We start from the raw sequence: 113,985 nt of genomic DNA, 5'->3' as shown, positions 1-113,985 counted from the left end.
CCAGCGCGCCGAGGCCCTGGTCGGCGCCGAGCGGCATCAGGTCCCACTCGTAGTCGCGGCCGACGAGCGAGTAGTACACCTGGTTCGCCACGTAACGCGACCAGCCATGCCGGTCGGCCGCCGCGAGCGACTTCATGATCTGCCAGCCGGCGAAGTTCGACACGCCGATGTAGCGCAGCTTGCCCGCGCGCACGAGATCGTCGAGCGTCGACATCACTTCCTCGACCGGCGTGCCCGCGTCGAACGCGTGCAGTTGCAGCAGGTCGATGTAGTCGGTGTCGAGGCGGCGCAGCGCGTCGTCGACGGCGCGCACCAGCCGGGCGCGCGACGTGCCCGCGTCGTTCGGGCCGTCGCCGGTCGGCAGGCCCGTCTTGGTCGAGATCAGTACCTGATCGCGACGCCCCTTGAGCGCGGCGCCGAGCACGCGCTCGGACGCACCGTCGGAATACACGTCGGCCGTGTCGAACAGGTTGACGCCGGCTTCGAGACAGATGTCGATCAGGCGGCGCGCTTCGTCGACGCCGGTATTGCCCCATGCACTGAACAGCGGGCCGGTGCCGCCGAAGGTGCCGGCGCCGAAGCTCAGGGCGGGGACCTTGAGGCCGGAGCGGCCGAGCGTACGGTATTCCATGTGCAGTTCCTCTCGTCGTGTGAGCGCGGCGCGGCCGCGCGTCGATCGTCAGGCGACCAATGTACCGTTTGCGCCTTTCCCGGATAATCCAGAAGATGGCGAAAATATCCTTCGGAAGGAGCGAATAATGCTGCTCGACAACCTCGCGCTGTTCCTGCGCATCGTGGAGAAGGGCGGGCTGGCCGCGGCGGGCCGCGAGGTCGGCCTGTCGCCGGCCACGGTGTCCGAGCGGCTGACGGCGCTCGAGCGCCACTACGGCGCGGCGCTGCTCACGCGCACGACGCGCGCGATCAGCCTGACCGACGAGGGGCGCACGCTGGTGGACGGCGCGCGACGCCTGCTGGCCGAGGCCGACGAACTCGAAAACCGGGTGCGGCTGGGCGTGCAGACGCTGTCGGGGCCGGTGCGGCTGAGCGCACCGGCCGATCTCGGGCGCGAGCGCGTGGTACCCGTCGTCGACGCGTTCCTGGCCGAACATCCGGGCGTGACGGTCGACCTGCATCTCGGCGACGGGTATGTCGACCTCGTCGGGCAGGGGCTCGATTTCGCGATCCGCCGCGGCATGCTCGCAGACAGTTCGTTGCGCAGCCGGTCGCTCGGCCGGGCGCGGCGCGTGGTGTGCGCATCGCCTGCGTATCTCGCCGCGCATGGCACGCCCGCACATCCGGACGAACTCGCTTCGCACGACTGCATCGTGATGCGCTTCGGCCAGGAGCTGTATGCCGAATGGCCGTTCAGCATCAATGGCGTCTTGAAGCGGGTGGTGGTGCGCGGTCGGCGTGTCGCCAACGACGGGGCGCTCGTGCGCGCGTGGTGCATCGCGGGGCACGGCGTCGCGCTGAAGTCACTGGTCGACGTCGAGCGGGATCTGGCGTCGGGCTTACTCGTCGAGATCCTTCGCGACTTCTCGCCGGGTGAAGTCGATCTGCAGATCGTCTATCCGGGCAGCGTCGCGCAGCCGCGGCGCGTGCGGGCGTTGATCGAAAGGCTCGCGGAAGCGCTGGCGTAGCAGTACGTTGTCCGCGCACGGCCTGCGAGACGTTGCGATGTCGATTCAGCCGCGATCGCAGCGAATACCGAAGGTGCATACCGACGAACGACATCACACACGAAAATCGTCCTTCAAACCATTTGCCCACATTTCGTCATTTAGCTAATATTCAAAACGTCAAACGAATCCGAATCCCGATGGACGACGTCACTCGCATCAGCGCCCTGGCCAACGAAAGCCGTCTCGCCGTGATGCGCTGGCTCAGGCAGCCGCGCAAGCATTTCCCGCCACAGCCGCATGGCGACTTCGACGAGCTCGGCGTGTGCTGCACGTACATCACCGAGAAGCTCGGCATCGCGCCGGCCACGACCACGCGCCACATGCGCATCCTCGCGGACGCCGGCCTCGTGCAGGCGACCCGCGTCGGCAAGTTCACGTACTACAAGCGGATCGACGGCGCGCTGCAACAGCTCGGCCGCGATCTCTCGCAACTCTGACCCTGACCGAGGCACCCGACATGGACGAACTGGCACTGCTGGCCGACGCCGACCGGCGCGCGCACGCGTATCTGGCCGCAACGAACGAACGGCGCGCGTTTCCCGATGCGGCAGCACTCGCCGGCCTCGCGGCGTTCGACGAGCCGCTGCCCGATACGGGCCGCCCGGCCGACGACGTGCTGCGCCTGCTCGACGAGCACGGTACGCCCGCGACGGTCGCATCGAACGGCCCGAACTACTTCGGCTTCGTGATCGGCGCGACGCTGCCGGCCGCGGCGGCGGCCGAGCGGCTGATGCTCGCGTGGGACCAGTGCGCGTCGTCGTATGCGAATTCGCCGGTGGCCGCGACGCTCGAGCGCCAGGCCGCGCGCTGGGTCGTCGATGTGCTCGGGCTGCCCGAAGGCAGCGCGGTCGGCTTCGGCACGAGCGCGACGGCCTGCACGCTCGTCGCGCTGGTGGCCGCGCGGCGGGCGCTGCTCGCGCGCAAGGGCTGGGATATCGATGAAGATGGCCTGATCGGCGCGCCCGAAGTGAAAGTCGTGATCTCCGCGCTCGCGCACATCACGGTGAAGAAGGCACTGCGCGTGCTTGGCTTCGGGATGAAGCGCATCGTCGTCGCGCCGGTCGATACGCACGGCCGGATCGACCCGGCGCAGTTGCCGCCGCTCGACGACATGACGATCTTCTGCGTGCAGGCGGGCGAAGTGAACACCGGCGAATTCGATCCGTTCGCGGCATTGATCCCGCCCGCGAAGGCGGCCGGCGCATGGGTGCACGTGGACGGCGCGTTCGGCCTGTGGGCGCGGGCCTCGTCGAAGCGTGCATTGACGGACGGCATCGACGGCGCGGACAGCTGGACGACCGACGGTCACAAATGGCTCAACACGCCGTACGACGGCGCGATGGTGATCTGCCGCGACGCGGCCGCGCTCGCCACCGCGATGAACAGCGACGCGGTCTACCTGAGCGGCGCGCAGGATGCGCAGAAGAACCTGAACCTCGAATTCTCGCGACGCGCGCGCGGCATTCCCGTGTGGGCCGCGCTGCGCTCGCTCGGCCGTGCCGGCGTGGCGACGATGGTCGAGCGGCATTGCGCGCAGGCGGCGCGCGTCGCGGACGGCCTGCGTGCCGCCGGCTACGACGTGTTGAACCGCGTCGTGCTGAACCAGGTGCTCGTGCGCGCCGGCACCGACGAGGAAACGGCGGCGATCCTCGAAGCCGCGCAGGCGTCGGGCGACGTGTGGTTCGGCGCGACGGTGTGGCAGGGGCGGCCCGCGTTCCGGATCAGCGTATCGTCGTGGCGCACCGAGGACGCGCACGTCGATCGGCTCGTCGCGTTGCTGACGAAGCTGCGCGGCGTGCACGTCGGTTGAGCGTCACGCGTCGTCCGTGGTCGTAACGGTTGCGTACGCAACCTTATGGCATTCGATGAAGTGCGACGCGGCCTGCGGGATCGCGACACATCCGCAAGCGTGAAAATATCGGACAATAGCTGCTGCGCGGGCCGCGCCGGCATCGCGTCCAACAGAAAACAGCAGCATTCACGCTTGCGAGATCCCCATGTCGACTCCCTTTCCCCGGGAACTGCTGAAGGCCGCCGATATCGCGAAGATGGAACCATCGCGCGAGGTGCATTCGCTCAATCCCAATGCCGTGCGTCTGAAGCGGCAGCTCAGCGACCTGACCGGCCTGACGCAAATCGGCGTTCATCTGCTCACGCTGATGCCAGGCCACGAATCGGCCGAATATCACCGTCACCTGTACGAAGAGGAATTCGTGTACGTGCTGTCCGGCACCGGCACGGTGACGATTGGCGAGCACGCCAGTGAAATCGGGCCCGGCGATTTTCTGGGCTTTCCGCGCGGCGGCGAAGCGCATACGGTGCAGAACACCGGCGATGCGCCGCTGCAGTTGCTCGTCGGCGGGCAGCGGCTCGAACATGACGTGTGCGAATACCCGCGCGTCGGCAAGCGGCTTTATATCGCGGGCGAACTCGAGGATTATGTCGAGCTGCCCAAGCAGCCGTGACGGCGGAGAATAGCTGTAGATAGCGGCTGCCTACATCGATGCGTCAGATCCCTTTTCTTGCGTTTGCGCTCTCGGCCCTCGTGCCCGGCCTGGTGTGGTCGTATTTGACCGACGATCCCGGTTCGCTCGGATATTCCGTTCCAATCGCCTACTTCGGCACGGCAGCGTTTGCGATTCCGCTCTATCTGCTGGTCACGAAATACGGGCGCGTTTCCGTCGTTTCATCGTGCCTGTGCGGCAGCATCACGGGGTTGCTGACGTGGATTGCCACCTATTTCATTTACACCGCCATCCGGGATGACGATGTTTTCAAGGAGGGCTTGTCGGCCGCTTTGGGATGCTTGGCGTTCGTGGGCCTGGGGGCAGGGGCGGGCTTCGTGTTCTGGCTCATGCATCGTTGGCAGCGAGCCGGAGAATGAATCAGCTTGGTGCGAGCGGGGCGGCGACCCGATGAACGACTCGCGGCAGGTTGAAGTTCGACGACGCGCGATGCCGCCCGATTCACGGGGCAGCGCCGCCGGCAGGCACGAAGGGGCCGGATCGATTGCGCTTCGATCCTGTGCCCCGTCGCGCTTATGATGCGGGAACGCCACTGACAGGGTTCCACGCCATGGACGCGCCGCTGCCGCCGATGTCTGCCCCGATTGCCGAAACGGCACCTGAAACCGAAACCGCCGGCGAGCCGCGCGCGGCGCGCGCGGCGCGCGTGCACCGGCCGGTCGCGCTCATCACCGGCTCGACGTCGGGGATCGGCGCGGCCGTCGCACGGCGTCTCGCGGCCGACGGCTACGCGGTGATCCTGCATTCGCGCCGCTCGGCCGACACCGGCCGTGCGATGGCGCGTGAACTGGGCGGCGCATATGTGCAGGCCGATCTCGCCGACGATGCCGAGCGCGTGCGGCTGATCCGCGATGCGCTCGCCATGCACGGGCGGCTCGACGTGCTCGTCAACAACGCGGGCGTCAGCCGCGTGATTCCGCATGACGACCTCGCGGCGGCCACACCCGACGTGTGGCGCGAGATGCATGAAATCAACGTGATCGCGCCGTTCCGGCTGGTGGCCGAAGCGGAGGCGGCGCTGCGCGAAGCGGCGTCGCACGGGCGGGCCGGGTGCGTCGTGAACGTCAGCTCGCATGCCGGCGTGCGGCCGAAGGGCGCATCGATCCCGTATGCGGCCGCGAAGGCCGCGCTCAATCACACGACACGGCTGCTCGCCCGCACGCTCGCGCCGGCGATTCGCGTCAATGCGGTCGCGCCGGGGCTCGTCGATACGCCGCTGACCGCCGACTGGACGGACGCGCAGCAGCTCTGGCGCGAACGCGCGCCGATGCGTCGCGCGGCGACGCCGGACGATATCGCGCAGACGGTCGCGATGCTCGTCGCGTCCGATTACGTGACGGGTGAGATCGTGATGCTCGACGGCGGGTTGAATCTGACCTGAGGCGGCTGAGGCGGTAATGCAGTGATGCGGCGGCGCGCAGGCATCGCGTGTTGCGCAACCGCCGAGGTCGTTCGAACGCGCGATCGATCAGCCGAGGTTCGATCGCAGCCGCGCGAGCGCCTGCTCGTGCGTGCGCTCGAACTTCAGCGGCGTGACCGCGATATACCCTTCGCCCAGTGCGACCGTTTCCGAATCCGCATCGTCGTCGCGCGGTGCACGCGCGAGCTTCAGCCAGTGATAGTCGATCTCGCGCGGATCGCGTCCCGACACGATCTCGACGCCCTGCAGCGTGCCGGCGCCCTGGTTCGTCACCTTCAGGCCGCGCACGTCGTCGGCCGGCCGCGGCGGGAAGTTCACGTTGAGGCACGCGTCGCTGTCCCAGCCGGCCGCGACGAGCCGGCGGATGACGTCCGGCGCATGCGCGAGCGCGGTGCCCCACGGCACCGCGTTGCGATCGGTGAAGGCCTGGCTCAGCGCGATGGCCGGCACGCCGACCAGCATGCTCGTCATCGCCGCGCCGACCGTGCCGGAAAACACCGTTTCGGTGCCGAGGTTCGCGCCGCGATTCACGCCGGACAGCACGACGTCGGGCCGCGCGCCCTGCATCAAGTGGCTGACCGCGATCGCGACGCAATCGCCGGGCGTGCCACGCACCGCGAAGCGGCGCTCGCCCTTGCGATGCACGCGCAGCGGTTCGTGCAGGCTCAGCGAATGCGACGTGCCGCTCTGGTCTTCGGCAGGCGCCACGATCCATACTTCGCGGGCGAGTTGCGTGGCGACCTGTTCGAGTATGTCGAGGCCGGGGGCGTCGAATCCGTCGTCGTTGGTGAGCAGGACACGGTCGAACAGCGGGCGGGTTGCTTGCATCGGGACGATCCTCGTGAAGGGCAATGAGCGGGGAAGTGCGGCATGGCGCAAGCCACAAGGCTAGCACTCCGGCGTGAGGATCGTCGTGTCGCGCCCGTGGCGCCGGTCGGCGCGGACGTGAAAACGGGCGCATCGTGCGCCCGTTCGTCGTGTCGTGGAATGTGCGTGCCGGTGTGGCGGGCCGGAACCGTTCAGCCGAGCACGTAGCGCAGCAGGCCGGCCGACACGACGCCGACGATGACGGTCGGCAGGATCGACAGGCGCGTCGCCGCAAGCAGCGTGACCGCGAGCGCCAGCAAGTCGGCCGGGCGCGTCGACACGAAGGCCGGCGCGATCACCGAGATCAGCACGCAGCCCGGTACGTTCTCCATCACCGACGCCATCCGCGGGCTCAGCGTGCGGTTGCGCAGCAGCACGTAGCCGAGGATGCGCGACAGGTAGGTGGTCGACGCCATCAGCACGATCGTCGCGACGGTGCCGAAATCCGGAAGCTCAGGCATCGCGCGGCTCCCACAGCAGCGCGGCGATCAGCCCCGCGCAAGCGCCGGCCGCGACGTACCACGCACCGGGCAGCGCGAGATGGGTAGCCGCCGCGACGACGAGGCTCACGAACCACGGACGGCTCGCGCGCACGCCTTTCCACATCCCGCGCAGCAGCACCAGAAACACGGCCGTGAACGCCATGTCGAAGCCGTACTGTTCGACGTCGCCGATCGTCGGGCCGACCGCCGCGCCGAGCGTCGTCATCGAGATCCACGTCAGGTAGAGCCCGACGCAGATGCCCGCGTAATAGGGCACGCTGATGTGCGTGGCCGAGCGCTCGCGCGCGTCGGCGAGCGACATCGCCCAGCTCTCGTCGCACATGAAGAACAGGGCGACGAACGCGCGGCGGCGCGGCAGGCGGCGGATATACGGCTCGAACGCGGCGCCCATCAGGATGTGGCGCGAATTCACGAGAAACGACATCGCGACGATCAGCGCGATGTGCGGCGGCGACGTCCACAGATGGATCGCCGCGAATTCGGAGCCGCCGCCGAAGTTCAGGCCCGTCATCATCGGCACCTCGAACAGGCTCAGCCCTTTCTGCGCGGCCTGCGCGCCCAGCACCAGCGCGAACGGCACGAAACCCAGCATGACGGGCAGCGCCGCGCGCAAACCGCGGCCCATCTCGGCGACATAGGCGGGCTTGTCGCGAAGCCCGGACGACGTTGAAACGCTACTGCTCATCACTCCTCCTTCGGGGGAGGGATTGTCTGCTTTTTTGACTCGAATCGGGTTGCGTTGTCGCCAGATTTTTCTCAGAATTTGGCATCGAACGCGTGATACGCGAATTTTTTGGAATCGGATGCCACATGAAACTTGACGCTATCGACCGCCGGATTCTGAGCGCGCTGCAGCGCGACGGCCGCATGCAGAACGTGGAACTCGCCCACGAGGTCGGGCTGTCGCCGTCGCCGTGCCTGCGGCGCGTGCGGCTCCTCGAGGAAGCCGGCGTGATCGAGAAATACGTGGCCGTGCTGAATCCGGCGAAGGTCGGCAAGGGGCTGACGATCTTCACGCGCGTATGGCTGAAGGGGCAGGACGCGGAATCGGTGAACCGTTTCGCCGAGGCCGTCCAGCAGATGCCGGAAGTCGTCGAATGCCACCTGATGGCCGGCGACTGCGATTTCCTGCTGCGCGTCGTCGCGGCCGACATCGACGATTACCGGCGCTTCCAGATGGAATACCTGACGCGCATCCCCGGCGTGCTCAGCGTGAAGACCGACATTCCGATGCAGAAGGTCAAGCTCACGTCGGCGCTACCTACCTGAAGCGGGGCGACGCGCGGGGCGCGTGACGATGCGTCGACGACGAGCGGTCATTGCACGGTGACAATCGCCCGATACACTGACGGAGTGAGTCGCATCGCCTGCATTGCCGGCACGGTCATGCGGTGTTCGATGTGCAAGCAACTAACGGTCAATGCCGACGCGCTCGGCCGAGCGGCGCTGCGTAGCGCGCCGGGGTTACGCGTCGGCGCGAGTGCGTCTTTTCCTGTCGAGCCCTACATGCAGCCATTCAATCCGCCGTGGAATTCGCTGGAAATCGTCAAGCTCGTGCTCGGCGTGCTGACGCCGTTGTCGGTCGCGTGTCTCGGCTGGCTCGTCGCGCGCCGGCTGAAGCGGCTCGAACTCGTGCAGTGGACCAACCAGCGGCTGATCGAGAAGCGGCTCGCGCTGTACGACGCGGTCGCGCCGCAGCTCAATGCGCTGCTCTGCTTCTACACGTGGATCGGCTACTGGAAGGACATCTCGCCGGACGACGTGATTCGCGCGAAGCGCGACCTCGACCGCACGTTCCACATCTACCGCTACCTGTTCGACGACGACGTGTACGACGCATATCACACGTTCATCCACGCGCTGTTCGAGATGCATACGGGGCCGGGCCGCGACGCGCGGATCCGCTCGCTGATCCAGGCGCCCGACGGCGACCGCAGCGTGCACGGTTCGTATGAATGGAAGCCGGTGTGGTCCGAGCGTTTCTCGACCGCGAATGTCGTGTCGAAGGACGACGTGCTGCGGCATTACACGCGGTTGATGGAGCGGCTGCGCGTGGCGCTGGGGGCGACGCGCTGAAGGGTTCTGCGCTTGGGCGCCTCGCGCGTCATGCCGGTATCGAATCCGTCATGGACGGCCGACCGCTTTGAGCGCGCGTGATTCAGGCGAACGAGATCACGAGCGTCTTGCCGCAAGCCGCCGCATACTTGCGCAGCGTATCGACGGACGGGGAATGCTGCCCCGTTGCGAGCGCGCGCTCGAGTCGGGTAATGGCGGGCGCTTTCGTGCCCATGCGTGCCGCCACGTCGGCTTGCGACAAGCCCGCTTCTCGCCGCGCAGCCAGCATCGCATCGAGCAGCGCGAATTCCTCGCGATTCAATCGTTCGTATTCCGTGCGCACCGCGGGATCGGCCAGTGCCCGCTCACGCAGTTCCTTATACGTTGCCATCTCGAACCTCCTTCAATCGACGACGCGCGATTTCCAGTTCCTTCAGCGGCGTCCTTGGCGTCTTCTTCACGAAACAGTGGAGCATGACGATTCGGCGTTCGACGATCGCGCAGTAAAACACCCGGGCAATACCTTCCGCGCCTTTCAGTCGCATCTCATACAGGCCGTTTCCCATCGATTGGGAGTGCGGTTCCCCCAGATGCGGGCCGTACCGTTCCATGCGGTCCGCGAGTGCAAAGTACCGGGCAAGCAGCGTCGTCGGCAACGACGCTACGCCTTCCGCTACACGCTCATTGAAGAACTGGATCTCGTAACCATGAGTCGGCATAGTAACAAATATGTTATATCGATACAAGAACGGTGACCGACCGCGGAAGCGGACACAGCGGTGGGTCAGAAGTGAGGGGAGTTCGCGACCGTACTTCTTCGGTCGGAGAGATCGGTGGGGAGGTGCGGACCCGAATGCGCTCGGGAAATTCGGGTCCGGAAAGCAGTGTGGCCGAGTATCAGGGTGGACTGGGCGCCAGGAAATCGCGACGGGGTTAGTTCCGCCCCGCCACCGCGAGCCGCGCCGCCAGCCCCACGAACACCGACCCGAGCAGATACTGCGGCACCTTCGACGGCCGGCGGCGCGCGCCGATCCGCTGGCTCAGCCGGCTCGCGGAGAGAATCACCGCGCCGTTCACGGCGAGTCCGATCAGGTTGAGCACCGTCGCCAGCACGAGAATCTGCACGGCGATCGAGCCTTGTTCGGGCCGCACGAACTGCGGGAACAGCGCGAGCACGAACAGCGCCATCTTCGGGTTCAGCAGGTTGGTCGTCAGCCCTTGGCGGAAGATCGTCGCGGTCGAGCGGCGACGTTGCGACGCGACGGGCGACAGCGCGGTCGCGTCCGAACGGAACGTCTTCCAGGCGAGATACAGCAGATACGCGGCGCCGGCGAAGCGCACGACGTCATACGCGAGCGGCACCGCGACGAAGAGCTGCGACAGACCGAGCGCGGCCGCGAGCGCGTGGCAGTAGGTGCCGGCCTGAATGCCCGCGAGCGTCGCGAAGCCGGCGCGCCGGCCCTGGCTCACGCTGCGGGACGCGATCAGCAACATGTCGGGGCCGGGCGTGATGGTCAGCGCGAGACACGCGCCGGAGAACAGCGCGAGCGTGGAGAGGTCGATCATGGCAGTCCCTTTTGCTGGTGCGGCGTAAAAGGGAACTCAGTGTAGAAGGGCGCGCGAGGCCGGTCAATCGAGCGAACGGACGATGGCCGGACGGCACGAATCGCGTACGCGCATCGCCCATGCGCGGCCTGGGCACCGCTTACTATTTGCGACAGCCGACCTGATAGTCGATCACTGTGTTTGCCGACGGCTCATCCGGCTCGCCGCCCACCGTCGTCACGCCGAGCACGCCGGCCGCATTCCGGTAGCGCAGCGCGCAATACCCGACGCCGGTGCCCGAACATGCTTCGGCTTCGACGATGCCGTGCTTCGCGAGCGTCGCCGCGCCGTCCATCGCATCCGGCTTCTCGCGCGGTCGCAGCGGTTGCCAGCCATGCGCGATCAGGATTCGCCGTGCCACATCGAGCGGCTTGGCATACACGTTCGGCACGACCGCGCGGCCGTCGCAGAACGCGCGCTCGGCGGCGACGCGGGTCAGCCGCAGGCCGCCGCTTGCTTCGTGCAGTTCGCCGACGGGTGCGCCGGGGCCGTTGCCGCCCCACACGAGCAGCGCGCCGTTTTCCATACGATCGACCGAGCCGAGCTGCCAGCCCGCCTTGCGTGCCGTATAGCCGAGCGCGACGAGCGTCGTGCCGTCGAATACGCCGATATTGCCGTTGCGCACGAAGCAGATCGCGCTCGTGCCGGCGTTGAATCCGCTCGCGAAGGTCACGACCGTGTAGCGCCCGAGCGGCGCCTCGGACGTCACGATCCAGTTGCGCTGCGCGACTTCGCGGCCGGCCGCCGTGGTCGTTTTCGCGCGATATTGCGTGCAGAACGGATCGAGCGAACCGCTTTCGGGCGAGTGCGGCAGCGTGCCGAGCGGCACGAGCGACGCCCCGGCGATATCGGAGCCCGTGCGCAGCGGCTCGGCCGACGCCGTGCCGCCGAACGTGGTACCGGCAAATATCGCGATCGAAACGATCGAGGCAAGATGGCGGGCGAGCGGTGAGGCAACGGAAAGAAACACGCGGGCTTGCTCCGGGGAAAGTGGGACGGGCGTGACAATCGTTTTTTTGCCCGTCAGTCAAAGTCGCGCGCATCGCCCGGCGGCACGCGCGCGCATTTCACCGCCGACTCAGCCCTTCGCGACCACGTCGATGCGCAGCGCTTCGCCGCCCGCGACGATCGCCAGCAGACGATCGACGTTCGGGTGCGCGCCCGGGCGATTGCGCGCGTCGGCCGTATGTTCGGCGAACACCGCGAGGCCGTGCTCGGCCGCTTTCGCGTCGAGCGTACCGAATGCCTGCTTCAGATAGTGGTACACCGCGAGCGAGCCCTGCTTGCCCGGCTGGTTCTCGATGGTCGCGATCACGTCGCCGTTCGCGCCGACGAGATCGATGCGCGCGATGCCGTCGATGGCCGGCAGTTGCGCGAGGTTGTCCTTGAATACTTCGGTCGGTTGAATCACTGAAAACACTCCGTCGGTTCGGTCATGGGCCAAGGTGCGTGGCCGGCCGTATCTTATCCGATCGGCTTCGGCGCGCCGGCCCGTGTGCCGGTGCCGGCCGTGCGCCACGCGAGCGCCGCGCCCGCGAGCGGCAGCATCGCAACGCCGAATACCGCGCCGATCATCCGCGTCACGTTCATCAGCGCCGCCGCGTGCGGCGTCATGACCGTCCGGTCCCTGTCAGCATGCCCGCCTCGCGCGAGCGCTCGATGTCGGGGCTGCGATACGCGTGTTCGGGAATCTCGGCGAGCCGCGACGCATGCACTTGCCGCGGCGCCAGCCCGTAGAACTTCTGGAAGCTCATGATCAGCGGCGACCACTTGTCCGGATCGATGCGATCCGGATGACCGTCCATCAGCAGGTCGGGATGCGCGTGCACGCGCTGGATGCGCACCTCGAACACGCGGATGCGGCCGCGCAGGTCGGGCAGGTCGTCGCCGATGCCGTGCGTGGCCGCGACGACCGCCTCCATATGCACCGGGCATTCGAGCGCGCGCGGCGGCGCGACCGTGTGCGACGCGGCCTCGGTGAACCCGGCCGTGCCGAACTTGTCGGGTTCGAATACGTAGCCTTTCGCGCGCTTGCCGTCGGGCACCGGGTATGTGCCGGTCGTGCGCGCGATCCGGTCGACCGCGTCCGCCTGCGCCGACGACGGCAGGTTCAGCACGCATTCGCCGGTGCGCAGCAGGTTGCGGGTGGTCTGCGAGCTGGCGGCGATGCCGATCACGCCGCGCCAGCCGAGCCAGAACGCCGACGAAATCGGCGCGAGATTGGCCGTGCCGTTTTCGTTCAGCGTGCTGACCAGCACGACGGGCGTGCCGAAGTACAGGATGTTCGGTTCGGTGACGCAATGCGGCGCATTCATGGTCGAGTCCTTCGTTGACGGGATCGGTTCCCATGCTGATCCCGTCGCGGCGGCGCGGCGCTCCGAATCTTGTCGTGTCATTCCGGAAGGCGCACAAAAGGGGGCCGGCGCGGCGCCGGACCGAGCCGGCAGCGCCCGGCCTTTTCCGCTACAGTAAGAAATCGAAGGCCGCACCCCCGCATCACGCCGGCGCGTGCAGTCACGTTCCGCCAACGCACACGAGGGCCTGATGGACACCGAGCAACGCTATACCGCCAACGCGCCGACCCGCGCGGAAGTCGACGCACTGGGCGGCGCAACCGTCATCGAATTCGGCGCGAACTGGTGCGGGATCTGCGCAGGCGCGCAGCCTGCGATCACGGCGTCGTTCTCCGCGCATCCTGCCGTGCGGCACCTGAAGATCGAGGACGGCCCCGGCCGTCCGCTCGGTCGCTCGTTCGGCGTGAAGCTGTGGCCGACGCTGGTCTTCCTGCGCGATGGGGTCGAAGTCGCGCGCGTCGTGCGCCCCGCCGATGCGAAACAGATCGAAGCCGACGGCTTCGCCGCGCTGGCCTGAGGTCATGGCGATGCAACAGGCGATTACGCATGTCGGTGTCGATACGCGCGGCAGCGGCCTCGTCGAAGTCACGCCGCAGGTGCGCGCGTTCGTCGACCAGCAGGCGATCCGCACCGGCCTGCTCACCGTGTTCTGCCGCCATACGTCGGCGTCGCTGCTGATCCAGGAGAATGCCGATCCGTCGGTGCAGCGCGATATCGAACGCTATTTCGCGACACTCGCGCCCGAGGACGACACGCGCTACGAGCACGACACCGAAGGCGCCGACGACATGCCCGCGCATCTGCGCACGGCGCTCACGCAGGTGCAGTTGTCGATTCCGGTCGAGCACGGACGCATGGTGCTCGGCACGTGGCAGGGGATTTATGTGTTCGAGCATCGCCGCGCGGCGCACCGGCGTGACATCGTGCTGCATCTGATCGGCGAATAAGCGAGCAGACGAGCGGACGGAAACGCGTGACGCCGCGCTCAGGCGAGCAGCTTCTCGACGAGTGCGCCGAGTTCGCGCAGGTGAACCGGCTTCGGCAGGAATGCGTCGAATACCCGCTGGTTCTCGCGCAGCGCGGCTGATTCATACGCGCTGACGCCGAGGATCGCCGGATGCCGGCCGTCGTCGTCGGGTTGCGCCATCGCGCGAATGCGCCGCGCCACGTCGAATCCGCTCAGGTCCGGCAGTTCGAGATCGAGCACGACGAGATCGTAGCGGCCCGTACCGAAGCGCGCGGCGCCTTCCTGCCCGGTGCCGCACAGATCCACTTCGAGGCCGAGCGCCGACAGCATCGCGCCGAGCGTTTCGCGCGCGTTGTCGTTGTCGTCGACCACCAGCGCGCGCCGGCCGCGGTGCGCCGGTACGGGCGGCAGCGCGGGCGCGTCGCCAGCCGCGGTGCCGGCCGTGTCGACGCCGGGCACTTCGACCGGCAGCGTCACGACGAACTCGCTGCCTTCGCCGACCACGCTGCGCACGTCCACATGCCCGCGCAGCGTCGTCACGATTTCGCGCACGACCGCGAGCCCCATGCCGATCCCGTCCACGTGCAGCCCGACCGCGTCGTTCGCGCGATAGAACGGCTCGAAGATCTTCGACAGATGTTGCTTCGCGATGCCCGCGCCGGTGTCGCGCACGGCGATCCTCACCTGCTGGCCGGCCGGCGCGTCGGCGAGCGTGATCGCCACCGTGATCGAGCCGCCGGTCGTGTACTTGACCGAGTTCTCGATCAGGTTCGACAGCACCTGTCGCAGCAGCTTGCGATCTGAGCAGATCGCGAGGCCGGCCGGCTCGACGTGCTGCGTGACCGTGATCCGTTTCGTCGCGATCCTCTCGCGCAGCGGCTCGAGCACTTCGGCAAGCAGCGGCGCGATGCCGACGGTATCGAGTTCGGCGACGCGCTTCGTCGAGCGCAGCTTGATGTAGTCGGTGAGGTCCTTGACGAGCGCCTCCAGCGACAGCGCGGAATTCTGCAGCCGCCGGATCGTCTTCAGGTTCGCGTCGGACTGCGGGCGCGCGAGCAGGATCTCGATCGATCCGCAGATCGCCTGCAGCGGCGTACGCAGTTCGTGGCTGACCATCCCGAGGAACGCGTTTTTCGCCTCGATCATCTCGAACGCGCGGTCGGACGCCTTGCGTTCCGCGTCGAGCGCCGCGTTTTGCCGCTCCAGCAGGTCGTCGCGCGTGCGCATCGTATAGAACAGCAGCAGGAACAGCGCGCACAGGATCACGCCGAGCACGATACCGAGGATCAGGATCGCGCGCTGCTTGTCCTTCAATTGATGGAACGTGAAATCGCGCTGCGCCATTTCGATCGCGCGGAAGTAGTTCGCGAGGCCGTTGACCTTCGGCCAGTACGCATTGACTTCGTCGATCACCTGCCGCGCCTGCTTCGGCGAGTCGCGCAGTAGCGGCACCTCGCGCTTCAGGCGCGTCATGAATTCGCCGAGCGCGTCGATCTCGTTGCGCGCGCGCGGGATGCGCAGCCAGTATTGGGACACCTCCGACGGCCGCTGCAGGAACCCGAACGACACCGACAGGCTGTCGAGCTGCATCTGCACGTGATCGAAATCGTCGTCCTCGTGCGTCGCGTAGAGAATCAGCTGCCGGTCGAAGCGCGTATAGACGTTGCGGTATTGCGCGGCGGTCCAGAACACGCCTTCGCGCGGCCCCTCGAGTACGCCCTCGTTGACCGAGGTGGCGAGGAGATCCCACAGCAGGAACGCCCACGCGGCGAACCCCATGATCCACAGCGAGCCGAGGACCAGGATGATTTTTCTATTTTTCCATCGCCGCCGCGTCATGTCATTTCACGGTCAGACCGATGATCTGCCACGCGAACTTCGCTTCGCCGAGCGGCGTCTTCAGCTCGTCGGGATACTGATCGCGCGGATACATGATCCACAGCGGGCCGTAGTTGTCGTTGCCGAGCACCTTGCCGTTCATCGTCCGCGCGAGGATCACGCCGTACCTGGCGGCATCGGATACGGGGATCGTGAACGTGTATTCGTCGATGCAGCGGAATTCGATCTGCGTGCCGTGCGCGCCGACCGTCTTCAGCACGTCGGACAGGCGCGGCCCGGTGAAGGTCGCTTTCGGCGTCCAGCTCGTCGACGTGACGATCGTATGCTGCGGCAGCGCCATCAGCGCCTGCTCGGAAAAGACGTAGGTCATCTTCCCCTGCTGGTTGCTCTTGCTGATCTTGCCGTCGACGGTGAACGTGAACGACGACGCGGCCCACGCCGCGACGGTCATCCCGAGCAGGCAGGCCGTCAGCAGGCTTTTGATCCAGATGGTTGAAACGCGCATGTCTTTCCCTCGGTCTGGTGGTGCGGTAGCAGGTTGTCGTTCCGGCCGCGGTTTCCGGTTCTCAGTTCGCGGCCGACGCCGCCGGCAGCGTGAGTTTCAGTTCGCGGGCGACTTCCGCGAACAGGATCGGCAGGCGCACCGGCTTTTCTTCGCAGCGCGCGTTGTAGTGCGACACGATGTGCGCGATTTCGTCCTCGCTCGCTTCGCCGGTCGAGATCTTGCCGGTCAGCAGGAAGATCGGTGCGCCGCTGTTCTCGCTCGAGCGGATGCCGCGCACGAGTTCGGCGGCCGTCTGGTCGCCGAGCATCCAGTCGAGGATGTAGCCGTCGAAATCCTCGACTTCCAGCGCCTTGCGGAAGCTCGCGCCGTCGAAGTATGGAATCGCGTTCACGCCTTTCTCGATGAAATATTCACAGACCGTTTCGGCGACGTCGTGCGAATCGTCGACCACGGCGATCCGCGCCGCATACACGTTCGGCTGCGCCGAGCGCAGCTCGATCACGTCGACCGGATAGGTGCGGCCCTCGCGCGCGTGCTCGCGCTCGGTGACGATCCATTCGCCCTGCCACTGCAGCGCGACGAAATCCGTTTCGATCTGGCTGGTGGCCTTCGTCGAGATCGCGGCGCGGCAGCGCAAGCGCTTCGACTCGATCACGAACGTCGCGTCGATCATCTCGGCCGCGGCCGGCTGCGTGCCCTTGTCGTCGAGCAGGATCGCGGGCGGCACGCCGAAGTGCGTCGCGATGTCCTGCAACTGCGACAGGTTCCACGGAATCAGGCCCTTCATCTTGCGCGTGACGACCGAGAAGCTCAGGCCGAGCACGTTCGCGATCGTCGTGTTGTGACTTCGCGGCGGAATGCCGTTCCGGTTCAGGAGATCGCGCACCTTGTTGGCGGTGATGAGATCGACGTTGGCCTGCTCGGTGGTGGACATCTCGATGGGGTCTCCAGGGGTTTTTGGCGAGGGAGAGCATATCAAAACTGACGTGTCACGCAAACTTCAAACACGCCAAGGGCCTTGACATGCCGTTTTTCTCCATTATTATTGCTCACCACGTCACTATTGTTTGTTGCGTCATGTTTGGAGATCGTTGCCGACCCCGGTCGGGCAGCGAAAATCGGCAGCAATGAAATAGTGACGGAACGATTCGAAGAGAGCCTGAGAGAGCCTAGGACTGCGTGTCGGCGTTGGCGGATGGAATTGTATCCGCTGCGCCGCGCGCAACCGGGTCTGCGCTCACGGGGTGGGATAGCTCGAAGAATTGCGGCGCCAATAAAACTTGAGGAAAGTACCCATGTATCGCCGTTTACTCGCACCGGGGCTGCTGTTGCTGTTGGCCGCGTGCGCGCAAGACCCGTCGGTCACCGCCAGCACGGTACGGATCTGCGACGACACAGGGTGTTCCGATCGCCCTAAAGATCAGGTCTCCTATCAAAAAAGGGACGATGCGGAAGACCGGGACGATCCGCGCATCGCCGCGCTCAAGCAAACCGCGAAAACCCAGCCGAAGGCCGCCTACGACCTCGGCCTGCGCTATTTCCGCGGCGACGGCGTGCGCCAGGACAGCTACCAGGCGCTCAAGTGGATGCGCGAAGCGGCCGAACGCGGCGACCTGAACGCGCAGAAGGCGCTCGGCAGTTTCTACCTGTTCGGCCTCGAGGAAATGGGCTCGGACGCGCGCGAAGCGGAGAAGTGGCTGTCGATCGCGGCCGCTCGCGGCGACAAGGAATCGAAAAAGCTGCTCGATCTCGCGCGCAAGGCGAAGAAAGAGGACGAAGAAGACTGGAAATGGCGCACGCAATGGCGTGACACCTATTACGGCTACTGGTACTCGGGCTATCCGTACTACGGCGTCTGGCAGCAGACGTACTGGTACTACTGACCGGGCATCGAGCAACGGGGGCAGCCGCGGGGAGACCACCATCGCGCGCCACGCCGGGGGGCTTATCGAAGTTCGCACGGACACATAAGCCGAACAACGACTCTAATCGATCGACAACGACATGAAGACCAACCTTTCCCAACGTCTCACTCAAGGTGCGCTGGTGGCAGCGCTTGGCGCGTCCGTCGCGGGCTGCGGCGGCGTGGTGACGCCTGGCGGCCAGAACGCCGGCGTGACGGGCGCGGCGGCAGGCGGCGCGAGCGCCGGCGCCGATTCGCAACTGCAGCGCTGCACGTCGCCGCTCGGCACGATCGCGGTCGACGACGGCCGCAACGCCGACTGGTGGGGCCAGTTCGGCAGCGCCACCAAGGTGACGAGCATCGATCCGCTGCTGCGGCTGGCGGTGCAGCAGTCGAACTGCTTCGTGATCACGTCGATCGGCAATCAGAAGAGCGACGCGCGCCTGTCGCGCATCACGCAGCTGCAACGCAACTCGGGCGAATACCGCGCGGGTTCGAAGCAGCAGAAGGGCCAGCGTGTCGCGGCCGACTACTACATGGAGCCGCAGATCGTGATCAACGATTCGCCGATCGGCGGGATCGGCAGCATGATCGGCGGGCTGATCGGCAATAGCGCGGTGGCAGCGGTGGCGGGCCATCTGCAGACGAAGGCGTCGGTGGTGACGTTGACGCTGTTCGACGTGCGCTCGGCGGTGCAGATCGCGGCGTCGGAAGGCAGCTCGACGGCGACGAACTACGGCGCGGCGCTGGGCGGCTTTGGCGGCGGGGTGGGCGGCGCGCTGGCGGGCTTCTCGTCGACGCCGGAAGGCAAGGCGACGGTCGTGGCGTTCATCGACGCGTACAACAAGATGGTCGTCGCGCTGCGCAGCTACAAGGCGCAGGACGTGAAGGGCGGGCTGGGCCGCGGTGGCCAGTTGCAGGTGAACTGACGTTGCCGGGCCGGCGGGATGCCGCCGGCCGATTCCTGATCTCTGATTCGTGATTCTTGATTCGTGATGGCCGGTGCGTGCGGCGTGATTCGCGCGTACGGGCTGCGTTCGTCCTGTTCGTTCAGAAGGTGACCCCGATGAAAGCCGTTGCACTGATCGCATTGACCTGCCTCGCGCTGACCGCTTGCGGCGGCGGTGACGACAATTCCTCGCCTGCCTCATCAGGCGGATCGGGCACGAGCAACAACGGCGGCGGGACGGGCGGCACCGGTTCTGGCGGCACGGGTTCCGGCGGTAACGGCTCGGGCGGCTCGGGTGGTTCGGGCGGCAGCACGTTGACGTGGCGCTACGAGGCGCAGCCCGTCGCGGCGGATCGCGCGAGTTTCCTGACGCTGGTCAACAACGAAGGCGCGAAGGGCTATCGCTATCTGGGCGACTACTTCTACACTGCGGGCAATGGCGGAACGCAGTCGATCTTCGTCAACGACGGCACCGCACAGACCTACACGTACCAGTTGCAGACGGCGCCGGCCGACATGACGTCCTTCGTCAATACGGCCAATGCGCAAGGGGCGAGCGGCTACCGCTACGAAGGACCGCTCACGTACGGCGATCTCTATCGCAAGGATGGTGGCTCGTCCGCCACCTACACGTACACGACGACGGGCCTGCCGGCCGACGCGAACGCGTTCCTCACGCAGGCGAACGGCCAGGGTCAGTCGGGCTACTGGTTCTTCGGCCCGATGGTGGTGGGCGGCGCGCAGGCGAACGTGTACATGAAGAACAACGCGTCGAACGCGACCTATACGTACGACGCGCTGGCGCCGGCGTCGACCGTCAGCGACTTCATCGCACAGGCCAACAGCGAAGGGGCGAAGGGCTATCGCGCGAAGGGCGGGATGGCATTCGGCACGGCGATCTCGTGGGTCTACGTGAAGGACCAGACGCAGTCGCCGACCTTCGCGTACCAGTCGGCCGCGATCCAGTCGACCGGCGCGAGCTTCGTGCAGCAAGCCAATACGTTCGGCGCGCAGGGCACCGCGTATCTCAGCGATATCGCGCTCGGCACCCCCGTGCCGGTGACGGCGTCGTTCTATTTCACGCCGAAGAACTGCACGGGCTTCCTGTGCACGACGCTGAATCCGCTCACGCAGAACTGAGCCGGCGTCCCGTACGGCGGCAACGCGCGGGTCGTGTGTTCGTAAACGATCCGCGCGCGTCGAATCGAGTGCCTCAGGTGCGCCACGTGGTCCGTGGTTGCATCTTTTGCCGCCGGCTTGCCGGCGGTATTTCGTTCGCAGATACGCCGCCTGGTGGCGGTCGGTCGTGACGGGTCGGATACGACCGCCCGGAAATTTCACGACAAAGAATCGGTCAAGTTCAAAACAATAAATCAAACAGGTCGGATTTGTACTAAAAAGACCATACACGACTGATTTCCCCCGTGTCGTTTGGCATGATCGGGACACTCCATCCCGTTTGTTTCCATCGTGACGTCCGTTCGGGCCGGGCATTCGCTCGACTTTCGAACCCGACGTGCCGTCGCGACACGCCATGCCGTACAGCACGCTTCAGTCCATCCGGCGCTATCAGAGCATTTCGATGTTCGGTGGCGCCATCGTCGTCACGATCCTGATCCTGATCGCCTGCGGGCTCGGGATCGCATCGATCGTTTACGGCCATCTGGACAGCGAGCGGCGCAATTTCCTGAACGGTGTCGAGGAAGCGGTCGACGAAATCCAGGTGAGCGAGACGTCGTTTCGCAACGGCGTCACGAACACGCAACTGATCTGGCGTGAACTCGACGCGGCGCCTGCCGACGTCGTGAACGATTTTTTCGACCACGGCCAGCAGATCGCGATCACGCCCTATCCGTCGCTCGTGGTCGGCGTGCCGGGGCAGACGACGCAGCGTGACGAGGTCGCGCACTATCTCGCGCTGTCCTTCCTGCTGTCGCGCATCTGCGCGGCGAGTTCGATCAATCGCGGGCGCACGCTGGAGGGGTACCACTACAGCACGCACACGGGGCTGTTCGGCATCGTGCCGCACCTGTCGCGCGACAACCCGGTGCTCGCGACCCCCGACGCACGTGCGCGCGTGCTGGATGCGTTGCACATCGATTTCGCCGACGGGCCACCGCTCGGGGAGGATGGCCGGCCACACGTGCACTGGCTGCCGCCGTACATCAATCCGGTCACGGGCCAGAGCCGTATCCGGATCGCCGCCGAAGCGCGCGACGACGGCCGGCCGTTCGCGGTGCTGGTGACGGAATACGCGCCCGAATACCTGCTGTCGTGGCTGCCCGGCCGCAACGTCGCCGGCGTGTTCTTCATCACGACGGCCGACAACCGGCTCATCGCGGTCGATCCCGATGTCGCGCGCACGCCGGCGCTCGACGCGCACCTGCTCGGGCTGGACGTGGCGCACGGCGAGGCGGCGACCGGCGAAGCGATGTTCCGCGACGGCATGATCGTGTTCCGCAGCCGGCTCGGCTCGACCGGCTGGACCATCGCCTATGCGCTGTCGTGGGCGGACGTCGCCGCCGCGATCGGCGTGCGGGCCGGCGCGCTCGTCGCGGCGTCGCTGCTCGCGATTGCCGTGATGTGGCTGTTGCTCGTGCTGTTTTACCGGCGCGTGCTCGTTCCCGTTTACGCGCGTTCGGCGCGTGTGTTCGACAGCGAGGACCTGTGCCGCAGCGTGATCGGCATGGTGCCGGTCGGCATCGGTCTCGTGTCGCTGTCCGACCGCCGCGTGATGCTGGCGAGCGACGCGCTGGCCCAGATGATTCCGTCGCATGACGGCGGTCACCGCGCGCTGTCCGGACAGGTGCTGGCGAAGTACGACGCGTTCGTCGCGAACGCCGGCGCGGGCGGCACGATGCAGACCGAGCTCGTGCTCGACGAAGGCGTCGCCGCCCCCGTGCATCTCGAAGTGATCGCGCGCGGCGCGCGCTACCAGGGCGAAAACGTGCTGGTCGCCGCGATCTCCGACGTCAGCACGAAGCACCGGCTCGTGCATTCGCTCGAAGAGGCGGTGCGCGCGGCCGATTCGGCGAATGCGGCGAAATCGTCGTTTCTTGCCGCGACGAGCCACGAAATCCGCACGCCGCTGAACGTGATCCTCGGCAATCTCGAACTGCTCGAACGCACGGCGCTCGACGCGTCGCAGCAGAGCCGCGTGCAGACCGTGCGCGCGTCGGCCGAAGGGCTGCTCGCGATCGTCAGCGACATCCTCGATTTCTCGAAGATCGAAGCCGGCGCGATGTCGGTCGAGTCGATCGAGTTCGACGTGATCGCGGTGATCGGGCGCGAGCTCGCCGCGTTCGCGCCGGTCGCGAAGGCCAAGGGGCTGTCGCTGTTCGCCGATATCGATGCGAACGGCGCGCAGCGGATGCGCGGCGATCCGACCCGGCTCGCGCAGGTGCTGGCCAATCTGCTCAGCAACGCGATCAAGTTCACGAGCGCCGGGCACGTCGTCGCGCGCGTGTCCACCGGCTGCAATGCGAGCGGTGCGGCCGAGATCGCGATCAGCATCGAGGATACCGGCATCGGGATCGACGCCGCGCAGCAGGAGCGGCTGTTCAAGCCGTTCTCGCAGGTCGATGCATCGATCACGCGGCGCTATGGCGGCACGGGGCTCGGTCTTGCACTGTGCGATCGGCTCGTGGGGGCGATGGGCGGCACGACCGCGGTCGACAGCACGCCGGGCGTCGGCAGCCGCTTCACCGTGCGCCTGCCGCTCGGCATGAGCATCACGCCGGAAACGCCGTCCGATGCATTCGTCGGACGCACGCTGATCGTCGTGTCGCCGGACGATGCGTGGCGAGCGTTCGCGTTTCCGCATCTGCGCGCCTGGGGGTTCGAGGTCGCGATGCATGCGAGCCCGATCGGCATCGCGGCAGGATGTGTCGCGCAGGCGCATGCGATCGTGCTCTTCGGCGATTCCGACCGCTGGCGGCGCGACGAACTCGACAGTCTCGGCGGCTGCACGTCGATCGTGCTGGCCACGCCGGACGGTCCGTTGCACCCTGACGTCGCGGGCCGCACGATTCGCGTGTCGAGTTATTCGCTCAGCGGGCTGCGCGTGGCGATGACGGCGGCAGGTGTCGCCCGTCGCGAGCGACTCGGCCCGCCGAGCACCGCCCTCGATGCCGGTCGCGTGTTGGCGCTCGCCCACGGCCCGCGCGTGTTGCGCGTGCTGGTGGCCGACGATGCGGCCGTCAACGGCTCGATCTTTCGCGAGCAGCTGGACGTGCTGGGCTGCCCGTCCGGCAGTGCGGGGCTCGCCAGCGACGCGCTCGACATGCTGGCGCTGGGTGCATGGAACGTGCTGCTGCTGGGCGCCGACCTGCCCGACATGCGCGCGGCCGCGCTGGCGGAGGCCGTGTTCGAGCGCGAGCTGCCGTGCGACGTGATCGTCGTCGCGTCGCACCTGGCGCCCGAGGAAGCGCGCCGATATGCGGCAGCGCATGTCGAATGCGTACTGACCAAGCCGGTGATGCTGGCCGATCTGCGTCGTGCGCTCGCGCGCATCGCCCGGCGGCGGGGCATCGATTTGCAGGCGGCAGGGACGCAATGAAAACCATACCTACGCAACAAAGAAAGGCAGACGCGACGCATCGCTCCGATGCATCGCGATAACGACTGAAGAAGAAAAGGAGAGAGCCGTGCGCCACATGGATAAGGTGTTCGGACTGTTGCTGGGGTTCGCGACGCTACCGGAGAAGTCCCGACGGGATTTTCTGACGATGCTGAACGAGTTCATGATGATGTCGCCGTCGCAGAAGCGGCGCGCGGTCATCGAGTGGCAACGGGCGGCGGACGAACACGACGGGTCGATCGCCAAGCGATAGCGCGTCGGGCCGGCACGCAGGGCAAGCCATCCCGGCCGGTTGCGTCGGGCTTGACGCGGATGGCGCGCGCTGTCCATCCCGACGAACCGGACGCGATCCGGTCCACCATGAAAACGCCAACGCGCACGGTAAGTTGCGGTGTCGAATGGCCGCTCTGACGCCGGCTCCGACAGTTACCTTAAAATGTGACAAATACGATCCGGCTTGCCGCGCACGGTTTGCTGTCCGTGTCGGGAACGGCAGCCGAGTATCGTCCTGTCAAGGCATGAAGGGCCGCGCCGCGCGTATCGGGGAGAAATGAAGTCATGGATGAATTTTTTGTGCGTGTGATCGTGGCGGATGATCATCCGTCGTCCGCACTCGGGATGTCGCAGGCACTGTCGGGAAGCAGCACGATCAAGCTGCTCGGAACCGTCGCGAATTCGACCGATCTGGTGGCCATGCTCGACGAGCAGCAGAGCGACGTGCTCGTCGTCGATTACGTGATGCCGGGCGGCAAGTTCGGCGATGGCCTTGCGCTGCTGTCTTTTCTCCAGCGCCGTTTTCCGGCGCTTCACCTCGTGACGATCACGATGCTCGACAACCCGAGCGTGCTGCGCGCCATCCAGAAGCAGGGCGTGAGCTGCATCCTGAGCAAGTCGGATGCCATTTCGCACCTGGTCGGCGCCGTGCACGCCGCGTTCGTCGGCGCGAACTACCTGTCGCCGTTCATCAAGCAGTTGCTCGAAAACAGCGAGGTCGCTCCGAGCACGCGGCCGCTGACGAACCGCGAAATCGAGGTCGTGCGGCTGTATTGCGCGGGCTACACGGTCGGCGAGATCGCGACGCAACTGCACCGCAGCAAGCAGACGATCAGTTCGCAGAAGTCGAGCGCGATGAAGAAGCTGGGCATCATCCGCGACGTGGACCTGATCCGCTATGCGAGCGAAGGACACCTGCCCGAGGAATCGGGAGGGACTGAATAGCAGACGGGCACAGCGCCGCGCATCGACGAATCGCCGGCATGAGCCGACCCCGGGGACCCCATGCCATCCACACTGAAAACACTCGTTGCGCAGGCCGCTGAAGCCGCGCGCAGGCCGTTCGATCCGAGTCGCGTCCGGCGCCAGCAGCTGTGGCTGCTATATGGCGGCGGCGCGGCGATCACGCTGTTCATCCTCGTGTGCGCGGCGCTCGTCGTGCGGCTGGATGTCCACGATTACCTTGCGCAGGCGCGCTCGACCTTTCTGCAGCGCGAGGCGCAGTTCTACGCCAGCACGAACACGGCGGATGCGATGCTGACGGCCTACGGTGCGCCGATCGAGCGCGTCTGGAGCCACGGTGTCACGGCAACCCCTGACGTGGTCAGGCAATTGGACGAGGGCCATGGCACGCTGATTTGGCACAATGCGAGCGGCGCAGACCGGGTGCTCGCGCTGGCCGACGTGACCGCGGACCGCCCCGCTGCATCGTACGCGCGGTATCTGGCGGCGGTGATCGAGCGAATGGACCCCGTCGGCCCCCCGCCGACGCAAGTCGGCGGCGTCGAGCCGGTCGGCGCGTACGTGATCGACCTGGATGGCCGCTTTCTCGCCATGTTCGGCCGGCCGCTCGTCGCGCATGCGCGCGGGCGTGATCTTCAGGCAGACAAGGACTTGCCGTCGCTGGCTGCCGCGTTGATGCCGACGGGCGCACAGAAACAGAAATGGGGTATTCCGAGCGGGATCTTCATGCTCGACCGTCGCTTCGATCCGGTGATCGGGCACGAGGTCGTGCGGTTCGCGCGACGCCTGGACGGCTGGGATGGCCAGCCGTTCGCGTGGCTGGTCATGAATGGCCCGTTCGAGCTTGCCGATATTCTCGCCCCGCAGTCGAGCGACGAGGACACGGCGATCATCGACGGGCGCGGCAATATCGCGATCGGCAAGCTGCGCGATCCTGCCGTGATCGAGCAGCGGCTGAACAACGTGCGCGCGCCGTTCGGCGAACATGTGGTCGTGAACCGGGTCGGGATGCGCTTCGTCATCAGCGACCGCCTGCCCGGTTCCAGCCTGGTCATGGTGACCACTTTCTCCTGGCGCAGTGTCGTGAAGGCCACGATCCTCCGCGTGAGCGCCACGCTCGGGTTGGCGCTGATCGCCATCGCGCTGCTTTGGCTGGCCATCGTGACGTTCGACCGGCGTGCGCTGCGCCCGGCGAATCGACGGACTATCCGGTTGATCGAGAGCGAGGCGCTCAACCGGACGTTGATTCGTGCGGCCCCGGCCGGGCTGATGCTGCTGTCGGTCGCGGATGGCGAGACGATGGTGCGCAACGACACGATGCGCGCGTACGACGAAGCCACCGCCGGGCCGCCGCTCGGCAAGCGGATCTGGCAGGCGTTCGGCGCGCGTGCGCACGGCGCTGCCGTCGTGACGCAGGAGCTGGCAGTCGAGCTGGCCGGGCAAGGGACGACGTACCTTGCGGTGAACGTGCTGCGTACGCGCTATCGCGGCGCCGACGTGCTGTTGTGCACGCTGAACGACGTCACCGCCCGCAAGCAGGTCGAGGACAAGCTGCGCGAGGCCCGCGAGGCGGCCGACGACGCGAACCGGGCGAAATCGACGTTTCTCGCGACGATGAGTCACGAGATTCGGACGCCGCTCAACGCCATCATCGGCAATCTCGAGCTGATGGAGCGCGCGACGCTGCCTCCTCAGGAAGCACGGCGACTCAAGACGATCATGTCGTCGTCGGACGTGCTGCTGCGCATGATCAACGACGTGCTGGATCTGTCGAAGGTCGAATCGAACCAGATGGTGCTCGAGCATGTGCCGTTCGATGTGCGGGACGTACTGCGCGACGTCGTCGCGATCTTCCGGCCGCTCGCGGATGCGAAGCATTTGACGCTCGAATGCCGAATGGCGCCGGATCTCGCGGACGGCTATGTCGGCGATCCGACCCGGCTGCGCCAGATCGTGTCCAATCTGGTCAGCAACGCGATCAAGTTCACCGAGCAGGGCAGCGTCGTGATCGACGCGCGGGTGACCCTCGATCAGGAGAACACACGACGCATCGAGATCGCGGTGCGCGATACGGGCGTCGGGATTCCGCCTGAGGCATTGCCGACGCTGTTCGACGTCTACATCCAGGCCGATCCGTCGATCTTCCGCCGCTTTGGCGGGACCGGGCTCGGGCTGCCGCTGTGCCGCCGCATCACGGAGGCGATGCAGGGCGAGTTGACGGTCGATACCCGGCCCGGCGAGGGGGCGACATTCGTGGCCGCGTTGCCGTTGCCTGAAGCGGCGGCCGGTTGGCGGGCCATCCATGCCGATGACGATTCGGCGCCCGATGCCGCTCAAGCGGGCGACGATATCTCCGCATTGCGCGTGCTGGTGGCGGAAGACCATCCGGCCAGCCGCGCGCTGCTGCGCGACCAGTTCGCGGCACTCGGCCACGACGCGACGATCGTGACGAACGGCATCGAGGCGATGCGCGCGTATTTCGGTGAACCGTTCGACCTGGTGCTGACCGATCTCGGTATGCCCGAACTTGACGGTTTCGCGCTCGCGAACTTCCTGCGTGAGCAAGGTGCGACCGTACCGGTGGTTGCGATGACCGCGCACGCGACGGATGAGGACTACCGGCGTTGCGCGCAGGCGGGGGCCGTCGAGGTGGTGCTCAAGCCGCTGTCGATCGACGCGCTCGACGCGGTGTTGCGGCGGCACGGAAGGCATGGCGGAGGGGAGCGGCTGCATCTGACTGAAGCTGACGACCGACAATCGCGAGTTGTGACGGACGAGATGCGCGTGCAATTGCGAATGGCAACGCAGCGCTCATTGGCAGCGATCGACGAGGCATTGTCGATTGGCGATGGCGATCCGGTGAGGATCGAGCTGCATTCGATGCGAGGCGGTTTCGCGCTCGCTGGTGACATGAAGGCGACGGATGCGTGTGCGGAGATGGAGCGGGCGTTGCATGCCGGCGGAGTGACGGCGGTGAAGGGGCGCTGGCCGGGTTTTCAGCGTGCCGTCGAGCAGGCGCTCGACCGGCTGCACGAGTGAATATGTCGAGAGACGGTCACGCAGGGTGAGTGCACGAAGATACGTTGGGCGTGCACTCGGAAAGCGTTCATCGGCATGGTTCGCGGTTTTGCGGATAGCGTGCGCCGTGATGATCGGCATCGTATCCGGCCATGCCGTCCCGAGGGGCAATCTGCTGCGATCGATACTCACGGACGACCACTCCGTGGCGTATTCGTCCGCCGGACCAGTTTCTACTGGTAGATGATCGAGAACGTTGATTGTGATTTGACTGAGCCGGGTGTCGGAGTGGGTTGAGTAACGACGTACTCCGCATAAAGGTCGAGCGTTGCCGTCGTGCCCAGGAGCGGCACGGTACGGGTGTTACCGGTGCCAGTGGGCGGAATGACGGTGTTGTCACCCGCGCTGCCAAGGTAGAGCGCGATGCCGGTCGCGGTACCCGTATTGGCCAGCGCCTTGGCGTTGGTCGAGTCCGGTTTGCCGGTGAAGGTGAACGACGCACCCTTCACGCCTTCGTCGCAATTACCGACTTGAAGCGAAAACGGGGCTCTTGCGGCCGTGCCACCGACGGATGGCAGATTTTTGATCAGTACCGGTTGCAAGTCCACGGTCTTGGTGACATCGCCGACCCGCAGCGAACAGGTGCCGCGTGTGAATTTGACACTGCCGTTCACCAAGTGTCGAAAATTATTGCCGGACGCGTTATTGACACCACCTGCCCCATCAAGCTGGAACACGCCATAGTTATTGATGATCGTCTGACCACTATTGGGAGCCGCTCCTTTACGGAGCAAAACGAGCGAATAAGTGATGGTGAAAGTCTTGGTATATTCATTTGTATAATGATCCGTGCGGTATCCGGTGTCGATCGCGCCGCTTGTTTTCGTGTAGGTTATTCCGTTGAAGACGATCCCGACTTCGACGCCCGATGCGATCGTAGTTCTGGCAGGATTGACCCATAACGAAATACCTTCGTTGTAGTACGAAAAGCATGAAAAGGTTCGGGTATAGGTCGGGGATTGCCAGATTACGGTTTTTTCGGGCGTCGACGCCAGAACGTACAGATCGGACGGCAACTGGGCGGTGTCCGTTACCGGACCATTTTTCGATTCGCCTAGGTAGCACGAGAGCGCGAAACTCTTGAGCGGAACGAGCAGCAAAAGAATGAGACAGGCTCGAAAAATCTTGATCATGTCGTTGTTCCAGGTTGTGTGAACTTGAAATGCGTCGTTCCATAGTTCAGTAGGGACGTCTTGGAAAATTCGCATCTCAAGTCGACACATCGAGCGCTTCTTCAACGTTCCTTAATATGTTGATCCAGCGGTTGAAGGCCTTTGTGTCGGCCGACCGAGCGCTCGATGACGTCAGTTCAGTCGCGCGGTCGGCGCGTCGGTTTTGCACACGCCGGTAATCTGCTGGTAGGACGTCGACCGACGCGTGCTCGCCTTGACCGGCAAGTCGTACGCGATCCGGCAAACCGACCGGCCGTTGTCGCCCCACTTGACGACGAGTTCGCCGTGGTCTTTCAGGCCACGCACGAACACCTTGCTGCCCTGCCCGACGAGGCCGAGTTCCTTGCCGGCTTCGTCCGTGACAGCCGCACCGAACGGCAGCGGGGTGCCGTCCGACTTGCGTGCCTGGATCACGGCGGAGCGGCCGGTATCGGTGTCGAACTTGAGGAGCGGCACGGCGCCTGCCCGCGGGGCAACCTGTTGGCTCGTTTCCTTCAGCTCGACGTCCGTCGAGATGCCCTTCGGATCCAGTTCGACTGTATTCAGGTTGTACGGCGTCAGGAACGGCACGATCGCGTAGCCACGGCTGTCGACGCGCACGCCCGACGCGTTCGTGACGCGGGCGCCCTCGGCCCCCTTCGCCTCGACGATGCCGAACGTTTCCGACAGCGGCTGCGACAGGGTGACACCACCCGGGTGGGCAACCGCCGCACCGCGAATATTGACCGAGCCCTGCTGGTAGTTCGAGCTGCCGCCCGCGCTGAGGCTGAGTTCCGCGAAGCGTGCACGATAGGTGAGGTTGCCGTTGCCGTCGGTGCTCGAACCGCCATTGCCGTTGGTATGGTTCGCCGAGACGCTGTAGGCCAGATCGTTGTCGACGCCGAGCGAGCCCGACAGCATCGACTGAACCTGCGTGCGGCCACCCGTGTCGTGCGTGACGTTGCTCGTGAGCGTGGCCGGCCGCGTGCGGCCGAACGGGATCGTCACGCTCGCGTAGTACAGCGTGCTCATCTCGCCGCCGAAGTTTCGCTGGCGGGTGGCGGACAGGCTGTACGAGATATTGCGGAACGAGTTGTTGTAGCCGACCGAGTAGTCGACGTCCGAACCCGGACGATTCCAGTAGTTGGCGGCGGCCGCGGTCAGGCTGAGCTGGCCGGCCTTTTCTCCGAGCCGCTGGGTGAGCATCAGCGACGCGCGGTTGCGCTGCCGCCAGACCGTATCGACCGGATAGCCGATACGTACGGCGTCGCGCGCGCTCATCGCGTCGTTGAGGTTGAAATAGCCGCTCGTCGAATAACGGTAGGCCGCGATCGACAGGTCGGTGCCGGTTGGGGCGATCGACTTCGAGTAGCTGATCCGCAAGCTCGACCCGTTGAAGCGCTTGATGCCCGGAATCGACGTGGTGGCCTGCGTGAAGTCGAGGCCGAGCGCGCCGAACTGCGTGTTGAAGGCCGCACCGAGCATGGCGGACGCATAGCCGGCGGCGACGGTCACGCCGCCGTAGCCCGTCAGCAGGTTGGTCAGGCCGCGCTGATAGGTCGCCTGCGCAAACAGCGGATTGCTGGAATTCTGCTGGTTGCGTAACGTGCCCGCGACGAAGCTGTAACGCTGGATGCCAGGCCGCAGCGACAGCGGAACGGCGGCGTAAGGCACGGCGAACGAATGCACGGAGCCGTCGGCTTCGGTGACGGCCACCTGCAGATCGCCGCCGTAACCGGTCGGGTACAGGTCGCGGATTTCGAACGCGCCGGGCGAGACGGTGGTCTCGTAGATCGTCATGCCGTTCTGGCGGATCGTGACTTTCGCGTTGGAATTCGCGACGCCGCGCACGATCGGCGCATAACCGCGCAGCGAATCCGGCAGCATCCGGTCGTCGGTCGACAGTCGCACGCCGCGGAACTGCGTCGAATCGAACAGTTCGCCGGACGTGAACGTCTCGCCAATCACCAACTGCGACGACAGCGACGGCAAATCCCGCTGCACGTAGGTCGAGATGTCCTGATACTTGCTGCCACCGCGTTGCGACCACGTGGCCGAGCCCTGGTGGCGGAAATGCCAGTTGCCGATGTTGAAACCGCCGTTCAGGCCCAGATAGGCCTGCGTATCGGTGCTGGAGTCCCGAACCTTCGAGCTGTAGACGTTCAGGTTGTAGTCGAGCATGCCGACGGGGACGCCTTCGTCCCACTGATCGGGACTCACGTAGCCGCGTGCATGATTCACGAGCGACACTTGCGGGATGCTGAGCGTCAGCCGTTGCTCGCTGAAGTCGAACGACACGCTCGCTTCGGGAATGATCTGACCGATCCGCCGGCATTCGCCCTTGACCGCGATTGCGGCGACGGTTTCGGCCGGCAGCTTCTGGAAATCGACGCCGATGCGCCGCAGCAGCTTCTCGTCGAAGCAGGGCTGCGCGTCGGGTGTACCGGGCGCGCCGTTGAACGTGATGTCGTAGCGGCCGACCCAGTCGTTGCCGACCACGAGGTCGACACTGTAGGTGCCGGGCTGCACGACGTTGCCGCGCGAGAAGCGCGAGAGGTCGACGGCTTGCCCGCTGCCGTTGTTCAGGAAGCCGGGGTCGAACGTCGCCTGTGCGAAATCGGTCTGTGCGAGTTGAATCCGCTCGACGGCGGGCTGGGCAGGCTCCAGCGCATCCGCGTGGCCTTCGGTCGACCATGCGGCGAGACTCGACAGCACCAGCGCGTAGACGGGTTTGAGCCGTGGCGGGCTGGACACATCGACGCACGAACGTTGAATCGGCGAAATCATATTCCCCGGCACTCCAGTTGAGATTGCGCATGTGTATCGGCTGGGCACACACACGCGATGCATGCGTTGATGCCTGCCTGGTAGGCGGCATCAAAATGAAGAAAAAAGCGGATTGGCTGGCGATCGGATTGATCGCCCCTGTCGCGCGGAGCCTGAAGGCTCGCTTCGCCGGTGATCAGGGGCTCTGCGTTCGCGCTGTGTTACGGCTGAACCGACAGCGGCTGCTCGTTGTTGGCCGACGAGCCCCAGTCGTTGATGCTGTTGAACTGCACTTTTGCACCGGCTGCCGGCACAGCGTGCAGGTTGGCGACCGGAAATTCCTGCGTGGTGCGCGGCAACACGTAGCCCGCGCCAGCGTCGTACTTCTGCCCGTTCGCGTGCAGCAGGATGCTGCCGATATTGACGACGTAAGGCGTCGGATTCGTGGCCTTCAGCACATAGCTGCCCTGCTTGCCGGGCGCGACCTGCCAACGCAGCTGGCCAGGTGCCGTATGTGCTTCACCGGCCAAGCCTTGCGGGCGGAACATGATCTTGATGCGAGTGCGCAATGCAATTTGCAACTCGTTGCGATCGGCGCCGTCGTTGGCTTTCGGCGGAATCTCGAGCACGTTGAGCCAGAACAACGATTCCTTGTCGGTAGGCAACGGCTCGTTCGTGTAAATCATTCGCAGCGTTTGCCCCTTGTTCGGCTCCATCCGGAACATCGACGGGGTGAGCGTGAACGGGACATTGATCGTTTCAGGCGATGCATTCTGATCGCCCGCATCGATCCATGTCTGGACGAGCGCCGGCGTCTTGCCGTCGTTCGTCAGCTTGATGGTTACTTCGCGCTCGTTGCTCGGAAAGACGACGCGCGTGCCAGAGATCACCACGCTCGCATGGGCTTGCGAGGCGACCAGAGTAGAGATCAGCGCAATGGACTGGAGCGCTCTGATGATTTTCATGGCGGCTTCTAATAGTTTTAGGGAGAGTGGCGATGCGGAAAACGAGGCCCGCCGCGAAGCGGGCCTCGTGACGCATTACTGATAGATCAGCGAGTACTGGACCTTCGAGTTCGCCGAACCGCCCGTTGCCGCGCCGGTTGCCAGGTATTCCGCGAAGAAGTTCATTTGTGCCGAACCGTCTGCGCCGATCGTCACGACTTGCGAGTTCTGATCGGCAACGTTCGCGCCGACCTTGACCGGTTGCTGCTGGTCGTTCAGCACTTGCAGCACGACGTTGCCTGCTGCCGGTGCTTCTGCCGTGCCCTTGTCGAGCGACAGCTTGCCGTCGGCCGTGACGTTCGTTGCGTTTTCGAATGCAACCTGAACCTTCGTCGGGTTACCCTTGCTGGTTTCGCTATCCACTGCACAACCGGTCAGCTTGAAACCGAATGCGGTGCGGCCGGCGACTGCGCCCGCTGCATTCAGTGCGCCCGAGCTGACCGTCGGCATCGGCACCGACTTGTTCGACGTTGCGCCGGCGGCGAGGCCGTCGATCTTGCAGGTTGCGGCGGTGACGTTGCCGGTGAACGTGATCGTGCCGTCCGCTGCGTTGGCAGCCGATGCCAGACCGAGGCCTGCCACGGCCAGGAGCGTCGAAAGGACTTGAGTGCGCGTTGCGAGTTTCATTTTCTTGATCTCAAACGAGTGGTTGACAAGGTGAAAGGCAGAAGCATTACTCGCCGGATTCGTTGGAGAGCAGTGCCTTACATTTCGGTATCAATTATCGAAACTCGGGGCATTCGAGAAAACTGGACGAGATCGAATGAGGCCTAATAATTAGTCGTACTTGTACTAATTCACAAAATTCTTGCGTGTTTTGGCCGGAGTGTTAGACGTATTTGACGATTCGCGCATGTTGATCGAATGCGCAGCATTGCTAATGCGAAACAAGTCGACGATGAAGGCGGGCGCTATCTGACAATTTTTAAAATTCGATATAGATAACGAAGCTAATAAAATGAGATACGGGCCGGAGCGATCGCAATCTCGACCCATCATCTATGTATCGGCATGCCAAATGACGAGTCGGACGACTGGAGGAAGCGGGGGAAGCCCGGTATGCGGGATCTTGAAGGCGTGATCGACGCGCTGCCATGCGATGTACGACAGGCCGTACCGGCAGCGGCGGTGGTATTTCAGTCGATTGTCAGCCGCATTCGGCCGGTCGGTGTTCGCTTCGAAGGGGGGATTATCGAGCGGACCCGCAGCCGCGGGGGAGTCAGGCGACCGTCGCCGGTCTGTCATGCGCGATGCAGTGGATTTCGCGTGGCGCCGGGGTCACTGTCCAGCGCGTATAGCCGAACGACGATCAAGGCACGGAAAGGGTCGGCCGACGAACGCGGCCGGCTGTGTGTATCGGGCGCAGCTTACTGATAACTCATGGTGAACGAAGCGCGGGCGGTCACCGTGCCGCCGAGCACCATGCCGGTACGCACATAGCGGGCGCTCAGTGGAATCTCGAGCACGCCGTTCTGGGTCGTCCCTGTATAGAACTGGTTGGGGTTGCCGGTCACGCTGCTGTCGGGGCCGTACGAGACGAGATTCGTGCCATTCAATATCTGCACGCCGAGCCCTTTCGCGGTCGACTCGGGCGACAGCGACAACGTGGTGCTGCGGTTCGCGTTATTGCTCACGTCGGTCAACGTCATGTAGGTTTTCGTGACGGAGCCTTCCTCGCCGCCGCCGCAGTCGAGCACGATCTTGAACGGCTTCGCCTCCGACGTGGCGCCCACGGTGGGCAAGACCTGGTTGGCTGAAATATCGCCGAGCGGCACGTTGAGCATCTTTTCCCGGACCTTGCAGGTCGGCACGCGCGGCGTGATGGTGATGCCGCTGCCGGCAACCTGGAACGACATGAATTTGAATGACATGTCCTGTGCCCAACCAGCACCGATTTCGCCCGAGAGCGACCCGCCTGCGCTGATCGGCCCGGTCTTCACGAACTCGACGAGCAGTTTGCGTTCGCCGCTATACCGCGAGCTGGTGGTTGGCGTCACCATCGACCACGGCCACCAGATGCCGAGGCCGCCGCCGCTGCCGGTGAACTGCATTCTCACGCCGACCCCGGCGACGTTGGTTGGCCACGTATTGTATGGACCTTGAGCGCCGCTCTTGGTGTATGTGGTGAGCCCGATGATACCTGTGCAATACAAGTAAAAGGGCGCGCCCGATGACGGAAGTTCCTCCCGGATCAACACGGTGCCGACGGGAACGGACGGGCTGAAACTGGGCGGCGAGAACGCGGGGATTTGGGCCACCTGCGCTGTGTATTGCTTGTTGTTGTTTTGGTCTCTGATATAACAATCGGCGACTGCCGTCATCGGCAGGATCGCGCCGATCGCGAGACAAGCGCCATACGCGGCGGACATTCTGATCGTCATCGCTTTACCTTTCACTGTCCTGAATGGTCTTCACTGGGACGAACGGCTCAGGGTCATCGATTCGCCGCTACGTCTTAAGTGGAAGAATGAATATTGAATCCTGAATTCTTGTCGTTTCCACGTCGCGCGGGAATGGAACAAGAACGAGTTGGTATTGCGAAACTCTCGTACAAGTCCGAATCTTGTGGAAAGCTAGTCGGGGAGCGATGTCTCGGGGTATATGTTCGGTCGAGCATCCGGGCCGACTTGGATCGGCAAATCGCGGCGTCACGCAGCCTGCAAACAGGACGTCGCCGCGTCGTCGTTCCAGTGCGTTGAGGGCTTGCCTGTGGCAATTCGCCTTGCCGAATTTTGAGCGCGTGACAGGCGTACAAGACTGACTCTCGTAAGGTCGCCGGCCGTGAGGGTCAGGGAGCCCAACGGTACCTTGCTGCCGCGACCGGATGCGAGCCTTCCCAGGAGCGGCGAGTCGGGACGCCGGGTGACCGGCACGAGTTCGTGCTTGGCCCGTCAGAGGGGCGAAGCGAGCGACGGTTTTATCGGGGGATTCGGTTCACAGTCCGAAGGATTGGTACGCGTACTAATTTGATTTAAATATATTTGGTACAAGTACTATTTTTATGTCTATCTGTCCAGAATATAATTTTACTTATCCCGGCGCAAGTGAGCAGTGGGGCTGAACTGGTCTCAGTCTGAGAGTCGATCGATGCCGCAGCTAGCGTCTATTTTCTCTTGGCGATACGAAGTTATTTGTCGGCATCGGTATTCCGATGAGGTGCATGCCGATAAAAAATTATCTTATTTTTCGATTCTCGCCTTGAGTGTCGAGAGTGGTTTTTCGTATTGCTATGTACATGGCTGTTTCAATACAGTCGTCATCTTATGCAGGAAATATCGATGAAGTTACTTTTGTTCGTGGCCGCTGTCTTGGCAGGCGTGTCGACTTCGGCATCGGCGGTTACTTGTGAGTCGGATACCACCGACGGATTGAACTACTACGTCGCGAAGCTGTCCGGATTTAATCCGCCCTCGTTCGATCCGGGCGCGATTCCGGTTGGTGGGGTCATATACGCGCATACGGGGTCCCCGATTTTTACCAATAAAAGAACAGACAAGGCAACTTATAAGTGTAATGGAATCGTTTATTCGTATGTGACTGGAATCGGCATGCATAACAATAACATTTACCCAACTTCCATTCCAAATATCGGTATCCGGATGGCATACGTGAATCGATACGTCCCGTATAGAGGGGGCCTGGGTTATCGGGAGGGCGCATGGAACGAGCAATTCAGCCTCACGGTTCAATTGATCAAGACAGGAGAAATCACGGCAGGCGGGGTCCTTAGCGGCGCATATGCCCAATATCGGGCCGAGGATGAGGCGGGGCAGCTGCTGGTCGAATATCGATTCGCGTCACCCATTGTCATCCAGCCGCGCGTGCCGACCTGTAAGGTGGCGACACCGCAGATATCGGTTCCGATGGGCAGCATGAGCCTGGCAATGTTCAAGGGAGTGGGTGCGACGACGTTTGCCAGCGCGTTCGATATCTCGCTGACTTGTTCGGGCGGGTCCAATGGAACGTCAACCAAGGCATTCGTCACGCTGTCCGATGTAACGGCACCAGGCAATACCTCGACGACGTTGTCATTGACGAAGGACTCGACCGCGACCGGAGTCGGTATCCAGGTGCTGAAGGACAACGTGCTGTTGGGCTTCGGACCGGACTCGGCCGCTGTCGGCAATATGAATCAATGGTACGCGGGCACGGTCGCGCAGGGGCAGGCACAACTGAGGATTCCGCTAAGCGCCCGATATGTGCAGATCGCTGAAAAGGTTACGCCGGGTAGCGCCAATGCGCGGGCGACATTCACGATGAGTTACCAATAACTGTCGTCGATGCCGCCATCGGCACACGGCGAATCGGACGGCGCGATACCGCTATCGGGATTCCCGTAGCAGTTTGGTCGGATCCTCAATTCGGCTTGACTATGGTGAGGTCGAGGTTGTCGTGTTCGTCAGATAGGGTGGACAAGCGGTCAACGGGATCGGGTATGCGGGGAGTTGACACGATGCGTTGAACCGCACGCTGATCGAATCGTCGATCGGCCGTTGACACGGAATCGGCCGCCAATCGGCCGCCAGCCGGGGGTGTTCAGGCGCCTGCGATGCGAACCCGGCTAACCGTCACGACGATCGTGCCGGCGATCGCATCGAAACGCACGCACAGGCGCCCGCACCCGTATCCGATCCGGGTAAGCCATGTGATCCGTCCCCGTCGAACACCATCATCGGCTACCTCCAATTCACGGGGCGTGCGCGATTGTCAGGCGAATCACAATAGATTGCGTGCGATCAGAAGATGGGCCAGAGCCAGCGAACCGCGCCATTATTCCGTGTTCCTGGCGACGCCCCTGCATCGGACCCGGCGACGGTGAAGCCGGTCATTTCCCGGACCGATCCGCGCCGAGACAAGGCCCGTCGGCAAACGCCCAATCTTTGTGCCGGTGAGGCCAGCCATGATGCCGATATGAGCCGGCATCCCGACGTGCTGATCGTTTCGCGCGTTCGTTCGATGTACTTCACGGCCACGACCCGATGCCGCATCGTCCCCTGCCAAATTGTCGGCGTACCTAATTGATCGCGGTCAGACCGCTGTTCGACTGGAGGTCAATACATGGCCATGGGTGATGAAATGTCAGATTTTTTTAAATAAAGACGCGTCCTATAACGAGTGGCGCGTGTACTAACGCGTCTTATGATTATTTAGTACATGTCCTATATTTTGGTCGGTATGGTCCGAATAGAATTTCGCCTGCTTTTGCCTGTGGCGGCTACATCGATTAGATGGTGAGGCAGCAACCGGCTCTGCTTGGAAATGGAATGACGCTGCGGCGAGCGTTCGTTTTCCCCAAGCGATGCAAAACCCTCCTCGATAGCTGTGGAGCGGCTGGTCCCATGTTTCCGGATTCTCGTCTTCGCGGTTGGTTACAGCAACGCGTTGCGCAACGTGTTGTACACCACGTCGGCGACGCGCCGGCGCGACGCGTGGCTCAAGGAAGGCGTGCGGGTCTATGCGGGCTGTCGATTCCGCTTGGCCGCACGCGTCGAACAACTCAGCACCAGTGCTCGGCTGGCGCGCGTGGGGCCGCCGCCACGCACAGCAGCGACATCGCTCTGTGACATCCGTTGTCGGAAACGTTCGCAATTGTCGAAGCGAAGCACGCCGAGGACGTGGGTGACGAACACGTCGGATGTGCGGGTGAACGGAAACGGCTACACGATCATGCCGTATCTGCCGCCGCTCTCATTGGCCTTTCGATCCGAAAGGCGGTCGCAGACGTCGAACTGAAGGAAACGAGCCAGCCGCCGGCAGGCGCCGTCCCGATGCTGGCGTTCAAGACCGAGTACGGCCGTTTGGCGGTGTTCGTGCGCGTCAGTGGCCGTTCGCCGGCTCCGTTCGGCGCGATCGTCACCAACACGGCCGGCAAGGATTGCGGCGTGATTGGCCGGGCGGCAAGGCTGCTCGCGCACGGTCGCGATGAGGGGCGGGCTGAAGGTGCAGTGGCAGAAGGGCTGCGGCAAGGCGGCGTACAGCCGTCGTATTCACGGCCGATGCGCGAGCGGGCGGAAGGTTATCAGCCGTTGCCGAGTCTCGAGTTGCCATGCGTGGTGAATAGAGCCGCGATGATGGGCCGGTTGCTTTGAAGGGCCGCGCGGAAAGACGGCGGTATGCCCGTAATGACGGGCGGGAAGGCAAAGCGGGCTTCCCGCGCTATGCGAGCGGAGTACTACGACGCCGTGTCATCCTATAGAAGGAAACTTTGATGAAGTCATTGATTTTTACGCTCAGCTGTATTCTCGCTGGCGTCTCTACTTCGGCATCGGCGATTACTTGTGAGGCGGATACCACCGACGGATTGAACTACTACGTCGCGAAGACGTCCGGATTTAATCCACCCTCGTTTGATCCGGCTGCGATTCCGGTTGGTGGGGTCATATACTCGGAGACTGGGTCCCCGATTTTTGTCAATAAAAGAACAGCCCAAGCAACCTGGAAGTGTAGCAGTTCATTTTATGCGGTTATCGTCGGAGTCGGCGCGCATATCAATAGAATTTACCCAACTTCCGTCCCAAATATCGGAATTCGGATGAAGTGGGCAGGTGGTTACATCCCGTATCGACCTGCCTATTCTTCTCCTTCGACGGGAATATGGAACGAGCAATTCAAGCTCACGATCGAATTGATCAAGACAGGGGAAATCACGGCGGGCGGGGTCCTTAGCGGCGCATATGCCCAATATCGGGCCGATGATGAGGCGGGGCCAGTGCAGGTCGAGTATCGATTCGCGTCACCCATTGTCATCCAGCCGCGCGTACCGACCTGTAAGGTGGCGACACCGCAGGTGTCGGTTCCGATGGGCAGCGTGAGCCTGGCGATGTTCAAGGGAGTGGGCGCGACGACGTTTACCCGCCCGTTCGATATCTCGCTGACTTGTTCGGGCGGGTCCAACGGAACGTCGACCAAGGCATTCGTCACGCTGTCCGATGTAACGGCGCCAGGCAATACCTCGACGACGTTGTCATTGACGAAGGACTCGACCGCGACCGGAGTCGGTATCCAGGTGCTGAAGGACAACGTGCTGCTGGGCTTCGGACCGGACTCGGCCGCTGTCGGCAATATGAATCAATGGTACGCGGGCACGGTCGCGCAGGGGCAGGCGCAACTGAGGATTCCGCTAAGCGCCCGATATGTGCAGATCGCTGAAAAGGTTACGCCGGGTAGTGCGAACGCGCGGGCGACATTCACGATGAGTTACCAATAACCGTCGTCGATGCCGCTATCAGCACACGGCGAAATGGGACAGCGTGATACCGCGATCGGGATTCCCGCAGCAGATTGGTCGGATTCTCAACTCGACCTGACTATGGTGAGAGCGAGGTTGTCGTGTTCGTCAGATAGGGTCGACAAGCGGTCAATGTGATCGGGTATGCGGCGGGTTGGCGCGATACGTTGAATCGCACGCTGATCGAGGAAGATGTCGGCCTGCCGGTGGCGATGGCTTCGTCGGTGGCAATGCGAAAGAGGGCAGAGCAGTGAGGCAGCGGCAGCGAGGCGCTTGTCGCGGGCAAACTTGCCGTACCCTGCGCGCGGTTCCCCGCCATGGGGCCAACAGTCTTGAGCCAGGCTCCGCACGAGCATGCAGATCTATGGATCGGTAAGTGATGCCTGATGAAGGCTGAAAGGACCGGCCGATCGAATCGTCGATCGGCCGGTGACACGGAACCGGCGGCCAGTCGGCCGCCGGCCGGGCGTGATCAGGCGCCCGCGATGCGCACCCGGCTAACCGTCACGACGGTCGTACCGGCGTTCGCATCGAAACGCGCTCACGGGCGCACGGAGCCGTAGTCGAGGCCGACGAGCGGACCGGACGACTGTTCATAGCCGGCCACGGTTTCGACGCGGCTGGTGGTCGACGAACCGGAGATCCAGCCGAAGTTTCCGCCGGCGAGTCCACCCAAAAGAGCATATCGGCCGCCGGAAACCGTGCCGCTCGAGGATGATGTCGCGACGGTGCCGCCGTTGGAGCCGATGAGGCCACCGACGAAGCTGCCGTTGCCACCCTTGACCGACCCGGTAGCGCGTGACTGCTTGACCGAACCGACCAGTTCGCCGACGAGCCCACCGACCCGGCTGCCCGCGCCTGCCTCGACATTGCCCGACGCGATCGCCCCGTCGATATTGCCGACCTTGTTTTCACCGACCAGGCCGCCCGCGGACGAATAGTTACCGGCCTTCACGGTGCCGCTGGCCTCGCCATTGACAATTTTCCCGGAATGGCGGCCGACCAGACCACCGGCCGCACTATTCAGACCGGCCAGCACGTTGCCGATGGCGGTTGCATTCCGCAGCGCGCCGCTGCTGGTGCCGGCAAAACCACCCGCGGTGCTGTCGGAGCCGACGGTGACGTTGCCCGATGCGTTGGACGAGTCGATATCGCCGGTGTTCACGCCGGCGAAGCCGCCGGCCGAACTGGCGTTGCCGGCGATCACGTCGCCGAACGCATCCGATGCGTCGATACGCTTGGTGTTCTCACCAGCGAAACCGCCCGCGACACTGTCGCCGGCGGCTGTCACCTTGCCGTGCGCCGTCGACGTTTCGATGAAGCCGTCGTTGACGCCCGCGAAGCCGCCGAGCGTCGACTTGCCGGCCGCCGTCACGTTGCCGCGTGCGCTCGACCCATGAATGGCGCTGTCCTTGTGGTTGCGGCCGACGAACCCGCCTGCCCAACCGTTCGCGCCAACAACCACGTTGCCCGTTGCATGCGATCCGCTGACGTCGCCGGCGTGGAAGCCGACCAAGCCGCCGGCGGTTCCGGTGTTGCCGGTCGTTACGTTGCCGTGTGCGTACGATGCACGGATGCGGCCGTAGCTCGACCCGGCGAGCCCGCCGACCGTGCCGTTCAACGCAGCCACGACGTCGCCGTTGGCCGTCGATGCGATGATGTCGCCTTCGTTCCCGCCGACCAACCCGCCGGCAAAGCTGGCCTCACCGACGACGACCTTGCCGCTTGCGCGCGCGGCCGAGAGGGTGCCGACGTTGTATCCGGCCAGGCCGCCGGCCACCGCGAGCACGCGGGCGGTCACGGTCGCCGTCGACGAGGAATCGTCGATGACGCCATGGTTGATCCCCACGAGGCCGCCGACCAGTGCTCTGTCGGTCGTCGCGACGACGCTGCCGGCGCTCGACGACGTTTCGATACGGCCGCGGTTGTCGCCGACGAGGCCGCCCGTCTGCCCGGAGGAGGCAGTCGTCACCTGGACGTTGGCGTGGCTGTCGCGAATCGTTCCGCTGATCTGGATGGGCTCATCGTTCGCCCAGCCCTGTGTGGACTGGTTCGCGCCGACGAGGCCGCCGACGGCGAGCGCGCCCGCTTCACCCGAGATGCGACCGGATACCGATGCGTGTCCGATCGTGCCGCCATGGTTACTGCCGACGAGGCCGCCGACGATCGTGCCGGCCTTGCCGGTGACAGCGACATCCTTGGCCGTCACGTTTCCGATCGTGCCGAAGTTGTCGCCGGCCAGCGCCCCGACCGAAACCGGTGAGCCGTTCGGTTGGGTTGCCGCCGCGGTCGCCGTGATGTTCGACAGGCCCAGGTTCGAGATGGAGCCTCGGTTGACCGCGAACAGGCCGACAGCGTGGTAGCCGGCGTTGGTCACGTTCAGGCGGCTGATCGTGTTGCCGAGACCGTCGAACAGGCCGGCGAACGACTTGTCGCCGCCGATGCTCTGGAAGCTCGCGCCACGGCCATCGATCGCGTTACCGACGACGTAGCGGCCTGTCAGGTCGTTGTCGACGCGATGCAGATCGTCGACGGTGTGCAGGACCGTGTAGTCGTTACCGTTCGAGCGGAACGTCGCGTTGTTGCCGGACAGCGTGACGACGGCCTTGTCGTTCGTCAGCGCGTGACCGTTCTTTGCATTGAGCTCGAGGTGCGCGTTTCGGCCGGTCAGCTTGACCGCGTCGTTGATGCGGATCTTGTCGGCGGCGTTGATCGCCAGCTTCGCGTAGGCACCGGTGGCGGACACGGCGCGTTGCAGGTCGACGTTGCCCTGCTGCGCGGACAGCGTCAGCGCGTTGTCGCTGCTCCAGGCGACCGGGCCGTCGACGCTCAGGTCGCCGCGCGTGCTGGTCAGCGCGACGTTGGTCGTGCCGAGATTGCGCGACAGCGTGTCGGACGTGATCGAGCGATCGCCGCCGGCAGTGCCGTTCACGCCTGCATTGGCTGCTTCGATGGTCCACGTGCCGGCCGCGTTGCCCGCACGCGTGTCGACGTTCGTCGCGGCGGCGACGTTCACGCGCTGGCCGCGCGTGACGACCGAGCCGGCTTGCGCACCGGCTACCGCCGCGCTGGCATCGAGCTTGCCGCCGACGTTGACGGTGTCGCCATCGAGCGTGATCCGGCCGCCGCGGCTGGCGAGCCCCTTCGCTTCGATCGTGCCGGTGTTGTTGACCACGGCGTTCAGCAGATCACCTGCCGCGCGCGCGGTCATCAGCACTTCGCCGCCATCGGCCTTCAGCAGCCCGCCGTTGTGCGCCTGCGCGTCGACCGCGCCGCCTTCGACCTGCAGACTGAGCAGATCGCTGCCGTCGAAGTTGACCTTGAACGCATTGCCTGCGCCGAGCGCGACGCGGCCCATCTTCGCCTGGATCACGCCGTTGTTCGAGACACGCGCACCGAGCAGCGCGACGCTGCCGCCGTCGGCCGCGGTGATCTTGCCGGCGTTGACGATCGATGCGGCGGACGTACCGGCGAAGCGGTAGTTGCCGGCGAGGAAGTCGGCGTCGGAAATCGCTTGAGTCGAGGCAACCAGGCCGCCGACGTTGACCTGCGCGCCGGAGCCGAACAGCACGCCATTCGGGTTGACGAGGAAGACCTTGCCGTTGGCGTCGATGCTGCCGTGGATCTGGCTGCCGTTATTGCCGATGACGCGGTTCAGCGCGATGGACTGGCTGCCGGGTTGATGAAATGCGACGCGTTCGCCGCCGGCGACGTCGAAGGACTGCCAGTTGGTGACGAGCTTGTCGGAGTGCTGATTGATGGACATCGACTTGCCGTCGACGTCACGGAGGATGTCGGCCTTGCCGGCGGTGATGGCTTCGCCGGTGGGCAGCGCGAAGGCGGGCAGGGCGGCGAGGCCGAGCAGCGAGACGACGGCCGCGGCGAGGCGCTTGCCGCCGGCGGACCTGCCGTGCCGGCGTGCGGTTTCCCCGACGGCGCACCAGCAGCCCTGGGCCGGGTTCCACACGAGAGCGTAGGTCTTGTTCATGAGATTGTTATTCCTCTGGATAAGGACAGGACAATCGCTTCATATCGGTACGTGAACCTAATGAAACGAAGGAAGCGGAAGCGCGATACGTCGACGCTTCCCGTGACACGGACGGCGAGGCCGCCCGCGATACATGCGGACCGGCTCGACGGGCCGGACCGCGCGTCGTGCACCGCTCAGAAATACTGGGCGGCTTGCAGCCAGACGCTCGGCGAGCGCGTGGCGGATGCGACGGGGTCGGCGCGGCCGAGCGGGAGCGCGGCGGTCACGGTGACCTGGCGGCCCGACCCGAACCAGCTCGCGCCGACGCCGAATGCAGACAACTGCACGGTGTTGCGCTCGCGCGTCCACGGCTGCTTGCTCAACTGGATACGGCCGGTGTCGACGAACGTGCTGACCTGCCAGCCCGGCGCGGCGAGATAGCGCAGCTCCGCGCTCGCCTGCCAGCCTTGATCGCCGTTACCGGCGCCGAGTGCATACGCACGCACGCCGTACGGACCGCCGAGATTGAATTTTTCCGTGGCGTTGAGATTGCGCGACGCCAGTTGCGCGTTGAATTGCGTATAGAGCTGCAGCCGGGCGCCGAGCGCCTGCAGCCGCAATGCGCTCACGTTCAGTTTGGTGAAGCGGCCTTGCGCATGCGTCAGATCGTTCGTGTCGAGCGCATCGTTGCCGCGCAGACGGCCGGTGCCGAGCGCGATCGAGAAACCGTTGCGGCCGCCGCCGCCGAGGGTGTCGTCGCTGTTGCCGCTCACGCCGACGGTCAACAGGTCGACCGCCTTGTCGTTGGCGATGTCGAAGATGCCGTAAATGTCGCGCAGGTGCTTGTTCTCGTACGTGAGCTGCGCATTGAGCGTGGCGCGGCTGCTGCGCAGCAGCGGCTGGGTGACGAACAGCGAGCGGACGTCGGCGCTGCCGTGATAGCCGAGTTCCTTCAGGCTGCCGCCGATTCGGTAGTTCATGTCGGAGTACGCAACCCCGACGCGGGTCGATGCGGGGCCGACAGGCACCTGATAGGCGGCGCGGTAGTAGCGTTGATGCGTATCGCTGGTGAGGCCGCGCAACGAAAAGCGATCGCCGACACGCAGCGGTGCATTGACGTCGACGTTGCCGGTCGCACGGTAGCGGCCGGTCAATGCATCGCCGTAGTTGTCGAGTTCGACGGAACCGGTGGCGAACGGGCCGCGGTCGGCGTCGATCACGAGGTCGGTCGTGCCGGGCTCGGTGCCCGGGCGCAGCGTGCCCTTCGCGACGACGCCGGGCATTTCGTCAAGCAGCTTCAGCGTGCGTTCGAGCGACGCGCCGTGTGCAACCGCGCCCGGCTGCAGGGCGCCGAGCGGCTGACGCAGTGCGCCGTCGAGCACGCGCGAATGGTTCTGCACGTCGATCTTTCCGTATCGGCCTTCGACGATGGCGATGCGGATGGTGCCGTCGTCGATGTCCTGGCGTGGCAAATAGGCGCGGGCGAGCACGTAACCCTGCTCGCGATAGTAGTGGGTGATTCGGCTCGCGGCCTGCTGAAGTTCTGCGAAGCTCAGGTCGCGATGCGTGAACTCGACGAGCAATGCCTGCAATCGTTCAGTGGGGATTGCCGTGTTGCCTCCGATGGCAAACCCGCGTACCGCCACGCGGGGGCCCGCGTCGTGGGCCGGGGCGGGCGGCGGCTCAACGGAAGGCATGTCGATGTCGGGTCGGGTGGCGGCCGGCAGCGACGGAGGAGTAGCCTCGATATCGCGGATCGATTGTCCGGCGCTCGGTACGGGAACCTGTGCGTGCGCGAAACCGGCTACCAGCAGCGTGGCGGCGGCGCACCCGGCGCGTCGAGCAACTGCATTCATCGTTCGGTGCGCGTGCGCTGCATCATACGAACCTGGCAACGGTCTCGCGGAGAGCGCGCTCGAGATATCGATGACCTGATGCGCCCGAATGCGACGGTTGATTCGAATAGCCCACCCCGGAAAAAAAATATGGACTCTTTTAGGCTTGCTTGCCGGTCCGTTCAGAAGTCAGGGATATTACGAAAGGGTTTCACGGGTGGATATTGAACGAGTACTAGGGCGCGGCTTCACTCGACAGGTTTCGTCTGATTTTTATGCTCGCGTGCGCCAGCGCAGATTTTTTCCCGTGCTGGCATGCTGTGGCGATCGCCTGACTTCGCGTGTAGGGAAGGCCGCGCGCGATAGCGCTTTCACGTCGACGCGGCGCTGGCGCGCCCGGACGATTGCAGGATCGACGATGAGTCAAATTCCGACCGGGTCGGCTCGATACCGTACGCGTCGCGAACTCGTCAGGTGCCACGGATCATGCGGAGAGGTCGGCAGCCACGGGCTGCTGTCTGCTTCATTGCATGGAGCCTGCGTCGTCAAGGCAAGCGAACTTTAAAGAGATATATAAAAGCATCGCTAACCATTGTCACGGCGCGCATTAGGCGGAATGGTTCGATAAGTTGATTGACCTGCGTCGATCATTGGTCGCCAAATGTCATTCATCTTTAAATAGGACGGATCGTATTCCTATACCAATTTGTTTAGGACGCGTCCGATTCAAATGGCAGGTTTGGGGTGGCACTATCCACATCTGCATCGTTTCGATTCCAGATGAATCCGCGATGAGCGGGGCGCGACAGTCTTTGGAAGGTCATCGGATCGCGTCATTGAAACCCGATATTTAACAGTTCATGACGCTGATCGAGGATCACGTTCAATCGGTCATGTTCTGTATTGCTAAATAATAGGATAAGGCCAGAGTCGATTCGCACCGGCGTGAGTGGGTGGCGTGAACGCACGCCGCCGGTTCGCCGCGATTCGCTTGCGACGCACGGCCGATCACGTGTCATGCGATCTTTCGACCATGCAAGTTACGCGCCCGTCGGTCGCGGGAAGGTTTCCTGGTTTCGGCTGGTGGATGCCGGCGTGCTCGTCGCTACCGCGTGGGCGGCCAGGAGCGGGTTCGGCGATTCGTCATCGAACCGGTCCGATTCCGTACTGATCGCCATTTCGATCGCGTGTGCGCTGGTACTGCTTCCGTTGATCGGCCTGTATGGCGATCCCGAGCGCGGCCTGCCGTGGCGCCGCCTCTGGCTCGCGCCGGCAGGCGTGGCTGTTGCCCTGTGCGTGGGCGCGACTTCCGTCATGGCGCTCGACTGGCAATCCGGTACGGAGCTCGGCTGGGTGTTCGGTTGGTTCGTGTTGTCGGCCATTGCGCTGAATGCATCGCAGGTCGTGCGGCACTGGCTCGGCGTGCGCGCCGCGGCGCGGAACACGCGGCGCAAGCCGGTCGCGCTCGTCGGGCATCGCGAGCATTGTCTGGCGCTTGCAGGCCGCGGCGCCTGCGATGCGGCGGCACCGTTTCCGGTGGCGGCGATCTTCGATCTGTCCGACACACCGGCAGCGGGCGTGAATGACGTCGCGGTTCATCGCGATCTCGGCGCGTTCGTCGACTGCGTGCGTCGCGCGCACGTCGGCGAAATCTGGATCGTGCTGCCGCTGGCGGAAGCCGACCGCATCGGCGCGATCGTTCGTGCGTTCGACGCGGATCTCGTGGATATCCGGTTCATGCCGGACCTCGCGGATCTCACGCCGCTTCATCCGCGCCGCGCGATTCGCGGCCGCGCGCTCGATCTCGTGGCAGCGCCGCTGTCGACGCGGGCGCTCGCGGGCAAGGCCGTGTTCGACCGCGTGTTCGCGGGGTTGGCGCTGATCGCGATCGCGCCGCTGATGGCGGTGATCGCGATCGCGGTGAAGTGCTCGTCGCCGGGGCCGGTGCTGTTCCGGCAGCAGCGCAGGGGCGCGTACGGGTGCATTTTCACGATCTACAAGTTCAGGACGATGCGCGAGCACGACGCCGCCGTACCGGGCGAAGTGCGTCAGGCGACGCGCGGCGATCCGCGCATCACGCCCGTCGGCGCGCTGCTGCGGCGGACGAGCCTCGACGAGTTGCCGCAGTTCCTGAACGTGCTGAAGGGCGACATGTCGGTGGTCGGCCCGCGCCCGCACGCGGTGGAGCACGACCGCTTCTACCAGCATCGGATCGACGGCTATATCCAGCGCTACCGGATCAAGCCGGGCATTACCGGCTGGGCGCAGGTCAACGGACATCGCGGCGAAACGGATCGCGTCGAGAAGATGCAGCAGCGGGTCGAACACGATCTCTATTACCTGAACAACTGGTCGTTTGCGCTGGATATGCGGATCGTCGCCGCGACCGTGATGTGCGGATTCACGCATCGCAACGCTTATTGAACGACGCGTCGACGCACGCGGCTTGGAAAACACGAATGGAAACTGGAAAACGGTCCCGCTCCTGGGCGCAACGCTCGCGAACGGCGCTGACGGTCTTGCCCGTCGTGCTGTTGTCCGCTTGCGCGGTCGAGCCGGGCATGCACATGGACTTCGCGAACGAGGCGCCGCACGGCGGCGGCATCGCGACGCAGACGCGCGACGACGGCCTGACGGTATCGATGCGCAACATCGACGCGGCCTCGCTCGATCAAGCGCGGCAAGCATCCGCTTCGCGTGGCGCGGCGGCGGTGCCGATCGGTTCGATCGACGGTGCAATGATCGCGGCGCAGCGGCGCGAGGCCCGCGCACAGGAAGAACGCACGCGCGCCGCGCTGTTTGCCGCGCCGGCGCCATACGCGGTCGACGCGGGCGACGTGCTGCAGATCACCGTGTGGGATCACCCCGAACTCGCCGCCGCACAAGGCAACCCGGGCAATCAGACGGTCCGTCCCGCCGATCCGCCGACGGGCTTCGTCGTCGATCAGGCCGGCAACCTGGCGTTTCCGTATGCGGGCGAACTGCATGTCGCGGGCATGACCACGAGCGAGATTCAGGCCGCGCTGCGCGCACGGCTGTCGAAATGGTTCGTCGCGCCGCAACTGACGGTACGCGTCGCGTCGTATCGTGCCAATCGCGTCTATATCGACGGCGAAGTCCATGCGCCTGGCGCGCAACCGCTCAACGACACGCCGATGACGCTGCTCGAAGCCGTCACGCGTGCGGGCGGCTTCACGGCCGCCGCCGATCAGAGCCGCATGACGCTCGTGCGCGCCGGTGTCGCCTATCCGGTCGATCTGCCGGGGCTGATTCGCGAGCGTCTCGATCCGTCGCGCATCGTGTTGCGCAACGGCGATCTGTTGCAGGTCGGTGCGCGCGACCAGTTCGGCGTGTACGTGATGGGCGAGGTCAACCGGCCGACGACCGCGCTGCCGTTGCGCAACGGTCGGCTCACGCTGGCCGATGCGCTGTCGCAGGCCGGCAGCGTCAACCAGGGTACGTCCGATCCGAAGCAAACCTACGTGATTCGCGCCGGCGAGGGACGGCAGGCTCAGGTGTTTCACCTGGACGGCCGGTCGCCGGTGTCGATGGTGCTGGCCAACGAATTCGAGCTGCAGCCGCGCGACGTGGTGTACGTCGACAGCACGAAGCTCGCGCGCTTCGGCCGCGTGCTCGCGCAATTGCTGCCGGCCATCAACGCAGGCCTGACCGCCGCGATCGTCACGAAATGATGAAGCGAATCCTGGTGGTGTGTACCGGCAACGTCTGCCGTAGCCCGGCCGCGCAGGCACTGCTGTCGCGCGCGTTGCCCGGCTGCACGATCGAGTCGGCCGGCCTCGCGGCGATCGGCGGAACGCCGATCGATCCGGTGATGAACGAATTGCTGGTCGCGCGCGGCTTCGGGCAGTCGCCGCACCGGGCCCGGCGCATCGATGACCGCGTCTGCCGGTGGGCCGACCTGATTCTCGTGATGGAGACCGCGCAGCGTCATCTGATCGAGCGGACCTACCCGACGACGCGTGGCCGCGTGTATCGCCTCGCCGAGCGCTACCAGACCGACGTTCCCGATCCGTACCGCCGAAGCCGCCATGTGTACGACTACGCGATGAAGCTGATCGAGCACGGTGTCGTCGACTGGGCCGAGCGGATCGCCCGCCTCGAATCGAACCGGCCGCGACGTGCGGATGCCGGCGCGGACGCGCCGGAACACTTGAAGTGAGCCTTAGATGAACGCAACCAACCCAGGTCGATCCCTTGCACGCGAGGCCGACGAGCTCGACGTGCGAGGCATCCTCGACGTGCTGATCGCGCACGCCGGCCGCATCGTCGCGGTCACGGCGGCATGTACCGCGCTCGGCGCCACGTATGCGCTCGTCGCGAAGCCGGTCTACAAGGCCGACATCGCCGTGCAGGTGGAAAGCGGCGGCTCCGACCTGCGCAGCATGGCGGAAGGCGGGCTCGTCGGTGGGCTCGGCGCGCTGTTCGACGTGAAGTCGACCGACGACGGCGAAATGGAAATCCTGCGCTCGCGGCTCGTGACCGAACCGGTCGTCGACGTCCAGCGCCTGTATATCGACGCGCGGCCGCGCCGCGTGCCGCTGATCGGGGCCGCGATCGCGCGCTTCAATCGCGGGCTGTCGACGCCCGGCCTGTTCGGGATCGGCGGCTTCGTCTGGGGCAGGGAGCACATCGACGTGACCGCGTTCGACGTGCCGCCCGACTTCCACGAACGCCCGTTCATCGTCACGCTGCTGGGCGACGGACGCTATCGGCTGTCCGGCAACGATCTCGAGCGCGATGTGGAAGGCGAGATCGGTGCGCCGCTGCGCGTGAAGACGTCCGCCGGCGACGTGATGCTGCAGGTCGCCGGCATCGACGCCGCGGCCGGGGCACAGTTCGTCGTGAAGGCCGAGTCGAAGCAGGTCGTGCTCGCCGAACTGCAGAAGAAGCTGGCGATCGCGAACCGCGGCAAGGATCAGTCCGGCGTGATCGGCGTGTCGTACGAAAGCCATGATCCGGTGCGCGCGGCGGCCGTGCTGAACGGGATCGCGGACAACTACGTGCAGCAGAACGCGAACCGCAAGGCGGCGACCGCCGAGAAGTCGCTGGCGTTCCTCAGCGATCAGGTGCCGACGGTGGAGCGTCAGTTGCGTACGGCGGAAGACCGGCTCAACGCGTACCAGGCCCGCCATGAAATCGTCGATCTGACCGAACAGGCGAAGGCGATGCTGACGCAATCGACGACCGTGCAGACGTCGCTGTTCGAGCTCGAACAGAAGCGGCTCGCGCTGGCGTCGACGTTGACGCCGGCGCATCCGGAGCTCACCGCGGTCGACCGGCAGATCGCCGCGGCCCGCGCGCAGATCGGGATGGTCAACGACGCGATCCGGCGCTTGCCCGACGCGCAGCGCAACATCGTACGGCTGCGCCGCGACGTGACCGTGCAGACCGAAATCTACGTCGGCTTGCTGAACAGCATCCAGCAGCTGCGGGTCGCGACCGCGAGCAAGATCGGCAACGTGCGCGTGATCGACCGCGCGATCGTGCCGGACGAGCCCGTGCGGCCGAAGCCGGTACTGGTCACGGTGATCGCCGCGCTGGTGGGTCTTGTGCTCGGTACGTGCGGCGTCATCGGCCGCGCGGTGCTGTTCGGCGGCATCACCGACCCGGCCGAGATCGAACGCGACACGGGCCTGAACGTGATGGCGACGATTCCGCACAGCGCTGCCCAGCGCCGGCTTGCGCAACGCGCCGCCACCGCGGTGCAGGGCGGGGCACCCATCCTGTCGCTCGCACGGCCGAACGAACCGGCGGTGGAGGCGCTGCACAGCCTGTGCACGGCGCTGCGGTTCCAGTTGCTGGACTGGCCCGACGGCAACCGCGTGCTGATCACCGGGCCTTCCGCGGGCGTCGGCAAATCCTTCGTGTCGGCCAACGTCGCCGCGTTGCTCGGACAGGCAGGCCAGCGCGTGTTGCTGATCGACGGCGACCTGCGACGCGGGGAGCTGGCCAAGCGCTTCGGCGTGCGGCCGGACATCGGCCTGTCGACCGTCCTGCGCGGCGGCGCGACTGTCGACGACGCCATCGTGCGCGATATCGCACCGAACGTCGACCTGCTGCCCGCCGGCCCGCGTACCGACCGGCCGGTCGAGCTGCTGGCGTCGGACCGGCTGACGGCCTTGCTGACCCACGTTGGCCGCGATTACAGCCTCGTGCTGCTCGACGCGCCGCCGCTGCTGCCGGTGACGGACGCCACCGTGCTGGCCGCGCACGCGGACACGATCCTGCTCGCCGCGCGCTCCGGCGTGACGACCACGGGCGAGCTGCTCGAATCGGCGAAGCGCATCGGACGCGTCGGCGCGCGCACGACGGCCGTCGTGTTCAACGGCTTCCGGCCGGGGCTGCGCTCCGCGCAGTACGGCAACTACGGCGCTTACGCGTATGACAGCGCCGATTCGCACACCGCGCCGGATCGCGCGTGATCCGCCGACGGAGAATCCGATGACTCACCACTACGAAAACATTCTCGTTACCTTCGGCACTCGCCCGGAAGCCATCAAGATGGCGCCGCTCGTCCATGCGTTGCGGGCCCGCGAAGGCGTGCGTTGCGGCGTCTGCGTGACGGCCCAGCATCGCCAGATGCTGGACCAGGTGCTCGATCTGTTCGGCATCGTGCCGGATTTCGATCTCGACCTGATGCGCGCCGGGCAGACGCTCGGCGGCCTGACCGGACACATCCTCAATGCGCTAGACCCGGTGCTGGACGCGTTCCGGCCCGATCTCGTGCTCGTGCACGGCGATACCACCACCACGCTCGGCGCGACGCTCGCGGCTTACTACCGGCGTATTCCGGTCGGGCACGTCGAAGCAGGCCTGCGAACCGGCAACCTGTATTCGCCGTGGCCGGAAGAGGCGAACCGCCGCGTGACGGGCGCGCTCGCGCTGCATCACTTCGCGCCGACCGAAACGTCGCGCGCGAACCTGCTGGCCGAAGGTGTCGAGGCCGGCCGGGTTCACGTGACCGGCAACACGGTGATCGACGCGCTGCTGACTGTCACCCAACGCCTGACGCGCGACCGGGCGCTGGTGCAGCAGATGCACGAACGGTTCCCGTTCGTCGACGACGCACGACGCATGATTCTCGTCACCGGCCACCGCCGCGAGAACTTCGGTCGCGGCTTCGAACAGATCTGCGAGGCGATCGCGACGATCGCGAAGCGCTATCCGGAGTGCCGGATCGTCTATCCGATGCATCTGAATCCGAACGTGCGGGAACCCGTCACGCGGCTGCTCGGCGACATCGACAACGTGATGCTGATCGAGCCGCAGGAGTATTTGCCGTTCGTCTATCTGATGAGCCGCGCGTGGCTGATCCTGACCGATTCCGGCGGGATCCAGGAAGAAGCGCCGTCGCTCGGCAAGCCGGTGCTCGTGATGCGCGACACCACCGAGCGGCCGGAAGCCGTCGCGGCCGGCACGGTGCGGCTGGTCGGCACCGAGGTCGAGCGGCTGGTCGGCGCGGTGGTCGAGCTGTGGGAGGACGGCCGCGCCTATCGCGCGATGAGCCGCGCGCACAACCCGTACGGCGACGGCCGCGCGAGCGGGCGGATCGCCGATCTGCTCGTGTCGCCGCCGACGTTGACGCAGGGGCCGGCCTATCTGGCCGGCTCGCTCTGCTGACTCCCCTGACGTCTGGAGAACCTCATTCATGTCATTCGAAACCGTTTCCGTCATCGGGCTGGGCTATATCGGCCTGCCTACCGCAGCGGCGTTTGCCGCACGTCGTAAAAGCGTGATCGGCGTCGACGTGTCGCAGCATGCGGTCGACACGATCAATCGCGGCCAGATCCACATCGTCGAGCCCGAGCTCGACATGCTCGTGCATGCGGCCGTGACGCAGGGCCATCTGCGTGCGACGACGTCGCCCGAGCCGGCTGATGCGTTCCTGATCGCGGTGCCGACGCCGTTTACCGACGGCAACAAGCCTGACCTGAGCTACATCGAGGCCGCGTGCCGGTCGATCGCCCCGGTGTTGAAGAAGGGCGACCTGGTCGTGCTCGAGTCGACGTCGCCGGTCGGCGCGACCGAACGGATGGCGGCATGGCTCGCCGCGCAACGCCCGGACCTGACGTTCCCTCAGCAGGCCGGCGAGCGCTCGGATATCCGGATCGCGCATTGCCCGGAGCGCGTGCTGCCGGGCCACGTGGTGCGCGAGCTCGTGGAGAACGATCGCGTGATCGGCGGGATGACGCGCAAGTGCGGCACGCGGGCGCAGGAGTTGTACGCGGTGTTCGTACGCGGCGAGTGCATCCTGACCGATGCGCGCACGGCCGAGATGTGCAAGCTCACCGAGAACTCGTTTCGCGACGTGAACATCGCGTTCGCGAACGAGCTGTCGGTGATTTGCGACCAGCTCGACATCAACGTGTGGGAACTGATCCGGCTGGCGAACCGTCATCCGCGCGTCAGCGTGCTCCAGCCGGGGCCGGGCGTCGGCGGACATTGCATCGCGGTCGATCCGTGGTTCATCGTCGATTCCGCGCCGGAGCACGCGCGGCTGATCCGCACCGCGCGCCAGGTGAACGACGACAAGCCGCATTTCGTGGTCGAACGCGTGCGGCACGCGGCGAGCCGGTTCCGCGAGCCGGTGATCGCGTGTCTCGGCCTCGCGTTCAAGGCCGATATCGACGATTTGCGCGAGAGCCCGGCGGTGGAGATCGTCGAAGCGCTGGCCGGGCATGCCGACGCGACGCTGCTGGTCGTCGAACCGAACGTCGACGCGTTGCCGGCCTCGCTCGACGCGAAGGCGCGGTTGTGCGATCTGCCTACCGCGCTCGCGGAAGCCGACGTGATCGTCATCCTCGTCGACCACGCGCCGTTCCGTCGCATGGACCCGGTGCGGTTGCAGACCAAGGTCGTGATCGACACGCGCGGCGTGCTGGCGCGCGCGTAACGGGCGGGATGCGCAACGTCATGATGCGGAACGCCGATGCCGGAAAGCTGCTGGGCCGTCTCGAGGCGCTCGTCTGTACGGGCGCGCCCGGCCTGTATCGCGTGCTGACGTTCTGGGTCATCCAGCGGATCTATTCGCTGGACGAACTCGGACATGCGGCGTCCAACCTGTCGGTCGCGCAGATGATCGGCTTCTTCACGGCCATCGGCTGGGCGACGCTGATCCTGGTGCGCGTGCCGGCCAGAGACGGGCGGCAGGCGGCGCGCGACGCGTTCTACTCGCTGGTGTCGATGGCGGGATGGACGACCGTGGCCGCCACGCTCGCGTGCGTGCTGGTGTCCGCGAGCGGTCTTGTCGCGTTCGATCTCGGCGGCGTGGTCGCGTTGATGTGGGGCTGGACCGTGTATCAGCTCGCGCGGCATTTCTTCGTGTCGACTCGTCGCTACCGGATCACGATCGCGTTCGACTGCCTGCTGATCGCGGGCTCGTGCGGGATGCTCGCGGTCGGCACGCGGCACGGCTATTCCGCGTCGCTGTGCCTGGCGCTCACGCTGATCGGGGTGGCCGTCGCGATGTTCGTCGCGATCGGGGCGCCGGGGCGCGGCGCGGTCTCGACGCGGCTCGACATGAAGGGGCTGCAGTTCGGGTTGACCAATTTCCTGTCCGGCGGCATTGCGCTGGTGACGGTGCCGGCGGCCAAGGCCATGTGCGGCGCATCGTTCGCGGGGATGCTGTCGCTGTTCGCGTCGGTGACCGCGGTGGGTAACCTGCTGCCGCGCGCCATCTCGATCGCGCAGTTGCCCGATCTAGTGAAGCGGAAGAAGGACAAGGCGCCGCTCGATACGACGCTGGGCGCGATGCGGCGGAACATCGATCTGTCGAATCTGGTCGTGCTCGTCGTGAATTTGGTGATGGTGGCGGGGTTGACTTATCGGGCGGGGTTGGAGGGGGGCGACTGGTACATGGCGCTCGCGGGCGGCGTGTTGCTGGCGATTCAGTGCGCGGCCGGGGTGCTTGGTGTCGTCGGCAGCAACGTGATGATGGCGTTCGAGAAGAGTGCCGTCACCGCGCGAATCAACATCGGTACGTCGACGCTGTTCATCGCTTTGCTCGGCGGCAGCGTCGCGATCGGCGGCGAAGCCGGTTTCTTTTGCATGCTCGCGTCGGCCGTACTTGTTACGCTGATCCGGAACGGGATCGTGGTCTTGCATGCGCGACGGGTTTGTTCGGCGTATGCGGCATCGATCAGCGCAGCGGACGTTCCGGTCCCGTCGGGAGCGCGCCGATGAGCGTCGCGATTGGAGCGCCGGTGGTGGGTCGTCGTTCGCGGGTCGCCGACTTGGGCGCCGGCATGCTGGCGCTCGCCTATTTCGTCTTCTGCATCAGCGATACGTTGCTCACGCTGGACGACGATCGTTCGCAGATCGTCAAGATGGGCGCGTTCGCGCTGGTGTTCGCGGCGATCCTGCTGCGTCCGCGCTTTCACCGGCTGGCCGTCGTTGCGCTTCCCGTCGCGGTGTCGCTGTGCATCGGGATGCTGCTGTCGTTCAACACGGCTGCAGGGATCGAGGAACTCGTCCGCTTCCTCTTTCCGGTCGCGATCACGGTGGCGATCTTCCCGTACCGTGACCGGCTCGACGTGCTGGTCAAGACGTTCATCGGCGTGGTCGTCAGCAACGACCTGTTCCAGTTGTACTTCTACGCTTCGTACGCGACCGGGCTGCCGCTGTTCATGCCGGTCCGGATCGATTCCGGACTGTTCCTGCGCGCACAGGGGTGGATGGGATTCTTCTCGGAATTCAGCTTCATCAATCTGTGCGCATTCCTGCTGTGCCGCTGGTACTGGTCCGGCCGTCGCGCGGCGATGGCGTCGTGGGGCTTCCTGTTCTTCGGATTGCTCGGCTTCTCGTTCAAGCTGTTCGCGGCGCTGGCGTTCTACCCGTTCGTGCGGAACGTCAGGGACGTGCGCGCGTGGCTGGCCGCGGTCGGTATTGCGGGCGCGATGCTCGTGCTGATGGCGATGGGCGCGCTCGATTCGCTGTTGAAGGTCGGGATGGCGAAGATCCTGTTCTATGTCGTCGCGGGCAATTCGGCGCGCGCCGAATCCTATCGCGTGATGTTCGAATCGATCCGCAACGGCAATCTGCTCGGCGAGGGGCTGGGCAGCTTCGGCGGCCCGGCCTCGGTGAAATTCTCGTCGCCGCTCTACCAGCTTTATCACTTCGACTGGTATGGGCTCGGCGGGCTGTTGAAGACCACCGATACGTTCTATCCGCACCTGTTCGTCGAGATGGGCGTGTTCGGCGCGATCGCGTGGCTTGTGTTCGTGGTGGCTTATGGGCAGGCGCGGCGCAAGCCGACCGTCTGGTTTTACGTCGTCGGCGCGTTCTGTTTCGACAACATCTTCTCGATGGCGTTTGTGTCGCCGTCTTACGTATTTTCCGCACTGCTGGCCATGTACGCGTTCTCGTGGGGGCGGCCGGGGGCCGGTCGCGCGTCTCGCCATGATGCGTTGGAGGTTCGTTCATGAAAATTCTCGTCGTCACGAACATGTATCTCGGCAGCAATCGCGCGAGCCCATGGCAAGGTGTGTTCGTGACCGAGCAGGTCGAGGCGCTCCGGCGTTCGGGCGCCTGCACGGTCGACGTGCTCGTCATCGAAGGGTATCGCGACAAGGGCGAATACCTGCGATCGATCGGGCAAGTCTGGCAGGCGGCGCGTGCGGGACGATACGACATCGTGCATTACCACTTCGGCCTGAGCGCGTGCTCTGCGCCGCTGGTTCGCCTGCTTACACGGGCGCGAGTCGTCATCACATTTCACGGCACCGACATCCTCGGCCCGCTATGGATGCGGCTGGTATCGAAAACGATGGCCTGCTTCGCGCACGCGTGCATTGGCGTCAGCGCGGAAATTTCATCGCGTTTGATCCGGCTGCGCCGGCGCTGCGAGACGATCCCGTGCGCGGTCAACGAGACGGTCTTCGTCGAGCACCGCGACGATGCGCGTGCTGAATCCGCGTTGCCGATCGTCGTGTTTCCGTCTTCCGCGCAACGCCCGGAAAAGAACTATCCGTTGTTTGCGCAGGTGCTTCGGCAACTGTCGGCGCAACATGGCATCCGGGTGCAGGAGCGGCATATCGACGGTCTGGAGCGCAGCGAGGTGCGTGACCTGTTGGCGCGTGCCGCATGCCTGCTGATGACGTCGACCCGCGAAGGCTCGCCGCAATCGGTCAAGGAAGCGATGGCGGTCAATCTGCCGGTGGTATCGGTCGATGTCGGCAACGTGAGGCAACTGCTCGACGGCGTGTCGCCCGGCATGGTCGTGTTCGACCACGACGCTGGCCGGCTCACGCACGAGCTTGCGGATGTGTTGAAGGTCGGCACACGATCCAACGGCCGAGAGCGGCTTGCGGCGCTCGGGTACTTCTCCGCCGATGTGTCCACGAAGTTGAAGGCGCTGTATGCGTCGCTTTGCCGGCCGCCGCGATTCGCCCGCGCGGTACCGGATACCGAAAAACGCGATAACGAGGCCATGCAATGAACCGCGCCGAATTCTTTTCATGCCCGATTGATCTGATGTCGATGAACGAGACGGTCGACTGGATCGGTGCGAGAGTCGAGAAGCGGGAATTCACGCAGCACGTGGTCGTCAACGTCGCGAAGGTTGTTCATCTGCAGCGCGATGCGGAGCTTGCCGAGTCGGTTCGCGCATGCGATATCGTCAACGTCGACGGCATGGGCGTGGTGTGGGGCGCGCGGCTGCTCGGTATCCCGGTGCCGGAGCGCGTCGCGGGCGTGGATCTGTTCGATCGCCTGCTGGCGCTGGCCGATGCGAAAGGGCTACCGGTTTATCTGCTCGGCGCGACGCAGGATGTCGTCGAGCAGGTTGTGGCGGTGGCGGCCGCGCGTTATCCGCGGCTGCCGATCGCGGGATATCACCACGGCTATTTCTGGGACGACGAACAGGCGGTCGTCGACGACATCCGTCGATCGGGCGCGCGCATGCTGTTCGTCGCGATCACGTCGCCGCGCAAGGAGAATTTCATCAATCGCTGGAAAGCGCGGTTGGGCGTCGATTTCGTGATGGGCGTGGGCGGGACGTTTGACGTCGTGGCGGGGAAGGTGAAGCGTGCGCCGCTGTGGATGCAGCGCAGCGGCCTCGAATGGGCGTTTCGCGTGATCCAGGAGCCGGGGCGGATGTGGAAGCGCTATCTGTCGACCAACAGTCGGTTCCTTGCGATGCTCGCAGGCGCGTATCTTGCCCGGTCGTTTCGGCGCAAAGGAGCGGCCGATGCGCAGTAGATGGGTTATCGCCGCATGCACGCTCGTCGTATCGGCTTGCCACGCGGGCCCGTCGGGTGGCGCGCATGAGGAAACGCGTTTCTATCGGTCGGACTGGACGCGCGGTATCGATTCGCGGCTTCGTCTGCAGGAACCGGCACCACAGAACATCACGACGGGTGAATTGTCCGGCATTCGCGACACGCTGCTGAAGGTATCGATGAACCGTTCGCAGGACTTCAGCGAGGTGGCGAGCGGGACGCCCCGTGCGGAAGTCAGTTTTTCCCCTGTGTTTCGCTTCGTGAACGGCCGCGATTACGAGGTGCGCTGGTCGACGGTGATTCCCGCCGATTATCGGTTCGATTCCAGACAGCCGGAACTCATTGCCCAGTTGCATCAGGGCGGTAACGATGGATCGCCGCCGTTCGCGTTGCTGCTGAACAACGGGAAATACGAAGTCGATGTACGTGGCGCGCCGGGCACGCCGAGCCGGTCGTTCGCGTTTGGCGACCCGATCGCGGATCGTGGGCAACCGGTCCGGTGGATGCTCCGGTATCGGCCCGACGATCGCGGCGTCGATGCGTTGACCGACGTCTTCCGGAACGGGGAACGCGTCGTGCATGTGACGGGTGTACCGAACGCGTTCCCGAACGACCATCAGGCCTACTTCAAGCTCGGCCTCTACAAATGGTGGTGGAAGACCCGGCCGTCCGATGTGACCGAGCGGACCATGTATTACGGCGACATCGAAATGAAGGTATTGCGCCAGTCGGCCGACTGAGCCGAGCGGCACCGGGCGCATGTCGCGCATGCGCCCCCCTCAACCCTCCCGAAAAACCCCGTTATACGCACTCAACGCCGGCGCCCCGCCGAGATGCGCATACAGCACCTTCGACCCCGGCTCGAATTCCCCGAGCCGCACCTTGTCGATCATCCCGTGCATCGATTTCCCTTCATAAACGGGATCGGTCAGCATGCCTTCCAGCCGTGCGCATAGCCGAATCGCTTCCAGCGTGCCGTCGCTCGGCAGCCCATATTCGGGCCCGCCGTAACGCGTGTCGAGCACGACGTCCTGTTCGACGATATCGCGGCCCAGCCCGACCAGCTCGGCCGTATGCCGCGCGATGCGCGTGATCTGTTCGCGTGTCTGTTCCGGCTTCGCCGATGCGTCGATGCCGATCACGCGGTCCGCGCGTCCGTCGGCCGCGAAGCCCACGACCATTCCCGCCTGCGTGCTGCCGGTCACCGAGCAGACGACGACGTAGTCGAACTTGAAGCCGAGCTGCGCTTCCTGCGCCCGCACTTCTTCCGCGAAGCCGACGAACCCGAGCCCGCCGAGCGGATGCTCGGAGCAGCCGGCCGGAATCGGATACGGCTTGCCCCCCGCCTGTCGCACGCTCTCCATCGCTTCTTCCCAACTGCGGCGAATGCCGATGTCGAAACCGTCGGATACGAGCCGCACGTCGGCGCCCATCATCCGCGACAACTGGATGTTGCCGACCCGGTCGTACACCGGATCTTCATAGTTGACCCAGTGCTCCTGCACGAGCACGCACTTCATCCCGAGATGCGCGGCGACAGCTGCGACCTGGCGTGTCTGGTTCGACTGCACGCCGCCGATCGACACGAGCGTGTCGGCGCCCTGCGCGAGCGCGTCGGGAACGAGATATTCGAGCTTGCGCGTCTTGTTGCCGCCGAATGCGAGGCCGCTGTTGCAGTCCTCGCGCTTCGCATACAGCTCGACCTTGCCGCCGAGATGCGCGCTCAGGCGCTTGAGCGGCTGGATGGGCGTCGGGCCGAACGTCAGCGGATAACGGGGGAAGCGTTGCAGATTCATCGGCGGGGCTCCGGAAGGGGAACAAGGCGGGAAATCGAATCGTTCGGGCGCGGCCGGCAGGCCGTGCGCCGATGACGAAAATGATAGGCAGAAGCGCGGGAAATGAGCTTGCGAAATGAATTGCGTCGACCTACTTTATCGACGTTGTGAATTAAAAATAAACAATTATGATTCGCTGAAAAGGAGATTGGTGCAATGAAATTAGACCGCGGCAGCGCATCACCCGCCGACGCCGCACCGGCGCTCGACCGCATCGACCGCGCGATCCTGCGGCAACTGCAGCAGGACGCGTCGATCTCGAACGTGAGCCTCGCGGCGAAAGTGAAGCTGAGCGCGCCGGCATGCCTGCGGCGCGTCGAGCGGCTGAAGGAAATGGGGCTGATTCGCGGCATCGTCGCGCTGCTCGACCCGAAGCCGCTCGGTGCCGGGATGCTGGTCGTGATCGGCTTCGTGCTCGATCGCTCGACGCCGGAAACGTTCGCCGCGTTCGAGAAGGCCGCGCAGAAAGTGTCAGGGTGTGTCGAATGCCATGTCGTGACCGGCGAATTCGACTATTTCATGCTCGTTCGTACGCGCGACAACGACAGCTTCAATCGGCTGCATGCCGAACAGCTGCTGTACCTGCCCGGGGTACGGCAGGTGCGCTCGTTCATGGTGCTCAAGGAGATCCTGTCGACGCATGCGCTGCCGGTATAGCGCATGACGTCCGCGCGTGGCCGGGTGGACGCTTCCGGACGAAGAGGCGTCCGGCCGAGTCCGCATCGGCCCGCGTGCACGGATTGCCCAGGCGGCAGCGACGCTCTTCCGATCGCGCGGAAAGAGCGGGCTGGCCGTGCGATCGCGCCCGGCCGCGCTGTCGCGCATGCCATGCCGCTTGCACCGTCACGACGCCGCCCGGCGCGATCGCGTATGCTCGTCCCGTCATCTCGGCGAAGGCCGCAGGCGCCGCCGCCGGATCAATCGACGACCGATCAACGAGCGAGGGCATCATGGCAAGACAGACGATGGCGGAATACCTGGCGAAGACGCTGGCGGCAGTGGGCGTCGAGCGCATCTGGGGCGTGACGGGCGACAGCCTGAACGGCCTGTCGTTCAGCCTGAGCCAGATCGGCTCGATCCGCTGGATGCACACGCGGCACGAGGAAAGCGCGGCGTTCGCGGCCGGCGCCGATGCGGCGTCGACCGGGCGGCTCGCGGTGTGCGCGGGCAGTTGCGGGCCCGGCAACTTGCACCTGATCAACGGGCTGTACGACTGCCACCGCAATCACCAGCCGGTGCTCGCGATCGCCGCGCACATTCCGTCGACCGAGATCGGTCTCGGCTATTTCCAGGAAACCCATCCGCAGGAGCTATTCCGCGAATGCAGCCACTTCGCCGAGCTCGTGACAAACGCGTCGCAGTTTCCGCGCGTGCTGGCGCGGGCGATGCGCACCGCGATCGAGGCGCGCGGCGTGGCGGTGATCGTGCTGCCGGGCGACATCGCGCTCGGCGACGGCCCGGACGAGGCGCCGGCGTGGAGCGAATCGGCGCCGCCGTCGATCCTGCCGGCCGATGCCGATCTCGACCGGCTCGCGGCGCTGCTCAACGGGTCCGACGCAGTCACGCTGCTGTGCGGCAGCGGCACGCAGGGTGCGCACGACGAAGTGGTCGCGCTGGCCGACACGCTCGGCGCGCCGGTCGTGCATGCGCTGCGCGGCAAGCAGTTCGTCGAATGGGACAACCCGTTCGACGTCGGGATGACGGGGCTGATCGGTTTCAGTTCCGGCTATCACGCGATGGAGTCGTGCGACACGCTGCTGATGCTCGGTACGGATTTCCCGTACCGGCCGTTCTATCCGACGAACGCGAAGATCGCGCAGACCGACTGGAAGGGCTCGCAGCTCGGCCATCGCGCGCCGCTCGCGCTCGGGCTCGTCGGCACCGTGAAGGAAACGATCGCGGCGCTGCTGCCGCGGCTGACGCGCAAGACGCAGCGGCGCTTCCTCGAAAACGCACTGAAGCACTACGCGGCCGCGCGCAAGGGGCTCGACGATCTCGCGGTGGCCGAGCCGCCGGGCCGCGCGATCCATCCGCAGTACCTGACGAAGATCGTCGACGAAGTCGCGGCGGAGGATGCGATCTTCACGGCCGACGTCGGTACGCCGACGCTGTGGGCCGCGCGCTACCTGACGATGAACGGCAAGCGGCAATTGCACGGATCGTTCAATCATGGGTCGATGGCGAACGCGATGCCGCAGGCGCTCGGTGCACAGGGCGCGCATCCGGGGCGGCAGGTCGTGTCGCTGTCGGGCGACGGCGGGCTGTCGATGCTGCTCGGCGATCTGCTGACCGCGCGCCAGCTCAAGCTGCCGATCAAGGTCGTCGTGTACAACAACAGCCTGCTCGGCTTCGTGTCGATGGAGCTGAAGGCGGCCGGCTATCTCGACACGAACGTCGACCTGAGCCCGACCGACTTCGCGGCGATCGCGAAGGGCGCCGGTATCTTCAGCGTGCGCGTCGAGCATTCGGAGAACGTCGAGCACGCGTTGCGCACGGCGTTCGAGCATGACGGGCCGGCGGTGGTGGACGTCGTCACGTCGAAGTACGAGCTCGCGATGCCGCCGAAGATCGAACTCGCGCATGCGAAGGGCTTCAGCCTGTTCATGCTGCGCGCGATCCTCAGCGGTCGCGGTGACGAAATCGTCGAATTGGCGAGAACCAACTTGCGGTGACGGTAGACGCGCGCGTCGTGCGGCGAGCATGGCGCGCGGTTCACAACTCGGCTGTGCTGCCCGCTCGCGCACGGCTTCGGCGAGCAGCGGCAGCAGAAATACAGCGCGCCGAAATACTGACCCTATTTCGACCGTCGTGGCGCTGATAGCAGACGATCCCGCCGGGATCGAGACGACGCTGCAGCAGATCCGGATCGTCGCCGAGCGTTATCCCACCCACTTCAGCAGAGCGTCGATCGCCAACCGCAAATCGACGGCTGATCAGGCACGAATTGGTCAGGGGAATCAGGGTCAATCTTCACGTTGCCTTAAGTTTGCGTTTCCTAGAATCGATTGACCGTCGCGCGCCCCGCGGCGGACCGATTCGCCCAGGAGAATGCGCATGAACCTTGCCCGTGTCGCCGTAGCCCCGTTCCGTGCCGTCATCGGCACACCGCCGCCGACCGCGCACGCGCCGGAGGCCCGCCTATGATGTGGCCGAACGCGTGGCGTGTCTCGGCACTGTTCGTGCGCGAGTGGGTCGGCAGGCCGGCCGCGGTGGGCGCGTTGTGCCCGAGTTCGCGGCATCTCGCGCGCGAAATGGCCGACGCGGTGCCGGATGGCGACGGGCTGGTCGTCGAGCTCGGCGGCGGCACCGGTGCGATCACCGCGGCACTGCTCGAGCGCGGTGTCGCGCCGCGGCGCCTCGTGGTGGTCGAACGCTCGCCGGCGTTCGTGCAGCATCTGCGGCGGCGCTTTCCCGGGATCTCGATCGTGTCGGGCGACGCGCGGCGGCTCGAACGGCTGTTGCCGCCGGGCGCCACGGTCGATGCGATCGTGTCGTGCCTGCCGCTGCGCACGCTGCCGCGCGAGGACGTGGCGGCGATCGTCGGTCAATGTCAGCGGGTGCTGTCGGCCGACGGCGTGATGATCCAGTTCACGTACGATTTGCGCCCGCCCGGTCGCCATCCGCTGGGCGATTCGGCATTCGTCGCGTGCGACAGCCGGATCGTGTGGGCCAATCTCCCGCCGGCGCGCATCGTGACCGTGCGCTGCGCCGCCGCCGCATACGCCGGTTGAACCGGGGAGTGCGGGGCGCCCGGACGTGGCGCCCCGTCGCATCCTTTCAGCGGCCCTGCCGATCCTTCCAGTTTCCCTTCATCTTGCCGTCACATCCGGTTCCTACCATCGCCTTTCATTTCGAAAGCATCCGCGGTGAGCAGAACAGGCTACTTGATGTCCTCGGCTCCCCGAAGGCAGGGATTCCGACGCGGATGTTGACGTTGACGCCGGCTTTTGTTCGCCGCCGCACGCGGAAAACTAGACGCGCGCGCTGTCGGTCATCCGCGCCGCTGGAGGCGATGCGATGCGCTTGATGAAGCGGTCGATCGGCGTCGCATAGCCGCGCGCGATGATCGCACTTGCTCCTGCCGACAGCGCCAGATACGCGACGAGCAGCGCCAGCTTGCCGTCGCCCTGCGTGACGGACGGCGGCCAGAGCGTGCGCAGCGCGCCGAGCACGATCAAATGGAACAGATACAGCTCGTAGCTGAGCCGGCCGCTCCAGCGCAGCGGCGCGAGCACGCGGCCGTGAGCGCGGGCGTGTTCGGCGTGCGCGCCGATCAGCAGCACGGCTGTACCGAGCGCCATTGCCGAGACGCCGAACACATGGCTTTGCGCGATCGGCCACGCGAGATAGAGCGCGGTCATCAGTGCTGCGACAAGCCATTGCACGGGTGCCGCCGCGAGCAACTGCCAGCGCGCGCGTTCGGCGAGCAGCGCGGTGCAGCAGCCGATCGCGATACCGTCGAAGCAGGCGAAGTACGCGTACAGGAAGCCGCCTTCGTCGCCCGGATGCGTATAGCGGTACACGGGACCGATCGCCGCAATCAGCAGCCAGAACGCGAACAGCCGCGTGTCGCGGCGCAGTGCGATGCACAGCAGCGGGAACGACAGGTAGAACACCTCTTCGACCGAGAGCGACCACAACACGCCGAGCGCGTAGTTGACCCATCCGTACGCGCCGATCAGCACGTTCATCCAGAACGTGAGCGATGCCAGATTCACGAGCCAGTATGACACGGCGATACCCTGCGGCGCGTGATTCGTGAAGATCGGCACGCCGGCCGCCGCGAGGCCGTTGACGAGCGCGAGCAGCAGAAGCAGGCACGGGACGATCCGCGCAATGCGCGACACGTAGAACGCGCGCACGTCGAGCGCGCCGAGGCTGCCCCAGCGGCGGCGCGCGTTCGACGTGATCAGGTAGCCCGAGATCGCGAAGAACATCGTCACGCCGTAGTTGCCGTTGCGCACGATCGCATGGATCGTGTCCCAGCCGAGCACGCGGACGAGCGCGGTGTCGCGTAGCGGATATGCGATGTTGAAGTGATGCAGCAGGACGAGCAGGATCGAGACGCCGCGCAGCAGGTCGATGCGGGCGTTGCGGGGAGCGGCGCTCATTGCGGCGGGGCCGCGGCGGCGAGCGTCGGCAGCGCCGCGAGGAACGTGTCGCGCGAGCGCAGGCCGGCATTCGGCGTTTGCCGCTCGTCGTCCTGGATCAGGTTCGCGAACACCAGCGTGCGCGATCCCTTCGTCGCCCAGCCGACGAACCAGCCGTACGCGTGTGCCGCGTCGTACTGGATGCCCGGCGAGCCGGTGCCGGTCTTGCCGTGCACCGTCCAGCCGCCCGGTTGCGCGTCGAGCAGCGTGATGCGCGCGGTCATGTCGTATGCGTGCGCGCTGACGGGCAGCGTCCGCTGGACGATCTTGCGCATGAACGCGACCTGTTCGAGCGGCGAGATCCGTAGCGACGAATTGACCCACGCGCCCATCATGCCGGGGAGTTCGCCCGCTTTGCTGGTGACGTCGGCGTTGCCGTAGTCGAACGCGCTCGTGTACTGCTGGAAGCGTGCCTGCCCGAGCGCCTGCGTGACCTGCTCCGAATACCAGAAGATCGACAGCCTCATCCAGCGCGCCGGATCGGTCGGTTCGCGCCACGGCGCGCCGCCCCAGTCGGGGTAGCCGGCGTGGAACTCGAGCGTGGGCGTGTGTTCGTCCTTCAGCACGCCGGCGTCGAAGCCCATCAGGCCGATGGCGACCTTGAACGTCGATGCCGGCGTTACGCGGGTCGAGCAGTCGCCCTGCTGCACGAGCAGCTTGCCGGTGGCGGCGTCGGCGACGACGGTGCAGACGGGGTGCGCGTGAGAGGACGCGGCGGCCAGGAGGCCGGCGAAGGCGAACAGCACGTAGCGCCAGTGTTTCAAGTGCAATTCCTTGGAAAGCGTGCGGAAGATGCGCGGGGCGGACGGAAAGCGGGAAGCCGTGCGCAAGCGAAGCGGCGGCCGGCATCGGTGAGGGCGATCGCAGCCGTCGGGATGGCTCACAGTGTATCGACGGATCGCCGGCTGTCGACCTGTCATGGTTGACGGGGCGCGTGTGCGCCCTGCACCGTTACGGCTGCGGCTGCGGCTGCGGCTGCGGCTGCGGCTGCGGGCAGGCCGGCGGTGAGGCAGTGATAGGGGCCGCCCGCGACTGCGCGGCGTTACAGATCCGGATCCAACCCGAAGTGCAGGAGCGTTTCCCGGCGACAACGCGCTTCGGCGTCGGCTATCGAGATGACGCTCAGCGTGCTCTTCGATCGGTCGATCGGTGCCACGTCGAAGACTTTTCGTTGCGGCGGTGCAGCCGAGTGGCGGGGCAGCCGTGTATCGGGCGCGACGGTAGCCGTATTTGAAGCAGGCGTGTGCGCATCACGACGTTCTTGCGTGATGAGCTCGTCAATGAGCTGCTTGAACTGCGAGAAGCGAATGGGACGATTGGCGTTCGGCGCGTGACCGCGTCCGGCGGAGGGCTTCTTGATCCGGAACCCGGCAATTGGACGGTGTTTTTGAGTCATCCGTATATCCCTTTTTCGATCAAGTATCGTTGCAGTACCCGCACCGACGCGCCATGAGGCGCAACGTTGAACGTCATCACGCGATGCGATCCGGCCACCCGCCAGAAGTCTCGTCCGGATCGAGTCGCGTAAAGCGCACGCAGAGACCGGAGCGATCCGTCGGCCAACCCGACCGGATAGCCCTGAAAGTACTGGAACAGTGCGGCCTCGTCGCCATGCAGGCCGGGAATGGGCGCATCGAAACCAAACCGCGGCCATGCGTAGTATCCGCAGAGACGAGGGCCGCCGGGTTCAGGTGGCGCTTTACGACCGCCTATTGCGAATGCGCTGATCCGCGCGATCTTCAACCTATCACACGCCCTGACGATCCGCCACAGCATGGCCGCACCGAGCCCGGCGACAGCGTTATCGGCGAGATCGACGGCCCCGAGTTCGAGTACGGACGCGTCTTCGGTTTGAAGCACGGATACGCGGTTCTCCGATCGGATCAGTCCCGGGTGCGTCACGGAGAATGTCAGTCGACTCGCACAATCGAGATACACCTGAATGTCCGACCCGGCAGGCGCGCCACACAGCGAAACCAGCAGTTCGTCCGAGACGTCGCCGTCCACGCCGAGGCACGCGGCGATATCCAGATCGTTTCGATCGACCGTCAGGCGATCGTCGAAGTACGTCATCTCGTATGGCAGGACGTGACTGAGATCGACACGCTGGACGGGCATGGTTGCGGGCGACGAGTGGAAAGCGCCCAGCATATCGCCGCGAACCCGGCGGGCCGAGTCCGCCAAACGGCTGATCGGGCGTCGAAATGATTGCCCCGACGCCGCAAGCGACGTACGGGGCGCGATCCCGGCGCGCGTGCCGTTTTTTGCACGGCCGCCCCGTTTTTTTGCACGGCGTTTATACCGCCTCTTCTAAGCTGGGGACGTGTCGAACAGCCGAGACGGCTTCCGTCCGCGCCATGACCTTCATTCATCCCTTTCCCGCATTCGATGTCGCCGGCCGGCGGTTGCATGCCGGCGCACCCGGCAGCGTCGCGCCGTTCCCGCCGCCGCGCCCGCGCCTGCAATTGCCTGTCACGCTGACGGCCGACTCCGTCGCGGCGGCGCACGCCCGGCTTGCCGCGCTGCTGCATTCCCCGCTCGGTGTGTATGTCGTCAGCGCGCGCACCGTGCGCAACGTGATTCACGTGCATTTCGACATCGCCCCGGAGGATCTGGATTTCACGCTGCACACGCTGATCGCGCAGCAAGTCGACGCGGTGATCGGGCCGATCGCGCGCCAATTGTGCGTTCCGGCTGGCGCGCGCTGAGCCGGGAACGGCGATTGCTCGGCTAATCCGCCGCCGATTCGCCGGCCGCCGTGCTGTCCGCCGGCCGCTGACGGTGGACGTTTGTGCGCTGCGTCGAACGCGGCGCTACCCCTGAACAGGGAGGGCCTATGTACCTTACGGAAGAAGTGCGTATTGCGCGCCCGGCTACCCGTCGCGCGCATACCGCGGCGTTGCCGTCGGGCAGGCAGCTTGCCCGGCAGTTGATGGTGACGGTTCGCACGGCGGACGTGCTGCTGCGCCAGGCGATTCGCGTGCCCGATCGCCATCAGTGGCTGGTCGACGCCGAACGCGTCGATGCGGCCGGCGGGCCGCTCACCGCGTGGGATTCTCACGTGACGTTCCGCATCGTCAAGGCATTCGCACCGGCGTTCGATGCGGATGCGTGTGCGGCCGACCCCGATCAAGCGGCGGTCGAGATCCGCTTGTTTCTACCCGAACAGGCTTATGTCGCCGAGCGGCGCATCGGCATCTTCGGCCGGCGGCATGGCCAGCGGTTCAGCGCGACGCTATCGGTCACGGCCGGCTCGCAGTGGGGCGGCCGGCGCAGCGAGCACGTTCCGCCGGCAGGGCGCCACGTGCACGGCGACACGCTGGAAGCGCTCGTCGATACGGTGGCCGGCATCGTCAACGCGGCGTTGCGCGCGGCCGGACATGGCACGACCGGCCACGGCTGACGCGGCGGCGAGCGGCCGCCGGCGGGCTCACACGTCGCCGGTTTGCCCGGTCTGCCGCTGCAGGTCTTCCATCAATTGTTCCGCGAGGAAGTCGCACGGCGGCCGTTTCGACTTGGTGCTGCGCGCGAGGATCAGCTCGAGCGGCGGCAGGTCGGGCAGCCCGTGCGAGCGGCCGAGCATCGACAGTTGCGCGGGAATCGCGCAGCGGGCAAGCGGCGCGACCGCAAGGCCGGCCTCGACCATGCTGAGCAGCCCGAGCAGGCTCGGGCTTTCATACGACGTGCGGTACGGCACTTTCGCGCGTTCGAGGCTGCGGATCGCGTTCTCGCGCGCGACGCTGCCCGGCATGAACACCGCGATCGGCAACGGCCGTTCCTCCCAGACGCGCGGCCCGTTCGTCATCGCGGCCCACGCCATCGGCTCGTGGCGGATGAAGTCGCCCGACAGCCCCTTGATGCGCGTCCCGCACACGAGATCGACGGTGCCCTCCTTGATCAGCGGCGCGAGCGCGCTGCTCGGCAGCCCCATCACCTGGATCTCGACCTTCGGGTAGGTCGCGGAGAATTTCTTCAGCACCGACGGCAGCAGCGACGACGCATAGTCGTCCGGCACGCCGATCACGACCTTGCCGGTCACTTCCGGCCGCACCACGGCCGCCCATGCCTCGTCACGCAGCGCCAGCATTCGTCTGGCGAATCCCAGCAGCACCTCGCCTTCGCGCGTCAGCACGATGCTGCGCGGCTTGCGCACGAACAGCGGCCGGCCGATCGCGTCCTCCAGGCTCTTGATCTGCATGCTCACGGCCGACTGCGAGCGGTTCACGGCCTCGGCCGCGCGGGTCATGTTGCCGGTTTCCGCGACGGCGACGACGGTGGCCAGCACGTCGTGATCGAGCATCTTCATGGGTATCAGGAAAACTGAACGTAACGATCAGCATTATGCGTTTTTATTGTTGCTGTGTGTCTGCCATAGTGCGATCACGCTGGCGTTTCGCCCGAGGGTGGCGCGGCGGTCGGGCCGCGCCAATCCGGCGTGCGGGACTGAACAGGGAAGCGTGGTGAATCGATGATGGACCATCCGTTGCGCGCCGCACTGGCCGCGGAATTGCATGCGCGGCCGTTCCTGCGGCTCGCCGAAGCCGTGTCGCTCACGCACTACGCGATCTATGCGGACGGCCAACCCGACATCCACGAAACGCTGCTGCACGCGCTGTGCCGCGATACCGGCATCGACGCGCCGCACGAAGGCGCGACGCACTACGCGGTGCAGTCGCCGTGCGGCTGGCACCTGAAGTGGGAGCGCCACACCGAATTCTCGACCTTCACGTTCGTCGCGCCGCGTCGCGACACCGGTTATTTCGACGATCTCGCGATCGACGGCATTCCGGCCGCGTGGTTCGCGCGGCTGGCCGGCATCCGCTTCGTCGCGGTGCGGATGGAACTGCTGTCCGGCGACGCCGCGCGGCGCGTATGCGGCGATCTGCGGCGCTGGATCGACGGGCCCGTGCTGGTCGGCAGCCGCGTGCTCGGCGGCGGCAAGGTGTTCTGCGACTGGCACGTGCGCGACGACGGCTTCATGCGTTTTCTCGTGGTCGACGAGGATTTCCGCGAGGAGCAGGGCGGCCGGCTGTTGCAGCGTCTGTACGAAATCGAAACGTACCGGATGATGGCGCTGCTGGCGCTTCCCGTCGCGCGCCGGATGAGCCGCGAGCTCGACGAGATCCATGCGGCGCTGCACGCGTTGATGCAGCGGATGGATGCGAGCGGCGCCGACGGTGACGACGCGGCGTTGCTCGTCAAGCTCACGCATCTGGCGGTGCGGGTCGAATCGTTGTCGGGATCGGGGGCGCGCTTCAGCGCGTCGCGCGCGTACGAAAAGCTCGTGCTGGCGCGCATCCACGAGCTGCGCGAGGAGCGTATCGAAGGGATGCCGACGATCGCCGAATTCATGGAGCGACGCTTCGCGCCGGCGATGGAAACCTGCCGCAGCGTGTGGGCGCGCCACGAACAGATCGCCGCGCGGATCGCACGGGCGGTCGACCTGCTGCGCACTCGCGTGAATCTCGCGCAGGAAAAGGACGTGACGCGGCTGCTGGCCGGCATGGAGCGCACCGCGCGCAACCAGCTGCATTTGCAGCACGCGGTCGAAGGGCTGTCGGTGGCCGCCATTTCGTACTACGTGCTGTCGCTCGCGACGGCGGCGTTCAAGGCGCTGCACGTGATGAACCTGCCGGTCGATCCCGAGCTGGCGGAAGGGCTGCTGATCGCGCCGGTCGTGTTCGCGGTGATCCACATCACGCGGCGTACGCGCGCGCAGCTTGCGCGGGCCGAGGCGGTGCATGACAGTGCGCCCGTGCACGCGGCGGCGTTGAAGCGGGCCAGCTAGAACATCAACGACATATCAAGGCAAAGGAGTGGAGATGACTTTTTCGCAGAAGCAAGCGGATTTTTACAGCGGTTTCGATGCCGCGTTCGATGAGCCGGTGCCGGATGATGCCGGTGTGCCGGAAGCGGTGCGCGTGACGTCGTATCAGGCAGTGCTGCAGGAGCCGATGACGTCGCTCGTTGGCAGCACCATCGATCGTCCGGAGGTCGCGGCGGTGGCGATTCTCGGGTACAACTGACGCCCGACGCGGAAGCCTGAGTTGCCCGGCCGCGCGTGCGGCCGGGTGGTTTGCTGACCGAACCGAAGGGTGATGCTCAGTCGCCGGAGAGATCGCCGATCGAAGCGCCGTGAGGAATCTGGCCGGACGTGACTTGCCGGACGTATTCGTCCTGGGCGTCCTTGATGTTCTTGGAGATGTTGCCGAGGACTTTCTTGATGTAGTCCTTGGCGGCGTCGGTCTGGCGCGCCATCCAGCCTTTCTCTTCGATTTCGCGAAGTTGCATGAATACGCCGTCGCCGAGTGACACGTTATTGAGCCGCGTAATCGTGTTGTGTACGAAGTTGTCGAAGAACGCGATCACTTCCGGCGTCAGCTTTGGCGGATGTACCCATGCGGTGGCCAATGCACGCACTGTTTTGTCCGAGATGTCGTCGACCGTCCGGCGTTCGCCGAAGGTCGATTGCGGAACCTTGGAATTCGGATCCTGGCCCTTGTAGTACCAGTCTCGACCTTCGTAGTCCGGCAAGCCACCCCCTCTCGTGAAGATCGAGTTGTAGACGTCGGCATCGATGGTGTTGATGAAAAGATTGTTGCCGCTGCTGTAGTGGCCTGTGCGATCGTGAACATAGCGTGCCCACGACACGAACAGCTTCTGATGTTCGAGGAAGTGTTTCTCGAGCGGACCGTTTGTTTTCGGCAGCATCGCGGTGTACGCACCGAACAGATCGTTGACGTTGAGATCCTTGCCGTTGACATTGACAGTCTTGCGATAATCGAATTCGCGTGCCGCCAATGGAGATATCGTGCGCAGTTTGGCGAGCGGTAGCATCGGCACGCCCGCGGACCAGGCACGGTCGAGCATGTTTCGTGCAGAGACACGGGCCAGTTCAGAGGATTTTTGATCCTCGCCGTCCCGGAAGCCGCCTCCGACGTCCGACTGGCTGCCTGGATAGACGATCTCCAGCAGGTTCGCGTGGTCCGACGATTTTCGTGGTGAATCCAGATTCTTGTAGAAGCGTAGTTCCGTTGCGGCTACGTGATGGACAATCGATTTGAATTCTTTATGGATATCGAATTGCCCGAGCGAATGCTTGGACAGGGCGAGGAAGAAACTCAGTCCCTTGATGCTGATGCTGGCGACCTTGCCTTCGCCAGGGACGACGCCAAGTACAGGCGCAACGACTTTCGTGAAGATCGAATCCGCATAGGACGTCGATACGCAATCGAACAGCCCCATGAAATCGAACTGGACCTCGATGTCCGCGTAAGTGATCTTGCCGTCCTTCTGCTTGCAGGTCTTTCCGATCAATTCGTTTGCAAATTTCCGTCCGATGACGCCGCCGCGGTCATAACCGAAAATCGCCACGCGAATGCGCTTGATTTTGCGTGGATCGGCCGCGGTGGCATGTGCGACGTTGTTCTTGAAATCCGCAATAGCCTTGTTGACCCGTGCATCGAAGCCCGTACCCATATAACCCGCGGCGAATTCGCTGTCCCGGACAACCGGAATGGAGTCTGCCGCGATGGTCGTGGCGGCGGGTAGCAGGGCGCCAGCCACCTTTCCCGGGGTCACCGATTCCTTGATCTGATTTCTCGCGGTCTCGCCCGCATGCTCCAGCCCGTCGAGGACCGACGATGTGCCCCGTGACAGCAAACCTTTGTCTGCAGGGGAGCCTCGAAACCGCTGGGCGATGTCGGCGGCGATCTTTTTGCCGGGATCCTTGATCACTTTGGCATCCGCTTCCTTAAGCAAGGCGGCTTCGGAATCGGTCAGGACTTTCTTGACCGCACCGACCGTTTGCCCTGACAAGTCCCGGCCCATGCCTTCGTAATACATCTTGTAGATACCGACCTCATCGCTGCTGTCTGCGTGCGCGTTGAAGAGACGCGCGATATTCGACAGGCGATCGGTATCGGTCAGGCTCTGTGCGAAACCGTCGAAGAAGAAGCTTTGATAAATCTCCTGATTGCAACGAAAGCATGGGCTGGGCGGCTCGGCCGGAAGTTGCGCACTGACGCTCTCGGCGCGTGTGGCCCGCGATGCAGCCGATGCCGATTCGGACTGGCTTTTCGAGGCGCCTTGTGCGGCGACGGTTTCGTTCGGCATGTTTTCCCCCGCTGGGCTAGTTGGTGGCGCGCATGCGCGGCATTGTCGGGTATTCGACCCACCGTGCTTCGATCTTGCGTTCAGGCAGGAAATGGAACTCGATATAGCCGTCGCGCTTGTTCGGGAGCTTCGGGACGGCGACGTCCGTCTCATAGATTTCCGGCGACAGGTTCTTGGCGTCCTCTTCGGGCGTCAGGTCGTACGTGATCTTGAGGTGCCAGGTTTTCTTGTTGCTCGGTACCTCCATGCAACAGACGGTACCGCCGCCGCCGCCGAATTGGCGGGCGTGCACGCTGCCTGCGCCGAAGCCATCCACGACGAAGTTGTAGACACCTCGCTCGGTATAGTTGAAGCCCACGACGCGATAGGGGCCGTAGCTTGTGGCCTGGGCATGTACCCACCATGCGCCGCTCAGCAGCAGTGCAGCGATGACGATGGGGTTGCGAATGAGGCGGCGAAGCAAAGTCAGCATGTCGATGTTCCTGTCATTCAATTCGTCGCGGACGACGCGTTGCTTGTTGTATTCGGGTTGTGCAGATCGGTCGGGGCTGCCGCTGCCCGTCGCTCCGCAGCATCCCGCTATTCGCCGGCATATCCGGCAAGCGGATGTGCATCGAGTAACGCAGCCCACACGTCCGCGTCGACATCCGCCAGCGTTGCCGACATTGGCGGAGGTGCTTCTCCTCGCGCGGCGATCTTCCCGGCGATCTCCGGATGCGCATCGAACGCCGGATGCACGTTCATCCCGATCAGCACGAAATACGCGAGATCGTTCTCGTTCACGAGCCCATGCCGGCTCCGCGCTCGCGCGACCAGGTCCTTCACATAGCGAATGCCCCAGCGGTCCGGCACCGCCGACATCGGCGGCAGGAATTCGTCACGTAACTGGAAATACAGCGTCTCCGCAAATCCCTCACGCGCTAGCGCATCGTACTGCGCCTCCGTGAACACGATTGGCGTCGCGGCGGCGGAGGGCAGCGGCCCATTTTCCTCGCCGACAATGCTTTCCCATGGATCGAATCGATAACGCAGTTCGACGAACGTCGCCAGCAGCTCGCGCCGTTGCGTAGGCGTCAGGATCGGCACGAGGTTTTCGAGAATCGACGGATCGTAGTAGCGCAGCAGCGCTTGACGCGTATCCGGCAACGTCGCCTCGGCAAGCGGATGCAGATACGCGGCGAGTTCGGGCAATGCATGACCGGTCGCGAGCCACACGACGAGATCCGAATCGCTACCGGCATTCAGCAGGTCGAGCATCGTCGCGCGCGACGCATCGTCGTTCACCGTCAGGTCGAGCAGGAACGGGCCGATTTCGGGCCGCGACGCTTCGAGCATCGTGTCTGGATACAGCGATTGCCATGCGATGCCGCGTGAACGTGCCGCATCGAGCATCGTATCGTCCAGCGCGCCGTCGACGAGCGCCAGCAGGCGCAGCGCGCGCGTTTCCGCGGCTTGTCGTGTGCAGTGCCACTCGCGCAGGTCGTCGTGCCGTTGCGCGGCGGTCGTGCTTGGCCATCGTGCCGGCAACGGCAGCGCACGCGTCAGATCGCGAAACGGCTTCATGGAGGCTGCGTCGTTCATGTCCGGGGCGTCAGTGCAGATTTCATTTTCGCGGCGCTGCGACGGCATTCCGAACATACGCCTTCGGGCAGGCGGGGCAGCGGATAGTCGACGCTGGTCGGGCCCGAGAAGCTGTGGTTGCCGCCCTTGAAATCCACCTTGCCGGGCGCGTGGATCTCGATGTTGCCATTGCCGATGCGGATATATGCACCGCCGGACGTCAACAGGATCGACTGCTTGGACGCGATGTCGATTTGTGCGGTAGCGGCGACGACCTTCACGGTCTTCTGCGCGGTGAGCTGGACGTCGTCGTCATGCGCGCGGATCTCGACCTTGCCCTTGCCGGCAAACAGCTTGATTCCCGTGTTCTGCGCGAACAGGCTTACCGACGAGATCACGCTCGCGATCAGCGATTTTCCGGCCGCGATGTGCGTGTTCTGGCCGCTGACGACGTTGACATGCTTGTCCGCAACCATCTGAAGCGACTGCTGGCTCGCCAGTCCGATGCCAGCCGGGCTGCCGAATAGCATCACGGGCTGCGCGAACGCATTCGCGTTGCCGGTCCCGCCGCCCGATGTGCGTCCGCCCGACGAGGCACCGGCCACGTTCTGCTGGGTCGCGTCGGTGAACGTCTTCAGCGCGCCGCGACCGGGGCTCAGCGTGTCGGCCTGATGCGTCTCGCTCACGTCGGACAGCGATTCGAGCAAGCCTTCGGCGCCGACGAGCTGTTGCTGCGTCTCGCGCACGTCGAGCGGCTGGCTCGACACGCCCTTCGGATGCGTCGTGACGTACAGGCCCTGGTTCGCGCGTACGGCTCCGTAGGCATCGGTTCGCAGGTCGAAGCCGCTGCCGACGTACGTGCCGCGCGTGTTGCCGGTCTGCTCGATCAGATAACCGACGTGCAGCAGGCTGTTCGCCGTGCTGCTGTACAGTTGCGCGCGACTTTGCCCGGTCGAGTCGTCCATCACGAGCTGGTTGTAGCCGCTGCCCGCGTATTCCTTCGAGCGGAATCCGGACAGCAGCCCGTCGGTGTGCCACTGCGGCTTGGTCGCGCCGTTGTAGAGTCGCGCGGTGACGATCGGCCGGTCGCAGTCGCCGGACATCCAGTCGACGACCACTTCCTCGCCGATGCGCGGCACATGCACGCTGCCGTACCCGCTGCCCGTGTCCGACGACGCGACACGCAGCCAGCACGATGCGCGCTCGTCGCCTTCATTCTGGCGATCCCAGTGGAACCGGACCTTGATCCGGTTCAGTTCGTCGGTGTGGACTTCCTCGCCCTTCGGCCCCGCGACGGTCGCGGTCTGCAGATGCATCTTGGGCTTCGGGTGCTCGAATGGGCTGCGGAACGGTATCGTCTGGCGCTGTGCCTCGATTTCGACGAGATAGAAGCCTTCGCTGCCATCGGCGTGGCGCACGGTCATCGCGCCGGCTGCATCGCCGAGTTGCGCCTTCATCGCGTCGAACCGGGCGGCCAGGCCGTGCGGGAAATGCGACGGCATGGCCGGAATGTTGTTCCTGATCCACCACACCGTCTCGACGACGGCGAACCGGTTGCCGTCCTGTTCGGACGGGGGGTGGGCCGTATGGTCGGTCAGCTCGAACACGCGGCCCGCGTCGATGCCGCGCATTCCTCCGATGCCGTGGAAGCGCTTGGCGCGCGATTCCCATTCTTCCATCCGAATGGTCGACTGGCGGTTGCCGTCATCTTGGGCGCCGTACGTATAGGCGCCCGTATAGGTGTAGACCTCGGTCTGGTTCGGCAAGTCGCCCTGATCGGGCCGGGTCGGTACGTCGGTGCCCTTCGGATTGAGTGCGGTGCCGGGCGACTTGTAGTCGAACGTGCGCGTCGTGTAGTGGCTGCTCTGCAGCGTGCGCGAGCCCGACCACTGGACGAGTGCCTGAGTCTCGTCGCCCGAGGCCGTCCGCTGGAACGGCACGCGTGCCGGCGCGGCGGCGGGCAGCGAACGGGGAGAATCGGTGATCACCAGCGTGTGGTGCGAGCCGTCGCTGGCCTGCTCGAAATAGCCGAACAGGCCCTCGTCTTCGAGCAGGCGATGAACGAAATGCCAGTCGTCCTCGAACTGCATGCAGAACGACCGGTTCCGCAACGGCGCGGAAAGTGCGAACTGGAACATGCCGGCGGCTTGCGGATGCTGGTTGAAAACGTCTGTCAGGATTTCGTCGGCGGTGCGATCCTGCCAGATGCGCTGGTCGTGGCGGTATCGGAGGAAGCCGAGCCACGGCATGAAACGGATCTGGTACGCGGTGATGCCGCCGTCGAAGCCAAGCCGGCGCGCGGTCTGCACGTAGCCGTGCCAAGGCAGATAGGCGCCGCCTTGCTGTTCGATCCACAGCGTGACGGGCTGTGCGATCAGCTTTTTCAGCTCGATATTGTCGCGGGTCGACACGGCGTCGACCGTCAACGTGTACTCGCGGCCCAGCCGGGATACGCCGTGAACCGTCTGCGGCAGCAGGACATTCTGGCCCAGCGGCGTGTCGAGCTTGAGCAGGCGAGCTTGCTGAAACAGGCCGCCGCCGATCGCGCGAACCAGTTCTCGGGAATTCATCGTCGTGGCCCTCTGGAATCGAGAACGATGAGTAGGCAGGCGATTGGATCGCCGGTTTTATCGTACAAATTCTCTCGATTCGGGATTTTACAGGACAAATTGCGCGATTTCGGTGTTGGCATACCGGCTGGACACCGTGCCCGCCCGACATGTGCAACTGGCCAGGCAACCGTCGGCGGCCGAGAGGGCCGGACGCGACGGCTGGACACCGTGCCCGCCCGACATGTGCAACTGGCCAGGCAACCGTCGGCGGCCGAGAGGGCCGGACGCGACCGTCCGTCTCATCGTGAACGCTCGACCGGCCCCGCCCCCCGCGCCAGCGCCAACTCGACGAACGCCCGCGCCGCAGCACTCCGATACCCACCCTTGCGCTGCAGCAGCACGGCCGTGCGCCTCAGCCCCGCCGGATCGAGCGCAACCGCGACGAGATCGTCGTGCTCGACCGCGATCGTCGCCGGCAGCAGCGTCGCGAGGTTCGTGCGGCGCACGATCTCAATCACCGCACCGAGCGAATTCGCTTCCATCAGCACGCGCGGCTGCAGGTCGTGCTCGCGGAAATAGCGGTCGATCTGCATGCGCGTCGCGAATTCCGCGGTGAGCAGCACGAGCGGCGCGTCGTGCAGCGCGCGCAGGCCGGCCTTGCGTTTGCCGGCGAGCGCGTGTCCGCGGTTCACGACCAGCGCCAGCGTTTCGACCAGCAGCGCTTGCGCGTCGATATCCGCCGTCTGCACCTCGTCGAATGCAATGCCGACATCGAGCTCGTCGTCGACGAGCAGCGCCTCGATACGCTCCTGCGACATCTCGCGAACCGACAGCGATACGTCCGGATAGCGGCCGTGAAACGCCTCGACGAGCGGCCCGACGAGATAGCTCGTGAAGGTCGGCGTGACCGCGAGTCGCAGCGAGCCGCGGCTCAGGTCCTGCACGTCGTGAATCGCCCGCCGGCCTTCCGCGAGATCATGCAGCGCCTGCCGCGCATAGCGGAAATACACGTCGCCGGCATCGGTCAGCCGCGTGACGCGGCCGGTGCGGTCGAACAGTTGCGCGCCGAGCGTGTCCTCGAGCTGGCGGATCTGCTGCGACAGCGCGGGCTGCGACACGTGCAGCGCGGCGGCCGCGCGCGTGAAGCTGCGGTGTTCGGCGACGGCCAGGAAATAGTGGATGTGACGCAGCAGCATGGCGATTCCTATAAGTCGTGCTTATCGGGTGGATCATAAATCAGTCTTTTACGTTATCGGAAGTCGGGCGTAACCTGCCCTTCATCGATTCAACCCGCACCGGAGAACACGCGATGAAGGACATCATCGAGGGCTTCCTGAAGTTCCAGCGCGACGCGTATCCGTCGCGCGCCGCGCTGTTTCGCGATCTCGCGCGCAGCCAGAATCCGCGGGCGCTGTTCATCTCGTGCTCGGATAGCCGGCTCGTGCCCGAGCTCGTCACCCAGCGCGAGCCGGGCGACCTGTTCGTGATCCGCAACGCGGGCAACATCGTGCCGTCGTACGGCCCGGAGCCGGGCGGCGTGTCGGCGTCGGTCGAATATGCGGTCGCCGCGCTGCGCGCGACGGACGTCGTGATCTGCGGGCATTCCGATTGCGGCGCGATGACAGCGATCGCGACTTGCCAGTGCATGGACCACATGCCGGCCGTCGGCCACTGGCTGCGCTATGCCGATTCGGCACGGGTCGTGAACGAGGCGCGCACGCATCGCAGCGAGCGCGAGCGGATCGACTCGATGGTGCGCGAGAACGTCGTCGCGCAACTGGCCAACCTGAAGACGCATCCGGCCGTGCGGCTCGCGCTCGACGAAGGGCGCCTCGCGCTGCACGGCTGGGTCTACGATATCGAATCGGGCTGCATCGACGCCTACGACGGCGCGAGCGGCCGGTTCGTTTCCCTTGCGGACCATCCCGGCGTCCGTGCAACCCCCGCGACACTCCCCGTCGCGGCCTGAATCGCTCCCACTCCACTACGAGGCATTACCATGATCCAGTCCCAGCACAGTCAGACGGCGCGCCACGCGCTGGCGGAAACCGTCGTCCTCGCGAAGGCGCGCAAGAACCTGTCGTTCGCGCAGCTCACCGAAGGCACGGGCCTGAGCGAAGCATTCGTCACGGCCGCGCTGCTCGGCCAGCATGCGTTGCCGGCCGACGCGGCACGCGTCGTTGCCGACAAGCTTGGCCTCGACGACGATGCGGTGCTGCTGCTGCAAATGATCCCGATGCGCGGCAGCATCGACGATCGCGTGCCGACCGACCCGACCATCTATCGTTTCTACGAAATACTGCAGGTGTACGGCACGACGCTGAAGGCGCTCGTTCACGAGAAGTTCGGCGACGGCATCATCAGCGCGATCAATTTCCGGCTCGACGTGAAGAAGGTCGACGATCCGGAAGGCGGCTCGCGTGCGGTGATCACGCTCGACGGCAAGTACCTGCCGACCAAGCCGTTCTGACGCCCGCGGCGCGTCGTGGCGTCACGGCGTCGCGCGATATCGAGCGATCATCGCGCGTCGTCACGGCGCATGACGACGCGCTATAGTCGTGTGATACCCGCCGCGGGCGCCGCCCGCCCGGCGGTCTATTCACGCACGCGTTCGCCTCGATGACAGCCCATCCCGACGTTACCCTTCGACTGACCGATACCGAGCAGCCGACCGCCCGAGACTTCATCAGCCGCAAGCTCGGCGAATTCAACCATGCGATGACGGGGCGCACCGATACGGCCGCGCTCGACGTCTACGTGACCGATCCCGCGACCGGCGACGTACTGGGCGGCCTCACCGGCCGCACGTCGCTCGGCCTGTTCTTCATCGATCTGTTCTATCTGCCCGAATCGCTGCGCGGCGGCGGCTTCGGCAGCCGGCTGCTGCGCGAGGCCGAAGCGGAAGCGAAGCGGCGCGGTTGTGCGCGTGCGGTGCTGTACACGATCTCGTTCCAGGCGCCGGACTTCTACCGGAAGCACGGTTACGAGACGTTCGGCGAAGTGCCGTGCGAGCCGGCAGGCGCGGCGCGCGTATTTATGGTCAAGATGCTTTGAGCGGCAACGGGCGGTTTCCTGACATCTCATGACGAGCTGATAGCGCCGGAAGGCTCATGGATCACCGCCCGGGCGTCGCCCGCTCGACGATCATGTCGCACAGCGCCCGCGCGGCGGGCGACAGTTGCGCGTTCCTCCGCATGACGAGCACGAGCGTGCGCGACACCGACGGCTCGACGAGCTCGATCGTGCGGATCATCGGATACGCATTCTTCTGGATCGCGAGCTTCGGCACGACGGCCGCGCCGAGCCCTTCCGCGACGAGCCCGAGGGCGGTCGAACTGCGCTGCACCTCGTAGAACGAATGCAGCGATACGCCGCTCGTCTTCAGCGCACCTTCGAGCAGCCCGCGATTGCCGCTCACTTCGCCGGCGAAGATCAGCGGATGCGGCTGCAGCGCCGCCCAGCGGATGCGACGCCGCTTCGCGAGCGGGTGATCGTCGCGGCACACGAGTACGTAAGGGTCGTGCGTGAGCGGCACGCTGACCAGTTCCGGGTGCTGGTCACCGGCGATGCTGATGCCGAATTCCGCCTCGCGGCGCAGCACGGCCTGCAACACCGACGCCGACGCGTGATCGAGAATCTTCACGCGATCATGCGGCCGGTGCGTGGAGAACGCGCGCAGGATGCGCGGCAGGTACTGCACGCCGACCGTCGGCACGCACGCGATCGTGACGTCGCCGCGCTGGCTCAGGCCCGTCTCGCGGATTTCGGTCAGCGCGTCGGACAGTTCGTTCAGCAGCCGGCGCGCCTGCGGCAGGAAACGCCGGCCGATCTCGGTCAGCGTGGTGCGGCGCGTCGTGCGCTCGACCAGCGCGACGCCGAGATACGCTTCGAGCTTGCGCAGCCGCTGCGTGATCGCCGTCTGCGTGACGTGCAGCGTATCGGCTGCCTGCCTGAAGCTGCCGCCGTCGGCGATCGCGACGAAAGCCTGGACTCCGAGCGTATCGATCTTCATCAGAATTTTGAATCAATCACGATATTAAATTCATTTTACTGAAGGTCGGCGGCAGTCGCAGAATGCGCTGAATCGACGGCCCGTTGCATCCGGTGCCCGGATGCGCGGCGGCTGCTCATGCCGACCAGGAGAACTATCGTGACGACCCCGCTCGATCAATACGCGAACCAGTACGTGCAGTTCGAGGACGAACGCACGCGCCCGGTGCGCGATCTGCTGGCCGCCGTGCCGAACACGCCGATCCATACCGCGATCGATATCGGCTGCGGGCCGGGCAATTCGACGGAAGCGCTGATCGCCCGCGCACCGGACGCGACGATCCACGGGATCGATGCGTCGGCGGACATGATCGAGGCCGCGCGCAAGCGCCTGCCGGCGCTGCGTTTCGACCTTGCCGATGTCACCACCTGGGACGATCCGGGAGGCTATGACCTGATCCTGTCGAATGCGGTGCTGCAATGGGTGCCCGCGCACGACACGCTGTTCCCGAGGCTCGTCGGCCGGCTCGCGCGAGGCGGCCATCTCGCGGTGCAGATGCCCGACAATCTCGACGAACCCGCCCATCGGCTGATGCGCGAAGTCGCTGCAGGCGGGCCGTGGGCCGACAAGCTGAAAGGCGCGGCGCGCACCGAGCGATTCGATGCGCGCTATTACCATGCGCTGCTGGCGCCGCTGTGTTCGCGCGTGGACGTGTGGCGCACGACCTATTACCACCCGCTGCGCGGCGGTGCGGAGGCGGTCGTCGAATGGTTCAAGGGCAGCGCACTGCGGCCGTTTCTCGCGGCGCTCGACGCGTCCGAACAGCGCGCATTTCTCGCGCGCTATCGCGACGCGCTGGCCGGCCCGAACGGTTATCCGGTGCAGGACGACGGTACGGTGCTGTTGCCGTTTCCGCGCCTGTTCATCGTGGCGACGCGCAAGTAACGCGGCAATCACACTGCATTGACGTGACGATCAGCCGTGCATCAACGCATCGGCTGCACCGATGCCGGGTCGACCGTGCGGCTTCGCGCGGTCTGCCCGTCGCGCAGATCCTTGTACCAGAACAGCGCGACTTCCCCGTCATTCTCGCCATCGGCGTAGAGAAAGCGGTCGTGGCCGCCGAGCACGAAGCCCGCACGCGCATACGTCGAGCAGGCCGCGACGTTGTTCGCCTGCGTTTCGAGCCGCATGAAGCCGAACCCGTGGCTGCGCGCCCACGCTTCCGCGGCTGCCAGCAGGAATTGCCCGATACCCTGGCGCCGGCAGCGGCGGTCGACGGCCAACTCCGCGATCTCGGCCATGCCGTTCCAGCTTTCCTCGATCGCGACGAACCCCGCGAGCCGTTCGCCGGCCGTCGCGCGAAACAGCGCCGTGCGGCCCGACGCGTCGCGCGCCCAGCCGGCAGGATCGAAGCCGTAGTCCTTGCGCCGCGCCGGCAGCGCGCGAAGATCGAGCAAGTCCTGATACGGCGCATTCAACTCCCACGCGATGTCGAACGAGAAATCGCATCCGTCCAGTTCGTCGGCGGCAAGCGCGAGCGCCGGTTCGATGCTGATGTGTTCGGCTCGGTCCATAGGTCGGTGTCCTGTCTTCGGCGCGATGGCGCGATGACGTGATGACGTGATGACGTGATGGTATCCGTGATGCGATCGTTGGTGCGATGAATGCGCACCGCAGCGCGTCCTCGTCGTTGCTTCGTTCATTGCGCCGGGACGCAGACGCAGCGGCTCAGGTCAGCGCGGAATGGCCGGCGGTGCGCCGTCGTCATACGATCCGGCGGCGGGGAGCACGGCGGTGGCCGAACCCCACGCGGCGAGTTCGCGCTTCGTGCGCACGCCGAGCTTCGCGAATGCACGCTTCACGTACGACTCGGCCGACGCGACGCGCACGCCGAGGATGTCGGCGGTTTCCGGCACGGTCTTGCCGGAGAGCAGGTGCTTGCAAGTTTCGTATTCGCGCTTCGACAGCTTCACGCCGTCGGCCGCGAGCCGCGCATCGAACTGCGCGAGCGGATGGACGTCGGGCGTCGCGTGCGCGATGCGCCGCGCGGCGGTGGTCGACGCATGGAGTTCGAGCAGCGGAAACAGCATGTCGCTGATGCTGCGGAAGCGGTTCATCTCGGCGAGCGTGAACGGCGGCCGGTCACGGCCGCGCTCCAGCGCGATCGAATGCTGCGAATAGCGTGTACCGCGTGCGAGCACGCATTCGTGGCCGATATGCACGTCGTCGAACAGCCGCTGGCGGAATTCGCCGGGCGGGATCGCCGCGATGTCGCGCACGACGAGCATCGTGCCGGTCTTGCCGCGCAGACCCGCGAACAGCGGGTCGCTGTCGAGAAAGCGCTCGTAGTAGAGCGTCATCACGTCGGAGATGTCGGTGGACGCGGTGCCGATGCCGCTGCTGCCGATCCATTCGCAACGGTAGCCGGTGGGCATCGTCGCGTCGACGCGCGAGCGTTCGACGTGCGCGACGTCGAGCGGCACGACGTCGTTCAGCAGTTGCGTGAGGCGCGGCACGAAGTGCGGCGTGCCGACCGTCTCGATCAGCTCGCCCAATGCCTTGAACGACACGTTGAAGCGATCGTTGTCGCGGTGGATGGCGTTCACGTTGAGCAGCATGCGATTCCCAAGGCCTGTTCCGCCCATGACACGCGTTTCGTTGGTACGAAAAAAGCATCTGTTCAGCCCGCGATCGGGAGGGAATACAGGCAGGCGACCTGCCGATCCGTTCGCTCGTAAAACGTTGCGTGTCGTCCCGAAGCGGGCATACCGGGGCAGTGTAAACGAGTCACTGCGTCCCCGTCTTTTTCAATCGAGCGACAGGCGATTCTGACGACCAACCTGATCAGGCGCATCGTGCCGCAGGGCACGCGCCTGGGCGAATCGAAGGCACTCGACTTCGGGGGGGGGCGAAAGCGATCGGCGCGCGGCCGAAGGCAGGCGCGGCAATGGAATCGACGGCTGTCGGGAAGGCAAGGGCGGGTCGGGCGCGTTTCCGGAGTCGGCCGCATCGGCGGTGTGGCGCGCCGGCCGGGACAGCGGTCAAGCAGGGCGGCGCAGGTGCGCCGCCCTTGCAACGCTTACGCGTCGATGCGCTCGACCTTGCCGACGAGCAGCCCGTACGACAGGCTGCCCGCGAGCGCCATCGCGGCGATGTAGGTGATCGCGCGGGAGAAGTCCGCACCATCGACCAGCAGCCCGATCACGATCGGCGTCGCGATCGCGGACAGGTTGCCGACCAGGTTGAACACGCCGCCCGTGAGGCCGAGCAGTCGCGCGGGTGCGAGCCCCGACACGAGCGACCACGTGATCGATGCGAAGCCGTTGCCGAAGAACGCGATCGTCATGAACGCGATCACCCAGCCAGTGGAGCTCACGTAGTTCGCGCCGATGATGCAGGTCGAGATCAGCAGCCCCGAGATGATCGGCAGCTTGCGCGCGAAGCCCTGCGATGCACCGCGCCGCATCAGCCAGTCCGACAGCACACCCGAGCACAGCACGCCGACGAACGCGGCGAGGAACGGCAGCGACGCGAGGAAGCCCGATTTGATGAAGTCCATCCCGCGATACTTGACGAGGTAGGTCGGGAACCACGTGAGGAAGAACCACAGCGTCGAGTTCAGCGCGAACTGGCCCAGGTAGATGCCCCACAGCTTGCGCCGGCCGAGCACGATACCGAGGTCGCGCCACGTCGACGGCGTGCGGTCGCTGCGCGCCGCGATACGATCCTCCAGATCGACGAGCCCGCCGCCGTCGCGGATCAGCGCGATTTCGGCCGCATTGACGCCGCGCAACGCGCGCGGCTCGCGATACACCGCATACCAGATCGCGGCCCACGCGATGCCGGCGAGGCCGGTCGCGACGAACACCATGTGCCAGCCGAGATGCACCTGCAGCCACGCGAGCACCGGCGTGAGGAACGCGAGGCCGACGAACTGCCCCGACGTGTAGCCGCCGATCGCGCTCGCCCGCTCGCGGGTCGGGAACCACGTCGTCACCACGCGGTTGTTGATCGGATAGGCCGGCGCTTCGAGCGCGCCGACCGCGAGGCGCAGCACGATCAGTCCGACGAACGAACCGGCGAAGCCGAGCAGCAGCGTCGCGGCCGACCACAGTGCGAGCGCACCCGCATACAGCACGCGCGGCGACACCTTGTCGACCAGCCAGCCGCCCGGAATCTGCATCAGCGCATAGGTCCAGCCGAACGCGGAGAACACGAGGCCGGCGTGGACCGGATCGATGTTCAGTTCCTTGAACAGTTCGGGCGCCGCGATCGACAGGTTGCTGCGGTCGAGATAGTTGATCACGACCGTGACGAACAGCAGCGCGAGGATCAGCAGCCGCTTGCGACTCGGCGGCGTGGCCGGGGCCGCGGCGGCCGCCGCGCGGGTAGCTGATTCGGATGAGGTACCGGTGTGCGCGGATGGCCGCTGCGGCGGGTTGGCATGGGTGCGTGACGCGGATTGGCCCACGGTCGTCTCCTGTGTTCTATGCCCGACCGGCGCTCGCGAACGAGGCGGCCGAATCGAATGGCGTTGGGGCGAACGTTAGAGCCGTGGCGCGGCATGCGTCAACATTTGGGCAGGTATCCCCATTAATGGGACGTGTGCCGTTCAATATGTGGGAATGGGCGCCGAGACGCGCGGGTCGGCGTCGTCACGAAGAAGCGCAAGCAGGCGAGCGCTCAGCCCCGCGTGCTGTCGTCGCGATAGCCGCTTTTGGCAACGAAGATTTCCTTCAACGCGGCGCGCAGCGTGCCCGGATCGTACTGACCGGGCGCGAGATGGATCACGTAACGCGTCTGGCCGTCGAGCCGCGCGGCGATGCCCGGCTCGATCTCGACGTCGATCGTGTCGTCGGTCAGACGCACCGACAAATCCTTGACGCGTACGTTGAGCTGGTCGCGCACCATCACTTCGATCAGCGCATCGTCCGGAAAGCGCGACAGCGCGAAGCAATAGTCCTGCTCGGCATCGTGACAGTAGATATTGGCGAAGCTTTCGTCGTCGTCGAGGTCGGACGTGGCCGCGCCGACGGTAGCGTGCAGTTCCATGAGCATCGATTCCTGCTGAACGGTTATTTGTGAGCGTGCATCGTCGTTTCGATCGCAGCCGCGGCGTCGGGCATCGCATCGGCCTGCGCGTCGCGCGCCTTCAGCCACAGCCCGAAATCGCGCATCACATCGACTACCGGCCGCAGCCGGTCGCCGTCCGCGGTGAGATCGTACTCGACGCGCACCGGCACTTCCGGATAGACGGTGCGCCGCACGAGCCCCGCGTCTTCCAGCGCGCGCAGGTCGAGCGTCAGCATGCGCTGCGAGATGCCCGGCATGTCGCGCCGCAGGTCGCTGAAGCGGCGCGGCCCGTCGAGCAGATACGACACCAGCAGCAGCCGCCAGCGGCCGCCGAGCAGGCGCATCGCTTCTTCAACGGAACATCCTGTCGCACTCGTTTTCATCGCGCCGAATCCTGGTCGGTAAATTTTTTGTGACTACGGCACAAACGACTGCCGTCTTCTCAGCCGTGTGCCGATGCGAGATATTAGCGCCCGCGTCGCGGCGAATCGATACATGGACAACCCACGAAGGAAACATATGAAGCTCTATCACGCTCCCGGCAGCTGTTCGCAGGCGATCTGCATCGTGCTGCGCGAAGGCGATATCGACGCCGAGATCGTCAAGGTCGACGCGCGCAAGCATGTCGTCGAAGACGGCCGCGATTACTACGACGTGAACGAACTCGGCTACGTGCCGCTGCTCGAACTCGACGACGGCACGGTGCTGCGCGAAGGGCCGGTGATCGCGCAGTATCTCGCGGACCAGCGCCCGGAAGCCGCGCTTGCGCCCGCTTATGGCACGCTCGCGCGCTACCGGCTGATGGAATGGCTGAACTTTCTCGGCACCGAGATCCACAAGGGCTTCATCCCGCTGCTGTATGCGGTGCAGGCGGGGAAGTACGTCGAACCCGTGCGGCAGAAGCTCGACGGCCGCTTCGCATGGATCGACCGCCAGCTCGACGGCAGGACGTTCCTGACGGGCGACACGTTCACCGTCGCCGATGCGTACCTGTTCGCGCTGACCGGCTGGGGCAAGGCCGACTGGATGTGCTCGGTGTACAACGCGGATATCGACCTGAGCCGGCATGCGCATCTGCGTGCGTGGTACGAGCGGGTGCGGGAGCGGCCGGCCGTGCAGGCGGCGCTGGCGGTGGACAACCTGTTGCGATGACGCGCGGCCTCCGCAGCGGGGAGGGCGCGTCGTTTCGTCGTAGCGGCGCCGCGCCATGCCGCAACAGTGCGCGCTATAATCGCCGCCATGAAACTGCTTCGGACCTTCATCCTGCTGCTGCTGTGCGCGGTGCTGCCCATCACGGGGCTGGCAGCCAGCGGCCTGACCGGTGAATGTCCGATGCAGCACACGATGTCGACGGCCGCGGACACGGGCATGAACATGGCCATGTCCGCCGACATGAGCGATTGCGATTCGATGCAGCCGCCATCCGCCGATCACGCGAAGGCCAAAGCCAAGGGCATGGCCTGCAAGGTGACGGCCCAATGCCAGTTCGGCAGTCTCTACCACCCGGCCGCCCGCGCCGACGTCAACCGTCCCGCTGCATTCGCCAGCACGATCGTCTTCCACTACACGCAGTCCGTCCCGGCTCGCGACCCGAACGGGTTGTGGCGCCCGCCACGCATCAGCTGATCCCGATTTGACCGGTTCGCCGCGCACGCGGTGAGGTTCGTCCTGTGCGCAGGACGTGGAATCCCTTTGGATTCCGATTTGGGGTTACACCATGTCATTCGTTTTCCGCACGCTGCGCATGCCGCGTGCAGGTCGGCGCGCGCCCGTACCGTGGGCCGCGCTGCTGGTGGCGGGCGCCGTTCACGCGCAACCGTCGCCGCTGACGCTCGACGCCGCGCTGCAGTCCGCCACCGATCGTTCCGCGTCGATGCAGGCCGCACAGGCGTCCGTGCTCGCGCGTTCCGAAGCGGCCGTCAAGGCCGGCCAGTTGCCGGACCCGATGCTCAAGGCCGGCATCGACAACCTGCCGGTCAACGGCGGGCAGCGCTTCACCGTCGGCCAGGACTTCATGACGATGCGCCGCATCGGCATCGAGCAGGAATGGGTGTCCGGCGACAAGCGGCGGCTGCGTACCGCGCTGGCCGACGAGCAGGTCGGCCGCGAGCGCGCCGGCTATCTCGTGCAGCTCGCGGCCGTGCGCCGGCAGACCGCGACGGCGTGGCTCGATGCCGTCTATGCGAAGCAGGCGCTCGCGCTTCAGCAGGCGCTGCTCGGTCACATGAACCATGAACTCGACGCGACGCAGGCGTCGTATCGCGGCGCGAAAGCGAGCGCGGGCGACGTCGTGCAGGCCCGCGCGATGCTCGCGCAGACGCAGGACCAGGTGCTCAAGGCACAGCAGGCGTATCGCACCGCGCTCATCGCGCTGGCCCGCTGGACGGCGGTGCCCGTGACGGATGTGGCCGGTACGCCGCCCGCGCCCGAATCCTTCGTATCGGCGTTGCCGCCGGACGAACTGCGCCTGTCGCAGCCGGCGCTCGTCGCCGCCGCGGACGACATCGCGGTGGCCGAAGCCGACGCCGCGGTCGCGAACAGCGAGCGCAGCCCCAACTGGACGTGGGAAATCGCGTACCAGCAGCGCGGCGGCGCGTATTCGAACATGGTGTCGATCGGCGTCTCGATCCCGCTGCCGCTCAATCGCAAGAATCGCCAGAATCGCGACGTCGCCGAAAAGGCGGCGCTCGCGACGAAGGCGCGCCTGATGTACGAGGACACGCTGCGCCAGGTACAGGCCGACATCCGCACGCAATCGGACACGCTGGCGAGCGGTCGCGAACGCATCGCGAACCTCAGCGCCGCGCTGTTGCCGGCCGCCGACCAGCGCGTGCAGCTCGCGACGGCGGCGTACCGGGCCGGCACGGGGTCGCTTGCCGACACGTTCGCCGCGCGGCGTGCGCAACTCGAAGCGCAATTACAGGTGCTCGACCTCAGGCGCGACGTGTCGCAGACCTGGGCACAGCTCGAATATCAGGTCGTGCCGTCGGCGATGGCCGCCGCGCAGTGAAGGAGACGCTCATGACAAGGCAATCACTGATGCGTGCGGCGTTGATCGCATCCGCCGGCGCGGTGCTCGTCGGGGCCGGCTATTTCGCGGGCGTTCGCCATGCGACGAACGGCGCGGCGACGGCCGCCATGCCCGCCGCTGCGCCGTCGGGCATACCGTCGGGTGTGCCGGCTCAGCAGGCCGCACGCAAGGTGCTGTACTGGCACGACCCGATGGTGCCGAACCAGCACTTCGACAAACCGGGCAAATCGCCGTTCATGGACATGCAGTTGCAGCCGGTCTATGCGGACGAAGGCGGTGCCGCGGCAGGCATCCGGATCGATCCGGGCCTGCAGCAGAACCTCGGCATCCGCTATGCGACCGTGCGTCGGCAGCAGACGGCGGCCGGCTTCGACGCGGTGGGCACCACGCAGTTCGACGAAGCGCGCGTGGAGGTCGTGCAGTCGCGCGTCACGGGCTACATCGACCGTCTGTATGCACGCGCGCCGATGCAGCGCATCGCGAAGGGCGCGCCGGTCGCATCGCTGTTCGTGCCCGACTGGCTCGCGCCGCAGGAGGAATATCTCGCGCTGAAGCGCGGCGGCATGGACGGCAACCTGCTCGATGCGGCGCGCGCACGAATGCGCGCGCTGTCGATTCCGGACGGCATGATCGCGACCCTCGATCGCACCGGCCGCGCCCAGACGCACGTCGTGCTGAGCGCGCCGGAGACGGGCGTCGTCAGCGAGCTGAACGTGCGCGACGGCGCGATGGTCGCGCCCGGCCAGACGCTCGCGAAAATCGCCGGGTTGTCGACGCTGTGGCTGATCGTCGAGGTGCCGGAAGCGCTCGCTTTGAACGTGCAGCCGGGAATGTCGGTCGACGCGACGTTCGCGGGCGATCCGGCCCGGCATTTCAGCGGACGCATCCGCGAAGTGCTGCCCGGCATCAGCACGGGCAGCCGCACGCTGCAGGCGCGCGTGGAGATCGACAACGCATCGCTGAAGCTCACGCCCGGCATGCTGATGCGCGTTCGGGTCGCCGCGAAGGAGACGGTGTCGCGCCTGCTCGTGCCGTCCGAGGCCGTGATCGCGACCGGCCAGCGCACGATCGTCATCGCGAAGCTCGGCGACGGCCGGCTTCAGCCGGTGTCGGTGACGGTCGGCAACGACGTCGGCGGCGACACGGAAGTGCTCGGCGGGTTGAACGAAGGCGACACGGTTGTCGCATCGGGGCAGTTCCTGATCGATTCGGAAGCCAGCCTGAAAAGCGTGCTGCCGCGGCTGGAGCGGGCGGCAGGCGCAAGCTCGGCCGCATCGTCCGCGACGGCAAGCGCGCCGGTCTACGAAACCACCGGCAAGGTGGAGAAGGTCACGGCCGACGACATCACGTTCTCGCATCAGCCGGTGCCGGCGCTCGGCTGGGGCGCGATGACGATGGCGTTCGGCAAGCCGTCGGCGCACGCGTTTCCGGACGTGAAGCCGGGGCAGACGGTACGTTTCGCGTTCACGCAGACCGACGACGGCTACCGGCTGACGAAGGTCGAGCCGCAGGGAGGTGAGCGATGATCGCGCGCCTCATTCACTGGTCCGTCCATCATCGGTTTCTGGTGCTGCTGGCCACCGTGCTGCTCGCGGCATGGGGCGTGCATTCGCTGCGGCAGACGCCGCTCGACGCATTGCCCGACCTGTCGGACACGCAGGTGATCGTGAAGGCGTCGTATCCGGGCAAGGCGCCGCAGGTCGTCGAGGATCAGGTGACCTATCCGCTGACGACGACGCTGCTCGGCGTGCCCGGCGCGAAAACCGTGCGCGCTTACTCGTCGTTCGGCGACGCGTTCGTCTACGTGCTGTTCGACGACCGCACCGATCCGTACTGGGCGCGCTCGCGCGTGCTCGAATACCTGAGCCAGGTGCAGAGCCGCCTGCCGGCGGGCGCGACCGTATCGCTTGGGCCCGATGCGACCGGCGTCGGCTGGGTATACGAGTACGCGCTCGTCGATCGCACCGGCCGTCACGATCTCGGCCAGTTGCGCGCGCTCAACGACTGGTTCCTGAAGTTCGAACTGAAGGCCGTGTCGGACGTCTCCGAAGTCGCGAGTATCGGCGGCATGGTGCGCCAGTACCAGGTCGTGCTGGACCCGGACAAGCTGCGCGCATACGGCATCACGCAGGCGGCGGTCGCGGAGGCGCTCGGCAAGGCCAACCAGGCATCCGGCGGCTCGGTCGTCGAGCTGGCCGAGTCGGAGTACATGGTGCGGTCGTCCGGCTACCTGCGCACGCTCGACGATTTCCGTCACGTCGTGCTGCGCACCGACGACGCCGGCACGCCGGTCCTGCTCGGCGACGTCGCACGCATCCAGGTCGGCCCGGCGATGCGGCGCGGTATCGCGGAACTGAACGGGCAGGGCGAAGTGACGGGCGGTGTCGTCGTGATGCGCTCGGGCAAGAACGCGCTGACGACGATCGACGCGGTGAAGGCGAAGCTCGCCGACCTCAAGCGTTCGCTGCCTGCCGGCGTCGAGATCGTCATGACCTACGACCGATCGCAACTGATCGCGCGCGCGGTCGACAACCTGACGGACAAGCTGATCGAGGAATTCGTCATCGTCGGTGTCGTCTGCGCGGTATTCCTGTTCCATCTGCGCAGCGCGCTGGTCGCGATCCTGTCGCTGCCGCTCGGCGTATTGGCGGCGTTCATCGTGATGCGCTACCAGGGCGTGAACGCCAACCTGATGTCGCTCGGGGGGATCGCGATCGCGATTGGCGCGATGATCGACGCGGCGATCGTGATGATCGAGAACGCGCACAAGCATCTGGAAGCGTACGACCACGCGCATCCGGGCGAGCCGCTCACGGCCGCGCGTCGCTGGGAGCTCGTCGCGGCATCGGCGGCGGAAGTCGGGCCCGCGCTGTTCTTCTCGCTGCTGATCATCACGCTGTCGTTCGTTCCGGTGTTTTCGCTGGAAGGGCAGGAGGGCAAGCTGTTCGCGCCGCTGGCGTTCACGAAGACCTATACGATCGCCGCCGCCGCCGGGTTGTCGGTGACGCTGGTGCCGGTGCTGATGGGCTATCTGGTGCGCGGCCGCATTCCGCACGAGCACGCGAACCCGATCAATCGCGTGCTGATCCGCCTGTACCGGCCGCTGCTCGAAGCGACGTTGCGGCGCCCGTGGGCCGCGATCGGCGTGGCAGTCGTCGCGCTCGTGCTGACGGCCGTGCCGTTGTCGCGGCTCGGCGGCGAATTCATGCCGCCGCTCGACGAAGGCGACTTGCTGTACATGCCGACCGCGCTGCCGGGCATCTCGGCGGACAAGGCGAGCGAACTGCTGCAGCAGACCGACCGACTGATCAAGACCGTGCCCGAGGTCGACACGGTGTTCGGCAAGTCGGGTCGCGCCGATACGGCGACCGACCCCGCTCCGCTCGAGATGTTCGAGACGACGATCCGCTTCAAGCCGCGCAGCACATGGCGACCGGGCATGACGCCGGAGAAGCTCGTCGACGAACTCGACCGGACGGTGAGGGTGCCGGGCCTGTCGAACGTATGGGTGCCGCCGATCCGCAACCGGCTCGACATGCTGTCCACCGGGATCAAGACGCCGGTCGGCGTGAAGATTTCCGGGCCGGACCTGACGGGAATCGACGCGATCGCGACGCAGGTCGAGGCCGCCGTGAAGCGCGTGCCGGGCGTGACGTCCGCGCTCGCGGAGCGGCTGAACGGCGGCCGCTACGTCGACGTCGACATCGATCGGCTCGCCGCCGCGCGTTACGGGCTGTCGGTGGCGGATATCCAGTCGGTCGTGTCGTCGGCGATCGGCGGCGAGGACGTCGGCGAAGTGATCGCGGGCCGCGAACGCTTTCCGATCAACATCCGCTATCCGCGCGAGATCCGCGATTCGCTCGAGAACTTGCGGCAACTGCCGGTCGTCACCGCGCGCGGCGCGCAGATTCGCCTCGGCGACGTCGCGCGTGTCGCGATCGCCGACGGGCCGCCGATGATCCGCAGCGAGAACGCACGGCTGTCCGGCTACGTGTACGTCGATCTCCGCGGTGTCGACCTCAGCACGGCGGTTCGTGCGATGCAGCAGGCCGTCGCGCGGCAGGTCGCGTTGCCGCCCGGCTATTCGATCGCGTGGTCGGGGCAGTTCGAGTATCTCGAACGCGCGGCGGCGACGTTGCGCACCGTCGTGCCCGTCACGCTCGTCGTGATCTTCGTGCTGCTGTTCGTCACGTTCGATTCGGCGGCCGACGCGTTGCTGCTGATGTCGACGGTGCCGTTCGCGCTGGTCGGCGGATTCTGGCTCGTATGGGCGCTCGGCCATGCGGTGTCCGTCGCGACGTCGGTCGGGTTCATCGCGCTGGCCGGCGTGGCGGCCGAATTCGGCGTGGTGATGCTGCTGTACCTGAAGGGCGCGCTGCAGCGCCGGCTCGATGCCGGCGAGCCGCTGACCGATGCGTTGCTGTTCGACGCGATTCGCGAAGGCGCGGTGCTGCGCGTGCGGCCGAAGGCGATGACGGTCGCCGTCGTGCTCGCCGGCCTCGTGCCGATCATGATCGGCCACGGCGCCGGTTCCGAAGTCATGCAGCGCATCGCCGCGCCGATGGTCGGCGGCATGGTCACGGCGCCGCTGCTGTCGATGTTCGTCATTCCCGCCGCGTGGCTTCTGCTGCAGCGCCGTCGTGCGCGAAGCGCAGGCCGCACGCGGCATTCCGATGCAGTTCCTTCCGGCACGAACGTGCCATCCCTTCCCACCGGAGAATCACGATGAAGATGAATCAATTGATCGCTGCTGCAACCGCTGTCGTCGCGCTGAGTGCTTTCGCGGTACCGGCGCTTGCCGCCGGCGAGATGTCGAACATGGACATGTCCGGCATGAAGATGTCGTCGGACGGCGCGGCGGAATCGAACACCGCGCTGACCGACGCCGAAGTGAAGAAGGTCGATGCCGCGAGCGGCAAGATCACGTTGAAGCACGGCGCGCTGCAGAACGTCGGGATGCCGCCGATGACGATGGCGTTCAAGGCGAAGGATGCGGCGATGCTCGCGCAAGCGCATGCGGGCGACAAGGTCAAGGTGCGGATCGAGAAAGTCGACGGCACGTTGACGATCGTCAAACTCGTCAAGGGTTCCTGATCGGCGGGATGCGGGCGTCGCAGCCGCCGCCCGCATCCGGCGCCGTGAAGCGCGCCGCGCCGACGTGTTGGTCGGCCGGCGCGCCCGACCGGCGTTCAACGCGCCAGCGTTACCGCCAGATACCCCGCATAACCCGCGCCATTCGCAAGCAACGCCCAGATCGCGAGCCCGCGCGTGCGTGCATTGACGCGCAGCCAGGCCGCCGCCGCGAGCGTGATGATCACGCCGGTCAGCACTTCGGGGCGCGGCTCCCACGGCGTCAGCATGATGCCGATCGCCGGCAGCAGCGTGCCCTGGAACACCATCGCACCGGTGATGTTGCCGAACGCCAGCGTGTCTTTCCCGCGGCGAATCCACAGCACGCTGTTGACCTTCTCCGGCAGCTCCGTCGCGATCGGCACGATGATCAGCGACAGCAGCAGCGCCGACACGCCGAGCACGTGCGACACGCCTTCCACGCCGTGAATGAAGCCCTTCGCCCCGCCGACCAGCAGCGCGATGCCGATCAGCAGTTGCAGCACGATCGTCGCCAGGTTGGTCGGCAGGCCGACGCGCGACAGGAGCATCGCGTGCGGCGCCTCGGTGCCGTGCCCGGCATCGACGAGCCGGGTCGACGCGCGGAACGTCAGCACGACGTACATCACGTAGAGGCCGACCAGCATCGCGGCGAGCAGCGCGCGCACGGCCCAGTTGTGATGCGGGACGAACATCGCGACGGTCGCCAGCGAGAAGGCGGCGAGGAAGGTGTTCATGTCGCGCACGAAGCCCGTGCGTTCGGGCGCGATCGTGCCGCGCAGCCCGCGCGAGCGGATCACGGCGAGCGCCATCAGGAACGTGGTGAGCGTCGCGAGCATCAGCGGCGCGCCGAGGATCGCGCCGACGCCGATTTCCTCGTTCACGGCCTGGCTCGACGTGCCGCCGGCGAGCGCGAGCAGCGGCACCATCGTTTCGGGCAGCGCGGTGCCGACGGCCGCGAACAGCGAGCCGGTCACGCCTTCGGAAATCTTCAGGCGTTCGCCGAGATGTTCGAGCGCATTGGTGAAGACTTCGGCCGCGACGAGGATGACGACCAGCATGAACGCGAGTTCGACGAACATGAAGGTCATGCGGCACCTCCGCAGGCAGCGGGGGCGTGAGGCAGGTGAGCAGGGAGGAACATGGGGACTCCGTGGTCGGACGCTGACGAACCATGACACATCCGCCGACGTCCGACCAGGAACGACGCGATGTGCCGATGGTCTCGCCAAGCCGATCAGGCTGAACGCGCCACGGCCGCAGGCCGAGTGTGTTGACGCGTTCGCTTTCCGGGGGACGGAAAGCAGGCTACTCCCCAAAGACGGAAAGCAGTCTAGCCGAGCGGTTTTCTTTCGACAAGCCTTCGTCTCGAAAAAATATACCCCTCTGCCCTATAGGGGCAGCGCTTCGGAGATATACTCCCCTACCCTATACAGGAGCCATCGATGAGTCATACCGTTCGCGAAAAACAGAAGCTGCTGAACCGCGTGCGCCGTATCAAGGGACAGGTCGAGGCGATCGAGCGGGCGCTGGAAGACGAGCGCGGCTGCAACGACGTGCTGCAGTTGATCACGAGCTGCCGCGGCGCGATGAACGGCCTGCTGGCCGTTGTGCTGGAAGATCACATCCGGTCGCATCTCGTCGATGCGGACACGCCCGACGCGCACGAAGGCAGCGCGACCGAGCAGCTGATCGAGGTCGTCCACAGCTATTTCAAGTAAGCGGATCGGAACATGAACGAATTCAAGAGCCCGGCGGCGGGCGGCGCGCACAGTCACGCGTTTCTGGGCGCCGCCCATGCGCGCAACGAGCGGAAGACGTGGATGGTCATCGGCCTGTGCACGGCGATGATGATCGCCGAGATCGTCGGCGGCACGCTGTTCGGGTCGCTCGCGCTGGTCGCGGACGGGCTGCACATGTCGACGCATGCGGGCGCGATGCTGATCGCCGCGCTGGCCTATACCTATGCGCGCCGGCACGCCGACGATCCGCGCTTCGTGTTCGGCACCGGCAAGCTCGGCGACCTGGCCGGCTTCACGAGCGCGATCGTGCTGGCGATGATCGCGTTGCTGATCGGCTATGAGGCGATCGCGCGCCTGCTGGCGCCGGTGCCGATTCGCTTCGACGAAGCGATTCCGATCGCCGTGCTGGGGCTTGCCGTGAACCTCGCCAGCGTGTGGCTGCTGAGCGGCGATCACCATCACGGGCATGGTCACGGCCATCATCATGCGCATGGGCACGACCACCACGATGACCACGACCATGATCATGACCACGACGACGCACACCACGCGCATCATGCTCACGGGTCGCACTCGGCCGCGCATCGCGATCACAACATCCGGTCGGCCTACGTTCACGTGATCGCCGACGCGGCCGTGTCGGTGCTGGCGATCGTCGGCCTGCTGCTCGCGCGTGCGTTCGGCTGGGTCTGGATGGACCCGCTCGCGGGCATCGTCGGCGCGCTGGTGATCGCCAACTGGGCGTACGGGCTGATGCGCGATACGGGCGGAATCCTGCTCGACGTCAACGTCGATCGCAAGCTGACCGACAACGTGCGCCGCGCGATCGAGGCGCTAGGCGACAAGGTCAACGATCTCCATGTGTGGCGCGTGGGCCCCGGGCACATGAGCGCGATCGTGTCGGTCGAATCGGGCGACACCGCGCGCGATGCGCGCTTTTATCATGCGCTGGTCGCGGGCTTCGACGGCGTGTCGCACGTGACCGTCGAAGTGCTGAGGCCCGCGAAGGCCGCCTGATCGTGGCCGTGAAATCGCCGTGTATCGAGCTGTGCACGTTCGACGGCCGCACCGGCTTTTGTGTCGGCTGCCTGCGCACCCGCGACGAGGCGCGCGACTGGAAGAAGCTGACCGACCATCGCCGGCACCAGATCCTCAACGACCGCACGCGCCGGCAGGCGAAGCTCCGGCGCGACGCGGCGGAATAACGAGGGTGCACGCGCAACCTGCGATCGTGTCACGGGACTGCAGTAGCATCACAGCATTCAGCGTCACGATTCCTGAACCGAGGACGATCCATGCAGACCGACTCATCGACCGGCATTCTTCGGCAGATTCCGCGCAGCGTGTGGGTGCTCGGCTGTGTCAGCCTGCTGATGGACGTGTCGTCCGAAATCATCCACAGCCTGTTGCCGATGTTCCTGATGGCGGGGCTCGGTGCGAGCGCGACGACGATCGGCCTGATCGAGGGGATCGCCGAGGCGACGTCGCCGGTCGTCAAGGTGTTCTCCGGCACGCTGAGCGACTATCTGCGCAATCGCAAATGGCTCGCGGTGGCCGGCTACGCGCTCGGTGCGCTTAGCAAGCCGCTGTTCGCGATCGCGCCGACGATCGGCGTCGTGGTCACGGCACGGATCGTCGATCGCGTCGGCAAGGGGATTCGCGGCGCGCCGCGCGATGCGCTCGTCGCCGACGTGACGCCCGTTCACCTGCGCGGCGCCGCGTACGGGTTGCGGCAGTCGCTCGACACGGTGGGCGCGTTCCTCGGGCCGCTGCTGGCCGTCTTCATCATGCTGACGTGGCGCGACGATTTCCGCCTCGCGTTCTGGCTGGCCGTGATTCCCGGCGTGCTCGCCGTGGCGCTGCTCGCGGTCGGCATCGACGAACCGGCGCGTGCGCCGGGCGAGAAGCGCGTCAATCCGATTCGCCGCGAGGTCGTCGCGCAACTCGGCGCCCGCTACTGGTGGGTCGTGGCCGTCGGCGGCGTGTTCGCGCTGGCGCGTTTCAGCGAGGCGTTCCTGGTGTTGCGCGCGATGGGCAGCGGCGTGCCCGTCGCACTCGTGCCGCTCGTGATGGTCGCGATGAACGTCGTGTATGCGTTGTCCGCTTACCCGTTCGGCAAGCTCGCCGATACGACGAGCCACACGAAACTGATGGTGGTCGGGCTCGCGCTGCTGATCGCCGCCGATATCGTGCTGGCGCACGGCGCGCACTGGCCGGCCGTGCTCGTCGGCGTCGCGCTGTGGGGGCTGCATATGGGGATGACGCAAGGGCTGCTCGCGACGATGGTCGCGCAGGCCGCGCCGGCCGAATTGAGAGGGACGGCGTTCGGCGTGTTCAACCTGATCAGCGGCATCGTCACGCTCGTATCGAGCGTCGTCGCGGGTGCCCTGTGGGACCGGGTGGGCGCCGCCGCCACGTTCTACGCAGGGGCCGCATTCAGCGCAGCGACCATCGTGCTGCTCGTGTGCGTGCGCACGTCGTTCGGCGCGGTGCAGGATCGCTAGCGCCGAATGCGGCGGCGCATGACCTAACTATCGGTATCGCGCGGAAAGTACAGCGCGAACGTCGTGCGCCCGTCGCGGCTCGCGACGTCCACCTTGCCGCGATGCAGCTCCATGATCGACTTCACGATCGCGAGCCCGAGCCCCGCGTTGCGCGCCGCGCCGTGCCGCGACGAATCGATCCGGTAGAAGCGCTCGAAGATCCGCTCGACCTGTTCGGGCGGAATCGCGACGCCGCGATTCGTGACTTCGACGACCGCGTAGCTGCCTTGTACGGACACGGCCAGTTCGATCGTCGACGCGGCTTGCGCGTGTTCGAGCGCATTCGACGCGAGGTTGCTCACCGCGCGCCGGAACAGCGTCGCGTCCGCGACGACCGGCGCTTCGCCATGCACGTCGATGCGCACGCCGGCCTCGTCGGCCAGCGCCTGGAAATACGACGCGAGCCGGCGCAGTTCGCTGCCCGCATCGAGTTCGGCGGTCTTCAGGTGCTGCCGCGCATTGTCGGTACGGGCGAGAAACAGCATATTCTCGATCATCCGCTGTAGCCGTTCGCATTCCTCGATATTCGATTCGATCAGCGCTTCATATTCGTCGGTCGTGCGCGCGCGCGACAACGTGATCTGCGACGAGCTGATCACGTTCGCGAGCGGCGTGCGCATGTCGTGCGCGAGATCGGATGAGAACTGCGACAGCCGCACGAACGCGCGTTCGAGCCGGTCGAGCATCCGGTTCACCGACGTGGCGAGCTCGCGCAATTCAACCGGGCCGCCGCGCGCGTCGAGGCGTGCGTTCAGGTTGTGCGCCTCGATGCGCGACGTTTGCCGGCCGAGGCTCTCGACCGGGCGCAGCCCGCGCGACGCGACCGCATAGCCGAGCGCACCGACCAGCAGCGCGCCGACGGCCGCCGCGAGCCAGATGTCGACGCGATAGCTTTCGAGCAGCGACTGGCGATCGGTTGCGGTGCGCGCGAGGGCGACCTGGATCGCTTCGCCGGACGGCAGCGTTTCGCGCGCATACACGCAGCGCGACGTGCCGATGCCGGGCGGCGCGCACGTGAACGGGCTGCCGGCGTTGCCAGCCGGATGCGAGGCCGAGATCACCGACGCAAGCGTGTTGCCGGCTTCGTCGGAATGCTCGACGAGCGGCCGGTGTTGCGCATCGTAGATGCCGAGATAGACGCCCGGATGCGACAGCAGCACGTCGTGGAACACGGCCGGATCGGCGCGCAGCGCGGCCGTCGATCCGCTGGCGCGTGCGAGTTGCAGGAATTGATTCAGCTTGGCCGAGATCTCGATGTCGTCGCGCCGTGTCAATTCGGCGGACAACGAGCGGTAGAGATACGCGCCGGTCAGCGCGAACACCAGCGCCGCGACGGCGGCGAACGCGAGCGTCAGGCGCCGCAGCAGCGAATACGACGCGGGGCGCGCGGTCACGAACGATCCTCGAGCACGTAGCCCATGCCGCGGATCGTGTGGATCAGCTTCTTCTCGTACGCGTTGTCGATCTTCGCGCGCAGGCGCTTGATCGCGGCATCGACGACGTTCGTGTCGCTGTCGAAATTCATGTCCCAGATCTGCGACGTGATGAAGGTGCGCGTCAGCACCTCGCCTTCGCGTTCCGCGAGCAACTGCAGTAGCGCGAATTCCTGCGCGGTCAGGTCGATGCGAGTGTCCGCGCGCCGCACGCGGCGCTTGAGCAGGTCGATTTCGAGATCGGCGACGTGCAGGATGTCGCGCACGTTACGTGGCGCGCGCCGCAGCAGCGAGCGGATGCGCGCGAGGAATTCGGCATATGCGAACGGCTTGAGCAGGTAATCGTCGGCGCCGAGTTCGAGCCCGGCGACCTTGTCCTCGATTGCCTCGCGGGCCGTGAGCAGCAGCACGGGCGTCTGCTTCTGCGCGCGCAGCCGCCTGAGCACCTCGAAGCCGTCCAGCGCGGGCAGCATCACGTCGAGCACGATCAGGTCGAAATCCTCGTGCAAGGCGAGGAACAGCCCGTCCTGGCCGTTTTCCGCGACATCGACCGTGTAGCTCGCCTCCGTCAATCCCTTCCGGAGGTATGACGCCATCTTGGGTTCGTCTTCGACTATCAGTATCCGCATGGTGAGGCAGGCTGTTCGTGATTCCAGCCGGTCAGTGTAACGCCGGAGCGTACGGCGTCGTGCGTGCGTGAAGGATGACCGGCGGATGACGGAATTGTCATGAAAAGCCGGTCATGTTTCGGCCATGCCGTCGTCACCGCGGCGGCGATAAGCTGCGACCGTCTTGTCCCCGGAGCGCGCCGTCGTGCGACGCGCCGGCCCTAACGATCGCTGTCTGCCTGATCTCGTATCCATGTCGTACTGGCGCACATTTCTCGTCGTCGTGTTGCTCGCGCTGAGCCTGTCGATCCCGTCGTTCGCGGCGGTTTCGATGCAGTGCCCGGGCGCCGCCGTGCCGCAAGAGGAAAAGGCGTCGCACGCGATGCCGGCCGCGCAGGGTGGCCATCACGATCACGGCGATCGCGACGATCACGCGCGGCATGCGTCGTCATGTGCCGCGTGCGTGTCCTGCTGCTTCGGCACGGGGATGTCGAGTGCGCCTGCGGTGCCCGCCGCGGCGAGCGTCGGCGTCACCATCGTCGCGCCTCCGCGCTCGGCCGGGGGCGTGTCGTTCCTGACGGGCGGCATCGACCGGCCGCCGCGCCGGATGCCCGCCTAGTCGCTGCCCGCGGCCGATGCGCCGCGATCCGCCATCCGCTCCGGCGGCCGCATCAGGCGCGCCGGACGACTTACGACGAGACATGTTCATGCGATTGATCATTGCGGCGCTGTTGGGCGCGGCGGCCCTCGTGCCGTCGCTCGCGCCCGCGCAAACCCCGTTTCCCGATCCGGCGGACGCCGCCGCGTCGGTGCCGGACGTCACCGTGACGTCCGCGTTCGACGGCTACCGGCCGTATCGGGACGACGCAGGCCCGGGCTGGAAGCAACTGAACCGGGATGTGATGGAGCGGCCCGCGAAAGGGCGCACGACCGGCAACGCCGCGCCCCATTCGACGCACGGAGGGGCCACGCGATGACGACGCTGGCGATATCACCGAGGATCGGCGCGGCCGCGATCGCGCTGGCGTTCCTCGCGGGCTGCACGACGTTTTCGAAGGATGGCGGGTTCGACGCCGTGTCGTCGGCTGCATCGGAACGCATCGGAAAGGACGCGGTGGTGGTGAGGACCGACGCCGATCGCGAAGCGGTCGACCAGCGGACGAAGGAACTGCTCGGCAAGCCGCTGTCGATGGACGACGCGGTGCAGGTCGCGTTGCTGAACAACCGCGGGCTGCAGGCGTCGTACGCGGAACTCGGGCTGTCGGAGGCCGACCTCGTGCAGGCCGGCCGGTTGCCGAACCCGCGCTTCGCATTCAGCCGCACGCGTGCCGGCGATGGCGAGCTGACGCTTGGCCGCACGTTCTCGGCGAACGTGTTCGCGCTGCTGACGATGCCGCTCGCAACGAAGATCGAACGCCGCCGTTTCGAGCAGACCAAGCTCGAAACGGCCGATGCGATGCTGAAGGTCGCGGCCGACGCGCGCCGCGCGTATGTCGAGGCCGTCGCCGCCGAGCAGGCCGCACACTATGCGCAGCAGGTGCGCGACGCCGCGAGCGCGGCCGCCGAACTCGCACTGCGCATGCGGCAGGCCGGCAACTTCAGCCGGCTCGACTACGCCCGTGAACAGGCGTTTCACGCCGACGCGGTCGCGCAGTACGCGAAAACGCGTCAGCAGGCCATCGCCGCACGCGAGAAGCTCACGCGCGCGATGGGGCTGTGGGGCGAGCGCACGCGGTACGCGCTGCCCGAGCGCTTGCCGGATTTGCCGAAGGCGCGCCCGAACCTGCCCGACCTCGAACGCTTCGCGATGGGCAATCGCCTCGACGTCCAGGCCGCGAAGCTGCAGACGCAGGGCGTCGCGTCGTCGCTCGGCCTGAGCAAGGCCACCCGCTTCGTCAACGCGGTCGAGCTGGGCTACGTGAACGACTACGAAACCGGCAAGGGCCACGAGCACGGCTACGAAATCAGCGTCGAGATTCCGCTGTTCGACTGGGGGGGAGCCAAGGTCGCGCGCGCCGAGGCGATCTACATGCAGTCCGCGAACCGGCTCGCGAAAACGGCCATCGATGCCCGCTCGGAAGTACGCGAATCGTATGCGGCGTACGTGACGAGCTACGACGTCGCAACGCACTATCGCGACGAAGTCGTGCCGCTGCGCAAGACGATCTCCGACGAACTGCTGCTGCGCTACAACGGGATGCTCGCGAGCGTGTTCGAGCTGCTGACCGATGCGCGTGAACAGGTCGGCGCGGTCAACGGCTACATCGATGCGCTGAAGGACTACTGGCTCGCGGAAACCGATCTGCAGATGGCCGTCGGCGGCCGGTTGCCGTTACCAGGTGCCGTGCCGAGCGCGACGCATTCCGCCGAATCGGCATCCGCATCCACACCCGTCGCCGACGCTGCGCCGCAGCCGGCTTCCACTCCCGCGGCGCCGTCGGCGCCCGCCACGCAACCGCATCCGGAAGGTCATTGACATGGTGTCCCGTCGACAATTTCTCAGCGGCTCGGGCGCCGCGCTGCTCGGTGCGGCGATGGTCAGCAAGGCCGGCGCCGCGTCGTTGCCCGACGCGCCGACGATGGCGAAAGCCGGCACGCAGCCGCCGCTTGTGCCGCCCAACGGCCGCCCGTACACGCCCGTCGCGACGCTGAACGGCTGGTCGCTGCCGTGGCGGATGAAGAACGGCTGGAAGGAATTCCACCTGACGGCCGAGCCCATCGTGCGCGAGATGGCGCCCGGCATGAACGCGAACCTGTGGGGCTACAACGGCCAGTCGCCGGGCCCGACGATCGAGGCCGTCGAAGGCGACAAGGTCCGCATCTTCGTGACCAACCGGCTGCCGGAGCACACGACGATCCACTGGCACGGGCTGCGGCTGCCGAACGGGATGGACGGCGTCGGCGGCCTCACGCAGCCGCATATCCCGCCCGGCAAGACCTTCGTCTACGAGTTCCAGCTCGAAGCGCACGGCACGTTCATGTATCACCCGCACGCCGACGAGATGGTACAGATGGCGATGGGGATGATGGGGATGTTCATCGTGCATCCGAAGGCGCGCGGCACGATGGCGGTCGATCGCGATTTCGTGTTCCTCCTCGCCGCATATGACATCGACCCCGGCAGCTATACGCCGCGCGTGAACGAGATGACCGATTTCAACATGTGGACCTTCAACTCGCGCGTGTTCCCGGGCATCGATCCGTTGCCGGTGCGCGCCGGCGACCGCGTGCGGATTCGTTTCGGCAACCTGACGATGACGAACCACCCGATCCACCTGCACGGTTACAGCTTCGAGGTCGCGGGCACCGACGGCGGCTGGATTCCGCCGGCCGCGCGCTGGCCGGAAGTGACGGCCGATGTCGCGGTGGGGCAGATGCGCGCGATCGAGTTCACCGCTGATCGTCCAGGCGACTGGGCGTTCCATTGCCACAAGTCGCACCACACGATGAATGCGATGGGCCACCAAGTGCCGAACCTGATCGGCGTGCCGCAGAAGGATCTCGCGAAGCGCATCGGCAAGCTCGTGCCCGACTACATGGCGATGGGCAGCACGGGCGGCGCGATGGGCGGCATGGAGATGCCGCTGCCCGACAACACGCTGCCGATGATGACCGGCACGGGCCCGTTCGGGCCGCTGGAGATGGGCGGCATGTTCACGGTGCTCAAGGTGCGGCAGGGGCTGGGCCGCAACGACTATCGCGATCCGGGCTGGTTCCGGCATCCGAAGGGCACCGTCGCATACGAATACACCGGCGAATTGCCGGACGGCTGAAGCAGCATGCGGCGGCCGCGTCGATGCGGCCGCCGGTTTCCATTCACTCACACGGGAGTCGACACGATGAAGAAGGGACTGGTTTTGATGGCGACGGGGTGCGCGCTGGCGTTCTCCGCGGCGTCGTACGCGGCCGGCGACATGGCCGGCATGGACATGAGCGCGAATGCGAAGCAGGGCGCCGCGGTGTCGCGCATGTCGCACGGCGAGATCCGCAAGGTCGACACGGCGGCCGGCAAGCTGACGATCAAGCACGGCCCGCTGGAGAACCTCGGGATGGACGCGATGACGATGGTGTTCAAGGTGAAGGACCCGGCGATGCTGGCGCAGGTGAAGGTGGGCGATACGATCGATTTCGTCGCCGAGGACGTGGACGGTGCGTTGACCGTCGTCGAGCTGAAGAAGCCGTGAAGCGGAGCGCGTGAACATGACGATCTCGATGTTCAAGCGGCTGGCCGGCTTTGCCGCGGCTACCGCCATCTTCGCAGGCGCACCGGTCGCGGCGTCGGCGCACGGCAAGCTGGAGCGCGCCGTACCGGCGGTCGGTAGCACGATCGATGCGGCGCCCGACACGGTGCGGCTCACGTTCAACGAAGACCTCGAACCGGCGTTCAGCTCGGTGAAGGTGTCGGACGCAAGCGGCAACGCCGTCACGCAGGACAAGGCGAAGGTCGATGCGTCGAACCCGCGCGTGATGACCGTCGCGATACCGAAGCTCGCGACGGGCGCGTACACCGTGCAGTGGGCGGCGATGACGGCCGATGCGCATCGCACGAAGGGCACCTATACGTTCCGGGTGAAGGAATGAACGACGGCATCGTCGGCCTGCTGCGGCTCGTGGCGGTGGCGATCCAGAACGCCGGGTTCGCGGTCGTCGTCGGCGCATTGCTCGGCCGGCACTGGCTCGCACGCGGCGTGTCCGCGTGGCAGCACGACGTTGGGCGGCGGCTCGCCGCGACGCTGCGCATTGCGTCCGTCGTATCGCTGCTCGCGAGCGTCGCCGCGTTCTGGGCGCACTGCGCGCTGATGAGCGAGGTGTCGCTGCTCGACGCTGGGCCGGCGGTGTGTTCGATGCTCGCGCGCACCGGCTTCGGTCATGCGTGGCTGGCCGGGGCGGCGTTCATGCTCGTCGTCGTGCTGCTGTCGTTCGTCGGACGCGCGAACGACACGCGGTTTCCGTTCGCGATGGTGGCTGCCCTCGCTTGTGTCGCGCTGGCGCGCAGCAACGGCGGCCATCCGGTGGACGCCGGGCTGTTCAGCGTGCCGGTGTGGATCGACTGGCTGCATCTGCTGGCGATCAGCGCGTGGGTGGGGCTCGTGCTCGTGACGGCATTCGGCGTGATGTCGCGGCTCGCCCGCATGCCGGCGAGCGAACGCGCGACGGGCGCATCGTTCGTGCAGTCGCTGTCCGACGCATCCACTTACGCGCTGGTCGTGTTGTTCGCGACCGGCGCGTACAACGGCTGGCGCGGCGTCGATACACCCGCCAACCTGTTCGCGTCGACGTACGGGCAAATCCTGCTGCTGAAGCTTGTGCTCGTGCTGATTGCCGCGATGCTCGGCGGACACAACCGCTTCTTCGGGATGCCGAAGCTGCTGGCCGCGTTGAAAGACCCGGCCGCCGCGATACCGGTACGCGCGTTGAGACGGTTCGGCATGGTGTTGCGAGTCGAGGCGGTCGTGCTCGGCGGCGTGCTGATGGTGGCGGCCGTGCTCGTGTCGAGCGCGTTGCCGGGGACGGCCTAGCGGCGGGGCTTCGTCGTCGGAAGATTGGCTGCATTGTCGAGACTTGACCGGACGACGCATGGCGATCGCGGCGTGATGATGGCGATTACATCGGCCTGTCTGCCGATTACCAAAAACTGTCACCGAGCGCCGCTAAGCTTTCGCCACCCTCACAACCGGGATTCCCGCCATGCGCTCGACAATCCGCCTGTTTGCCCCGCTATTGCTGCTCCCGACGCTCGCCGCGCCGGTATTCGCCGCCACTGCCGCGCCCGTCAGCGCGAACTGCGGCGGCAGCACGACGCCGATCGCCGATATCCAGGGAGCAGGCGCGCCGTCGCCGCTCGCCGGTCAGAACGCATCGATCGAAGCGGTCGTCACCGCCGATTTCGGCGGCACGGACGGCTTCGGCGGCTTTTTCGTCCAGCAGGCGGACGCGCAGCGCCGCAACCAGCCGGGCGTGTCCGAAGGCCTGTTCGTCTATGCGCCGAAAGCGCGCGCGAAGGCCGGCGATCTCGTGCACGTGACGGGCAAGGTCGAGGAGAAATACGGGCAGACGCAGCTCACGCTGCAGGGCGCGATCGCGGTATGCGCGAACGGCCAGACGGTCACGCCCGCGACGCTCACGCTGCCGGTCGACAGCCCCAACGCGTTCGCCGCGTACGAAGGGATGCTCGTGCGCCTGCCGCAGACGCTGAGCGTCACCGACAACTACGAACTCGGCCGCTACGGCAGCGTGATGCTCAGCAACGGCCGCCTGCATACGCCGACGAGCGTCGTGCCGCCCGCGCAGGCGCAGACGCAGATCGACGCGAACGCGCGCAACCGCCTGATCCTCGACGACGGCTCCAACAAGCAGAACCCCGCGACCGTGCCGTATCCGGCGCCGGGCCTGTCGGCCGCGAACACGCTGCGCGCGGGCTACACCGTGCGCGACGTGGAAGGCGTGCTCGAAGTGCGTTACGGCGCCTGGCGCGTGCAGCCGCTGCCGGGCGCGGCCGTGCCGGCGTTCGACGCGCGTTCGAACCCGCGCACCATCGCACCGGCGCGTGATCCGAAATCGAACCTGCGCGTCGCGTCGTTCAACGTGCTGAACTACTTCAACGGCAACGGTCTCGGCGGCGGCTTCGACGATCCGAACAATCGCGGCGCGAAGACCTTCCAGGAGTTCCAGCGCCAGGAAGCGAAGATCGTCAGCGCGCTGAAGGCGATCGACGCCGACGTGATCGGCCTGATGGAAATCCAGAACAATGGTTACGGCGAACTGAGTGCGGTGCGCCAGCTCGCGGCGAAGCTCGGCAACCACTGGCGCGTGGTCGATCCGGGCACGTCGCGGCTCGGCGGCGACGCGATTACGGTCGGGATGATCTATGACAGCCGCAAGGTCGAGCCGGTCGGCCGCGCGGCGACGCTCGCGATCGACGACAAGAATCGCCAGCCGCTCGCGCAGTCGTTCCGGCTGATCAACGGCAACAAGCAGGCGCTGACGGTGGCCGTGAACCACCTGAAGTCGAAGAATTGCCCGGACGCCGCGAACGACGATCTCGACCAGGGCGATGGTCAAGGCTGCTGGAACCCGACGCGCACGCGCGCGGCGGCGAAGGTTGCCGACTGGCTGGCCGGCAACCCGACGGGCGTCAAGAGCCAGGGCGTGCTGCTGATCGGCGACTTCAACAGCTACACGTACGAAGACCCGATCCGCACGCTGGAATCGCGCGGCTACCGCAATCTCGTCGCGCGCTGGATCGGCGCCAACGCGTACAGCTACGTGTACAACGGCGAAGCCGGTTATCTCGACCACGCACTGGCGACGTTGCCGCTCGCGTCGCACGTGAAGGCCGTGCACGAATGGCACATCAACGCGGACGAGCCGCTCGCGCTGCAGTACACGCTTGCGTACAAGTCGGCCGAGCAGCAGAAGACGTTCTACGCGGCCGATGCGTATCGTTCGTCGGATCACGATCCGGTGCTGATCGATATCGCGCTGCCGGGCGGCGGGAAGTAAGCGTGGTTTGAGTCTTGGTGACGGCGCGATGTGCGGCAATGCCGGACGTCGCGCCCGTTCCGGAAAGCCGTTCGAATACCGGGTAAATAATGCCGTGAACAATTAATCGAACCGGTATTTTATGGATGATGCGGTGCACATCGATACTTCGATTGAAGTGCGATTGAAATGGAAAGAATCATCGAATGACGTGTGCATGCTGCTGTATCGTCTTAATCGATTGACGATAATAAAATTGAAAGAATAATCCTGTCGATCTGAAGGCTTTCGATGCGTTGCGCCAATGCAGGGAAGGTTTCCGCGTTGTGCCGAAAAAGTAAAATATTCGACGCGACATAGCCGATAAAGCCCGCCTTGCACGAATAATTCCGTTTTCTTTCAAATGCCAGACACTGTCCGGCCTTCGCATCATTGCGGGATTTTTAATATCCGAATGATCTTTGACAACGCGGCGCAGCACCGCCTATTTTTGTCATGGCTCAAGTTTCAGTCATACAAAAGTTGTCCAAACTGCAGGGGGCGCGTCCGGGCATCATTCTCGCCAGCAGTTTGCTGTGTCTGTATCAAGTTCAGTCTCTGAGAAGTCCCATTCCCAACCGCCGACTGCCGACCGTGCAACGCGAGTGGCGGGTCGGCCTGCGCGTGTCGCAGGCGTTGGCGGCCTTTGTGATGCGGTATCCGAAGCCAAAGGAAAGAGATGAAACCAGACAGGAGCAGTATCGGCAGCCGCCGTGTTCGCCGCGGCCGGCTGGCCGGGCTAGGCGCATTGACTGCCATGACACTGGCGCTCGCGGCATGCGGCGGCGACGATTCGTCGTCCGTCGGCGCGTCGAGCCTCGCGCAGGCCACCGCGAGCCAGCAGGCCAGCGCGCAGGGGGCCGGCACCCAGGCGCCTGCGGCCAACCAGCCGTACGTCGACCCGGTCGCGTACTCGATGAACGCGACCGACGGCCTCGCGCCGTCGCAGGTGTCCGAGAAAGCGGCCGTCATGCATTACCAGTGGAAAGGCGGCGGCAAGACGATCGACTACACCACCACCACCGGTCACCTGACCGCGCAGGATGCGAACGGTAATCCGGAAGCGTCGATGTCGTATGTCGCGTACACCGCGCCCAGCACGAACGGCAAGCCGCGCCCGGTCACGTTCGTCTATAACGGCGGGCCCGGCTCGTCGTCGATCTGGCTGCGCCTCGGCTCGTTCGCGCCGACCCGCGTGGCCACGCCCGATCCGCTGTTCGGCAACAACTGGCCGAACTATCCGCTCGTCGACAATGCGGAGAGCCTGATCGACACCACCGACCTCGTGTTCATCGACCCGCCCGGCACCGGGCTGTCGGAAGCCGTGTTGCCGAACACCAACCAGAAGTACTGGGGTTCCGACGTGGACGTGAACATCATGCGCGACTTCATCCAGCGCTACCTGAACGTCAACAGCCGCGGCACGTCGCCGATCTACCTGTACGGCGAATCGTACGGCACGCCGCGTACCGACATGCTCGCGCTCGCGCTCGAATCGGCCGGCGTGCACCTGACGGGCATCGTGCTGCAGTCGGCGATCCTGAACTACTTCGCGGACGCGGTGGAAGCGGTGGCGATCACGCAATCGACCGAAGGGCTGTTGCTCGATACCGACACGGTGGCTGGTTACCTGCCCGGCTACGCGGCGGTCGCGGCGTACTTCAACCAGGTGTCGCCGGCGCCGGTGAACCAGGGTCTGTACGCACTGCAGACGGAACTGTTCACGACGCTGATCTACAGCCAGTTGCAGAAGTACTCGCAGTCGTGGGTGTTGAGCCAGCTCGGCATTCCGGATGCGCTCGGCACGCCGGTGTTCCCGAGCGATGCGACGCTCAGGCTGTGGTCGATCCCGTCGAGCCTCACCCAGCAGGCGCTGCGCGGTTACTTCAACGCGAATCCGTTCGGCACGAGCCTGCTGCCCGGCACGACGATTGGCCGGTACGACGGGCGCGTGTCGTTGCCGAATTCGGACCCGCGGCTGCAGAACGACGGCGATCCGTCCGACATCCTGATCTCGCAGCCGTTCACGAACGCGCTCGCGACGCAGATGCCGGACTACCTCGGCTATACGGCCCCGAACGCGACGTACCTGCCGCTGAACGACAACATCATCGAGGTCTGGGACTTCTCGCACGACGGCCAGCCGATGCCGGACACGATCCCCGATCTGCTCGGCGCGCTGCAGCTCAACCCGAAGCTTCGCGTGCTCGCGGAGAACGGCTTCCACGATCTCGCGACGCCGTTCTTCAGCACCGAGAAGCAACTCGCGCGGCTGCAGACGGTGAAGGGCCTGAATCCGAAGCTGCAGGTGAACTTCTTCCAGGGTGGTCACATGATCTATCTGGACGACGTCGCGCGCCCGCAGATGAAGCGGGATTTGCAGACCTTCTACAAGGGCGCGCGGATTCCGACGGCGCTGACGCTGCACACGCTGCCGCCGCCGTGGCCGGATGAAAACCCGCCGAGCGTCCCGACCGGCAGCACGCCAGGCGCGACCGCCGCGACGACGCTGGCGGCAGCCCCTTGAGCGACGGAGTCCTTATCAAACGAACCCTCTCTTCATCCATTGAATGCGAGCGATCATGTCCCTAATCCAATTGATGCGGCGTATGTCTCCGTTGATCGTGCTCGGTGCCTTGATGAGCAGCGCCCATGCGTTGCCGCCGCAGGCGGTGGCGCCGGTGAAGCTGCCGCACGGCGGGCGCGGTGTCGACGGTCCGTTCTTTCCGGCCACGCGGGCGGCGCCGGTGTTGCCGTCGACCGGCGCGGCCTTGCAGCAGCAGGCGCAACAGCGCGTCGACGCGCGGCTCGGCGGCAATACCGTGCTGAGCAACGGCGTGGCCGTGACGAAAGCGCAGGCGCAGAGCAGCGGGCTCGGCTTCGTGTCGAAGCACTTCGACGAGATCGATGCGAAGCACATCGGCCGCGTGACGATGAGCGATGTCCGGCAGTTCATCCGGCAGCAGCAGGTGCAGGCGCAGCAGGAACAGCAGGACGAGTGACGTAGCCGGGCAGGGTAGCGGCCGGTGCGATGGTGATCGCACCGGCCGCCGCAGGTTTACCGAACGATCGCCAATAGCGCGCTGCCAGCCGCGACGTGTACGGTCATGCTCCCGTTGGAGACGGGCTGGGTCGTGGGCGCCGGGGGGGAATCCCAGGTCCCGTCGGCGCTCAAGTGCGCGCCGTTGACCGACACATCGGCTGCCGCGATATCGCTGAGTCCGCCGGTCGAACTCAAGCGCAGCAGTGCGGCGCGAGTGGCATTCGGCGGCAGATGCTGGACCGTCACATCGCCGTCGCTGGCCGATTCGTTGAGAATCAGCACGCGATGCGAGCCGTCCTGCGCGAGCACGTCATAGGCCTTGATCGGCAGTGGCGGTTGCACGCTCATGTCGATTCGCGTTTCAAGCAGCGTACCGGATGACAGATCGACGGCTTGACCAAACAGCCAAAGGCCGTAGTACTCGGGTTGCACCGACGTGACCGCGGCTGCATGGGTCTGAATCGGTGAGTAGTACGCAGTATTGCCGGAATGAAAGTTGACGCCGCGCATCCCGTAGCGGGCGTTGGTGAACAAAAAATCCACCGCCCATAATGCGCTGGCGAACGCATTGCTGACACCGGGTGCGCCGCTCAGGTGGGGGCAGCTGTAAAAGGAATTGGCTTCGTCCATGCGCGCACCGCCGGACACGCCGTTGTCCGAGGCCGCACGAACCAGCGCCTGCAACTCGCCGGGCAGGCGCGGATCTGCCGCCAGCATGCCCGGAATGCTCGGCGCATAGCCCGTCGCGCTGTTCGGGCAACTCGAGTTGGTGTAGTAGTGCTGCGTCAACAGCTGGATTCCGCCGCCAATATTCTGCGCAAACGGAATGGTGTAGTGCATGAAGTTGTATGAGGAGGCCGGCCCGGTGAGCGCCGGGTTGCGTCCCGAACCCTGGGTCGCGCGCGCGTCGGTGCGCCACTCGTCGAGAAACTGATTGAACGTGTAGGTGGATGGCCGCAGTCCGTTGTGGGTGTAGAGATCGGGTTCGTTGCCCAGTTCCAGTCCGGCAAGGCGACTGCCAAGCTTGCGCATGACGTACGCCGCTTCGCTGCTCATCTGCGTCGCGTTTTCGGTCGCGAAATTGATGCCATAGATGACCCGCCATCCGGTGGCGTTCAGGAAATCAGCCAGGCGGTCGACGTCGGAGGGGGCGATATGGCCGGGGGTCATCCCCTGGCCACCCGGGTCCTTGCTGTCGTCCCACGTGGTCTTGTTGACGCTGTTGCCGCCGATGCGTAGCACCCCCGGGCCGAGCTGCCTGAACAACGCGATGAGCGAGCGGTTGTCCCCGGAAAACAGCCCCGCGGAGAGCTGCGCCTTTTCGAAGCTCAGGCCCGAACTGGCGGGTGACAACGATGCGGCTCCGGCGACCGCCGACTCGATGGTCAACGTGACGGGCGTTCCGTTGGGCAACGTC

Annotated in this window: 106 protein-coding genes and 1 riboswitch (2 of these 107 running past the window's edge); of the genes, 63 read left to right on the top strand and 43 right to left on the bottom strand. The window is 65.7% G+C overall.

Annotated features, from left to right (window positions below; translation table 11 throughout):
• Positions 1–631: the 5' portion of an aldo/keto reductase gene (locus BLS50_RS24095; protein ID WP_074804554.1), read on the bottom strand. The gene continues 407 nt to the left of window position 1, outside the view; the window shows 631 of its 1,038 coding nt (coding positions 1–631); it begins with the start codon at positions 629–631; the stop codon falls past the left edge of the window.
• A 127-nt stretch (positions 632–758) separates the two neighbouring features.
• Between BLS50_RS24095 and BLS50_RS24090 the strand changes: the two genes are divergently transcribed.
• The 6 genes from BLS50_RS24090 (at position 759) to BLS50_RS24065 (ending at position 5,588) form a co-directional block, all read left to right on the top strand.
• Positions 759–1,640: a LysR family transcriptional regulator gene (locus BLS50_RS24090; protein WP_074804552.1), complete on the top strand. Its 882-nt coding sequence runs from the start codon at positions 759–761 to the stop codon at positions 1,638–1,640.
• Positions 1,641–1,819: 179 nt separating this feature from the next.
• On the top strand, positions 1,820–2,119 hold the full coding sequence (locus BLS50_RS24085; protein WP_023477208.1) for an ArsR/SmtB family transcription factor: 300 nt from the start codon (positions 1,820–1,822) through the stop codon (positions 2,117–2,119).
• A gap of 20 nt (positions 2,120–2,139) precedes the next feature.
• On the top strand, positions 2,140–3,492 hold the full coding sequence (locus BLS50_RS24080; RefSeq protein ID WP_069230535.1) for a pyridoxal phosphate-dependent decarboxylase family protein: 1,353 nt from the start codon (positions 2,140–2,142) through the stop codon (positions 3,490–3,492).
• Positions 3,493–3,679: 187 nt separating this feature from the next.
• Positions 3,680–4,147, top strand: a complete 468-nt coding sequence (locus BLS50_RS24075) for a cupin domain-containing protein (RefSeq protein ID WP_074804550.1) — start codon at positions 3,680–3,682, stop codon at positions 4,145–4,147.
• 38 nt (positions 4,148–4,185) lie between these two features.
• Positions 4,186–4,566 carry a hypothetical protein gene (locus BLS50_RS24070; protein ID WP_074804548.1) on the top strand — a complete coding sequence of 127 codons (381 nt, stop codon included), beginning with the start codon at positions 4,186–4,188 and terminating at the stop codon, positions 4,564–4,566.
• Positions 4,567–4,757: 191 nt separating this feature from the next.
• Positions 4,758–5,588 (top strand): SDR family NAD(P)-dependent oxidoreductase, encoded by an 831-nt coding sequence (locus BLS50_RS24065; RefSeq protein ID WP_074804547.1) that lies wholly within the window; start codon positions 4,758–4,760, stop codon positions 5,586–5,588.
• An 87-nt stretch (positions 5,589–5,675) separates the two neighbouring features.
• Here BLS50_RS24065 and surE read toward each other — a convergent pair whose 3' ends face one another.
• From surE to BLS50_RS24050, 3 genes are all read right to left on the bottom strand, one after another.
• Entirely contained in the window at positions 5,676–6,455 is a 780-nt protein-coding gene (gene surE, locus BLS50_RS24060) for a 5'/3'-nucleotidase SurE (protein WP_074804545.1), read from the bottom strand.
• A gap of 191 nt (positions 6,456–6,646) precedes the next feature.
• Positions 6,647–6,955, bottom strand: a complete 309-nt coding sequence (locus tag BLS50_RS24055; RefSeq protein WP_069230540.1) for an AzlD family protein — start codon at positions 6,953–6,955, stop codon at positions 6,647–6,649.
• Entirely contained in the window at positions 6,948–7,682 is a 735-nt protein-coding gene (locus BLS50_RS24050; RefSeq protein WP_074804544.1) for an AzlC family ABC transporter permease, read from the bottom strand. Before BLS50_RS24050 ends, BLS50_RS24055 begins: the two co-directional genes overlap by 8 nt.
• 125 nt (positions 7,683–7,807) lie before the next feature.
• Here BLS50_RS24050 and BLS50_RS24045 point away from each other — a divergent pair, with 125 nt between their 5' ends.
• Together BLS50_RS24045 and BLS50_RS24040 are read left to right on the top strand one after the other, a co-directional pair.
• The gene (locus tag BLS50_RS24045; protein WP_006486309.1) at positions 7,808–8,266 is read left to right on the top strand and encodes an Lrp/AsnC family transcriptional regulator; all 459 of its coding nucleotides are present in this window, start codon (positions 7,808–7,810) and stop codon (positions 8,264–8,266) included.
• 237 nt (positions 8,267–8,503) lie between these two features.
• The gene (locus BLS50_RS24040; RefSeq protein WP_069230542.1) at positions 8,504–9,073 is read left to right on the top strand and encodes a hypothetical protein; all 570 of its coding nucleotides are present in this window, start codon (positions 8,504–8,506) and stop codon (positions 9,071–9,073) included.
• Positions 9,074–9,155: 82 nt separating this feature from the next.
• Here the strand turns inward: BLS50_RS24040 and BLS50_RS24035 are convergent, their stop codons facing one another.
• From BLS50_RS24035 to BLS50_RS24010, 7 genes are all read right to left on the bottom strand, one after another.
• On the bottom strand, positions 9,156–9,443 hold the full coding sequence (locus tag BLS50_RS24035; RefSeq protein ID WP_012338842.1) for a helix-turn-helix domain-containing protein: 288 nt from the start codon (positions 9,441–9,443) through the stop codon (positions 9,156–9,158).
• Positions 9,430–9,708, bottom strand: coding sequence for a type II toxin-antitoxin system RelE/ParE family toxin (locus BLS50_RS24030; protein WP_307838550.1), 279 nt, complete (start codon positions 9,706–9,708; stop codon positions 9,430–9,432). The genes BLS50_RS24035 and BLS50_RS24030 overlap by 14 nt, the downstream gene beginning before the upstream one ends.
• Positions 9,709–9,985: 277 nt before the next feature.
• Positions 9,986–10,618 carry a LysE family translocator gene (locus tag BLS50_RS24025; protein WP_074804542.1) on the bottom strand — a complete coding sequence of 211 codons (633 nt, stop codon included), beginning with the start codon at positions 10,616–10,618 and terminating at the stop codon, positions 9,986–9,988.
• Positions 10,619–10,760: 142 nt separating this feature from the next.
• Positions 10,761–11,627: a hypothetical protein gene (locus BLS50_RS24020; protein ID WP_074804540.1), complete on the bottom strand. Its 867-nt coding sequence runs from the start codon at positions 11,625–11,627 to the stop codon at positions 10,761–10,763.
• Positions 11,628–11,735: 108 nt separating this feature from the next.
• Entirely contained in the window at positions 11,736–12,068 is a 333-nt protein-coding gene (locus BLS50_RS24015) for a DUF2322 family protein (RefSeq protein ID WP_074804539.1), read from the bottom strand.
• Positions 12,069–12,121: 53 nt separating this feature from the next.
• Entirely contained in the window at positions 12,122–12,271 is a 150-nt protein-coding gene (locus tag BLS50_RS36060) for a hypothetical protein (protein WP_176934233.1), read from the bottom strand.
• Positions 12,268–12,972, bottom strand: coding sequence for a flavin reductase family protein (locus BLS50_RS24010; RefSeq protein WP_023477223.1), 705 nt, complete (start codon positions 12,970–12,972; stop codon positions 12,268–12,270). The genes BLS50_RS36060 and BLS50_RS24010 overlap by 4 nt, the downstream gene beginning before the upstream one ends.
• A 229-nt stretch (positions 12,973–13,201) precedes the next feature.
• Between BLS50_RS24010 and BLS50_RS24005 the strand changes: the two genes are divergently transcribed.
• Positions 13,202–13,528 carry a thioredoxin family protein gene (locus BLS50_RS24005; RefSeq protein ID WP_006485487.1) on the top strand — a complete coding sequence of 109 codons (327 nt, stop codon included), beginning with the start codon at positions 13,202–13,204 and terminating at the stop codon, positions 13,526–13,528.
• 10 nt (positions 13,529–13,538) lie between these two features.
• On the top strand, positions 13,539–13,958 hold the full coding sequence (locus BLS50_RS24000; protein ID WP_011548430.1) for a secondary thiamine-phosphate synthase enzyme YjbQ: 420 nt from the start codon (positions 13,539–13,541) through the stop codon (positions 13,956–13,958).
• A gap of 38 nt (positions 13,959–13,996) precedes the next feature.
• On the opposite strand, the gene atsR is transcribed toward BLS50_RS24000, so the two are convergent.
• From atsR to BLS50_RS23985, 3 genes are all read right to left on the bottom strand, one after another.
• Positions 13,997–15,817: a hybrid sensor histidine kinase/response regulator AtsR gene (atsR, locus tag BLS50_RS23995; protein ID WP_074804537.1), complete on the bottom strand. Its 1,821-nt coding sequence runs from the start codon at positions 15,815–15,817 to the stop codon at positions 13,997–13,999.
• A 1-nt stretch (position 15,818) separates the two neighbouring features.
• Positions 15,819–16,322, bottom strand: a complete 504-nt coding sequence (locus tag BLS50_RS23990) for a putative pterin-binding protein (RefSeq protein ID WP_027806411.1) — start codon at positions 16,320–16,322, stop codon at positions 15,819–15,821.
• A 61-nt stretch (positions 16,323–16,383) separates the two neighbouring features.
• Positions 16,384–17,256: a response regulator gene (locus BLS50_RS23985; protein ID WP_011548427.1), complete on the bottom strand. Its 873-nt coding sequence runs from the start codon at positions 17,254–17,256 to the stop codon at positions 16,384–16,386.
• A gap of 361 nt (positions 17,257–17,617) precedes the next feature.
• Between BLS50_RS23985 and BLS50_RS23980 the strand changes: the two genes are divergently transcribed.
• The 7 genes from BLS50_RS23980 (at position 17,618) to BLS50_RS23950 (ending at position 28,028) form a co-directional block, all read left to right on the top strand.
• A complete protein-coding gene (locus tag BLS50_RS23980) occupies positions 17,618–18,205 on the top strand; it encodes a tetratricopeptide repeat protein (RefSeq protein ID WP_069230547.1) in 588 nt (195 codons plus the stop codon).
• 121 nt (positions 18,206–18,326) lie between these two features.
• Positions 18,327–19,154 carry a hypothetical protein gene (locus BLS50_RS23975; RefSeq protein WP_011545763.1) on the top strand — a complete coding sequence of 276 codons (828 nt, stop codon included), beginning with the start codon at positions 18,327–18,329 and terminating at the stop codon, positions 19,152–19,154.
• 137 nt (positions 19,155–19,291) lie between these two features.
• Positions 19,292–20,314 carry a hypothetical protein gene (locus BLS50_RS23970; RefSeq protein ID WP_074804536.1) on the top strand — a complete coding sequence of 341 codons (1,023 nt, stop codon included), beginning with the start codon at positions 19,292–19,294 and terminating at the stop codon, positions 20,312–20,314.
• Positions 20,315–20,708: 394 nt separating this feature from the next.
• Positions 20,709–23,732, top strand: a complete 3,024-nt coding sequence (locus BLS50_RS23965) for an ATP-binding protein (protein ID WP_074804534.1) — start codon at positions 20,709–20,711, stop codon at positions 23,730–23,732.
• Between the two features lie 97 nt (positions 23,733–23,829).
• Complete coding sequence (locus BLS50_RS23960; RefSeq protein ID WP_175832173.1) at positions 23,830–24,006, top strand: hypothetical protein; 177 nt, start codon at positions 23,830–23,832, stop codon at positions 24,004–24,006.
• Between the two features lie 305 nt (positions 24,007–24,311).
• Entirely contained in the window at positions 24,312–24,971 is a 660-nt protein-coding gene (locus BLS50_RS23955) for a response regulator (protein WP_027807691.1), read from the top strand.
• Positions 24,972–25,031: 60 nt separating this feature from the next.
• Positions 25,032–28,028 (top strand): hybrid sensor histidine kinase/response regulator, encoded by a 2,997-nt coding sequence (locus BLS50_RS23950; protein WP_074804532.1) that lies wholly within the window; start codon positions 25,032–25,034, stop codon positions 28,026–28,028.
• Positions 28,029–28,240: 212 nt separating this feature from the next.
• Here the strand turns inward: BLS50_RS23950 and BLS50_RS34935 are convergent, their stop codons facing one another.
• From BLS50_RS34935 to BLS50_RS34930, 5 genes are all read right to left on the bottom strand, one after another.
• Positions 28,241–29,200, bottom strand: a complete 960-nt coding sequence (locus BLS50_RS34935) for a fimbrial protein (RefSeq protein ID WP_176934289.1) — start codon at positions 29,198–29,200, stop codon at positions 28,241–28,243.
• Positions 29,201–29,371: 171 nt separating this feature from the next.
• Complete coding sequence (locus BLS50_RS23940) at positions 29,372–32,005, bottom strand: fimbria/pilus outer membrane usher protein (RefSeq protein ID WP_074804527.1); 2,634 nt, start codon at positions 32,003–32,005, stop codon at positions 29,372–29,374.
• Between the two features lie 200 nt (positions 32,006–32,205).
• Complete coding sequence (locus tag BLS50_RS23935) at positions 32,206–32,949, bottom strand: fimbrial biogenesis chaperone (protein ID WP_053526499.1); 744 nt, start codon at positions 32,947–32,949, stop codon at positions 32,206–32,208.
• A 75-nt stretch (positions 32,950–33,024) separates the two neighbouring features.
• Entirely contained in the window at positions 33,025–33,615 is a 591-nt protein-coding gene (locus BLS50_RS23930) for a fimbrial protein (RefSeq protein ID WP_027807686.1), read from the bottom strand.
• Between the two features lie 740 nt (positions 33,616–34,355).
• A complete protein-coding gene (locus BLS50_RS34930) occupies positions 34,356–35,369 on the bottom strand; it encodes a fimbrial protein (protein ID WP_080486918.1) in 1,014 nt (337 codons plus the stop codon).
• A gap of 897 nt (positions 35,370–36,266) precedes the next feature.
• Here BLS50_RS34930 and BLS50_RS23920 point away from each other — a divergent pair.
• The 4 genes from BLS50_RS23920 (at position 36,267) to BLS50_RS23910 (ending at position 40,195) form a co-directional block, all read left to right on the top strand.
• Complete coding sequence (locus BLS50_RS23920; RefSeq protein WP_074806663.1) at positions 36,267–37,259, top strand: fimbrial protein; 993 nt, start codon at positions 36,267–36,269, stop codon at positions 37,257–37,259.
• A 472-nt stretch (positions 37,260–37,731) separates the two neighbouring features.
• Positions 37,732–38,010, top strand: coding sequence for a hypothetical protein (locus BLS50_RS35525; protein WP_143028370.1), 279 nt, complete (start codon positions 37,732–37,734; stop codon positions 38,008–38,010).
• Between the two features lie 548 nt (positions 38,011–38,558).
• The gene (locus BLS50_RS23915; protein WP_074804526.1) at positions 38,559–39,077 is read left to right on the top strand and encodes a hypothetical protein; all 519 of its coding nucleotides are present in this window, start codon (positions 38,559–38,561) and stop codon (positions 39,075–39,077) included.
• Between the two features lie 119 nt (positions 39,078–39,196).
• A complete protein-coding gene (locus BLS50_RS23910; protein ID WP_069230555.1) occupies positions 39,197–40,195 on the top strand; it encodes a fimbrial protein in 999 nt (332 codons plus the stop codon).
• A gap of 562 nt (positions 40,196–40,757) precedes the next feature.
• On the opposite strand, the gene BLS50_RS23905 is transcribed toward BLS50_RS23910, so the two are convergent.
• Together BLS50_RS23905 and BLS50_RS23900 are read right to left on the bottom strand one after the other, a co-directional pair.
• A complete protein-coding gene (locus BLS50_RS23905) occupies positions 40,758–44,204 on the bottom strand; it encodes a two-partner secretion domain-containing protein (RefSeq protein WP_074804524.1) in 3,447 nt (1,148 codons plus the stop codon).
• Between the two features lie 176 nt (positions 44,205–44,380).
• Positions 44,381–45,883, bottom strand: a complete 1,503-nt coding sequence (locus tag BLS50_RS23900; RefSeq protein ID WP_256334130.1) for a ShlB/FhaC/HecB family hemolysin secretion/activation protein — start codon at positions 45,881–45,883, stop codon at positions 44,381–44,383.
• A 1,083-nt stretch (positions 45,884–46,966) separates the two neighbouring features.
• Here BLS50_RS23900 and BLS50_RS23895 point away from each other — a divergent pair.
• From BLS50_RS23895 to BLS50_RS23845, 11 genes are all read left to right on the top strand, one after another.
• Complete coding sequence (locus BLS50_RS23895; protein WP_256334129.1) at positions 46,967–48,445, top strand: undecaprenyl-phosphate glucose phosphotransferase; 1,479 nt, start codon at positions 46,967–46,969, stop codon at positions 48,443–48,445.
• A gap of 35 nt (positions 48,446–48,480) precedes the next feature.
• Positions 48,481–49,713, top strand: a complete 1,233-nt coding sequence (locus BLS50_RS23890; protein WP_256334128.1) for a polysaccharide biosynthesis/export family protein — start codon at positions 48,481–48,483, stop codon at positions 49,711–49,713.
• Positions 49,710–50,201 carry a low molecular weight protein-tyrosine-phosphatase gene (locus BLS50_RS23885; RefSeq protein WP_176934287.1) on the top strand — a complete coding sequence of 164 codons (492 nt, stop codon included), beginning with the start codon at positions 49,710–49,712 and terminating at the stop codon, positions 50,199–50,201. The genes BLS50_RS23890 and BLS50_RS23885 overlap by 4 nt, the downstream gene beginning before the upstream one ends.
• Positions 50,202–50,208: 7 nt before the next feature.
• Entirely contained in the window at positions 50,209–52,464 is a 2,256-nt protein-coding gene (locus tag BLS50_RS23880; protein WP_074804519.1) for a polysaccharide biosynthesis tyrosine autokinase, read from the top strand.
• 19 nt (positions 52,465–52,483) lie between these two features.
• Complete coding sequence (gene wecB / locus BLS50_RS23875; protein WP_027807679.1) at positions 52,484–53,662, top strand: non-hydrolyzing UDP-N-acetylglucosamine 2-epimerase; 1,179 nt, start codon at positions 52,484–52,486, stop codon at positions 53,660–53,662.
• A 28-nt stretch (positions 53,663–53,690) separates the two neighbouring features.
• Positions 53,691–54,935: a UDP-N-acetyl-D-mannosamine dehydrogenase gene (wecC, locus tag BLS50_RS23870; RefSeq protein ID WP_069230558.1), complete on the top strand. Its 1,245-nt coding sequence runs from the start codon at positions 53,691–53,693 to the stop codon at positions 54,933–54,935.
• Between the two features lie 20 nt (positions 54,936–54,955).
• Positions 54,956–56,224: a hypothetical protein gene (locus BLS50_RS23865; RefSeq protein ID WP_143028369.1), complete on the top strand. Its 1,269-nt coding sequence runs from the start codon at positions 54,956–54,958 to the stop codon at positions 56,222–56,224.
• Positions 56,221–57,465: a hypothetical protein gene (locus tag BLS50_RS23860; RefSeq protein WP_143028368.1), complete on the top strand. Its 1,245-nt coding sequence runs from the start codon at positions 56,221–56,223 to the stop codon at positions 57,463–57,465. Before BLS50_RS23865 ends, BLS50_RS23860 begins: the two co-directional genes overlap by 4 nt.
• 65 nt (positions 57,466–57,530) lie before the next feature.
• On the top strand, positions 57,531–58,478 hold the full coding sequence (locus BLS50_RS23855) for a glycosyltransferase family 4 protein (RefSeq protein WP_176934285.1): 948 nt from the start codon (positions 57,531–57,533) through the stop codon (positions 58,476–58,478).
• A gap of 35 nt (positions 58,479–58,513) precedes the next feature.
• Positions 58,514–59,239: a WecB/TagA/CpsF family glycosyltransferase gene (locus tag BLS50_RS23850; RefSeq protein WP_279607872.1), complete on the top strand. Its 726-nt coding sequence runs from the start codon at positions 58,514–58,516 to the stop codon at positions 59,237–59,239.
• Positions 59,196–59,999, top strand: a complete 804-nt coding sequence (locus tag BLS50_RS23845) for a heparin lyase I family protein (protein WP_143028367.1) — start codon at positions 59,196–59,198, stop codon at positions 59,997–59,999. The genes BLS50_RS23850 and BLS50_RS23845 overlap by 44 nt, the downstream gene beginning before the upstream one ends.
• Positions 60,000–60,038: 39 nt before the next feature.
• Here BLS50_RS23845 and BLS50_RS23840 read toward each other — a convergent pair whose 3' ends face one another.
• Entirely contained in the window at positions 60,039–61,055 is a 1,017-nt protein-coding gene (locus tag BLS50_RS23840) for a 1-aminocyclopropane-1-carboxylate deaminase (protein WP_074804508.1), read from the bottom strand.
• Positions 61,056–61,250: 195 nt separating this feature from the next.
• Between BLS50_RS23840 and BLS50_RS23835 the strand changes: the two genes are divergently transcribed.
• Both BLS50_RS23835 and poxB read left to right on the top strand, forming a co-directional pair.
• On the top strand, positions 61,251–61,751 hold the full coding sequence (locus BLS50_RS23835) for an Lrp/AsnC family transcriptional regulator (RefSeq protein ID WP_023476957.1): 501 nt from the start codon (positions 61,251–61,253) through the stop codon (positions 61,749–61,751).
• Positions 61,752–62,044: 293 nt separating this feature from the next.
• Positions 62,045–63,766: a ubiquinone-dependent pyruvate dehydrogenase gene (gene poxB, locus BLS50_RS23830; protein WP_074804506.1), complete on the top strand. Its 1,722-nt coding sequence runs from the start codon at positions 62,045–62,047 to the stop codon at positions 63,764–63,766.
• Between the two features lie 40 nt (positions 63,767–63,806).
• Here poxB and BLS50_RS36055 read toward each other — a convergent pair whose 3' ends face one another.
• Positions 63,807–64,061 (bottom strand): hypothetical protein, encoded by a 255-nt coding sequence (locus BLS50_RS36055; RefSeq protein ID WP_176934284.1) that lies wholly within the window; start codon positions 64,059–64,061, stop codon positions 63,807–63,809.
• 173 nt (positions 64,062–64,234) lie between these two features.
• Between BLS50_RS36055 and BLS50_RS23825 the strand changes: the two genes are divergently transcribed.
• Positions 64,235–64,825 carry a class I SAM-dependent methyltransferase gene (locus tag BLS50_RS23825; RefSeq protein ID WP_006479887.1) on the top strand — a complete coding sequence of 197 codons (591 nt, stop codon included), beginning with the start codon at positions 64,235–64,237 and terminating at the stop codon, positions 64,823–64,825.
• Positions 64,826–65,065: 240 nt separating this feature from the next.
• Here BLS50_RS23825 and BLS50_RS23820 read toward each other — a convergent pair whose 3' ends face one another.
• The 4 genes from BLS50_RS23820 to BLS50_RS23810 all read right to left on the bottom strand — a co-directional run bounded on the left by BLS50_RS23820 (position 65,066) and on the right by BLS50_RS23810 (position 68,395).
• Positions 65,066–66,205: an acyltransferase family protein gene (locus tag BLS50_RS23820; protein WP_074804502.1), complete on the bottom strand. Its 1,140-nt coding sequence runs from the start codon at positions 66,203–66,205 to the stop codon at positions 65,066–65,068.
• Complete coding sequence (gene blaOXA, locus BLS50_RS23815; protein WP_080486915.1) at positions 66,202–67,014, bottom strand: OXA-1043 family class D beta-lactamase; 813 nt, start codon at positions 67,012–67,014, stop codon at positions 66,202–66,204. The genes BLS50_RS23820 and blaOXA overlap by 4 nt, the downstream gene beginning before the upstream one ends.
• A 272-nt stretch (positions 67,015–67,286) precedes the next feature.
• On the bottom strand, positions 67,287–67,640 hold the full coding sequence (locus tag BLS50_RS35515) for a hypothetical protein (protein WP_143028365.1): 354 nt from the start codon (positions 67,638–67,640) through the stop codon (positions 67,287–67,289).
• Positions 67,637–68,395, bottom strand: coding sequence for a hypothetical protein (locus tag BLS50_RS23810; protein ID WP_074806655.1), 759 nt, complete (start codon positions 68,393–68,395; stop codon positions 67,637–67,639). Before BLS50_RS23810 ends, BLS50_RS35515 begins: the two co-directional genes overlap by 4 nt.
• A gap of 206 nt (positions 68,396–68,601) precedes the next feature.
• Between BLS50_RS23810 and BLS50_RS23805 the strand changes: the two genes are divergently transcribed.
• Together BLS50_RS23805 and BLS50_RS23800 are read left to right on the top strand one after the other, a co-directional pair.
• Complete coding sequence (locus BLS50_RS23805) at positions 68,602–68,952, top strand: hypothetical protein (RefSeq protein WP_074804498.1); 351 nt, start codon at positions 68,602–68,604, stop codon at positions 68,950–68,952.
• A 128-nt stretch (positions 68,953–69,080) separates the two neighbouring features.
• Entirely contained in the window at positions 69,081–69,647 is a 567-nt protein-coding gene (locus BLS50_RS23800; protein ID WP_074804496.1) for a hypothetical protein, read from the top strand.
• A gap of 27 nt (positions 69,648–69,674) precedes the next feature.
• Here the strand turns inward: BLS50_RS23800 and BLS50_RS23795 are convergent, their stop codons facing one another.
• Complete coding sequence (locus BLS50_RS23795) at positions 69,675–70,550, bottom strand: LysR family transcriptional regulator (RefSeq protein ID WP_006479882.1); 876 nt, start codon at positions 70,548–70,550, stop codon at positions 69,675–69,677.
• 162 nt (positions 70,551–70,712) lie between these two features.
• Between BLS50_RS23795 and BLS50_RS23790 the strand changes: the two genes are divergently transcribed.
• Both BLS50_RS23790 and BLS50_RS23785 read left to right on the top strand, forming a co-directional pair.
• Positions 70,713–72,032 carry a DUF3422 family protein gene (locus BLS50_RS23790; RefSeq protein WP_074804495.1) on the top strand — a complete coding sequence of 440 codons (1,320 nt, stop codon included), beginning with the start codon at positions 70,713–70,715 and terminating at the stop codon, positions 72,030–72,032.
• Between the two features lie 34 nt (positions 72,033–72,066).
• Positions 72,067–72,270, top strand: coding sequence for a hypothetical protein (locus tag BLS50_RS23785; protein WP_074804493.1), 204 nt, complete (start codon positions 72,067–72,069; stop codon positions 72,268–72,270).
• A gap of 76 nt (positions 72,271–72,346) precedes the next feature.
• Here BLS50_RS23785 and BLS50_RS23780 read toward each other — a convergent pair whose 3' ends face one another.
• From BLS50_RS23780 to cynR, 5 genes are all read right to left on the bottom strand, one after another.
• Positions 72,347–74,359 carry a phospholipase effector Tle1 domain-containing protein gene (locus BLS50_RS23780; protein ID WP_074804492.1) on the bottom strand — a complete coding sequence of 671 codons (2,013 nt, stop codon included), beginning with the start codon at positions 74,357–74,359 and terminating at the stop codon, positions 72,347–72,349.
• A 16-nt stretch (positions 74,360–74,375) separates the two neighbouring features.
• Positions 74,376–74,831, bottom strand: a complete 456-nt coding sequence (locus BLS50_RS23775; protein WP_176934282.1) for a DUF3304 domain-containing protein — start codon at positions 74,829–74,831, stop codon at positions 74,376–74,378.
• A 107-nt stretch (positions 74,832–74,938) separates the two neighbouring features.
• Positions 74,939–75,922 carry a DUF4123 domain-containing protein gene (locus BLS50_RS23770; RefSeq protein WP_249183234.1) on the bottom strand — a complete coding sequence of 328 codons (984 nt, stop codon included), beginning with the start codon at positions 75,920–75,922 and terminating at the stop codon, positions 74,939–74,941.
• Between the two features lie 14 nt (positions 75,923–75,936).
• Entirely contained in the window at positions 75,937–78,489 is a 2,553-nt protein-coding gene (locus tag BLS50_RS23765) for a type VI secretion system Vgr family protein (protein WP_074804490.1), read from the bottom strand.
• Between the two features lie 281 nt (positions 78,490–78,770).
• Entirely contained in the window at positions 78,771–79,667 is an 897-nt protein-coding gene (gene cynR / locus BLS50_RS23760) for a transcriptional regulator CynR (protein ID WP_074804488.1), read from the bottom strand.
• Between the two features lie 113 nt (positions 79,668–79,780).
• Between cynR and BLS50_RS23755 the strand changes: the two genes are divergently transcribed.
• From BLS50_RS23755 to BLS50_RS23745, 3 genes are all read left to right on the top strand, one after another.
• On the top strand, positions 79,781–80,440 hold the full coding sequence (locus BLS50_RS23755) for a carbonic anhydrase (RefSeq protein WP_074804486.1): 660 nt from the start codon (positions 79,781–79,783) through the stop codon (positions 80,438–80,440).
• Between the two features lie 30 nt (positions 80,441–80,470).
• The gene (gene cynS, locus BLS50_RS23750) at positions 80,471–80,941 is read left to right on the top strand and encodes a cyanase (protein ID WP_027807663.1); all 471 of its coding nucleotides are present in this window, start codon (positions 80,471–80,473) and stop codon (positions 80,939–80,941) included.
• A gap of 149 nt (positions 80,942–81,090) precedes the next feature.
• Positions 81,091–81,525, top strand: a complete 435-nt coding sequence (locus tag BLS50_RS23745; RefSeq protein WP_074804484.1) for a GNAT family N-acetyltransferase — start codon at positions 81,091–81,093, stop codon at positions 81,523–81,525.
• Positions 81,526–81,586: 61 nt separating this feature from the next.
• On the opposite strand, the gene BLS50_RS23740 is transcribed toward BLS50_RS23745, so the two are convergent.
• Entirely contained in the window at positions 81,587–82,483 is an 897-nt protein-coding gene (locus BLS50_RS23740) for a LysR family transcriptional regulator (RefSeq protein ID WP_069230575.1), read from the bottom strand.
• Positions 82,484–82,621: 138 nt separating this feature from the next.
• Between BLS50_RS23740 and tam the strand changes: the two genes are divergently transcribed.
• Positions 82,622–83,407, top strand: a complete 786-nt coding sequence (tam, locus tag BLS50_RS23735) for a trans-aconitate 2-methyltransferase (protein ID WP_074804482.1) — start codon at positions 82,622–82,624, stop codon at positions 83,405–83,407.
• A 41-nt stretch (positions 83,408–83,448) separates the two neighbouring features.
• Here the strand turns inward: tam and BLS50_RS23730 are convergent, their stop codons facing one another.
• The 5 genes from BLS50_RS23730 to BLS50_RS23710 all read right to left on the bottom strand — a co-directional run bounded on the left by BLS50_RS23730 (position 83,449) and on the right by BLS50_RS23710 (position 87,921).
• Positions 83,449–84,039, bottom strand: a complete 591-nt coding sequence (locus tag BLS50_RS23730; RefSeq protein ID WP_074804480.1) for a GNAT family N-acetyltransferase — start codon at positions 84,037–84,039, stop codon at positions 83,449–83,451.
• Between the two features lie 159 nt (positions 84,040–84,198).
• Entirely contained in the window at positions 84,199–85,083 is an 885-nt protein-coding gene (locus BLS50_RS23725) for a helix-turn-helix transcriptional regulator (protein WP_074804478.1), read from the bottom strand.
• Positions 85,084–85,544: 461 nt separating this feature from the next.
• On the bottom strand, positions 85,545–86,936 hold the full coding sequence (locus BLS50_RS23720) for an MFS transporter (protein WP_074804475.1): 1,392 nt from the start codon (positions 86,934–86,936) through the stop codon (positions 85,545–85,547).
• Positions 86,937–87,148: 212 nt separating this feature from the next.
• Positions 87,149–87,523, bottom strand: a complete 375-nt coding sequence (locus BLS50_RS23715; RefSeq protein ID WP_074804473.1) for a hypothetical protein — start codon at positions 87,521–87,523, stop codon at positions 87,149–87,151.
• 17 nt (positions 87,524–87,540) lie between these two features.
• The gene (locus BLS50_RS23710) at positions 87,541–87,921 is read right to left on the bottom strand and encodes a winged helix-turn-helix transcriptional regulator (protein WP_074804471.1); all 381 of its coding nucleotides are present in this window, start codon (positions 87,919–87,921) and stop codon (positions 87,541–87,543) included.
• A gap of 136 nt (positions 87,922–88,057) precedes the next feature.
• Between BLS50_RS23710 and gstA the strand changes: the two genes are divergently transcribed.
• The 6 genes from gstA to BLS50_RS23680 all read left to right on the top strand — a co-directional run bounded on the left by gstA (position 88,058) and on the right by BLS50_RS23680 (position 95,663).
• Positions 88,058–88,690: a glutathione transferase GstA gene (gene gstA, locus BLS50_RS23705; RefSeq protein ID WP_074804469.1), complete on the top strand. Its 633-nt coding sequence runs from the start codon at positions 88,058–88,060 to the stop codon at positions 88,688–88,690.
• Between the two features lie 87 nt (positions 88,691–88,777).
• Positions 88,778–89,164 carry a hypothetical protein gene (locus tag BLS50_RS23700; RefSeq protein ID WP_074806649.1) on the top strand — a complete coding sequence of 129 codons (387 nt, stop codon included), beginning with the start codon at positions 88,778–88,780 and terminating at the stop codon, positions 89,162–89,164.
• 91 nt (positions 89,165–89,255) lie between these two features.
• Entirely contained in the window at positions 89,256–90,548 is a 1,293-nt protein-coding gene (locus BLS50_RS23695; protein ID WP_074804467.1) for a TolC family protein, read from the top strand.
• Positions 90,549–90,559: 11 nt separating this feature from the next.
• Positions 90,560–92,095: an efflux RND transporter periplasmic adaptor subunit gene (locus BLS50_RS23690; RefSeq protein WP_074806645.1), complete on the top strand. Its 1,536-nt coding sequence runs from the start codon at positions 90,560–90,562 to the stop codon at positions 92,093–92,095.
• Positions 92,092–95,298: an efflux RND transporter permease subunit gene (locus tag BLS50_RS23685; RefSeq protein ID WP_074804465.1), complete on the top strand. Its 3,207-nt coding sequence runs from the start codon at positions 92,092–92,094 to the stop codon at positions 95,296–95,298. The genes BLS50_RS23690 and BLS50_RS23685 overlap by 4 nt, the downstream gene beginning before the upstream one ends.
• Positions 95,295–95,663, top strand: coding sequence for a copper-binding protein (locus BLS50_RS23680; RefSeq protein WP_074804463.1), 369 nt, complete (start codon positions 95,295–95,297; stop codon positions 95,661–95,663). Before BLS50_RS23685 ends, BLS50_RS23680 begins: the two co-directional genes overlap by 4 nt.
• Positions 95,664–95,758: 95 nt before the next feature.
• On the opposite strand, the gene BLS50_RS23675 is transcribed toward BLS50_RS23680, so the two are convergent.
• Complete coding sequence (locus BLS50_RS23675) at positions 95,759–96,769, bottom strand: sodium:calcium antiporter (protein WP_074804460.1); 1,011 nt, start codon at positions 96,767–96,769, stop codon at positions 95,759–95,761.
• Positions 96,770–96,831: 62 nt separating this feature from the next.
• Positions 96,832–97,007, bottom strand: a riboswitch (yybP-ykoY riboswitch).
• 116 nt (positions 97,008–97,123) lie between these two features.
• On the opposite strand from BLS50_RS23675, the gene BLS50_RS23670 reads away from it, so the two are divergent.
• The 4 genes from BLS50_RS23670 to BLS50_RS23655 all read left to right on the top strand — a co-directional run bounded on the left by BLS50_RS23670 (position 97,124) and on the right by BLS50_RS23655 (position 99,924).
• Positions 97,124–97,399: a metal/formaldehyde-sensitive transcriptional repressor gene (locus tag BLS50_RS23670; RefSeq protein WP_011548394.1), complete on the top strand. Its 276-nt coding sequence runs from the start codon at positions 97,124–97,126 to the stop codon at positions 97,397–97,399.
• A 12-nt stretch (positions 97,400–97,411) separates the two neighbouring features.
• Positions 97,412–98,437: a CDF family Co(II)/Ni(II) efflux transporter DmeF gene (dmeF, locus tag BLS50_RS23665; protein WP_074804457.1), complete on the top strand. Its 1,026-nt coding sequence runs from the start codon at positions 97,412–97,414 to the stop codon at positions 98,435–98,437.
• Between the two features lie 2 nt (positions 98,438–98,439).
• A complete protein-coding gene (locus tag BLS50_RS23660; RefSeq protein WP_080486914.1) occupies positions 98,440–98,625 on the top strand; it encodes a DUF1289 domain-containing protein in 186 nt (61 codons plus the stop codon).
• A gap of 90 nt (positions 98,626–98,715) precedes the next feature.
• Complete coding sequence (locus BLS50_RS23655; RefSeq protein WP_074804455.1) at positions 98,716–99,924, top strand: MFS transporter; 1,209 nt, start codon at positions 98,716–98,718, stop codon at positions 99,922–99,924.
• A 23-nt stretch (positions 99,925–99,947) separates the two neighbouring features.
• Here BLS50_RS23655 and BLS50_RS23650 read toward each other — a convergent pair whose 3' ends face one another.
• Both BLS50_RS23650 and BLS50_RS23645 read right to left on the bottom strand, forming a co-directional pair.
• Positions 99,948–101,357: a heavy metal sensor histidine kinase gene (locus tag BLS50_RS23650; protein WP_074804453.1), complete on the bottom strand. Its 1,410-nt coding sequence runs from the start codon at positions 101,355–101,357 to the stop codon at positions 99,948–99,950.
• Positions 101,354–102,025: a heavy metal response regulator transcription factor gene (locus BLS50_RS23645; RefSeq protein ID WP_012338817.1), complete on the bottom strand. Its 672-nt coding sequence runs from the start codon at positions 102,023–102,025 to the stop codon at positions 101,354–101,356. The genes BLS50_RS23650 and BLS50_RS23645 overlap by 4 nt, the downstream gene beginning before the upstream one ends.
• Positions 102,026–102,257: 232 nt before the next feature.
• On the opposite strand from BLS50_RS23645, the gene BLS50_RS23640 reads away from it, so the two are divergent.
• The 10 genes from BLS50_RS23640 (at position 102,258) to BLS50_RS23590 (ending at position 112,527) form a co-directional block, all read left to right on the top strand.
• A complete protein-coding gene (locus tag BLS50_RS23640) occupies positions 102,258–102,623 on the top strand; it encodes a hypothetical protein (RefSeq protein ID WP_069230590.1) in 366 nt (121 codons plus the stop codon).
• Between the two features lie 88 nt (positions 102,624–102,711).
• Positions 102,712–102,981 (top strand): hypothetical protein, encoded by a 270-nt coding sequence (locus BLS50_RS23635; protein ID WP_034175319.1) that lies wholly within the window; start codon positions 102,712–102,714, stop codon positions 102,979–102,981.
• Positions 102,978–104,480 (top strand): TolC family protein, encoded by a 1,503-nt coding sequence (locus BLS50_RS23630; RefSeq protein ID WP_074804451.1) that lies wholly within the window; start codon positions 102,978–102,980, stop codon positions 104,478–104,480. The genes BLS50_RS23635 and BLS50_RS23630 overlap by 4 nt, the downstream gene beginning before the upstream one ends.
• 1 nt (position 104,481) lies before the next feature.
• The gene (locus tag BLS50_RS23625; RefSeq protein WP_074804449.1) at positions 104,482–105,777 is read left to right on the top strand and encodes a multicopper oxidase family protein; all 1,296 of its coding nucleotides are present in this window, start codon (positions 104,482–104,484) and stop codon (positions 105,775–105,777) included.
• Positions 105,778–105,843: 66 nt separating this feature from the next.
• Positions 105,844–106,188 carry a copper-binding protein gene (locus tag BLS50_RS23620; protein WP_023475324.1) on the top strand — a complete coding sequence of 115 codons (345 nt, stop codon included), beginning with the start codon at positions 105,844–105,846 and terminating at the stop codon, positions 106,186–106,188.
• A gap of 16 nt (positions 106,189–106,204) precedes the next feature.
• Positions 106,205–106,585: a copper resistance CopC family protein gene (locus BLS50_RS23615; RefSeq protein ID WP_069230593.1), complete on the top strand. Its 381-nt coding sequence runs from the start codon at positions 106,205–106,207 to the stop codon at positions 106,583–106,585.
• Positions 106,582–107,523 carry a CopD family protein gene (locus tag BLS50_RS23610; RefSeq protein ID WP_069230594.1) on the top strand — a complete coding sequence of 314 codons (942 nt, stop codon included), beginning with the start codon at positions 106,582–106,584 and terminating at the stop codon, positions 107,521–107,523. The genes BLS50_RS23615 and BLS50_RS23610 overlap by 4 nt, the downstream gene beginning before the upstream one ends.
• Positions 107,524–107,692: 169 nt before the next feature.
• Positions 107,693–109,507 (top strand): ExeM/NucH family extracellular endonuclease, encoded by a 1,815-nt coding sequence (locus BLS50_RS23605; RefSeq protein WP_074804446.1) that lies wholly within the window; start codon positions 107,693–107,695, stop codon positions 109,505–109,507.
• Positions 109,508–110,204: 697 nt separating this feature from the next.
• Positions 110,205–112,052 (top strand): S10 family serine carboxypeptidase-like protein, encoded by a 1,848-nt coding sequence (locus tag BLS50_RS23595; RefSeq protein WP_074804442.1) that lies wholly within the window; start codon positions 110,205–110,207, stop codon positions 112,050–112,052.
• Positions 112,053–112,095: 43 nt separating this feature from the next.
• Complete coding sequence (locus BLS50_RS23590; RefSeq protein ID WP_074804441.1) at positions 112,096–112,527, top strand: 2-oxoglutarate dehydrogenase; 432 nt, start codon at positions 112,096–112,098, stop codon at positions 112,525–112,527.
• 56 nt (positions 112,528–112,583) lie between these two features.
• Here BLS50_RS23590 and BLS50_RS23585 read toward each other — a convergent pair whose 3' ends face one another.
• Positions 112,584–113,985: the 3' portion of a glycosyl hydrolase family 79 C-terminal domain-containing protein gene (locus tag BLS50_RS23585; protein ID WP_124621087.1), read on the bottom strand. It continues 110 nt past the right edge of the window; 1,402 of the gene's 1,512 nt are visible here — the last part of the coding sequence; the start codon falls outside the window, past its right edge; the stop codon is at positions 112,584–112,586.

It is taken from the genome of Burkholderia orbicola, assembly GCF_900100915.1.
Classification (GTDB): domain Bacteria; phylum Pseudomonadota; class Gammaproteobacteria; order Burkholderiales; family Burkholderiaceae; genus Burkholderia; species Burkholderia orbicola.
This window is presented reverse-complemented; position numbering and strand designations above follow the sequence as displayed.

What these genes read in the sequence shown, in the direction of transcription:
- BLS50_RS24090 (WP_074804552.1), top strand. Translation starts at nt 759, where the DNA reads ATGCTGCTCGACAACCTCGCGCTGTTCCTGCGCATCGTGGAGAAGGGC.
- BLS50_RS24085 (WP_023477208.1), top strand. Translation starts at nt 1,820, where the DNA reads ATGGACGACGTCACTCGCATCAGCGCCCTGGCCAACGAAAGCCGTCTC.
- BLS50_RS24080 (WP_069230535.1), top strand. Translation starts at nt 2,140, where the DNA reads ATGGACGAACTGGCACTGCTGGCCGACGCCGACCGGCGCGCGCACGCG.
- BLS50_RS24075 (WP_074804550.1), top strand. Translation starts at nt 3,680, where the DNA reads ATGTCGACTCCCTTTCCCCGGGAACTGCTGAAGGCCGCCGATATCGCG.
- BLS50_RS24070 (WP_074804548.1), top strand. Translation starts at nt 4,186, where the DNA reads ATGCGTCAGATCCCTTTTCTTGCGTTTGCGCTCTCGGCCCTCGTGCCC.
- BLS50_RS24065 (WP_074804547.1), top strand. Translation starts at nt 4,758, where the DNA reads ATGGACGCGCCGCTGCCGCCGATGTCTGCCCCGATTGCCGAAACGGCA.
- surE (WP_074804545.1), bottom strand. Translation starts at nt 6,455, where the DNA reads ATGCAAGCAACCCGCCCGCTGTTCGACCGTGTCCTGCTCACCAACGAC.
- BLS50_RS24055 (WP_069230540.1), bottom strand. Translation starts at nt 6,955, where the DNA reads ATGCCTGAGCTTCCGGATTTCGGCACCGTCGCGACGATCGTGCTGATG.
- BLS50_RS24050 (WP_074804544.1), bottom strand. Translation starts at nt 7,682, where the DNA reads ATGAGCAGTAGCGTTTCAACGTCGTCCGGGCTTCGCGACAAGCCCGCC.
- BLS50_RS24045 (WP_006486309.1), top strand. Translation starts at nt 7,808, where the DNA reads ATGAAACTTGACGCTATCGACCGCCGGATTCTGAGCGCGCTGCAGCGC.
- BLS50_RS24040 (WP_069230542.1), top strand. Translation starts at nt 8,504, where the DNA reads ATGCAGCCATTCAATCCGCCGTGGAATTCGCTGGAAATCGTCAAGCTC.
- BLS50_RS24035 (WP_012338842.1), bottom strand. Translation starts at nt 9,443, where the DNA reads ATGGCAACGTATAAGGAACTGCGTGAGCGGGCACTGGCCGATCCCGCG.
- BLS50_RS24025 (WP_074804542.1), bottom strand. Translation starts at nt 10,618, where the DNA reads ATGATCGACCTCTCCACGCTCGCGCTGTTCTCCGGCGCGTGTCTCGCG.
- BLS50_RS36060 (WP_176934233.1), bottom strand. Translation starts at nt 12,271, where the DNA reads ATGACGCCGCACGCGGCGGCGCTGATGAACGTGACGCGGATGATCGGC.
- BLS50_RS24010 (WP_023477223.1), bottom strand. Translation starts at nt 12,972, where the DNA reads ATGAATGCGCCGCATTGCGTCACCGAACCGAACATCCTGTACTTCGGC.
- BLS50_RS24005 (WP_006485487.1), top strand. Translation starts at nt 13,202, where the DNA reads ATGGACACCGAGCAACGCTATACCGCCAACGCGCCGACCCGCGCGGAA.
- BLS50_RS24000 (WP_011548430.1), top strand. Translation starts at nt 13,539, where the DNA reads ATGCAACAGGCGATTACGCATGTCGGTGTCGATACGCGCGGCAGCGGC.
- atsR (WP_074804537.1), bottom strand. Translation starts at nt 15,817, where the DNA reads ATGACGCGGCGGCGATGGAAAAATAGAAAAATCATCCTGGTCCTCGGC.
- BLS50_RS23990 (WP_027806411.1), bottom strand. Translation starts at nt 16,322, where the DNA reads ATGCGCGTTTCAACCATCTGGATCAAAAGCCTGCTGACGGCCTGCCTG.
- BLS50_RS23985 (WP_011548427.1), bottom strand. Translation starts at nt 17,256, where the DNA reads ATGTCCACCACCGAGCAGGCCAACGTCGATCTCATCACCGCCAACAAG.
- BLS50_RS23980 (WP_069230547.1), top strand. Translation starts at nt 17,618, where the DNA reads ATGTATCGCCGTTTACTCGCACCGGGGCTGCTGTTGCTGTTGGCCGCG.
- BLS50_RS23975 (WP_011545763.1), top strand. Translation starts at nt 18,327, where the DNA reads ATGAAGACCAACCTTTCCCAACGTCTCACTCAAGGTGCGCTGGTGGCA.
- BLS50_RS23970 (WP_074804536.1), top strand. Translation starts at nt 19,292, where the DNA reads ATGAAAGCCGTTGCACTGATCGCATTGACCTGCCTCGCGCTGACCGCT.
- BLS50_RS23965 (WP_074804534.1), top strand. Translation starts at nt 20,709, where the DNA reads ATGCCGTACAGCACGCTTCAGTCCATCCGGCGCTATCAGAGCATTTCG.
- BLS50_RS23960 (WP_175832173.1), top strand. Translation starts at nt 23,830, where the DNA reads ATGGATAAGGTGTTCGGACTGTTGCTGGGGTTCGCGACGCTACCGGAG.
- BLS50_RS23955 (WP_027807691.1), top strand. Translation starts at nt 24,312, where the DNA reads ATGGATGAATTTTTTGTGCGTGTGATCGTGGCGGATGATCATCCGTCG.
- BLS50_RS23950 (WP_074804532.1), top strand. Translation starts at nt 25,032, where the DNA reads ATGCCATCCACACTGAAAACACTCGTTGCGCAGGCCGCTGAAGCCGCG.
- BLS50_RS34935 (WP_176934289.1), bottom strand. Translation starts at nt 29,200, where the DNA reads ATGATCAAGATTTTTCGAGCCTGTCTCATTCTTTTGCTGCTCGTTCCG.
- BLS50_RS23940 (WP_074804527.1), bottom strand. Translation starts at nt 32,005, where the DNA reads ATGATTTCGCCGATTCAACGTTCGTGCGTCGATGTGTCCAGCCCGCCA.
- BLS50_RS23935 (WP_053526499.1), bottom strand. Translation starts at nt 32,949, where the DNA reads ATGAAAATCATCAGAGCGCTCCAGTCCATTGCGCTGATCTCTACTCTG.
- BLS50_RS23930 (WP_027807686.1), bottom strand. Translation starts at nt 33,615, where the DNA reads ATGAAACTCGCAACGCGCACTCAAGTCCTTTCGACGCTCCTGGCCGTG.
- BLS50_RS34930 (WP_080486918.1), bottom strand. Translation starts at nt 35,369, where the DNA reads ATGACGATCAGAATGTCCGCCGCGTATGGCGCTTGTCTCGCGATCGGC.
- BLS50_RS23920 (WP_074806663.1), top strand. Translation starts at nt 36,267, where the DNA reads ATGAAGTTACTTTTGTTCGTGGCCGCTGTCTTGGCAGGCGTGTCGACT.
- BLS50_RS35525 (WP_143028370.1), top strand. Translation starts at nt 37,732, where the DNA reads ATGGGCCAGAGCCAGCGAACCGCGCCATTATTCCGTGTTCCTGGCGAC.
- BLS50_RS23910 (WP_069230555.1), top strand. Translation starts at nt 39,197, where the DNA reads ATGAAGTCATTGATTTTTACGCTCAGCTGTATTCTCGCTGGCGTCTCT.
- BLS50_RS23905 (WP_074804524.1), bottom strand. Translation starts at nt 44,204, where the DNA reads ATGAACAAGACCTACGCTCTCGTGTGGAACCCGGCCCAGGGCTGCTGG.
- BLS50_RS23900 (WP_256334130.1), bottom strand. Translation starts at nt 45,883, where the DNA reads ATGCCTTCCGTTGAGCCGCCGCCCGCCCCGGCCCACGACGCGGGCCCC.
- BLS50_RS23890 (WP_256334128.1), top strand. Translation starts at nt 48,481, where the DNA reads ATGGAAACTGGAAAACGGTCCCGCTCCTGGGCGCAACGCTCGCGAACG.
- BLS50_RS23885 (WP_176934287.1), top strand. Translation starts at nt 49,710, where the DNA reads ATGATGAAGCGAATCCTGGTGGTGTGTACCGGCAACGTCTGCCGTAGC.
- BLS50_RS23880 (WP_074804519.1), top strand. Translation starts at nt 50,209, where the DNA reads ATGAACGCAACCAACCCAGGTCGATCCCTTGCACGCGAGGCCGACGAG.
- wecB (WP_027807679.1), top strand. Translation starts at nt 52,484, where the DNA reads ATGACTCACCACTACGAAAACATTCTCGTTACCTTCGGCACTCGCCCG.
- wecC (WP_069230558.1), top strand. Translation starts at nt 53,691, where the DNA reads ATGTCATTCGAAACCGTTTCCGTCATCGGGCTGGGCTATATCGGCCTG.
- BLS50_RS23865 (WP_143028369.1), top strand. Translation starts at nt 54,956, where the DNA reads ATGATGCGGAACGCCGATGCCGGAAAGCTGCTGGGCCGTCTCGAGGCG.
- BLS50_RS23860 (WP_143028368.1), top strand. Translation starts at nt 56,221, where the DNA reads ATGAGCGTCGCGATTGGAGCGCCGGTGGTGGGTCGTCGTTCGCGGGTC.
- BLS50_RS23850 (WP_279607872.1), top strand. Translation starts at nt 58,514, where the DNA reads ATGTCGATGAACGAGACGGTCGACTGGATCGGTGCGAGAGTCGAGAAG.
- BLS50_RS23840 (WP_074804508.1), bottom strand. Translation starts at nt 61,055, where the DNA reads ATGAATCTGCAACGCTTCCCCCGTTATCCGCTGACGTTCGGCCCGACG.
- BLS50_RS23835 (WP_023476957.1), top strand. Translation starts at nt 61,251, where the DNA reads ATGAAATTAGACCGCGGCAGCGCATCACCCGCCGACGCCGCACCGGCG.
- poxB (WP_074804506.1), top strand. Translation starts at nt 62,045, where the DNA reads ATGGCAAGACAGACGATGGCGGAATACCTGGCGAAGACGCTGGCGGCA.
- BLS50_RS23825 (WP_006479887.1), top strand. Translation starts at nt 64,235, where the DNA reads ATGATGTGGCCGAACGCGTGGCGTGTCTCGGCACTGTTCGTGCGCGAG.
- BLS50_RS23820 (WP_074804502.1), bottom strand. Translation starts at nt 66,205, where the DNA reads ATGAGCGCCGCTCCCCGCAACGCCCGCATCGACCTGCTGCGCGGCGTC.
- BLS50_RS35515 (WP_143028365.1), bottom strand. Translation starts at nt 67,640, where the DNA reads ATGACTCAAAAACACCGTCCAATTGCCGGGTTCCGGATCAAGAAGCCC.
- BLS50_RS23810 (WP_074806655.1), bottom strand. Translation starts at nt 68,395, where the DNA reads ATGCTGGGCGCTTTCCACTCGTCGCCCGCAACCATGCCCGTCCAGCGT.
- BLS50_RS23805 (WP_074804498.1), top strand. Translation starts at nt 68,602, where the DNA reads ATGACCTTCATTCATCCCTTTCCCGCATTCGATGTCGCCGGCCGGCGG.
- BLS50_RS23800 (WP_074804496.1), top strand. Translation starts at nt 69,081, where the DNA reads ATGTACCTTACGGAAGAAGTGCGTATTGCGCGCCCGGCTACCCGTCGC.
- BLS50_RS23795 (WP_006479882.1), bottom strand. Translation starts at nt 70,550, where the DNA reads ATGAAGATGCTCGATCACGACGTGCTGGCCACCGTCGTCGCCGTCGCG.
- BLS50_RS23790 (WP_074804495.1), top strand. Translation starts at nt 70,713, where the DNA reads ATGATGGACCATCCGTTGCGCGCCGCACTGGCCGCGGAATTGCATGCG.
- BLS50_RS23785 (WP_074804493.1), top strand. Translation starts at nt 72,067, where the DNA reads ATGACTTTTTCGCAGAAGCAAGCGGATTTTTACAGCGGTTTCGATGCC.
- BLS50_RS23780 (WP_074804492.1), bottom strand. Translation starts at nt 74,359, where the DNA reads ATGCCGAACGAAACCGTCGCCGCACAAGGCGCCTCGAAAAGCCAGTCC.
- BLS50_RS23775 (WP_176934282.1), bottom strand. Translation starts at nt 74,831, where the DNA reads ATGCTGACTTTGCTTCGCCGCCTCATTCGCAACCCCATCGTCATCGCT.
- BLS50_RS23770 (WP_249183234.1), bottom strand. Translation starts at nt 75,922, where the DNA reads ATGAAGCCGTTTCGCGATCTGACGCGTGCGCTGCCGTTGCCGGCACGA.
- BLS50_RS23765 (WP_074804490.1), bottom strand. Translation starts at nt 78,489, where the DNA reads ATGAATTCCCGAGAACTGGTTCGCGCGATCGGCGGCGGCCTGTTTCAG.
- cynR (WP_074804488.1), bottom strand. Translation starts at nt 79,667, where the DNA reads ATGCTGCTGCGTCACATCCACTATTTCCTGGCCGTCGCCGAACACCGC.
- BLS50_RS23755 (WP_074804486.1), top strand. Translation starts at nt 79,781, where the DNA reads ATGAAGGACATCATCGAGGGCTTCCTGAAGTTCCAGCGCGACGCGTAT.
- cynS (WP_027807663.1), top strand. Translation starts at nt 80,471, where the DNA reads ATGATCCAGTCCCAGCACAGTCAGACGGCGCGCCACGCGCTGGCGGAA.
- BLS50_RS23745 (WP_074804484.1), top strand. Translation starts at nt 81,091, where the DNA reads ATGACAGCCCATCCCGACGTTACCCTTCGACTGACCGATACCGAGCAG.
- BLS50_RS23740 (WP_069230575.1), bottom strand. Translation starts at nt 82,483, where the DNA reads ATGAAGATCGATACGCTCGGAGTCCAGGCTTTCGTCGCGATCGCCGAC.
- BLS50_RS23730 (WP_074804480.1), bottom strand. Translation starts at nt 84,039, where the DNA reads ATGGACCGAGCCGAACACATCAGCATCGAACCGGCGCTCGCGCTTGCC.
- BLS50_RS23725 (WP_074804478.1), bottom strand. Translation starts at nt 85,083, where the DNA reads ATGCTGCTCAACGTGAACGCCATCCACCGCGACAACGATCGCTTCAAC.
- BLS50_RS23715 (WP_074804473.1), bottom strand. Translation starts at nt 87,523, where the DNA reads ATGCTCATGGAACTGCACGCTACCGTCGGCGCGGCCACGTCCGACCTC.
- BLS50_RS23710 (WP_074804471.1), bottom strand. Translation starts at nt 87,921, where the DNA reads ATGAAAACGAGTGCGACAGGATGTTCCGTTGAAGAAGCGATGCGCCTG.
- gstA (WP_074804469.1), top strand. Translation starts at nt 88,058, where the DNA reads ATGAAGCTCTATCACGCTCCCGGCAGCTGTTCGCAGGCGATCTGCATC.
- BLS50_RS23700 (WP_074806649.1), top strand. Translation starts at nt 88,778, where the DNA reads ATGAAACTGCTTCGGACCTTCATCCTGCTGCTGCTGTGCGCGGTGCTG.
- BLS50_RS23695 (WP_074804467.1), top strand. Translation starts at nt 89,256, where the DNA reads ATGTCATTCGTTTTCCGCACGCTGCGCATGCCGCGTGCAGGTCGGCGC.
- BLS50_RS23690 (WP_074806645.1), top strand. Translation starts at nt 90,560, where the DNA reads ATGACAAGGCAATCACTGATGCGTGCGGCGTTGATCGCATCCGCCGGC.
- BLS50_RS23685 (WP_074804465.1), top strand. Translation starts at nt 92,092, where the DNA reads ATGATCGCGCGCCTCATTCACTGGTCCGTCCATCATCGGTTTCTGGTG.
- BLS50_RS23680 (WP_074804463.1), top strand. Translation starts at nt 95,295, where the DNA reads ATGAAGATGAATCAATTGATCGCTGCTGCAACCGCTGTCGTCGCGCTG.
- BLS50_RS23675 (WP_074804460.1), bottom strand. Translation starts at nt 96,769, where the DNA reads ATGACCTTCATGTTCGTCGAACTCGCGTTCATGCTGGTCGTCATCCTC.
- BLS50_RS23670 (WP_011548394.1), top strand. Translation starts at nt 97,124, where the DNA reads ATGAGTCATACCGTTCGCGAAAAACAGAAGCTGCTGAACCGCGTGCGC.
- dmeF (WP_074804457.1), top strand. Translation starts at nt 97,412, where the DNA reads ATGAACGAATTCAAGAGCCCGGCGGCGGGCGGCGCGCACAGTCACGCG.
- BLS50_RS23655 (WP_074804455.1), top strand. Translation starts at nt 98,716, where the DNA reads ATGCAGACCGACTCATCGACCGGCATTCTTCGGCAGATTCCGCGCAGC.
- BLS50_RS23645 (WP_012338817.1), bottom strand. Translation starts at nt 102,025, where the DNA reads ATGCGGATACTGATAGTCGAAGACGAACCCAAGATGGCGTCATACCTC.
- BLS50_RS23640 (WP_069230590.1), top strand. Translation starts at nt 102,258, where the DNA reads ATGTCGTACTGGCGCACATTTCTCGTCGTCGTGTTGCTCGCGCTGAGC.
- BLS50_RS23635 (WP_034175319.1), top strand. Translation starts at nt 102,712, where the DNA reads ATGCGATTGATCATTGCGGCGCTGTTGGGCGCGGCGGCCCTCGTGCCG.
- BLS50_RS23630 (WP_074804451.1), top strand. Translation starts at nt 102,978, where the DNA reads ATGACGACGCTGGCGATATCACCGAGGATCGGCGCGGCCGCGATCGCG.
- BLS50_RS23625 (WP_074804449.1), top strand. Translation starts at nt 104,482, where the DNA reads ATGGTGTCCCGTCGACAATTTCTCAGCGGCTCGGGCGCCGCGCTGCTC.
- BLS50_RS23620 (WP_023475324.1), top strand. Translation starts at nt 105,844, where the DNA reads ATGAAGAAGGGACTGGTTTTGATGGCGACGGGGTGCGCGCTGGCGTTC.
- BLS50_RS23615 (WP_069230593.1), top strand. Translation starts at nt 106,205, where the DNA reads ATGACGATCTCGATGTTCAAGCGGCTGGCCGGCTTTGCCGCGGCTACC.
- BLS50_RS23610 (WP_069230594.1), top strand. Translation starts at nt 106,582, where the DNA reads ATGAACGACGGCATCGTCGGCCTGCTGCGGCTCGTGGCGGTGGCGATC.
- BLS50_RS23605 (WP_074804446.1), top strand. Translation starts at nt 107,693, where the DNA reads ATGCGCTCGACAATCCGCCTGTTTGCCCCGCTATTGCTGCTCCCGACG.
- BLS50_RS23595 (WP_074804442.1), top strand. Translation starts at nt 110,205, where the DNA reads ATGAAACCAGACAGGAGCAGTATCGGCAGCCGCCGTGTTCGCCGCGGC.
- BLS50_RS23590 (WP_074804441.1), top strand. Translation starts at nt 112,096, where the DNA reads ATGCGAGCGATCATGTCCCTAATCCAATTGATGCGGCGTATGTCTCCG.